Source organism: Vibrio hippocampi, assembly GCF_921292975.1.
GTDB lineage: Bacteria > Pseudomonadota > Gammaproteobacteria > Enterobacterales > Vibrionaceae > Vibrio > Vibrio hippocampi.
Genome location: NZ_CAKLCM010000002.1, coordinates 1787817 through 1903159, shown reverse-complemented (window position 1 = coordinate 1903159; position 115343 = coordinate 1787817). Strand labels below are relative to the sequence as shown.

Genomic DNA, 115343 nt, shown 5'->3' with positions numbered 1-115343 from the left:
CACTGCGCGCTCATGGAGCCAATGTCATTGTGGTGCCCGCTGCGTTTACTGCAATGACGGGAAAAGCGCACTGGGAAGTCTTGCTGCGTGCCAGAGCCATTGAGAACCAATGTTGGATAGTAGCGGCAAACCAAACAGGGACTCATCCCTGCGGCAGAGAAACATGGGGGCACTCTATGATTATTTCTCCATGGGGAGAAGTGCATGCGAGTTTAGATACCAAGCCAGGGCATCTCGCTGCCCAACTGAATTTTAATGTGGTTGATGAACTTAGGCACAACATGCCAGTCGCCAAGCATATCCGATTTGAACAGAATTTAAGATAATATAAGAGCAACCATATATGGAACGCATAGAAGACGCACTGTTGGGACCGACAGGATTATCAGAAAACGATATTGAAGCTACGTTGGCCAGTATTGCCACTCGTCAAATTGACTATGCAGATATCTATTTCCAATCTAGCTGGCATGAGTCGCTCGTGCTGGAAGATAGCATCATCAAAGATGGCTCGTTTAATATTGACCGAGGTGTTGGTGTTCGCGCCATTACAGGTGAAAAAACCGGTTTTGCCTACTCTGATGAGATCTCACTTGATGGTCTAAAACGCAGCGCTCACGCCGCCCGCGGTATTGCTCAACAGGGTCAAAATATTCAAGTTAAGGCGCTGAGCCGTCAAGATAACCAAGTCTATTATTCGGCACTTAACCCGTTAGAAAGCTGGGAAAAACAACAAAAAACGGAATTGCTGAAACAGCTTGATGCCTATATCCGCACCAAAGAGCCTCTAGTCAAAGAAGTGTCGATTAGCTTAAGCGGCGTGTATGAGCAGATGTTGGTCGCCGCCTCTGACGGCACCTTTGCTGGCGATGTCCGTCCTTTGGTACGACTGTCAATCAGTGTTCTTGCACAAAAAGGAGACCGTCGTGAGCGTGGTAGTGCGGGTGGCGGTGGTCGTTATGGCTACGATTTCTTCCTAACCGATGAAGAAGGTCAAAAGGTGGCGTATCACTATGCGGATGAAGCGATTCGTCAAGCGTTAGTCAACCTTGAAGCCATTGATGCTCCTGCGGGTGCAATGCCGGTCGTTTTAGGCTCAGGTTGGCCGGGCGTGCTGCTGCACGAGGCGGTAGGGCATGGTCTTGAGGGCGACTTTAACCGTAAAGAATCTTCCGTGTTCTCTGGCAAGATTGGCGATAAGGTCACTTCTAGCCTTTGTAGCATCGTCGATGATGGCACGTTAAAGGACTTGCGTGGTTCGTTGAATGTGGATGATGAAGGTGTTCATGGTCAATACAATATGCTGATTGAAAACGGTGTATTGAAAGGTTATATGCAGGACAAACTGAACGCTCGCCTGATGGGCGTTAATCCAACTGGTAATGCGCGTCGTGAATCCTATGCTCATCTGCCAATGCCACGAATGACCAATACTTATATGCTGCCGGGAGAACATACGCCGGAAGAGATCATCTCTACCGTTAAGAAAGGGCTTTATGCGCCTAACTTTGGTGGTGGTCAGGTGGATATTACTTCAGGTAAGTTTGTATTCTCTGCCTCAGAAGCGTATTTAATTGAAGATGGTAAGATCACCGCACCAGTGAAAGGGGCCACGTTAATTGGCTCTGGCATTGAAGCGATGCAGCAAATCTCGATGGTAGGTAACGATTTAAGTATCGACCGTGGGGTTGGCGTGTGTGGTAAAGCCGGTCAAAGTGTTCCTGTTGGTGTCGGTCAGCCAAGCCTTAAGTTGGATTCTTTGACGGTGGGCGGTACGGATTAATTTGATCTGGTTGCCACTCGTCAAATGTTGAATAAAGCTCCCATAACTTGGGAGCTTTATGTTTTTATGGGGTGAGTCTCGTTTTATTCAGGGTTACAAATTCTCTTCCGCAAACTCAGCCAAGCGACTGCGTACCACACCGTTGAGGTGAATGTTGGCGCTGCCTCCAAAGTTCTTGAAACGTTCCACCATATAAGTCAGTCCAGAGGTCACCGGTGTTAGGTACGGTGAATCAATCTGCGCCAAGTTTCCGGAGCAGACGATTTTAGTCCCCTCACCGCAGCGGGTGATAATGGTTTTTATCTGGGATGCGGTCAGGTTCTGACATTCATCCAACAGCACAAACGCATTTTGAATTGAACGACCACGCATAAAGTTGATGGATTTAAATTGAATATTGGCTTTATCGCAGATGTATTTCATCGATCCTTCCGTGCAGTGATCGTTTTTATGTAACGCTTCTAAGGTATCGGTGACCGCTGCGAGCCAAGGCATCATTTTCTCTTCCTCGGTGCCGGGCAAAAAGCCGATGGATTCACCAATATCTGGGGTATTTCGAGTCACGATAATCTTATCGAACATACCACGCTCAATGGTCATCTCAAGCGCTGCCGCCATCGCAAGCAGCGTTTTACCGCTACCCGCGGCTCCGGTAAGAATCACCAAGTCAATATCCGGATCGAGGAGCGCATCCATCGCCATTCCTTGATAGATATTTTTAGGACGAATATCCCAAGCTTGACGACACAGCAAGCGCTCTTGGCTGAGATCCCGGATTGTGACCACCTCTTCATCAATATCCGCGACACGACCGGCAAAGTCGCTCTCTTCATCAATGACGTATTGATTCACAAACGTCGGGTCTAACGCCTCTTTGCTAAAGGTGTGATAGGTTTTATTGGCGAGGGTTTTACTTTCTACCTCGGCGATGTTTTCCCAAAATGTCCCCGGTTGTACTTGGAAGCCTTTAGTGAGGTATTGCACATCATCAATCAGTTGGTCGGTGCGATAGTCTTCGACAAAACGAACGCCCGCCCCTTTTGCTCGTAATCGCATGTTGATGTCTTTGGTGACGAGGACGACTTCTCTTGGTGCGCGTTTGTTTTGTAAGTACAGCACAGCATTGAGAATACGGTTGTCCCCCTCTTTATCCATAAAGGCTTTCGAGGTGTCTTGGATGGCGTATTCGGCGAAAATAGAAATCGAGCCGGTGGCTTCATGATGATTCGCTAATGGAATACCGTCGGAAATTTCATCGGGTGTTGTGTCTTTGAAAATAGATTCGAGGGCGCGTATTGCCACTCTGGCATCACGTGCGACATCGCGTTTGCTGTCTTTAATGCGGTCCAGTTCTTCCAGTACCGTCATAGGAATGACAATGTCGTGTTCTTTGAAAGAATATATCGCGAGAGGTTCGTGGAGGAGAATGTTTGTGTCGAGAACAAAAATTTTGCGGTCGGTATCGCCCATAGAGTCTCCTTGCCGAAATCGGCGTTTGTCCTTGTCACTGATAAGGAACCGGAGTCAGACTCGGTAATCAAGGCTGGCTCTGAGTGGTAATCCTTATGAGTCAACTTTGTTTGTTCAACCTTAGACCGTATTAATACCGTCTAGGACTGAAGCGAGTACCCTTGTATACGTTAGCAAACCACTGAAGGAGCAATAGACTATCTAGGCTATCAAGGTGAATTTTGCTTCGGTCTACAGTTTGAGTATAAATGAATCTGGTTGCTTGCGTGAGCTCGCTTCATTTTTCGATACTCAAATCACAAGTTCACACCAACAGGTTGCGTCAACTTGTGTGGGTAATATCACTTTAGCCATGCAAATTTTTCACTTTTATGTCAACCGATATAATTTAAAAAAATCACCGTAATTACGGGTAATTGGCGTGACCTATATCACGCCTTGCAGTAAGATTACCGACCTTTCAACTGGCAGTTAAGGTTGAGCAAAAATTGCTCATTGACCTACTATAATTTGGGTATCATCAAGATTTATCATTAGCGATAAATAGTACGCCTGAATACATCAAAGATATCGAAACGAGTGAGGTAGTCTTTCTATGACATTTGCTTTAGGGCAGCGTTGGATAAGCGACACGGAAAGTGATTTAGGATTAGGTACAGTCGTCGCATTGGACGCGAGAACAGTATCATTAATGTTTGCAGCCTCAGAAGAGAATCGAGTCTACGCCCGAAGCGATGCTCCGGTTACGCGAGTTACTTTCAATGTCGGTGATGTCATAGATAGCCAAGAAGGTTGGTCTTTGCTCGTTGAAGAAGTGATCGAAGATCAGGGCTTGCATAGCTATCAAGGTATTCGTCAAGACACTCAAGAATCTGTGGTGCTGCGAGAGATATTTCTTAGCAACCAGATCCGCTTTAATAAGCCTCAAGACAAGTTGTTCGCCGGTCAAATTGATCGTATGGATAACTTCGTATTGCGTTATCGCGCCATCAGCAACCAGTATGAGCAGCACAAGAGTCCAATGCGTGGACTTTGTGGCATGCGTGCCGGTCTTATTCCTCATCAGCTGTTTATTGCCCATGAAGTCGGTCGCCGTTACGCGCCTCGCGTTCTTCTAGCCGATGAAGTCGGTTTAGGTAAGACCATTGAAGCAGGGATGATTATTCATCAACAGGTACTGTCTGGGCGAGCTCAACGTATTTTGATTGTCGTCCCAGAGACACTTCAGCATCAGTGGCTGGTGGAAATGATGCGTCGTTTCAACCTGCATTTTTCTATCTTTGATGAAGAGCGATGCATTGAAGCCTTCGCTGAAGCAGACAATCCTTTTGATACCCAGCAGTTTGTACTTTGTTCTTTGGATTTCTTGCGTAAGAGTCGCAAGCGCTTTGAACAGGCATTGGACGCGGATTGGGATTTGTTGGTGGTTGATGAAGCTCACCACCTTGAGTGGAGCCAAGAAGCCCCAAGTCGTGCTTATCAAGTGGTCGAAGCGCTCGCAGAGCAGACGCCCGGCGTACTGTTGCTCACTGCAACCCCTGAGCAATTGGGGCGTGAGAGCCATTTTGCCCGTTTACGACTCTTGGATTCTGACCGTTTCTTTGATTATCAAGCCTTTGTTAATGAAGAAGATCAGTACGCTCCAGTGGCGGATGCGGTGACCGAGTTACTATCGGGGCACGCATTGACCAATGACGCTAAAAACCAGATCACTGAATTGTTGTCGGAGCAAGACGTCGAGCCGCTGTTCAAGGTGCTAGAAAGCCAAGCGGATGAGCAAGAAAAGGCGACAGCGCGTACTGAACTTATTGACAATCTGATGGATCGTCACGGCACAGGTCGAGTGTTGTTCAGAAACACTCGTGCGGCAATTAAGGGCTTTCCAAAGCGTAATGTTCACTTATTGCCAATGCCGATTCCATCGCAATACACCACTTCGATGCGAGTGTCGGGCATGATCGGTGGCAAGATGGCACCAGAAGCGCGCGCAATGAAGATGCTCTACCCAGAAGAAATCTTCCAAGAGTTTGAAGGGGAAGAGTCCAGCTGGTGGCAGTTTGATTCACGAGTGAACTGGCTGATTGAAAAGATTATAGCCAAACGCAGCGATAAACTGTTAGTGATCGCATCCCGTTCTAGTACGGCGTTGCAACTTGAGCAAGCCTTGCGTGAGCGTGAGGGTATTAGAGCGACGGTATTCCATGAAGGCATGTCTATCCTAGAGCGCGATAAAGCGGCGGCTTACTTTGCTCAAGAAGAGGGTGGGGCGCAGGTGCTTATCTGTAGCGAAATTGGCTCCGAGGGGCGCAACTTCCAGTTTGCTAATCAATTAGTCATGTTCGATCTGCCGTTTAACCCAGATTTGCTTGAGCAACGTATCGGTCGCTTGGACCGTATTGGTCAGTTGCGTGATATTGATATTCATGTCCCTTACCTTGAGGGGACGTCTCAAGCCATTCTCGCTCGCTGGTTTGATGAGGGATTAAATGCTTTTGCAGAGACTTGCCCAACGGGACGTACCGTGTATGACCGCTATTCAGACTCGATTATCGAGATGTTAGCTTCTGGTGACACAAGCGAACTTGAAGAGGTGATTGAAGGCTCGAGACATCTCAACCAAGAACTGAAACTTGAGCTTGAAAAAGGTCGTGACCGTTTATTAGAGATGCACTCAAATGGTGGCGAAGCGGCGCAAGAGATCGTAGAAAAAATTGCCGCAACGGATGGGGATACTAACCTCGTTACTTTCGCTTTGAGTTTGTTTGACACTATCGGTCTTAATCAAGATGACAAGGGCGAAAATGCGTTGGTGGTGACACCATCTGAACACATGATGGTGCCAAGCTATCCGGGGCTGCCTTATGAAGGCGCGACCATTACCTTTGATCGTGAAACCGCCTTGTCTCGTGAAGATATGAACTTTATCAGCTGGGAACACCCAATGATTCAAGGTGGTATCGATCTGATCATGAGTGAAGGTGTTGGTACTTGTGCGGTGTCGTTATTGAAGAACAAAGCCTTGCCAGTGGGGACAATCTTGCTGGAGTTAGTGTATGTGGTTGATGCACAAGCGCCAAAACAAAGTGGCATTAGCCGTTTCTTACCAGCAACGCCAATTCGCTTAATGATGGACGCAAGAGGCAATGACCTTTCAGCGCAAGTTGAGTTTGAAAGCTTCAACCGACAGCTAAGCCCAGTGAATCGCCATCTAGGCAGCAAACTGGTGACCTCAGTACAGGGCGATATTCACAAGCTGATTGACGCCGGTAATCAGGTGGTTGAGCCTAAGTTGGATGAGGTGAAACAGCAGGCTCACAAAGTGATGTATGCCAGTTTGAATGGTGAACTGGAACGCTTGCAAGCACTGAAATCAGTCAATCCTAATATTCGTGATGAAGAGATTGAGGCATTAGAGCAGCAGATCCAAGCGCTTGATGGCTATATCAATCACGCCCAAGTACAATTGGATTCATTGCGACTTATCGTGGTCAGCCACAACTAAACATCACCATAAGGTGCGTTACTCTACGGCGCACCTTAACTCAACTATAAGCGGTACGACTTTCATGGCAATGCTCAGCTATACGCCACCGACATCTCCTTGGATTGAAACCCAATTTGAAGACCAAGACATTATTGTCGTGAATAAACCTTCTGGACTGTTGTCCGTGCCCGGACGTGCACCGGAACACTACGACAGCATGTGGGGTCGTTTGGTGGAACGGTACCCTGAAATACAGGTGGTGCATCGTCTGGATATGTCGACCTCAGGTTTGATGTTGTTGGCGAAAAACAAACAAGCTGAGCGGAGTCTAAAAAAACAGTTTCAGTATCGATTAACCCACAAAGTCTATTATGCACGAGTGTGGGGAACGCCGAGTGAAGCACAAGGCTTGATCGATCTGCCGTTGATCTGTGATTGGCCAAACAGACCAAGGCAAATGGTTTGTTATGAACATGGTAAGCCATCTCAAACGTATTATGAGGTGGTTAAGTCTGAGCAACAAACCAGTATTGTACGACTGTTTCCGATTACCGGACGCTCGCATCAGTTGCGAGTGCATTTGATGGCATTGGGACATCCTATCGTTGGCGATGAGTTTTACGCAACGCCAGAAGCGCTCGCATACAGTGAGCGTCTTGAGTTGCATGCTGCAGAATTGACCTTTTATCATCCGAGCAATAATCAGCTCACAGCGATGTTTGTTGATTGTGACTTCTACCCGCAAGCGACTTGCGTGGCGGTGGACCACTTCCAACCGCCGCTGGCGTTACCGGATTATAGAACGTTACCCAAACAGTAGTGGCAGGTTACTTGTTTGCGAGGACATGCTAAATTCAAGTGATTGAAATTCGCTAGGAAGCTGTATGTCTCTCGTTGACCCTCAAACCGCTAAAATTGTATTTTTGGATCGTGATACCATTCCTCCTCATATCACCATCCCTTCTCTTTCTTGTCCTCATCAATGGATAGACTATCCAGAGACGTCGCCACAACAACTGGTTGAGCGTATTAAAGACGCGGATATTGTGGTCACCAACAAAGTGATTCTCGATGCAAGCGCGTTAACTCACGCCAAAAGATTAAAACATATCGCCGTCGCGGCAACCGGCGTGAATAACGTCGATTTAGACTATTGCGCCTCGAAGGGTATCCAAGTGTCGAACATACAAGGCTATGCGACCCAGTCAGTTCCGGAACATGTGATTGCCCTGCTTTTTGCGCTGTTTCGTCGTATTCCTGGCTACCATAAGGATATTCAAACGGGAGAGTGGCAGAGGCAGAACAAATTCTGTTTCTTTACTCACCCTATCAAAGATGTCGCAGGTTCAACCTTGGGCATTATCGGGTCGGGGAGTTTAGGACGCGCCACCGCGACGCTGGCACAGGCAATCGGTGTCAAGGTGTTATTCGCTGAGCGACAACGGGCGGAGCAGTGCCGAGAAGGCTATACCCCTTTTGAGCAAGTGTTGGCAAACAGCGATGCCGTGTCGCTTTTATGCCCATTGACCGATGACACTCGAAATCTGATTGGTCGTGATGAACTGCAACAGATGAAATCCTCCGCAGTTTTGATCAATACCGGACGTGGCGGTTTGGTGGATGAACAGGCTCTAGTTGAAGCACTACAGAGCGGAGAAATTAGTGGTGCTGGCGTCGATGTGTTTACCGAAGAACCTGCCGACGACAGCAACCCATTACTGGCAAACAGCACCTTGCCGAATCTAATTCTAACCCCCCATGTCGCTTGGGGCAGTGATTCATCCATTACCCGATTATGTGAAATTTTAGTCGCCAATATCGAAGCCAGCCTACAGCAACACCCCATAAAAAACCGAGTCGTCTAGACAAGCAACCCAGATAAAAACAGATAAAAAAACTCCCCAAGCCCAGCTTGAGGAGTTAATCTGATCTACCTAGCACCTAGCACCTAGCACCTAGCACCTAGCACCTAGCACCTAGCACCTAGCACCTAGCACCTAGCACCTAGCACCTAATATCCTAACTACTCTGCGGCTTAACGACGAGTACATTAATCGGCGAATTCTGCACAACCTTACTCGCCACCGAGCCAAGAACAACCTTGTCAATTTTTGAACGCTTATGACTTGGCATCACGATCAGATCCGCGCCTAGACGCTCGGCGTTATCTAAAATCGTTGCCCATGGTTTACCTTCAGCAACATGCACTTTATAGATTACATCGTCATCAATGTGTTGATCGGCAAACGCTTTAAGTTGTGCTTTGACATCCTGTTTCATTTTAGCTGCGGCGTCTTTTGGAAAATAGGTCGCGACCATAGACATGTGAATACCAGGAAGTACGTTGAGCAGGTGGATCTCTGCGTTAGAGTGTTTCGCGTGCCAAACAGCAATCTCTACCGCTTTGTCAGAAAAACCTTTGTCATTTAGATCGACAGGAACAAGGATTTGCTTGTACATATGTTCTCTCTTCTATGGTGATATTGAGCATAAATTAGAACGCTGGAGCTGATCCTTTTATCCAAATCGTTAGCAGCAAGAGCGGGTATAAATATCAACCCAAGTAACAGAGTAGCAATTGACGCTATAAAATAATTGAAACTTTCGTTACTTGGGCTTCGAGCTCTAACTTTACTTTTATACTATGCGCTTAAATTTTCCCTACGGGCGCGACGCTTCTGGTTGACTGCCATGAGTAGCACGATTAACAGCGCAGGCAAGAACACCCACTCTTTCATCGGTCTATCAGCATCTTGGATAACCGACTTGATTTCCCAATCAAAGTCGACCCCAGACGCTTCAGCTGGACTGCCAAATTCCACCATATCAACAATCATCTTATCGTCGGCTTCAATGAGCATAAGTCCCGTCGAGCTGATGCGGTCTTCGGCAGTTTTGGCTTGATCGTCAAAAGGTAAATTTACGGTTTTTTCAACGTAATTACCTTCCAGCGTTTCGCCAGCAACCCTCAGCTGAATAGATTGTCCAACATTTAGCTTTTCAATAACTTGAGCTATCTCAACACCCGGTGTGACAGTTTTGGCTGGGTACAACATATCCCACCAATATCCCGGTCTGAAGAACGAGAAAGTCAGTACCAATAGTAAGATGGTTTCCCACCATTTGTTCTTGGTAAACCACCAACCTTGAGTCGCCGCGGAGAACAATAACATCGCCGTAATGGCAGACAGAACCGTTAGCATTAAGTGCCACCAACTTTCGACACCCATCATCAATAACTGAGTATTGAAGATAAACATAAATGGTAGGATGGCGGTACGAATATCGTAGGTAAAGCCTTGAATACCAGTACGTATCGGATCCGATTTTGCAATCGCGGCGGCCGCAAAGGCGGCGAGACCCACCGGCGGTGTGTCGTCAGCGAGTATGCCAAAATAGAACACGAATAAGTGCACCGCAATCAGTGGAATGATTAAGCCGTGAGCCGCGCCAAGCGTTACAATCACCGGAGCCATCAGCGTTGAAACTACGATGTAGTTTGCCGTTGTTGGCAGACCCATACCAAGCACTAGACTGATCACCGCAGTAAATAGCAGCATGAGAATAACGTTACCGCCGGAGATAAACTCAACGAATTCCGTCATCACCAGTCCGATCCCCGTCAGCGTTACCACGCCCACGACTGTGCCTGCTGCCGCTGTTGCCACACCGATACCGATCATGTTTCGAGCACCGTTGACTAAACTTTCAGCAAGGTCGACAAAGCCAGCTTTAAGTTGCTCGGTTATATCGTTCGACTTGTTCATCATCGCCATCAATGGGCGCTGTGTGATTAGGATAAAAATCATAAACACCGTTGCCCAGAATGCAGACAAACCCGGCGAGAAGCGTTCCACAGTTAAACACCAAACTAACACCACGATAGGGAGTAGGAAGTGTAATCCGGACTTAATCGTCGGACCGGGATCTGGAACTTCAGTTAACTCAGCGTCGATCTCTGGACTACCCGAAGAGTACGCCGAAGAGATCTTCAGTAGACCTAAATAGGTCAGCAGAAGCGCTACCGCAACGATTGGGGTTGCAGCATCACCAAATACACCTTTAGTCCAGCCGATACCGTAGTACACCACCGCGCTAATTACACATAGACCTAAAATGGTGCCAGTGAATGACAGTAGGCTTTGTACCAGCGTTGGTGTGTGACGTCGTGGTAAACCGGTCATCCCCGCTTTACAGGCTTCAAGGTGAACAATATAGATAAGAGCAATATATGAAATCAGAGCCGGTAACAGAGCCGCCTTGATAACTTCAACATAAGAAATACCGACATACTCAACCATCAGGAAGGCAGCGGCACCCATAATAGGAGGTGTTAGCTGACCATTGGTTGAGGCCGCCACTTCGACCGCACCGGCTTTGGTTCCAGGGAAGCCAACTCGCTTCATTAAAGGAATGGTGAATGTGCCCGTTGTTACCACGTTGGCAATAGAAGAGCCTGATACCAACCCTGATAGACCAGATGCAACAACGGCCGCCTTTGCCGGACCGCCACGCATATGACCAAGCAGCGAGAAAGCGACTTTAATAAAGTACGCACCCGCACCCGCTCGTTCTAGCATGGCACCGAAGAGTACAAACAAGAAAACAAACGAAGTCGATACGCCAAGCGCAACACCAAATACCCCTTCAGTCGTTAACCAAAGGTGAGACATCGCTTTATTTAGGCTTGCGCCTTTGTGCGCAATGACATCTGGCATATAAGGACCGCCAAATGTATATAACAGGAATACAGCAGCGACCACCATGAGCGGTGGACCTAAAGCGCGTCTTGTCGCTTCTAACAGCAGCACCATACCAGTAACCGCAGCAACGATATCCATCGTTGTCGGTGCGCCAGAACGATCGGCAAGCTGTGAATAGAAAATGTAGATGTACGCCGCTGAAAAGCTCCCTGCTAATGCTAATACCCAATCAATAACAGGGATACGATCTCTGGGTGAGCCTTTTAATGCAGGGTAGGCAGTAAACGCAAGGAATACAGCAAACGTAAGGTGTATAGAACGGGCTTGAGTGTCATTCAATACGGCGAAATCAAAAATAAACGGTAGTGGTGATGCGTACCAAAGTTGGAATAATGACCAGCAAAGAGGGACGAACCAGAGAATTTTACCTGGAATCCCTGCTGGGTTACGTGCCCCAGTATCTGCCTGAGCGACCATTTCTTGCACATCTTGCGACGGTTGCGATGTCTGCGTCATGTACTTTACCTTTTATTATTTATGGTCCAATGCCTTCAATTAACGAACAAAATATACAGGCTGACAATGATGTGCCGCCAACCAATAATAGATTATAGGATGATTTTGCCGTTTTAATTGGGCTCTAAATATCGTGGGCTGTCAAAACTAAGCCCAAAATAACGACATCAGAACTAGTCTGATGTCGTTGTTTTCGAGATGACTCGTATGAAAAGTGGTAGGAGAGTGGCTCCTACCCAGCGAAGCCTTACTTAATAAGACCCACTTCTTTGTAGTACTTAACAGCACCTGGGTGCAGTGGGATAGAGAGACCCGCTTGCACCATATCTTCTTTCTTCAAGTTAGCGAATGCTGGGTGCAGACGCTTGAAGGTGTTGAAGTTCTCGAAAACGGCTTTCGCAACGTTGTAAGCGACTTCGTCAGAAACATCAGAAGTTGTCACCATCGTTGCTGCAACACCGAAGCTGTTCACATCGTTGTCTGTACCGCGGTACATACCCGCTGGAACACTGCTGTATGCATAGTAAGGGTTGTCGGCTACGATTTTGTCGATCTTGTCACCAGTAGCAGAAACCAGTTTTGCATCGCAAGACGTTGTTGCTTCTTTGATTGATCCATTTGGATGACCTACAACGTAAACAAACGCGTCAATCTTGTTGTCACACAGTGCTTGTGAACGCTCTGAACCTTTCAATTCTGAAGCCAGTTTGAAATCGTCATTTGTCCAGCCAAATGCGTCCATAACCACACCCATCGTCGCACGGTCACCCGAGCCTGGGTTACCAATGTTGACTCGTTTGCCTTTTAGATCTGATACGTTTTCGATACCAGCATCAGTACGAGCGATGATGTTGAATGGTTCTGTGTGTAGAGAGAACATAGCGCGAAGCTTTTTGTACGGACCTTGGTCAGCAAACTTGCTGGTACCATTGTAACCGTGATACTGCCAGTCAGACTGTACAATACCAAAATCCAATTCGCCTGCGCGGATGGTATTCACGTTGTAGATAGAACCGCCAGTAGACTCTACTGAACAGCGGATGTTGTGATCCTTGCGACCTTTATTCACAAGCTTACAAATTGCACCACCAGTTGGGTAGTAAACACCCGTTACTGAACCTGTACCAATTGTAATGAACTCTTGAGCGTTAACAGCGCCTGCGCCCATAACTGCAGCAGCAATTGCACCGACTTTAACAAGTTTCTTAAGTGCCATGAATTTTCCTTCCTTATCCATTATTAGCTCTGAATAACTATAGCTTTGAATAACTAGTAAGCTTTGAATAACTATAGTTCTATTCAGAAGTTTCCCTTGCGGAAACCGAGCCATTTTCAATCCTTCTGTTGAAAATGCGCGGTCATGATAGCAAAAAAATCGGCAGAAAATGATTCTAATAGCGTGATATATAGTGTATTTATCTGTACGGTAACAATAGGGATAAAGCGATAATGTGGAATGTTTATCTCTAAAAACAATTGGTTACAATAAATGTAAAATAAAAAACGAGAAGTTCCAAGATGTGAGTTAGATCACGGAAATAATCCTTTCCGTGATACTTTATTCTAAGCGTTTAAAAAACAATCGTTTTTTTGTTTAGCCTGCCCATTCAAAGAGGTCGCAAACTGACTGGAAAAGTTGCTCTGTAGTAATGTTAAGAGTCGGCGTAATAAAGATCGTATCGTCACCCGCTACGACGCCCAGTATGCCTTCAGACTTGCCTAAAGAGTCAAGTAGTCGTGCGATCAGTTGTGCCGCTCCTGGACCGGTATGGATAACCACAAGCGCAACGTTGTGGTCAATATCCAGCACTAATTCACGAAGTGAACTTGAAACGGTTGGTACGCCTAACTCGGCTGGTAAGCAGTAGACCATTTCCATTTTTGCGTTGCGAGTTCTCACCGCACCAAACTTGGTTAACATACGTGAGACTTTAGATTGGTTGATATTCTCAAAGCCTTCTAGTTTCAACGCGTCAACGATCTCTCCTTGGGAACCAAAACGCTCCTCTTTAAGTAGAGCTTTAAAGGCTCTGACTAAATTGTCTTGTTTATCATTATTGCGCATAAACGCCTCTTATAATTGTGTTTCGTTTATCTACCCATCAGCGTATGTCAGATTCACTGTAGGGGAGAATCGTTTAGCTAGTAGAGTATGCAGATCTAGATATTGTCTCACATATCAATATTTTTGACCAAATTATCCCACTATTCTGCTAAACATATCACTTTCAAATCGAGATAACGTTCGCCGTAAACCACAAAAAATATGAGGGGAAAGATTAAATTAAATCAAAGTGTTACGTTCTGTATAACGCTAAGGGATGAATGTGATGTATCAGGTCGCAAAACTGATGTTAAATGATTGTAATCGAAAGGTAGATATTATAGGTTTTCTATGATTAAGGAAGAAATACCTCGTCTGTCTCAAGTGGCTACAAGATGTTGGTTTTGCCAGAGCTACTTAAGGATAGGAACAGCGACGATTGAAGACTCAAATTATTAAATACCCGTCGTCAGAATATAAGTAGAATTCATCTCAAGGAGAATCGAAATGAAAGTAGCAGTTCTTGGTGCCGCAGGTGGCATCGGTCAAGCCCTAGCCTTATTGCTTAAAAACCGCCTTCCAGCGGGTTCAGATTTATCTTTATATGATATTGCTCCGGTGACACCAGGGGTTGCAGCGGATCTGAGCCATATCCCAACACCAGTCGCCATTAAAGGTTTTGCTGGTGAAGATCCGACTCCTGCGCTTGAAGGGGCAGATGTCGTTTTAATTTCTGCTGGCGTCGCGCGTAAACCCGGTATGGATCGCTCTGATCTATTTAACGTGAATGCGGGTATTGTTAAATCGCTGACTGAGAAAGTTGCCACCGTTTGTCCAAAAGCCTGTATTGGCATTATTACTAATCCAGTGAATACCACCGTGCCGATCGCTGCGGAAGTACTCAAAAAAGCGGGCGTTTATGACAAGCGTAAGTTGTTTGGTGTGACAACCCTTGATGTGATTCGCTCGGAAACATTTGTTGCCGAACTGAAGCAGAAAGATCCGGGTGAGGTTCGTGTTCCCGTGATTGGTGGACACTCAGGCGTCACTATTCTTCCTTTACTCTCACAGGTTGAGGGTGTTGACTTTACACAAGAAGAAGTGGCGGCTCTAACTAAGCGTATCCAAAATGCGGGCACAGAAGTCGTTGAAGCGAAAGCGGGCGGCGGTTCTGCGACACTTTCAATGGGTCAAGCGGCATGCCGTTTTGGTCTAGCGCTTGTGAAAGGCTTACAAGGTCAAGAAAGTGTGATTGAGTGCGCTTATGTCGAAGGTGCGGGTGAACATGCCCCATTCTTTGCTCAACCAGTTAAGTTAAGCAAAGAGGGTGTCGAAGCGGTGCTGCCATACGGAGCTTTAAGTGATTTTGAAAAAGCGAACCTAGACAGTATGTTGGAAACGCTGAATAAAGATATCGAAATCGGCGTTGAGTTTGCCAAGTAAATTTTAAATTGACTCACGTTGTTAAGCCGACCTTACTTAGGTCGGCTTTTTTGATCTGCCGTCTTTTGTGAACTTTGGTTATTTATTGTCCGACGGTTGTTTATTGATCGATGGCTGTTTATTGATCGATTGTTATTTTGTGAACTATAAACAGAGTGAAAGCGTAGCAATTAGTCTACGAGTTACTCTGGTGAAGGTAGTCACTATGGAAATGAAAGATGTAGAGAAAGGTATGTGGGTCGAATCACAACACGGAGTGGGCAAAGTCTTGGTGATAGATAGCGTGTCTCAGTCGGTATTGGTCGAGCCATTAGGCTCAGATATGCAGTGGGCTTTGTCGGTTGAAGAGGTCGAAGAGGATCTACAACTTCACAATGGCTGTGACCAATACTACTAGTCGAAAATGATAGGAAATTGATGGCGTGTGTCGGACGGTAGAGCGTTCAACACACGTCATTTTGTATTACGCCGAACGCTGAACTGCCATATAAGCTAAAGCAATTAGGGCTTGCTTATATTCGCTTTCAGCAAGGCAATCAAGGCAAGCGACCGCTTTGTCGGCTTCTTGCATCGCTTTTTGTTCGGTATAAGTCAATGAGCCTACGCGTTGCATGGTTTCCATAATGGCGTCCAAGTGCTGTAAACCATCGCCCTTTTCAATCGCTTCTCGGATCATCGCCGTTTCTTGCGCATTGCCATGCTGCATCGCGTGAATAAGAGGTAAGGTGGGCTTGCCTTCCGCCAGGTCATCGCCGACGTTCTTACCCATATCTTCTCCGCTAGAGGTGTAATCCATCACATCATCAATAAGCTGGAAAGCGGTGCCCAAATAGCGTCCGTAATCTTGCAGTGCGGTTTCTATCTCTTGAGGCGCGTCGTTGAGTATCGCGCCGACTTGAGTCGCTGCTTCAAACAGACGTGCGGTTTTTGAGTAGATAACCTGTAGGTAATTTTCTTCGCTGGTATCGGGGTTATTACAGTTCATGAGCTGCTGTACTTCACCCTCTGCGATCACATTTACCGCATCACTCATTAATTCAAGAATGCGCAGTGAGCCTAAGCTTGTCATCATTTGAAATGAACGGGTATAAATATAATCCCCAACCAGTACGCTCGCGGCATTACCAAATGCCGCGTTGGCGGTCGCTTTGCCTCTTCGCATATCCGATTCATCAACCACGTCATCATGCAGCAATGTTGCGGTATGGATAAATTCGATAAACGCCGCGGCCGTTGTATGATCGTTACCTTGATAACCAAGAGCTTTCGACGAAAGGATGGCTAATAGTGGTCGAAGACGTTTACCGCCGCTGCTGACAATATAAAAACCGAGTTGGTTTATCAGGCTAACATCAGAGGTGAGTTGTGCTTGTATTGTTTCGTTCACTTTTGCCATATCGGCAGCAGTGAGTGCTTGGATAGCTTTAAAATCCATTACGTACCCAGTTGAGCTCAGAGCCTATAAGGCTTAGTCATAGAATAATAATCATGAATGATACACTAAAAACCGTTGATTAATACACGGTTAAAGGGCATGATTGGCACACTTTTCATTGGCGATGACTTATTCGCCAAATTTTTTAAAATATAGCTTGTCATAGGTCAGTCATTCACGTAGAATCTGCGCCCTATTGATGATTAGTTTAGCGCACACCCAATTTGTTCATATAACAATCAAAAGGCTGTGCGGAAAAAGCGGAGTAAAATATGTACGCTGTTTTCCAATCTGGTGGTAAACAACACCGTGTAAGCGAAGGTCAAACTCTTCGTTTAGAGAAATTAGACGTTGAAACTGGTGCAACTGTTGAATTTGATAAAGTTCTACTTGTTGCTAACGGTGAAGACATTCAAGTTGGCGCTCCTCTTGTAGAGGGCGGCAAAGTGGTTGCTGAGGTAGTACAGCACGGTCGTGGCGATAAAGTTAAAATCGTTAAGTTCCGTCGTCGTAAGCACTCTCGTAAGCAACAAGGTCACCGTCAGTGGTTCACGGAAGTGAAAATCACTGGCATCAACGCTTAATTCGATTAGGAGAGTTTAACAATGGCACACAAAAAAGCTGGTGGTTCTACTCGTAACGGCCGCGATTCAGAAAGCAAACGCCTAGGTGTTAAGCGCTTCGGTGGTGAGTCTGTTCTTGCAGGTAACATCATCGTGCGTCAACGTGGTACTAAGTTCCACGCTGGTACAAACGTAGGTATCGGTAAAGACCACACTCTATTCGCTCTTACTGAAGGTAAAGTGAAGTTCGAGGTTAAAGGTCCTAAGAACCGTAAGTTTGTAAGCATCGAATCTGAGTAATTTTAAATTATTCAATAGCTTTTAAGCTGAATTCAAAAGCCCTGCCGAATCGGCAGGGTTTTTTATTTATGGGAAGTTCACTTTTAACTCGTTTACTCAGTAGGTTAGGTAGGAAGTGAATGGCAGTCGATAGAGACAATGGCCTAGAGTTTAGGAGAGTCATCCTTACTGGGGAATCGTCTCTGTCATCTGCTAATATGTAGTGATAACTGATTAAGCATGATGTGCGATTGAAAAAGAGCGCATTAGCAAAAGCGAAAAAGTAATCGGAGTAAGTGATGAAGTTCGTTGATGAAGCGGTAGTAAAAGTCCAAGCAGGCGACGGCGGTAGCGGCGTTGTTAGCTTTTGGCGTGAAAAGTTTATAACAAAGGGTGGTCCTGACGGTGGTGACGGCGGCGATGGCGGCGACATTTACATTGAAGCGGACGAAAACCTGAATACTCTGATCGATTATCGTTTCCAACGCTTTTATGAAGCGGAACGTGGTCAAAATGGTCGCGGCGGTAACTGTACCGGTAAGCGTGGTAGTGACAAAGTGCTTAAGGTGCCTGTGGGGACGCGCGCTGTTGACATCCACACTAATGAGATTGTTGCTGAAGTTGCTGAACATGGTAAAAAAGTGATGGTCGCGAAAGGTGGCTGGCACGGTTTAGGTAACACGCGCTTTAAATCTTCGGTTAACCGCGCACCTCGCCAAAAGACCCTCGGAACTAAGGGTGAAATGCGTGAACTTCGCTTAGAACTGTTACTGCTTGCTGATGTGGGTATGCTTGGCTTGCCAAACGCAGGTAAGTCAACCTTCATCCGTTCAGTATCGGCGGCGAAGCCTAAGGTGGCTGACTATCCATTTACTACGCTGATCCCAAGTCTTGGTGTGGTGAGTGTAGTCCCAGAAAAGAGCTTTGTGGTTGCCGATATTCCGGGATTGATTGAGGGTGCCGCTGACGGTGCGGGTTTAGGTATCCGTTTCCTAAAACACTTAGAGCGCTGCCGAGTGTTGTTGCATGTGATTGATATTATGCCTATCGATCAATCCAACCCGATTGAGAATGCATTGACCATTATTGATGAGCTTGAGCAGTACAGTGAAAAACTGGCGAACAAGCCAAGATGGCTTGTTTTCAACAAAGTCGATCTGATGCCAGAAGAAGAAGCTGATGAGATCATTCAAGAGGTCCTTGATGCTCTAGGTTGGGAAGAAGAGTACTTTAAGATTTCTGCTATCAACAAACTAGGCACTAAAGAACTGTGCTACAAGCTTGCTGACTTTATGGAAACACTTCCTCGTGCAGAAGAAGAGGTGAGTGAAGAAGAGAAAGTCGACTTTATGTGGGATGACTACCATAAAGACGCGATGTCTGGCAAAAACGTTATCACTGAAGATGATGATTGGGATGACGACGATTGGGATGATGAAGAAGATGATGGTCACGTTGTTTACGTGCGTGATTAATTATAGTCAGTCGTAACAACTACTATTTAAAGCCCTGAATTCATGAGTAATGAGTTCAGGGCTTTTTCTATGGCTTACCATTCTATCGAGAAGCCGCTTTATCGAGAAGCTATCTTATCGAAAGAGAATCTTATCGAGATAAGTGGATGACATTTATCAGTCACAGGCTTTAAAATAACCACTTATCTTTATAAGGATGAAACTGGGAATGGACTCTAAACAGAGAATGGTTTCTCGCTTGATCGCTCAAGCGGGTCAATTGTTGCTGGCTCATGGTGCGGAAAGCACATTGGTGGGTGATGTATCACGCCGAATCGGTATGGCTGCGAGTATGGACGAGGTGGAGATCTCTCTCACGGCCAACTCGATTGTGGTGACGACACTCTATAAAGAACACTGTATTACGACGGCGAGAAAATGCCCTGATAAAGGGTTGAACATGCGTGCAGTGACACAGGTTCAGCGAATTTGCATCATGATGGAGAAAGGCATTCTCGATTACCGCATGGCGCAAAAAAAGATGGATGCAATCAGTCCTGAGCGATATAACCGCTGGTTGGTTTTGGTGATGATTGGGTTGTCATGTGCCTGTTTTAGTCGATTAGCGGGTGGCGATGCTGGTGTTTTCATGATGACATTTCTTGCATCATCGGCGGGTATGCTGGTTCGCCAAGAGCTAGGTCATCGGCACTTCAATCCCCTGCTAAACTTTGCGGTTACTGCATTCACCACCACTTTGGTTTCTGCTCAAGCGGTCATTTATCAGATTGGCGCTCAGCCACAGCTTGTTATGGCCTCTTCCGTCCTGATGTTGGTACCCGGTTTTCCTCTGATTAACTCCGTTGCGGACATGGTCAAAGGCTATATTCACATGGGCGTTGCTCGTTTTGTTATGGCGAGTTTACTCACACTAGCGACCTGTTTAGGGATTGTCGCTGCGATGAATGTCACTAATGTGTTTGGGTGGATAATATAATGTTACCGATTGGCGTCGATCTTCTCATTGCTTTGATAAATGACATGCTACTGGCCTCTGTACCGGCGATTGGCTTTGCTTTAGTGTTCAATGTACCGCAAAAAGCGCTGATCTATTGTGCGATTGGCGGCGCAATCGGGCATGGTAGTCGCTTTTTGATGATGAACTTTGGGATGCCGATAGAGTGGGCGACCTTTGTTGCTGCAACCTTGGTGAGTATGATCGGTATTCACTGGTCACATCGCTTTTTGGCGCACCCGAAAGTGTACACGGTGGCTGCCCTCATTCCGATGGTTCCGGGCGTTTTTGCGTTTAAGGCGATGATTGCTATGGTTGAGTTAAACCATCTTGGTTACACACCAGAATTATTGGCGACCCTGATCGAAAACTTCCTCAAAGCGATGTTTATTATTGCGGGTCTTGCGATTGGATTAGCGATGCCAGGGCTGTTATTCTACCGCCGCAAGCCCATCGTTTAGTAAAGGAAATAGTTTAATGATTATCAGTATGATAGCCGCCATGGCCGATGATCGCGTTATCGGAAAAGACAACCAAATGCCTTGGCACTTACCCGCTGATTTCGCTTGGTTTAAGCAATGCACTTTGGGGAAACCGGTGGTGATGGGACGTAAGACTTATGAGTCGATTGGTCGTCCATTGCCGGGACGACGTAACATTGTTGTTTCCCGAAACCCAGAATTAACCATTGAGGGTGTTGAAACCTGCACCTCAATTGAGCAAGCGTTGCAGAGGGTTAAAGAGGTGGAAGAAGTGATGATAATCGGTGGAGGGAGCTTTTACGCACACTGTTTACCTCTAGCCAATAAACTTTATCTTACCTTTATTGATGCCGCCGTCGACGGCGATACGCAATTCCCAGCATGGGACGATGAGTGGCAACCCGTTTTTGAGCAAGACTTTACTGCGGATGAAAAGAATGCCTACAACATGCGTTTTGTGGTGTTAGAAAAAAGCTAATCCAATCGAGATGATGCAAGATAGAGCGGCAGGCTGTGATATTCATAGCTCTGCCGTTAATTTTATCTTTAGCTATTTATCTTTATCTTTATCTTTATCTTTATCTTTATCTTTATCTTTATCTTTATCTAAGGCTAGTTTTTGATGGCGGGCTGAGCAAATAGCTTTTTATCTTCCCAACGAATCATAGTCAGTTCACCGCCCCAGACGCAACCCGTGTCTAAGCCGATAAATTCATCACTGACGTAGCCACCTAACGCAGCCCAGTGCCCAAACAGGACGGTTTTACCCAGAGTTTGCCGCTGAGGATGTTTAAACCACGGTATTAGGCTCGTTGGTTCGACTTCTTCTGGAGGAAGTTTGCACGCCATATCCAAATGACCGTCAGTGTGACAAAAGCGCATTCGAGTATAGGCATTAATGGTATAGCGCCATAATTCAATACCGCTGAGTTTAGGGTGCCAATAGTCGGGTTGATTGCTATACATTTGGGTGATCAATTGTTGCCAGTGTTCGCCCTGCAATTGAGTCTGAATTTGATTCGCGAATTCACGCGCTTGATCCAGTGACCATTGTGGGGAGATCCCCGCGTGACAAACCACAAACTCATCATGTTCTAGCAATAGAGGTTGTTGGCGAAGCCAATAAAGCAGCTCTTCACGGTCATCGGCATCAAGTATTGGCTGAGTTTTGTCCTTGGCTTTTGCCTTATGTAGCCCTAAAGAGACGGCGATTAAGTGCAGGTCATGATTACCGAGACAGACTCTAGCTGATAAGCCGAGAGATTTAATAAACCTTAATGTTTCAAGTGACTTGGGACCTCGAGCCACCAGATCCCCAGCAAACCAAAGCGTGTCTTGTTTTGCGTCAAATTGTGCTGTTGAGAGTAATAGTTGTAACTCATCCAAGCAGCCTTGGATATCACCTATAATGTAATTTGCCACTGTAGTCCTTGGATTTAATTGAGAATATTGGGGATAGCGAGACGGAAAGGGGGAATATCAGCGATAAACTCTTCACCTTGAGCGTTGACCATGACGTAATGACCCTGCATAACACCGACCGGTGTTTCTATGGCTGTCCCACTATTGTAAGTGTACTCGTCACATTTCTCTATGATGGGCTGTTCGCCGACCACGCCGTCACCTTCAACACTGATCTGTTTGCCGTTAGCATCGGTAATCAACCAGCGTCGCGATTTGAGTTGCACGGTTTGTTGACTGAGATTCTTAATGGTAATCATGTAGGCAAACACATAGCGTTTGTTGTTTGGATCGGATTGCTCTGCGATATATTTAGTCTGTACCTGACACTTAACACATGGTGGAGGCATAAATATTCTCACTCTTTTATCTAACAGCGAACACCCTTTATAGACAGCCAAACTAATGGGCACTTGGAAATGTTTAGTGGTAATTTGGCATAAAAAAAAGCCCAAAAGCAAGCTTTTGGGCTGGAATCTTATTTATGGTTTGCGTCTAGCCAGTTGGCCATAGCAACAAATTGTTGCAGAGTTAGGTTCTCAGGGCGCATGCCCGGGTTAACGCCTAACGCCTCAAGTTCTTCCGTCGACATCAGCGATTTGTAACAGTTACGAACCGTTTTTCTGCGTTGGTTAAAACCTTCTCGGCAAACTCGCTCTAACCAATTTAGACTCGTTGCTGGGTGAGGTAGGGTTTCATAAGGAACCAGTCTTACTACCGCAGAATCCACTTTTGGTGGCGGCACAAATGCCGTTGGAGGCACTTCAAGTACAGGTACCACTTTGCAATAGTACTGAGCCATAACCGTCAGGCGACCATACGCTTTGCTACCAGGACCCGCAGCCAGTCGATTAACCACCTCTTTTTGCAACATAAAGTGCATGTCTTGAATATCTTTATGGAATTCAAACAGGTGGAACATCAATGGCGTCGAGATGTTATAAGGCAGGTTACCAAAAATACGCAATTTGTTGTTTGGCTTCACCAGTTGGGTGAAGTCAAAGCGCATCGCATCACCTTCATGAATCGTGAGCTTATCCGCTAGATCTGGGTGAGTGCGCAGGCGCTCCGCAAGATCTCTATCGAGTTCAATCACGGTAAATTTGTCGACTTCTTTACCAACAGGTTCAGTGATCGCGCCCAGACCCGGACCGATCTCAACCAGATTTTGCCCCGGTCTTGGGTTAATCGAAGATACGATACCGTCAATGATATAAGGGTCGTTTAGAAAGTTCTGACCAAAACGTTTTCTGGCCTTGTGTCCTAAGTGGACATCATTTCTCATTGTTTACTCTCTACTAAGTCAATGGCATACGCTAATGCTGTCTCAAAACTACCAAAGTCGATGTTGCCGGTTCCAGCAAGGTCGATGGCAGTACCATGGTCGACAGACGTTCTTATAAAGGGTAGTCCAAGAGTGATATTAACTGAACGACCAAAACCTTTATATTTTAGTACCGGTAGTACCTGATCATGGTACATCCCTAGGACTGCATCAGCGTCGCTTAAATACTTTTGATTAAAAATAGTATCGGCGGGAAGAGGGCCGATGAGCTTATACTGTTTTTCTGTACGCAGCTTTTCTAATGTTGGTGTAATGGTATCTATCTCTTCCATTCCAAGCACACCGTCTTCTCCGGCGTGAGGATTGAGACCACAAACATAAATTTTTGGTTGTGGGATCGCAAACTTAGTCACTAGGTCGTGATGCAGTATATCAATAATACTTGAAACGCGATCTTCTGTAATAGCAGAAGGCACCTCTGATAGAGGGAGGTGAGTCGTCACCAGTGCGGTTCGTAAGCCTTCCGTAGCGAGCATCATCACCACAAGCGGCGTGTTTGATACCTCAGCAAAGAACTCAGTATGACCACTAAAGGCAACACCGGCTTTGTTGATTACACCCTTGTGTACAGGGCCGGTGACAATAGCATCAAATTCACCACTCATACAGCCTTTTGCGGCAATTTCTAGGGTATTTAATACATATTGACCATTTTCCGCATTTAATTCACCGGCAACCGCGGGCTGTTTAAGCGGGTGATGCAATACCAGCAGTTGGCCCTTTTGATGAGCTTGCTTAACATCGGGTTGGTAATCGATGAGTTCAACGTCGATATTCAGTTGCTTGGCGCGATCTGCAATCATTTGCTTGTCGGCACAGATGATCACTTGATGTGACCAATCTCTAGTCGAGAGTGCGACGGCGAGATCGGGACCTATGCCAGCAGGTTCACCGGCGGTGACAATAATGCGTTTAATTACTGACATGGTTTACTCGTCATCATTAACCATTTCAACAAAGGCACTGGCTCTTAGCTCTTGTAACCAAGCGCTTGCCTCTTCGTTGAACTTACGATTGAACAATATTCTGTATGCGCGATTCTGCATAGCAGAGCCCGTTTTATCCACATCACGTCGGTCAAGTACCTCAACGATATGCCAGCCATGAACGGTTTTGAAAGGTTGACTGATGACACCAACAGGCAGCGTTTCAACTTGATGCTTAAATTCAGGAACGTACAGCTCAGGGGTCTGATAGCCGAGCTTACCGCCTTGCACTGCCGAGCCCGGATCTTGGCTATATTGTTCTGCCATATCAGCAAAGGTCACTTCACCAGATTGGATTCGTTGAGTTATTTTCGTCAGTTCTCTTTGCACGCCAGTATCACTTAAAATGACGGTTGGTTTGATAAGAATATGGCGAGCGTTCACTTCAGTGACGGAAACTGTTTCTAGACCTTTCACATCCTCAATTTTTAGGATATGAAAACCAATACCACTGCGGAAAGGACCAATGATTTCGCCTTTCGATTGCAGAGCGATTTGATCGGCAAAGATGGTAGGCATCTCTTCTTTACGCATCCAACCCCAATCACCGCCTTCGAGTGCTTTAGGTCCTTTGGAATAGGTAATCGCCATCGTGGCAAAGTCTTCACCTTGCTTTAAGCGCTGAGTAAGTTCATTAGCTTGCTGTTCAATGATGGATTTGTCTTCATCCTCATTGAATCTCAATTGAATGTGGGCAATTTTATAAGTAATGGTTGCGCCACTTTCCTGAGCTAAAATATCCGCTAGGTTATCGACTTCCGCAGGAAGGATATTGATGCGTTGTCTAACGAGCGCGTTACGGACTTCGCTTTGAGCCACTTCGTCGCGAATTTGTTCACGGAAACTCTGCCAAGAGAGACCTTGTGATTCGACATGTTGGCGAAATTGTTCTAGAGACTTCTGATTGTTTTTCGCGATTTCTTGCAGAGTGCTGGCTAAGCGATTGTCATCGATTCGGATACCGACACGTTCCGCTTCTTGTAATTGGATTTTTTCGACAATCAACTTATCTAAGATCTGCTCTTGCAATACGCTAGCACCAGGCAAAGATTGACCACTTTGGCTAGCACTGGCAATGAGAGACTGAGTTTCCATGTCGATCTCACTTTGCAAAATTACCCCGTCGTTGACAATCACTCGGACGCGGTCAAGTTCTTGAGGCGCAGCCATTGCGTGTAGGGTCGTTGCCGACAGAAGAAGGGTTGAAAATAATTTGGTTAAAAATTTCATTGATATTCCTAATGTACACTTCCCAAACTAAGAGTCTGGAAAGTGTATAAAGTTCCGAATGTTACGCGGTCGGATGCTATTAGCTGTTCCGGAGTAAGTTGCTATACCGAAGTAAATAGCGGTTCCGGAGTAAACGAGCGATCAAAAGTCGCTAGTTATTGAGAATAAACGGTCTGCCGTATGACAAAGCATTGCCACTTGGTGGCTCTGGGGCACGCGAGTTACCGCCAAGACCCGTGATACCGAAGTTCAGGCTAACGTTGTCATCGAATTCAGCCGATCCGACACCGACCTCACCCGAAGACCATCCGGTGAGTTCGCGGCTATAGTCTATGCCCACATACCAACAATCCGATTGATACTCAACTTTGGCAAGCCATTCAACTGCTTCACTTTCTGTGGTATCGAAAAAGTACTGAGCCGAGACATTCCAGTTGCGGTTAATACTATAACCACCGAGTAGACCAATTTGGCTAATACCGTCACTGGTTAAGGCGTTAAGCTCGTCGTCGGAGTAGCTCTCAAGCCCTTCAATATAGTCACGAGTAACGTAACGATAGTTGGCTTGAACAAAATTGTCATTGACTCGATATTCAATAGCGCTGTTCGCCACCGATACTTCCGATGAATCAATATCATACTGGATGCCACCATGATAGAAGACTTTGTCATCGTAGTTAAAGTCGGTTTCGATGGCCCATGATGAGTAGTTGGATGTGTCATCTTCAGAGCTTGAATTCGGACTTTGGCTGCTGTTATCTAAGTAGTAAATCTGACCAAAAGAGATCGCTAGACGTTCTTTTTGTCCACCATCATAGAAACGCGAGGTTGCACCGTAGCTGAACTGGTTAGCAGCAGCGATATAATCGACGCCACTGTAACGACGGTTTCTAAACAGTCCGTAATAGTCGGTCTGTAACAAGGTCGTATCGTAAAGATAGATATCATCTTGATCGGTCTCTGGAACATAGAGATACTGAACTTGTGGTTCTAGTGTTTGAGTATAACCCTCAAATATCGTTGTTCCACGTTCCAGCACCATGTTGGCCTTGGTGCTAAATTCAGGCAGCGTTCGAGTCACACTCTCTTCTAGAGAATCAAATGAGCTATCTAGACCATCCAAGTCTTGTTGGTAATAGGTCATTAGGTAACGCGCTTCGGTGGTCCAAGTACCCCAAGTTGTGGTGAGTGGCAGAGTAAAGCCAGGCTCGATATGCACTCGGGTTGCCTCTGGCTTGTCATCATCATCCGTGACAAATCGGGAGACATGACTGACGAGGTCGAAGTTTATTTGCTGATACAGATCAGGGCTGTAATAGTTAAACTCCAACTGCGGCATCAATTGGTAAGGGATGGTATCGTCGACCAATAATTGGAAGTCTTGTACGGTTAACTTAGCATCCCAACTTTTGGTACGATAACTGACCGAGCCTGACTGAGAGAGGTGGCCGTCCGAACGGTCACCAAGATTAGAGTCTAAATCTTGGAAATAATCGTTGTCACTGACTTTGGCGTAGTCAAGGTCGATTAACCAGTGCTCGCCAAATCGGCTCACGTTCTGATATTGATAAGCCCAACGATCGCCGTGCTCTGGGTATTTATCGTCGTTGTATAAATATTCTGCGGATAGTTCCCCGCTGTTGGCTTCAGTGAGGTAACGGAAGTCACCTTTTAACTGTAAACCGCGGTTTTGCATGTAGTGCAGCGTCGATAAGAGATCGTAATTAGGGGCGATATTCCAGTAGTAAGGTAACTCAAACTCAAAACCGTTCTTTGAACCCAGAGATACTGATGGGAACAAGAAACCTGATTTGCGATTTTCTGTGATCGGCATCGTCAGGTAAGGCAGGTAGAAAACAGGTACACTTTGTACTTCTACTCGGCTGCCATAAAGGGTTGCGATTTCTTCATTCTGGTCGATTTCGATATCGTCAGCGATGAAGCGCCATGAATTATCGCCAGCAGGACAGGTGGTAATCGAGCCATCATCAATCTGATACATGGCCTCACCAGTTTTAGAGATAAATACCGCATCGCCGCGACCGCCACCACAAATCATTTCATAAGCAGTGTTTTCTGCCGTGATCTCTTCGGTGTCGAGATTATTGGTGATCTTATCGGAAACCACTCTGAATTGACCATCATCGAGAGTAACGTTACCTTCAGCGATAACAATGTTTTCAGCTTGGTGTAAGGTTACCTGTTCAGCCGTGATGGTTTTGCTGCCCTGAACCACGACTACGTTACCCTTATAAGAGGCGCGATCACCATTGATTGCCTCTAATGAGTCAGCTTCAATCGTGATTGGCTCTTGATTGGTATCAGAAGTTTGGGCAGTATCAACGGAGCATTGCTGTGCTGGAGGCATGGATTGCCCATCACTGTTCGAACTATCTTCGGCGTGGATAAAGGGCGCAAAAAGCGCAGCACCGATAGAGGCCGCTAAATATGTGCGAGAAAAACGTGACATCGAGTTGTACTATCCTGTTTAACTAGATTCATTCAGTTGAATTCGATTGATATAGAATCGAGGTGTCTATCATAAAGGAAATTATCCTTAACAACACTATTAGACTGCTAATCAACGCAAAATTTAAGAGACGGAGAGCGCATAAATCACATGATAGGTAAAATTTTAGGTGTATTTTTTGGAATGTTGTTCGGCGGTCCGTTAGGCGCGCTGTTTGGTCTATTTATTGGACACCAATTTGATAAAGCCAAAAGAATCAATCAGGGTGGCTTCTCTCGAAGAGGATTCGGCGCTGGTGACCAGAATGCACGACAAGAAGAGTTCTTGAATGCGGCATACTCGGTAATGGGGCATGTGGCAAAAGCAAAAGGTCAAGTGACCAGAGAAGAGATTCAACTTGCGACTATCATGATGGATAGAATGAATCTCAATGCTGAGCAAAAACGCTCAGCTCAAGAAGCGTTTCGTGACGGTAAATCGGCAGATTTTCCGTTGGAGAAAGTGCTTAGTCGAGTCAGTGTTTCTTCTAATGGTCGCCATGACCTGCTGCAGTTCTTCTTAGAGCTACAGATTTCCGCTGCATTTGCAGATGGTTCGATTCACCCAGAAGAAAGAGAAGTCTTGCATCGTATTGCTCAAGGACTCGGTTTTTCAGCACAACAACTTGAACAACGTTTGCGTATGCAAGAAGCGGCATTTCGCTTTCAACAGGGCGGATTCTCTGGTGGGCATCAACACGGCGGTGGGCAGCACTCGTCTGGCGGTTGGCAGCAAGCAAACAGCGCTTCTGCATTATCAGCGGCTTATGATGTGCTGGGTGTGTCCGAAGATGCCGATGCAAAAGCCATTAAACGTGCTCACAGAAAACTGATGAATGAGCATCACCCAGATAAACTGATGGCAAAAGGCTTACCACCTGAGATGATGAATGTGGCAAAAGAGAAATCGCAGGAGATCCAAAATGCCTATGATCTTATCAAGAAAGTGAAAGGCTTTAAGTAATCGACGCTCTAAATCATATAGATTCGGGTGCTTAATCAATAATCGTTACTCTTGGTTAAGTGCCCAATCGTAATCATACTCTACCTTGCCATTAAACTGAGCCAGTTCAGGTTTGAATTTGGCGATGTGCGCCATCACTCCACCTTCATTGTCAAAATCGACACTGAACCATTCATAGATCGACGAGAGCTTAGCGGTGTTGCCACTGAGTTCCACACCTTTACTTGACTGAATAAATTGTCTCGCCGCAGTGTTAAGCAGTGCTTCGGTGTTTTCAGCAGTCAACGCTTTCGCTTGCAAATTCGGGCAGCCTAAACTGGCACAATTCACCGCATAGTGTGTTCGAGGATCATTCCAAATCGGTCTGAGAATACGATGTTCAATGTCATTGAGGGTGAGCGCTTTTTGGTTGATCGTGATGACGTCGAGATCCCACGGTCCAAAGCTGAAAAAACCACCTAGCTTGGTAATGGATTTTATCGGATAGTTGTCGAGTATTAGATTGATGGTAATGGCGTTGTACATGTTGACCCAGTAAGCATATTGCTCTTGGCGAGTGAGGGTTCTAGGGTCCATGGACGCGAGATGATTGATATAGCTTTTGAGCGCCGTTTTATCTTGGTCATTGACGGCTTGATAGCGAATCAGGTGATGCTCACCTTGAATGACAAGATATTGGTCAAGGAAGTTTTGCCACTCTTGATGCGAGACGGTTTGGGTACTGTTTTCATTGCTGGCTTGCCAGTAGGACCATAACTCTGATTTTGGCGCTGCAAAAGTGGAGAGACTAGTGAACAGTGTCACTAGCAGAGTAAACCCAATCAAGGCAAGCCTAGCCAAGGTAGATCCAGCCATAATAAAGCGAGACATAAAACGGCTCCTTTGTACGTGTTGATAACAGATAGCAGACAACAGATAAGACCCGGTGTCAGTGGGTTATCTTTCAAGCGACATTCTTTTTCAATAGCATAGAAAAAACCCAGTGATAAACACTGGGTTTGGATTGTTTAGACTGAGGTTGATTATTTCAGAAAACTTGGGATCTTGGCTTCATAAGCCGAGATCTTGTCTTCATGCTGTAAGGTCAAACCAATGTTGTCTAAGCCGTTAAGAAGGCAGTGACGACGGAAGGTGTCAATCTCGAAGCTGTACTCTTTGCCATTCGCCGAGACTTTCATGGCTTCAAGGTCAACGGTGATCTGTGCGCCTTCGTTTGCAGCAACGAATTGGAACAGTTCATCCACTTCCTGTTCTGTTAAACGAACCGGCACCATCTGATTGTTGATTGAGTTGCCGTAGAATATGTCGGCAAAGCTTGGCGCAATCATAACCTTGATGCCGTAATCAGCTAATGCCCAAGGGGCGTGTTCACGAGAAGAACCACAACCAAAGTTTTCACGAGCAAGCAAAATACTCGCGCCTTGATAACGGGCAAAGTTCATCACAAACTCTGGGTTATCTTGCTCGCCGGCATCATCCAAGAAACGCCAGTCATGGAAAAGGTGCTGACCAAAACCCGTGCGGGTGACTTTTTGTAGAAACTGTTTTGGGATAATCGCATCGGTATCGACATTCGCAGCATCAAGAGGAACGACTAATCCAGTATGTTGTTTAAATCCTGACATGTTGTAAATCCTTTTTAGTCCAGTTCTCTGATATCAACAAAGTGACCAGCAATCGCGGCGGCTGCTGCCATTGCTGGGCTAACCAAGTGCGTACGACCGCCGCGACCTTGGCGACCTTCGAAGTTACGGTTACTGGTTGACGCGCAACGCTCTTGAGGCGCAAGGCGGTCGTTGTTCATTGCAAGGCACATAGAACAACCCGGTAAACGCCATTCAAAGCCCGCTTGTTTAAAGATAATGTCTAAACCTTCCGATTCAGCTTGTGCTTTAACTTGCTCTGAGCCGGGAACGATCAGGGCTTGAACATGAGAGGCAACTTGACGACCTTTTGCTACAGCTGCTGCTGCGCGCATATCTTCAATACGAGAGTTAGTACACGACCCAACAAACACCTTGTCGACAGGGTAATCTTTTAAGGATTTACCAGCTTCCAATCCCATGTAAGCCAGCGCTTTTTCCGCAGAGGCTTTCTCTACTGGGTCTGCGAAACTGTCTGGTGCCGGAATCGCTTGATCAACCGCGATAACCTGACCTGGATTCGTGCCCCAAGTGACTTGAGGTTTGATGTCTGCGCCGTTTAAGGTCACAACGGCATCGAACTGCGCGTCTTCATCAGAGTTAAACGTCTTCCAGTATTCAACCGCCGCATCCCAATCGGCACCTTGTGGTGCAAATTTACGGTCTTTAAGATAGGCAAACGTGGTTTCGTCTGGTGCAATAAGCCCCGCTTTTGCGCCAAGCTCGATAGCCATGTTACAAACCGTCATACGACCTTCCATCGAAAGATCCGTGATCGCTTCGCCACAAAACTCAACCACGTAGCCTGTACCGCCTGCGGCGGTGGTTTCACCAATAATAGCCAGCACAATATCTTTTGCGGTCACGCCCGGTGCCACTTTACCTTTGACCTCAATCTTCATGGTCTTAGCACGCGACTGTTTTAGGGTTTGCGTCGCAAGAACGTGCTCAACTTCAGAGGTACCAATACCAAATGCAAGCGAGCCAAATGCGCCATGAGTCGCGGTATGAGAATCGCCACAAACGATGGTCATTGCGGGCAGGGTAATGCCCAACTCAGGACCCATGACGTGCACAATGCCTTGGTATTTGTGGTTGATATCATAAAGCGTGACACCAAACTCTTCGCAGTTCTTCGATAGCGTCTCCATCTGAATACGCGCCATCTCGCCGGAGGCATTGATGTCTTTGGTGGTGGTGGAAACATTGTGGTCCATGGTAGCAAAGGTTTTGCTAACCTGACGGACCTTGCGACCTTTCTCACGCAAACCATCAAATGCTTGCGGTGACGTCACCTCATGTACTAGGTGACGGTCGATGTAAAGAATCGGGTTTTCACCCTCAGCTTCTACCGCGATATGCGCGTCGTAGACTTTTTCATATAGTGTTTTAGACATTGCTCTTTCCTTGCTTCCCCCCACGATATCGTTGTGATTGGGGGCTATGTTCTAATTATGAATTTGAGATGTATGCGGCGATTTTATCACCCATTTCAGACGTACTTAGGGCAGGGTTGTCACCTGCAAGGTCTGCGGTAAGCTCTCCGGCTGCTAACGCTTTGCTGACGGCAGTTTCAATATCCAGAGCCGCCGCTTCTTCACCTAGACTATAACGAAGCATCAATGCTGCCGATAGGATCTGAGCCACAGGGTTTGCGATATTCTTACCGGCAATATCCGGCGCACTGCCACCTGCAGGCTCATAAAGACCAAACTGACTCTCGTTAAGACTTGCTGATGGAAGCATACCCATAGAGCCGGTAATCATAGCGCACTCATCAGAGATGATGTCACCAAAGATATTGGAGCAAAGCATGATGTCAAACTGTGCTGGATTTTTGATTAGCTGCATGGTCGCGTTATCGATATACATGTGGTTTAGCGTCACATCAGGGTAATCTTTTGCTACCTCTTCAACCACTTCACGCCACAGGATAGAGCTTTGCAGTACGTTGGCTTTGTCGATGGAGTAAACGTTTTTATTTCGTAGGCGAGCCGATTCAAAGGCAATTTTTGCAATGCGCTCGATTTCGTAGCGGTGATACACCTCAGTATCAAACGCTTTTTCCGTTGCGCCTTCGCCTTCACGCCCCTTTGGCTGACCAAAATAGATACCACCTGTGAGTTCGCGAACGACCACGATATCAAAACCGTTTTCTGAAATATCAGCACGTAGAGGTGAGAATGCCTCAAGACCTTTGTGGATCTGAGCAGGACGTAGATTACAGAACAACTGGAAGTGCTTACGCAGTGGCAGTAGAGCGCCGCGCTCTGGTTGATCGTTTGGCGGTAAATGCTCCCACTTAGGACCACCCACTGAACCGAATAGAATCGCATCTGACTCTTGGCAACCATTGAGAGTGCTTTCTGGTAGTGGCGAACCGTGGTTGTCGATGGCAATACCACCAACGTCATACTCTTCACGCTCTAGGGTGATGTTATGCTTCTCAGAGATCGCATCCAGCACCTTAATTGCTTGTGCCATTACTTCTGGACCAATGCCGTCACCGGGTAAAACAGCAATCTTATATGTACCTGCCATGGGTCTTAATTCCTTAAATGTTGTATTTGCTAATTTGTTTGAACCGTGTTGTAAAATGAACGATTACACCGTTTCAACTTTTTTCTGTTTAATCTCTTCGATCTGGTCGGCGCGATGAATGCTATTGATCACGTGCAATAGCGCTTCGCCTGAAGCCTCAACGATATCGGTAGAAATCCCCGTACCGTGATACTTGCGACCTTTATAATTGGCGATAATATCCGCTTGTCCTAGACCGTCTTCGCCTTCCCCTTTTGCGGTCAGGTCAAACTTGTCCAAAACAATATCGTAGCCTGTCACACGATAGATACATTGATAAAGCGCATCAACGGGACCATTGCCGACAGCGGCTTCACATTTTTCTTCATCGCCACACTGGATCTTGATACTCGTCGTTGCCATGACACTACCAGATTGCACGCTTAAATAGTTTAACTTGTAGAAGTCGTCTTCTTCACGCAAATTGCTAAAGTGCATCAATGCTTCAAGGTCGTAATCAAACACCTGACCTTTGCGATCGGCAAGCTTCAAGAAGTCTTCATATAGGCGATCTAGGTTGTATTCATTTTCGTTGTAGCCTAGTGAGTCCATATGACTCTTAACCGCAGCACGACCAGAGCGGCTGGTTAGGTTCAACGCCTTATCTTTCAATCCAATCGACTCAGGCGTCATGATTTCATAGGTGTTTTTATTTTTTAACATGCCATCTTGGTGGATACCAGAAGAGTGGCTAAATGCATTGGCACCAACAATCGCTTTGTTGTCTTGAATCGGCATATTACATAGCTGACTGACCAACTTACTGGTGCGGTGGATCTCTTGATGCTGAAGACCAGTATGTACGCCCATCAACTCTTGACGAGTTTTAATGATCATGGCGACTTCTTCTAGCGAGCAGTTACCTGCGCGTTCGCCAATACCATTGATGGTGCCTTCTACCTGACGTGCGCCTGCTTGAACCGCCGCGATAGAGTTTGCCACCGACATACCTAGATCATCGTGACAATGCACAGAAATGATCGCTTTATCAATATTTGGGACGCGGTTGAAAAGCGTTTGGATGATGCCACCGAACTCGTTAGGCACGGTGTAGCCAACCGTATCTGGAATGTTGATGGTACGAGCGCCGGCGTTGATCGCTGCTTCTACCATACGACAAAGGTTATCAATCGGGGTACGACCAGCATCTTCACAAGAAAACTCGACGTCGTCGGTATACTGACGAGCATGCTTAACGGCTCTTATGCCCATCTCAACCACATCATCATAGCTGCGGCGCAGTTTGTCTTGAACGTGTACGGTCGAAGTGGAGATAAAGGTGTGGATTCGGAACGCTTCCGCGACTTTAAGGGCTTCAGCGGCGGCATCGATATCTTTTGGTACAGCGCGAGAAAGTGCGCAAATACGGCTATTTTTGATGTGCTTGGCAATGGTTTGAACTGACTCAAAATCGCCGGGTGATGAGATTGGGAAGCCAGCTTCGATGACATCGACACCCAATCGCTCCAGCGCATAAGCAATCTGTAACTTCTCTTTCACCGTAAGACTTGCTGAAAGTGCTTGTTCGCCGTCACGTAATGTGGTGTCGAATATAATCACTTGATCATTATTCATAGTTGCTTCCTCCAAACCATTTAATCGTTTTCGTTCCGTTCGATTGATATAAAAAAACCCGCTTTAGGAGCGGGTCTTTAGGACTTTTCAGTGTGGTGTTTTTCGTCCACAACCTACCCGCGTGATAAAGTCACGATAAGGAGTAGGTTCAGGAGCAAAGAAAAACGTAAAATCACTGTTATGCAGTCCATAAAAATAAGTTATCAAGATTAGTACCGTACTCAGGCTGAGTCGTCAAGCATTTAGTTTAATTTTTATTTCATGTCGGCATTAGTGTTGGTGCTTTTATCGTACGTTGCTGGTGCACTAATGGTTGTTGTTATCTGAAATTGGGTAAAAACAATTAATCGATTTAGCGATCTGTGATTAATTTCTCTGTAATGACAAATGATTGGGTTAACCTATAATTAATCGCCGATTAATTATTCGCACATAGTGAAGATTTGTCATTGTTTTTGATAAAGGTTTTTCATAAAGATAATCGTTCGTCATAAAAAATGGTTCTTCATAAAAATAGATAACTCGGTATGAGTGCATAACGCAATAGTAGAAGTTGATTAATGGTAGAAGCAGATTAATGGCAGAAGCAAAGAAACGCAGAGTCGGGCGACCTAAACAGCAGACGGATGCAAGAGAGCAACTACTTGCCCGTGCGCGGGAGTTGTTTGTGGTGTTGCCCTATGAAAAGGTATCAACTCGACAAGTCGCTGATAATGCGGGTGTGAATATCGCGATGATTCGTTACTACTTTGGCAATAAAGAGGGGTTATTCGAAACCATGATTCGAGAGACCATCTTGCCCGTGATACAGAAGTTGGAGCAGGTGCTTGCTTCAGATGATCACCATAATTTGTTTGATTTTATGCGCATTTATTATCGAGAAATGATGAAAGTGCCTCAGTTTCCGCGCTTAATATCACAAGTGATGCATATGCCAGCCTCCGTGACGCAAAGGCGTTTGATGGAAAAGGTGTTTACCGATATGGTCAACCCTGGTCACGATGTGATGTATCACAAGCTTAGTGAGCTGGGCTATTTACGGCAGGGTGTGGATCCCACTCTGTGTAAGGTTTCTTTTATTTCTCTAACGGTGTTCCCATTTGTGGCACCGCCAGCCATGTTGCAACTCCATGGTGTGACCCTGACCGATGACTTTTTAGAACAGCTACTCGAGCACAATATTCGCTTGCTCACTCATGGCTTGCTCGTCCCACCTGACAGCGTAAAAGATGAATAATGATGAAATTAACTAATAACAAGTTCCTATTTTTTCCAGCACTCGCTATCGGTATTATCGCGGTGGTTTTGGCGGTAAAGCTACGTCCAGATGCTCCGACCAAACCTGCAGGTGATCGTGCGCGCGTGGTTGATGTTATGGCGCTATCCACTCAGAAAACCGCGCCATTGGTGATGGGCTTTGGGCGTGTCGAGCCTAAAGTGGAGTGGCAGGCGATAGCGGAAGTGACGGGCGCGGTAACGTTTAAGCACCCCGGTCTTGAAAAGGGCTCGGTGGTGGCTGAGGGAGCGGAAATTTTACGCATCGACCCGCTTGATTATCAACTAAAGCTCTCTCAAGCGATTGCGGATCTTAAATCGAGTGAGACGCAACTGACTCGTTTAGATCTGGAAGAAAGTAACTTAAAAGAGACGCTCAAGATTGAAAACAGTCGTTTGGCTTTGGCAGAAAATGAATATCAGCGCCGAGTGAATCTCAACCAGCGAGGTCTTGCGTCGCAATCGGATGTGGATACTCAGCAACAGAATATGTTGTCACAGAAGAAGTTAGTGCAAGAGATAAAGAATCAGCTCTCCTTGTTACCGGATGAAAGGCAAGTTTCCCAAGCTTTGGTTAACGTCAATCAAGCAAAAGTGGAAGAAGCACAACGTTCGCTGCAAAAAACCAAAATCATCATGCCGCAAACCATGCGTGTGGCGACCGTTGATGTTGAGATCAACCAAGTGGTCAACGTTCAACAAAGTATGGTTTCAGCACACAGAACCGATGTGATGGAAGTCGAGGCCCAGTTATCAATTCACGATTTACAGTTGTTGTTTGATAGCCTGACGTTGGATAGCGACGAACTCGACAATCAACTCGATAAACTGCATGCCTCAATCGAACTGAGTAGTGGTAACTTAGTGGCGACTTGGCCAGCCAAAGTCTCGAGAATCAGCGAGACCGTCGACCCGAACCAAGCCACTGCGGGTGTGATCTTAGAAATAGAACAAAATTCCAGTAAGACCATACCGCCACTCGTCAACGGTATGTTTGTTAAAGCCAGCATTGAAGGGCAGGCGAATCCGTCTTGGGTCATTCCAGAGCGAGCGCTTCATGGTGACAAAATCTATATCATGAATGCACAACAACGCTTGGCGATCCGTTCAGTTGAGGTTTTGTTTCGTCGCGATAAGCATGTCGTGATTGCGGGGGAGTTAAATAGCGGTGATAAGGTGGTATTAAACGACCTACTTCCCGCGATTGAAGGAATGTTATTGCGAGAAAAAAGCCAAGAGGTTGAGCAATGATACGTTTTTTCTCTAAGCACCCAACCGCAGCCAACCTATTGATGATCGCTTTGTTGATCTTGGGGGTAAGCTCACTCTCAACCATAAAGCGTGAAACCTTCCCTGAGTTCAGCCCTCCTTATATTATGGCAGCCATCACTTACCCCGGTGCTTCACCGCAAGAGGTGGAAGAGAGTCTATGCGTGCGAATGGAAGATGCCGTCGATGGTCTAGCGAATATTGAAGAAACCAAGTGTGAGGCGATAGAAGGCTCGGCAAGGTTAACGCTGAAACTGAATGAGAAAGCCGATATCGGTCGAATGCTGGTGGATGTTCAGACTCAAATCAATTCCATCAATGATTTTCCTGATGAAATCGAATCCCCCGTGGTTCAAGAGTTGGATTGGAATGAACCTGTGGTGGATATTGCCATTACCGCCAACACCAATTGGCCGGCACTTAAAGCGTATGCAGAGCAACTTAAACGTACCATGAAACTGGACTATGGCGTTTCCTTAGTGGAAGTCAGCGGATTTTCTGATCACCAGTATCGAGTGGAATTAAATACCCAGATCATGCGCCAACTCGGGCTGAGTATTAATGATATCGCGGTGCAGGTAGGCAATCAGAATATCAAACTGCCCAGTGGTAATGTAGAAACAGAAGATAAGAACTTTCTGATTCGCTTTGACGAGCGTCGCATTACCCCAGAGCAACTGGAATCGATTGTGGTGGGTTCCAGCGCCAATGGAGCACTGATTCGCTTAAGAGATATTGCCACCATCACCGACCGTTTTGAGCTTGATGAGCAGAAAGTGCTATTCAATGGCAAGCCATCCGCGGTATTGAAGATCAGCAAAAACAAAGAAGACGATGCGCTGAGAATTAAACAACAGGTTTCCAAGTTTGTTGAAGATCAGCGGCTGATTGCGCCTGATGGTATCACTTTGGAGATGACCAACGATCTCTCGTCGGTATTGTGGGATCGTCTGACCATGATGGTCAAAAATGGTTGGCAGGGCATCTTATTGGTCTTTGCGACGATGTGGCTGTTCTTTAGTTTTCGATATTCGTTCTGGGTTGCCGCTGGTTTGCCCGTCGCGTTTTTAGGCGGTTTGTTTATGATGGCGAATCTCGGCATCTCTATCAATATCATGTCCCTCGTCGGATTGCTGATGGCGATCGGTATTATGATGGACGATGCCATTGTGATTGCCGAGTCGATTCAAGCCCATTTAGATCGAGGACAGGATGTCGATAGCGCGGTGATTAATGGGGTAAAAACCGTATTACCGGGCGTCATCTCTTCTTTTTTGACCACCGTGTGTATCTTCGGCAGCTTGCTGTTTCTTGAAGGGGAAATGGGGGCAGTGTTGAAAGCGGTCCCTCAAGTACTGATTTTAGTGCTCTGCTTGAGTTTGGTTGAAGCGTTTTTGATCTTGCCCAATCACCTTTCTCACTCACTGCATAAGCAGAAGAAGGAAGGGCAACCCGTCAAGTTTAAACAGCAATTGTTGGTGCGCTTTGAACACTTTAGAAACACGACGCTGGTGAATGCTGTCAGTCGTGTTGTCGCCTATCGTTACGCTTTTATGGGCGGTGTCGTTAGCTTGTTGTTGATCTCGGTGAGTCTTATTCTCGGCGGCGTCGTTAAGTTTAACCCTTTCCCTGATTTGGATGGTGATATTGCGGAAGCAAGGGTCATCTTGCCGCCTGGGGCATCGTTGGCGCAAACTGAAAGAGTGGTAGACCATATTGTACAGTCTGCGGAAAAACTCAACCAAGAGTGGAGCCGTGACGTTGAGTTGGGTGAGCCTTTAGTTCTGCAAGTGACCAGTCAGTTTAATGCCAATCAGGATGCCAGTGAGTCAGGTCCCCATCTTGCGACGGTTCGCTTAGATTTACGCAGCGCAGAGGAGCGCTATACGCTCATCGACGAGTTTATTGACGCTTGGCGAGAGGATGTTGGGGAGTTAACCGATCCTATCTCTTTAGTTTTCAAACAACCGACGATGGGACCGGGAGGGCGTGCTCTGGAGATTCGAATTAAACACGATGACTTAGAGCAACTTAAAGCTGCCTCGATTGATATTCAGCAATACCTGAATGAGTTTGATGGCGTTTATGGTGTGCTGGATGACATGCGTCTCGGCAAAGAAGAAATTTTAGTTAAGCTGAGACCGGGTGCGGAGAGTTTTGGGGTCAACGGGCAGCAGATTGCCAGTCAACTTCGAGCCTCGTTCTTTGGTCAAACCGCGGATGAGATTCAGGTTGGCGTAGAGAACATTAAGATCGAAGTGAAATTGGATAGAAGCGATATTGCCGATATCCAGCAGTTATCTAATTTCCCTATTTTTTTAGCCGACGGTTCTCAAGTGCCACTCGCCACGCTTGCCATACTCGACTTTCAAAGAAATTATGTGCGCATACAACGCGTAGATGGTCTGAGAACCGTGAGTGTGTTTGGTGATATTGATACCAGCAAAGCCAATTCTTCAGAAATCATTCGAAAATTTCAGGCGGAAGAAATTCCCGCACTCCAACAAGCTTATCCGGGGTTGAGGTTTGACTTTGAGGGTGAAGCGAAAGATACCGCAAAAACAGGCAGTTCCATGGGCAAAGGTTTCTTACTGGGCTTGTTTGGTGTGTTTGCTATCTTGAGTTATCAATTTAGAAGCTACTTTGAACCATTTGTGGTGATGTTAGCGATACCATTAGCGTTTATTGGCGTGGTATTTGGACACTGGCTGTTAGGTCACTCGCTAAGTATGCCAAGTATTATGGGCTTTATTTCCTTAGCGGGTATTGTGGTTAATGATTCTATCTTGTTGGTGCAATACATCCGTCACCATGTCGATGCGGGAGAGAGCGTTCATGACTCGGTGGTGAAAGCGAGTCGAGAACGATTTAGAGCGGTATTCTTGACTTCCATGACCACGGCTGCTGGTTTGCTGCCGCTGCTGATGGAAACCAGCCTACAGGCTCAGGTTATTCAGCCTCTGGTGATCTCGATTGTGTTTGGGATCTTTGCGTCAACGTTGTTGGTGCTATTTATGATTCCATCTGCGTACGCGATCTTGGCAGATTGGGGGTTGGTACACAAACATGAAGAAATTTAGTCTTTGATGATAAGCGGATAGCGCCTGCACTATTCGTGCAGTGAATTAGTAAAATAAATACGCAAAATATATTCGCAACGTAACAGCGGCGGTAATGGTCTTGATCATTACCGCCGCTGTCGTCTTTATGGGGGAGCCGCATTTTACTGCCCGCCTTTCTGTGCTTTGTTAAAAATGACCATCTGTGTGGGCGGTAACTTGGTTTCGATGCCAGGTTATTGAGTAACCACTTCGCTGCAACTTTCATCATATCTCAAATAAACCGTCACCTCTTTGTCATTCAAACTGGCTATTTTTTGATTATGGATTACTTGCCATAACAAGGAGTAGGTGATGAGAACGATAGCCCCATTAGTGAGATTTGATTTAGCATTTTCATTATTTTGCTTAGGTCACCGATTTAATGCTGAAGTCGCGAGGATAAGTCGTTGGATCTCTAAAACCGGTGATGGTCACCTTTATGTCGTGATTGCGTTATTGGTCTGGATGTTTGATAGCACGTTTGGCGCACTGTTTCTCGCCACAGGGTTGATGGCTTTTGCCATTGAATTACCAATTTATTGGATTGCCAAAAATAGCTTTAAGCGTCGTCGCCCTCAAGAGTTGTCGGACTTGCTACAGGCCTATATCACACCCTCCGATCGTTATAGCTTGCCGTCAGGACATACCGCTGCTGCGTTTGTTATGGCAACGCTTATTGGACATTTTTATCCCGATTTTTATCTGTTTGCCTATATTTGGGCAACGTTAATTGGTGCAGCCCGAATCTTATTAGGGGTGCATTTTCTTACTGATGTTGTTATCGGCGCAGTGCTGGGTTTTTCGGCCGCCCAATTGGCATTAAGTTACCTACCGAGTTTGATGTAAGGGAAGTAAATGAGAATACTGTACGGTGTTCAAGGAACAGGCAATGGACACATCGCGCGCGCGCGCGCAATGTGTCAAGCACTCAAGTCTCATAATGTAGAAGTTGATTATCTTTTTTCCGGTAGAGATAAAGACAAATTTTTTTCCATGGAGCCTTTCGGTGACTATATGACACGCCGAGGTGTGAGCTTTGTGACCCAAAATGGCAAAGTGAACTATATCAAAACAGCGTTGAGTAATAGCTTTACCAGTTTCATCCGAGAGGTAAAGCAACTTGATCTTTCTGGTTATGATTTGGTGATTAATGATTTTGAGCCCGTATCCGCATGGGCAGCGAAAAGACAAAATATTGCTACCGTGAGTATTAGTCACCAGAATGCGTTTTTATTTGATGTGCCACAAAAGGGCTCAAACTGGCTGGATGATACGGTGATTCAACATTTCGCCCCATCTCAATATCAACTGGGCTTACACTGGTATCACTTCGACCAGCCAATATTGCCACCCATTGTTCATACCGTAGGTCATGACGTGACGATGGAAGACTTTGTGTTGGTTTACCTGCCATTTGAAAATACCCAGGCAATCATCGATGTGCTATTGCGCTTCTCAAGCCACAAATTTATCTGTTATCACCCTGATGTGAGCGAATGTCAGCATATTGAGAATATGGTTTTAAAACCATTGAGCCATGAACAGTTTCAAACTGACTTGCATCGCTGTGGTGGTGTGATTGCCAATGGTGGGTTTGAATTACCCTCTGAAGCATTGAGTTTAGGTAAAAAGCTGTTGGTGAAACCATTAGACGGTCAATTTGAACAGTTAAGTAACGCAGCGACATTGGAAAGTTTAGGTTTGGGTCATAGCATGGATTTTCTTGATGCTTCAGCGATTCGAAAGTGGTTAGATGAAAATCAGGCCGAGCGCGTATTTTATCCCGATGTGGCCGGCGAAATTGCCAGTTGGTTGCTGCAAGGCAATTGGGTATGCAGTAAAGATCTGCAGCGACGTCTGTGGGAAAAGGTAGATTTTCCAAGTTATGCAGCCATTTAGAAATAGAGGCTGATGATAAGGTGATAAATAGCTGGTCTGAGCTGTGCTATTTACTACCATTTGGTTACTATTTTTATTGATAACTTTGATGTCAGTCTGTTGCCTTTTTTAGATTCAGATGTACACTTGTGCGCTGAAAAAGCTTACATGTGTAAGCTAAAAAGGCATAGATAGAAAATGGCTAATTTAGATTTCCATATCGTAACAAAGATTCGTGAGCGTATTGCCCAAGGCGGCGATCGCATTGCTTTAAAACACAAAGTTAACCAAGTTTGGCAAGGGATCAGCTGGACAGAGTTTGGAAAAAGTATCGATTCACTTTCCCTCGCTCTATTGAAAAATGGAATTCAAATACAAGACAAAATCGGCATCATTGCTAACAATATGCCGAAGTGGACCATCACTGACTTGGGCGCGCTGCAAGTTCGCGCCGTCACTGTGCCTATTTATCCAACCAATACTGCGGCGCAAACCCGTTATATTGTACAGAATGCGGATGTAAAGATCTTGTTCGTTGGCGAGCAAGATCAGCTTGATGTGGCGATTTCAATTTTTGATGATTGCCCTCAATTAGACTGGATTGTGGTTTTGAGCGACGAGCAAGCGTTACCGGACCTACCTTATGTAGTTTCATGGTCGAAATTTATTGAGCAAGCAGACAGTCAATTCCAGACAGAATTAGATGATCGTATCAGCCAAGCGAATGAAGACGATCTATTGACACTGATTTATACCTCAGGCACCACAGGGCAGCCAAAGGGTGTGATGTTGGATTATGCGAATTTCGCCGCTCAACTGAAAGGGCATGATTTAAGACTGAGCTTGTCCGAAAGCGATGTATCGCTCTGCTTCTTGCCGTTGTCGCACGTTTTTGAGCGAGCATGGACTTATTATGTTCTCTATAAAGGTGGCACCAACTGTTATCTGCAAGACACGATGCAGGTGCGTGATGCATTAGGCGAAATTCGTCCGACCGTCATGAGCGCAGTCCCTCGCTTCTACGAGAAGATTTTTAGTGCTATCCACGAGCGTGTTTCAAAAGCCCCAATTCACAAGAAAATCTTATTCACTTGGGCAGTGAACATGGGCGCTAAAATGGCGCAATGTCGCCAGGACGATGTGAAGCCCTCTTGGCTGTTGCAAAAAAGCCATGCGATGGGCGACAAGATTGTGCTTAAAAAACTGCGTGAACTGCTAGGTGGTCGTATCAACTTTATGCCGTGCGGTGGTGCAAAGTTGGATGAAACGATTGGTCGCTTTTTTCAAGCGATCGGTATTAACGTCAAACTTGGCTATGGTATGACGGAAACCACGGCAACGGTATCTTGTTGGGATGACACTTGCTACAACCCAAGTTCAATTGGTATGCCGATGCCGGGGGCTGAGGTTAAAATTGGTGAAAACAGTGAGATCTTAGTGCGTGGTCCTATGGTGATGCGCGGCTACTACAAACTACCAGAAGAAACCAAGAAAACCTTTGATAGCGAAGGCTTCCTCAAAACGGGTGACGCGGGTGAGTTTGATGAGCAGGGGAACCTGTTTATTACCGACCGTATTAAAGAGTTGATGAAGACTTCGAATGGTAAGTATATTGCGCCTCAGGCGATTGAGGGTGCGATTGGTAAAGATCATTACATTGAACAAATCGCGGTCATTGCTGACACCAGAAAGTTTGTATCAGCGCTGATTGTACCGTGCTTCGATACTCTAGAAGAGTATGCAAAAGAGTTGAACATTGCTTATCAAGATCGATTGGAGCTGATTAAACATCACCAAATCGTCGAAATGTTTGAGAAGCGTATTTCAGGTCTACAAACCGAATTAGCAAAGTTTGAGCAGGTGAAAAAGTTTAAGTTGCTTCCCAAAGGTTTCTCTATGGATCAAGGAGAGTTAACACCAACGCAAAAACTGCGTCGTAAGGTGATTAATGATCGCTATCAAGATGAAATCGAAGAGATGTATACCGATAACCCAAAAGCTAAGCAAGAGAACAAAAAGCAAGAGAACAAAAAGCAAGAAAGTAAGCAGCACGAAAGCAAAAGCAAGCAGCCAGAAAACAAATCGCAAGACTAGTGGCTACTTATAGTTACTCCGACATGAGTCACTAAGAACTGAGCCACAAAGAAAAAACGCTTTCCCATCGGGAAAGCGTTTTTTTTATTGAGAACAAGATACAAGTTATTAGTGATTAGCAAATAACAACTGGCTGTATCTCTGCATAGTCTCAAGCCTATTCTCGGCATTGGCTAAGAAAGTTTGCTTCGCTTTGCCTGTCAGTGATTTAGATTGAGGTAGCTTGACCGTGCGAGCGTTTTTGTGCACCCCATTAACCAAAAATTCATAGTGCAGATGCGGTCCTGTAACTCGACCAGTACCACCAAGGGTTCCGATGGTTTGTCCTTGCTTGACTCTTTGACCGGTTTTTACGCTACGCTTCTGAAGGTGCAAGTACTTGGTAATATAGGTATTACTGTGCTTAATAAAGATATAGTTGCCGTTGAATTGGTTGTAGCTAGACTTCTGTACAATACCATCACCCGCTGCCCAAATAGGTGTGCCAACGGGCGCGGCATAATCGGTACCGCGGTGGGCGCGGACTTTTCCTGTCACCGGGTGGCGTCGATTTGGATTAAAGTTAGAGGTGACGCGACGAAAATCGAGTGGTGAGCGCAAAAAGGCTTTTTTCATTGCTCGACCGTTTTCATCGAAGTAGTTGCCAGTCTTATCGTCTAAAATAGCCTTGAAAGTATCGCCTTGGTTGGTGAACTCCGCTGCGATAATTTTTCCGCGCCCGACCACTTCGCCTTCTACAACTTTTTCTTGATAAAGCAATTTGAATTTGTCGCCCGAACGAATATCTAAAGCAAAGTCGATATCCCAACCAAACAAACCTGCCAACTCCATAATTTGGTTAGCAGTCAGTCCTGAGCTGATACCGGCATTCCAGAAGTTAGATGAGATGTTTGCTTGCGCATAGTTGTATTGGAAGTAGACCTCTTTTTCGTCTAGCGAAGAAGTAAAGCCGTCATCGGTGCGAGTAATATTAAAGGTTTGGTATTCGCTGATTTTTCGTTTCAGTTTGACAAATTGCTTGTTTTCATCAAAGCCAAATATCAGTTTGTCGCCGGGTCTGAGCTTGGTCAGTTGTTGCTTGATCTCTTTATTGGTATTGAGAAGGTCATGGAGCAGTCTTGGAGTAAGACCAAGTCTTTGGAATAGAACGGCGGCACTTTCGCCTGAACGCACGGTATGTTCTTCCCAGTTTAAAATCACTGACGGTAAAATCTCGTCGCCAATTTGTAAGCCATCAAAGTTAATTTCAACGGGATAGTGTTGACCGACAACAAGCTTGTCGGGATCGACCTTTTGTAATTCGGAAGCGTCCGGAAGCATTAACGCTACCGCGATCAGAGCCGAAAAAAAGCAAATGAGCGCACGGTGAAGCCAAGGTAGGCGCTGGAAAATAGAGACCATGTGAATTAATTCAATTTATTTTAAAGATTTCCTAAGGCAATTAGTCTAACTGGTTTCAAAAAACATCGCTATTCAAGTAATATGTCAAATTAAACTATTTTTGCCAAATCTGTGGGAGTGAACAAGAATGGCGAACCTTGAAGCAGCATTAGCTGAAATCAAACGCGGTGTGGATGAGTTAATCCCAGAAGAAGAACTGATTGAAAAGCTCAAAGAGGGGCGTCCTCTTCGTATCAAATTAGGTGCCGATCCAACAGCACCAGATATCCACCTGGGCCATACAGTTATTCTAAACAAACTGCGTGCTTTCCAAGATCTTGGCCACCACGTAACATTTTTAATTGGTGATTTCACCGGTATGGTAGGCGACCCTTCGGGTAAGAACATTACTCGCCCACCACTGACTCGTGAAGATGTCCTTCGCAATGCCGAAACATATAAAGAGCAAGTATTCAAAATCTTAGATCCTGCTAAGACAAAGATTGCGTTTAACTCTGAATGGTTATCTGACCTAGGCGCTGAAGGTATGATTCGTCTAGCGGCAAACCAGACCGTTGCTCGTATGCTTGAGCGTGATGATTTTAAAAAGCGTTATAGCAATGGTCAGCCAATTGCTATCCATGAATTTATGTATCCACTGCTACAGGGTTATGACTCAGTTGCGATGGAAACCGATGTGGAACTGGGTGGTACGGACCAAAAGTTCAACTTGCTAATGGGTCGTGAGCTACAAAAAGCCCATGGTCAAAAACCGCAAGTGGTTCTTACTATGCCACTTTTAGTTGGCTTAGATGGTGAGAAGAAGATGTCTAAGTCTGCTCACAACTACATCGGTGTTAGTGAAGCCCCATCAGAGATGTTTGGTAAAATCATGTCTATTTCTGATGAGTTGATGTGGAGCTATTACGAGCTGCTATCATTCCGTCCTCTGAGCGAGATCGCTCAATTTAAAGCGGATGTAGAAGCTGGCAACAAGAACCCGCGCGACATCAAGATTCTATTGGCGAAAGAAATCATCGCTCGTTTCCATTCAGAAGCGGATGCTGATGCAGCAGAGCAAGAATTCATCAACCGTTTCCAGAAAGGTGCAATGCCAGACGAAATGCCTGAGTTTGAACTTGAAGCGGGGATGCCAATTGGTAATCTGCTAAAAGAAGCAGGTCTTGTGAACTCGACATCGGATGCGATGCGAATGATCCGTCAGGGCGCGGTGAAAATTGATGGCGAGAAAGTCGAAGATACAAAGTTGGTGCCAGCAGAAGGACAAGCGGTGTATCAAGTGGGTAAACGCAAGTTTGCTCGCGTGACGTTGAAGTAATTTTCTTCGTTGCAGTGACAAAAAACCTCCTTTAGGAGGTTTTTTTATAAAAAAAACAGGCGCTAAAAGCGCCCGTCTTATAAATATGATTTACTGGAATTATAGAGATTCAGTAAAAGTACGTGCGATTACGTCACGTTGTTGCTCTGGAGTTAGAGAGTTAAAACGCACAGCGTAACCAGAAACACGGATAGTAAGCTGTGGGTAGTTCTCAGGGTTAGCAACCGCGTCTTCAAGCGTTTCACGCTTAAGAACGTTAACGTTTAGGTGTTGACCACCTTCAACCTTAGGAGCCGCTTCAATAGCCACTTCGCGGCTTTCGTATTCACCAAGATCGCTAACTGCAATCACTTGGTCAGCTTCAAAACCAGAGTTTGCTGCCACACAACGAGCTTCATCTTTATCGCTATCGATTAGCCAGATTGAATTTAGTAGATCGTCGTTCGCTGCTTTAGTAATTTGGATACCTTGAATCATCACTATCTCCTAGTCCACATTAGAGTGGTATTTTATGGTGTTAATTTTCAAAATGTTGTTGAGCTGGTCTATGTATAACTCTTGTGGCGAATTATAGTATTGATGTAGATCAAATTACAACAAAAAACATTAAATTCATTGAGGTTATTTTTTTGATTAATGTCAACTAAACCTGTGATAATCTGCATTTCAACTTTGAATTTAAGTATTAAAAAATAGTTGAACACTAAAAATGTTGTAATAAAACTACATTTGTAACTTTGGTTTCGCTCTGAATTCGAAAGATCAAGGGCTTCCAAAGGTGTTTGTGAAAGTCGAAGATCACAAAATAACAGTTTCCAAAATGTGAAGTAGGTCGGTTTGAAAAAATGAAAAAATTTATTGGTGCCCATGTTTCAGCTGCTGGTGGTGTAGACCTTGTGCCACAGAGAGCCCATGAGATTGGAGCGAATGCATTTGCTCTATTTACTAAGAATCAACGACAGTGGGTCGCGAAACCATTGGCTCAGGAGACAATAGAGCGGTTTAAATCAGAATGTGAAAAATATAATTATCGTCCTGAGCAAATCTTACCTCACGATTCTTACCTGATTAACCTAGGTGCCCCAGAAGCAGAGAAGCTAGAAAAATCGCGTAATGCCTTTATTGATGAAATGGAACGATGTCACCAACTGGGACTCACGTTATTGAATTTCCACCCTGGGAGTCATCTAAAAAAGATCTCTGAAGATGAATGTCTAGCATTGATCTCAGAGTCGATAAATATTGCCCATCAGCGAGTGCCGGATGTGATTGCCGTAATTGAGAACACCGCGGGGCAGGGGAGCAATCTTGGTTGGAAGTTCGAACACCTTGCTCAAATCATTGAAGGCGTTGAGGATAAAAGTCGTGTCGGCGTCTGTATTGATACCTGCCATACTTTTGCGGCGGGTTACGATTTGTCCACACAGGCTGCCTGTGCTCAGACATTTAGTGAGTTCGATCGTATTGTCGGCATGCACTATTTACGTGCAATGCATTTGAATGATTCAAAAATTGAATTAGGTGGACGTGTAGATAGACATCATTCACTGGGTCAAGGGCATATAGGTTGGGAATGTTTTCAATATATTATGACCCACAGTGAGTTTGATTCTATCCCCTTGATATTAGAGACAATTGAACCATCAATATGGTCGGATGAAATCCAACAATTGAGACGTTTTGCATTAATTGATTAGAAATTTTCTACTGGAACTGGAATATTGGCATCTTTCTTTCATAATCATTTACATGCACGTTGCATAAAACTGTGATTTAGAGAGGTGTCATTATGTCCAGAACCGCAACCCCAAGAGTCGCGCCTACCCGTTCAGCTCGCCTTCCCGCACCTAACAGACATATTCACTGTCAAGGTCACTATCGAACGCCACAGTTAAAAAATAGCCATAATCATTAAGCGTCATCATCACGAAGTATTTTGCGTCTCGCTCGATATTGCCAATACTTGCAACTGACTACTGGTTTGTTTGCAACGCGATATGATGACTATTGACGGCTTTTCTTAAGCTAATTAGCGATTTATATCTGTACAGTGTTATCATTTCTGCTCGTTAAATCAGTGTTAGCAGGAGCAAACAATGGACACACTTACATGGCATGATGTTATTGGTGCAGAGAAACAACAGTCATACTTTAAAGACACTTTAGCCTTTGTTCAGCGTCAGCGAGAACAAGGACTTGTTGTCTACCCTCCTGAGACTGACGTGTTTAACGCCTTTCGCTTTACTGAATTTCACGATGTGAATGTCGTTATTCTTGGGCAAGATCCTTATCATGGACCTAATCAAGCTCATGGTCTCTGCTTCTCGGTAAAACCTGGGGTAAAAACGCCGCCATCACTGGTCAACATGTATAAAGAACTTAATCAGGATATTGAAGGTTTTCAAATCCCAGATCACGGCTATTTAGAGAGTTGGGCAAGGCAAGGGGTGTTGTTGTTGAACACGGTTCTAACGGTTGAACAAGGTAAGGCTCACTCTCATGCAAAATGTGGTTGGGAGACTTTTACTGATCGAGTCATCGAAGCACTCAATTTACACGGCAACAATATTGTCTTTTTGCTTTGGGGCGCACACGCTCAGAAAAAAGGCGCAGCGATTGATGGCAGCAAGCATCATATCTTGACCGCGCCTCATCCATCACCTTTGTCAGCACATCGAGGTTTCTTTGGTTGCCGACACTTTTCTCAAACCAATCAATTGCTAAATCAAATGGGTAAGCCTGTGATTGATTGGCAGCCTAGATTGACGGAATAATATTTATTAAATTAGTTGCCCATTGGGTGCTTAAATTTCGAGCAGCGTCATAACCATTCTCGGAGTCATGCTATACACTTATTAAACGTATGGACTTATGGAGAGAGGACTATGATGTTAGAAAGGATTAGGCGTGAACACGGATATATGGTTCGTTTGCTAGCAATATTGAATCGAAAGCTGCAGCGTTTAGAGCAAGAAGAGACCATTAACTATGGCTTGGTCAAAGAGATCGTCGATTATCTAGCGAATCATTCCGATAAGGTTCACCACCCGAAAGAAGACATTCTTTATCACTACTATATTCAGCACTATGGTTCGCGTCAGGAGATCGCCAACCTAGAGTTCGAGCATGAGCAACTGTCTGAAAAAAGCCATGACTTTTTAAATGTAGTTGAAATGATTTTACATGATGCTGTTGTGCCGAAAGAGTTGTTCGCGGATCAGTTAGCAGAGTTTATTCGAGATCAGAAACGACATCTTGATAATGAGGAACAGCAGGTATTGCCGCTGATAGAGCAGACATTTACCACTAGGGATTGGCAGCAGGTAGGAGCGCAATGGAGTGAAAGCGCGAGCGATCCTGTGTTTGGTGAAACTATTGCTGATCGTTATCGCCAACTGGCTGAACGAGTCAGGCAAAATGACTTGGAATCTGTCTAGTGCCGTAAAAAATAATCCCCATCGATGTGATGGGGATTATTTGTTTAAAGCTTGATGTCATCTAGAGAGAAATCAAGACCTATGTCCATGTCGTTGAGTTCTTTACGTAGTCTTTGTTTGTCTTTTATCTCTTCTATTTCGCGCCAGCGACGCTTAGAAGGTTTGGAGCGCGAAGCGCGTGTACGCGTCGTTTCAAAGTCCATCATAGTGTTTAGTTCAAAGCCGTCCATAAGCAACCTCTCTATTGTTGTTTCCCCTCACGGAGTCCCTTAAGTAACATATTACTAGCGAGATTAACCTTGATATATTTCTCAAATGTTTCGCTAAAATGAAGCTTTTATGCCATTTTCAACACCATCTCACACTTTTTTAAAGTACTTTTGTTTGAAAAATAACCACTTAAATCACATTTAAATAAAGAAATTCTTAAGTAGGTTTGTTAACAAGGTGTGCAAAGGCTTATGAAGGGCAGTGTCTATGTGCTACGAGAGGTATTCTTGATAAATGAGAATCAATAAAAAGTACTTCATTCTCTAAAATATTGTCTAAGCTTTGCTATATCAAGGTTTAAGGTCGCTTGGTGATAACGCCACAGGTCTAACAGTTGCAGCTTTTAAACGTTAATTTGTTGAGGTTGTTTTGTTTTTGTTTTGTGGGTGTTTTGTTTTTTGCTCTGTTAATGGTTAGTAGTTTTAAGGTAAAAAATAACAAAACATTGCCATTAAGTGCATATTGATTTTTGATTCTCTTGGGGTCAGAATCCGCTCCGTCAAAATGTACGCCGATTTGTGTTGTGTTCTCAACGCATAAGAATAACAAGCTAAGTTGTGCTGAAAAGAAACAAAATTAGCCGTATACATGGACTGTAGACAAACACAACTTAGGAAGCACTTGGACGTGCAACTCGGTGCTCTAATTTTAAGAGAGGTTTAAAGTGACAGGCATTATCGATTTAATGAACGATCTTCTGTGGGGATCGATTCTGGTTTATTTGTTGGTGGGTGTGGGTATCTATTTCACAGTTCGCCTTGGATTTATTCAATTCCGTCATTTCGGTCACATGTTCAGTGTGTTGAAAAACAGCCGAAAGTCTGACAGTTCTGGTATCTCCTCTTTCCAAGCTCTTTGTACCAGTCTAGCAGCACGCGTAGGTACCGGTAATATGGCAGGTGTAGCCGTTGCACTTACCATGGGCGGTCCGGGCGCGATTTTCTGGATGTGGTTAATCGCTATGTTAGGTATGGCAACCTCGTTTGCTGAAAGTACCCTAGCGCAACTGTATAAAACTCGTGATGACGACGGTAACTACCGCGGTGGTCCAGCATACTATATGGAGAAAGGTCTCGGTATGCGCTGGATGGGCGTCCTGTTCTCAGTATTCTTAATCATTGCTTTCGGTTTAGTATTTAACGCAGTACAGGCTAACTCGATTGCCAATGCAATGAATACGGCTTTTGGTGTTGAGCCACTCTTTGTGGGTATCGCGATTGTGCTTGTTTCTGCTTTTGTTATCTTCGGTGGTATCCGTAAGATCGCTCGTACTGCAGAATTGATTGTTCCTGTGATGGCTGTCGCTTATTTGGTTCTTGCTTTTGCTGTGATGTTGATGAACATCGAGAAAGTGCCAGAAGTGCTCGCTTATATCTTTAAGAGCGCTTTCGGTCTGCAAGAAGCAGCAGCAGGTGGTGTCGGCTATGCGATTGCACAGGCTATGATCCAAGGTATTAAACGTGGTCTATTCTCGAATGAAGCGGGTATGGGTTCTGCGCCAAACGCAGCCGCGTCTGCAACACCTTATCCACCGCACCCAGCGTCACAAGGTTATGTTCAGATGCTTGGTGTGTTTACCGATACGATCGTTATTTGTTCGGCGACGGTTGCGATTATCCTTATGTCAGGTGAGTACGTTCCTCACGGTGAAGTGACGGGTATCGAATTGACTCAGCGTGCACTGAGTGCGCAAGTCGGTGACTGGGGTGGTATCTTTGTTGCGGTCGCCATCTTCTTCTTTGCCTTTACGTCAATTATTGCGAACTACTCGTACGCAGAGACCAACTTGATCTTCTTAGAGCACAACCACAAAGCGGGTCTGAATGTCTTCCGTGTGATTGTTCTTGCAATGGTGATGTTCGGTTCTATGGCAACGCTACCAACGGTTTGGGCTCTGGCAGATGTTTCCATGGGATTAATGGCCATCGTCAACTTGATTGCTATCATTTTGCTATCGGGCATCGTGGTGAAACTGGCGAAAGATTACAACAACCAGTTAAAAGCGGGTAAAGTGCCGACTTTTGATGCGAATGACTACCCAGAGCTGAAGTCTCAGCTTGAACCGGGTATCTGGGATAATACGAAAGAGAACAGCAATAACTAACCATTGCTTTAATCTATCTCAGAAATAGAACAAGCCATGCATGATTTCATTGAAGAAAGTGCATGGCTTTTTTTATACTGGGGTATCAATGAAAAAATAAATAAAGAGTAAAGTTATGCTGATCGTTGTTTCTCCGGCTAAAACACTTGATTATGAATCCGAGTTGGCCACGGACAAGTTCACTCAACCTGAACTGGTTGAACACTCAGCAGAGTTAATCGAAGAGTGTCGAAAGCTGACGCCAAGTGATGTCTCTCAGTTAATGAAAGTGAGTGATAAAATCGCCGGGCTGAATGTGGCTCGATTCCAGCAGTGGAGTGAAAGCTTTACCCAAGAAAACGCCAGACAAGCGATTTTAGCGTTCAAAGGGGATGTCTATACCGGATTGGATGCAGGGAGCATGTCTGAGCAAGATTTCGAGTTTGCACAGCAACATCTCAGAATGCTATCTGGGCTTTACGGTCTGCTTCGACCTCTGGATCTGATGCAACCCTACCGACTAGAGATGGGCACCAAGCTGGCGAATGGTCGTGGTACAAACCTGTATCAGTTCTGGGGTGATGTCATTACTGACAAGCTCAATACGGCACTAGCTGAGCAAGGCGATAATGTTCTGGTGAATCTGGCTTCGAATGAGTACTTTAAATCGGTTAAGCCTAAACAGCTGGATGCACAAGTGATTACGCCGATCTTTAAAGACTGTAAAAACGGTCAATATAAAGTGATCAGTTTCTACGCTAAGAAGGCGCGTGGTTTGATGGCGCGTTATATAATCGACAATCAAATCAGCTCTGTTCAAGCGCTCACTCAATTTGATGTGGCAGGGTATTACTTTGTCGAAGAAGAGTCGACCGCAACAGACTTAGTATTCAAACGCGAAGAACAAGCCTAAGCCTCGATGGCTTTTGCCGTCATGTATCATTAAAAAAACGCCAATCATGAGATTGGCGTTTATTATTAGTAAGTTACTTTTTCTTGGTCGTCTTTTTCTTAACGACTTTTTTCTTATCGTCTTTTTTAACTTTCTTTTTCTTTTTAAACACTGGCTTTTTGTGCGTTGGACGCATGCCGTCGATAAAGCGTTCTTTAATTAGTTCTTTGGTGTAACGAGCGACCCGATCCATCATTGGCTGATCGTGTGCTTCTACGATAGAAATCGCGATACCTTTTTTGCCTGCGCGAGCAGTACGACCAATACGGTGCAGGTAAACGTCAGCACTTCTTGGCATATCATAGTTAATGACGTGAGAAACGTCAGGTAAGTCAATACCACGCGCCGCCACATCCGTAGCCAGTAGAATGTTAACCGAACCCTCTTTAAAACGACTGATCGCGTTGTTGCGGCGATCTTGCGGCATTTCACCTTGAATCCAAGAGCAAGTGATCTGCGCACTATCAAGCTGCTGGCGAAGTTCTGCTAAACGTTCACGTGTTTTTAGGAACACGATGCTGCGTTGAGCTTGTTCAGTGAGGATATGTTTAAGCAGTGCCAATTTATGATCAGCGCTGTCTGCTCTGTGGTACCACTGAGTGATTTTTTTGCGCTCACGTAGTGACGGTTCGGCATCGATTTGAGCTGGGTTCTTAAGAAGATCAGCGGTAAAACCTTCAACACCACGACCTTCAAGCGTCGCTGAGAACAGCAGTGTTTGTTTACGCCAGCGACATTCTGCAGACAGGCGATCAACCGTCGGACCAAAACCCATGTCCAACATGCGATCCGCTTCATCAAGGATCAGCCACTCAATGGCACGACAATCAAATCGTTCTGCCTCAATATACTCCATCAAACGTCCAGGCGTTGCTACAACGATATCCTGTGTTTGAGCCAACGTATCGGCGTGGGTATCGTAAGTCACGCCACCAGTGATGGTCGCGACTTTTAGGTGAGTGTTAGCGGCAAGCTGTTTGGTTTGCTCTGCAACCTGCATGGCGAGTTCTCGCGTTGGCGTGAGAATCAGCACGCGCGCTGGTCCGGCTTTCTTACGAGGGAAGTCCAAAAGATATTGGATTGCCGGGATGGCAAAAGCGGCGGTTTTTCCGGTTCCTGTCGGCGCAGAAGCAAGAATGTCGCGGGCTTCTAGTGCTTGTGGAATCGTTTGAGCCTGGACTTCAGTAGGACGTTCATAGCCCATTGCCTCAATAGCTTCAAGAAGGCTAGGATCTAAATCTAATTCTGCAAATGTTCTGATCACTGCAATGTCTCCACAAGACGAGTGTTGGTCCCCAAAAAAACACGGGGAAAAAGTAGGGCGGCTATTATACCCAAGAAACCTTATTATACTAGGTGGTTGATAATAATTCGGTAGGAAAATGATCGCTGAGCGCTTGATTACATTTTTAGGTAGAAAGCTTGGGTCAGAGCGATAAAGTCATCCGAGTATCCGCCCTTTGAATCATGAATGACTAAAGTGGTTTGTTCTGTTGCTCGTTGTTGCTGATTATGCAGGCTTAATTCGATAAGCAGTCGATGACAACCTTTGCTATCAGTAGTATGAACCTGACACAATCGACTAAGGTGCCAATCATTCTGCTGAGCAAGTTGAATAAATGCCATTCCTTCTGCGGTTGGTAGTACAAAGCTCGCTCTACCCTTATCCGTTAGCAGCTGCTGACAACGTTTTAGCAACGTTGGGTGTGATAGCGTGTCGGTATGTCGGGCAGTGGCTCGCGATGCAGACTGAGCCTGCTGACCAGAATTAAAGTAAGGTGGATTGCAGATGATGGTATCAAACTGGTGTGTGAATGGCATAACCGCAATATCGCCCTGCATAACATTCACGCGTTGAGCCCACGGAGAGTGAGCAACATTGTGACTGGCATCTTGATAGGCATGGTTATCGATATCGACCGCTGTGATCTGCGCTTGATGGTAACGTTGCGCTATCATCAAAGAAAGCAAACCTGTGCCGGATCCGATGTCCAATACGTGTTGCCCAGACACTTGTGTCCAGGCGCCAAGCAATACACCATCGGTGCTGACGGGCATACCAGAATGTCCGTCATGAATCGTAAACTGCTTAAATTGAAAGCCTTTGGTCGGGTTCGATCTCATAGTAATGGTGAACAATCGCGCATTAAAGGGTGTCTTGATATTCTATCAAGATTTGCTCACACCAAGTGGCGATCCGCTCGTCACTCAGGTCATACTGTGAATCTTCATCCAGTGCCAAACCGACGAACTGTTTGTCATCATTGGTGAGTGCTTTTGAGGCTTCAAACTCATAACCTTGATTTTCCCAGTAACCGATGAACTGGACACCGGTGACTTGCAACTCTTGGTGTAGCAGCCCCATCGCATCCAAGAACCATTCGCCGTAGCCTTCTTGATCACCAAGACCAAACAGAGCAACATGTTTTCCAGCTAACTGTAATCCAGAAAGCTCACTCCATACCGCGCCCCAATCTTCTTGCAGTTCACCAAAATCCCAAGTCGAAATACCTAAGATCAGCAGGTCGTAGTCATTCATTAGGGCAACGGGTGTCTCTTTGATATTAAAAATATCGACTAGCTCGGCACCAATAATGTCTCGAATTTTCTCTGCTGCCATTTCGGTATAACAGGTTGAAGATCCGTAAAATAAGCCAATTTTCATCGTGTACTGTCAGTTGAGGTTGGATTAGACAGCGATTTTATACACAACTGAGGAGAAGTTTCAAAGCCAATGCTCGTGTCTATGTGAAATTGTGTCGAAATCATGGGGAGAGTGAAGGTGAACGTAAAGCTATTTTGCTGATGGTTAGACTGTGGTATTGGTATTACCAGCGAGTTTTTATAGCTTTCTGTTATCTTCTCGCATACCCTGTAAACAGTAATAAAAAGAATAATTTCAGAGGCGTAAGTGAATAAAGTCAACACCCAAGATCTTGGCTTAGTTGAGCAATTTCTTGACTCTATGTGGATGGAGAGAGGGTTATCAGAAAACACCCTAGCGTCTTACCGCAATGACTTGATGAAACTTTTAGGTTGGATGAAATCGAACAACTATAAGCTCGATTTTATCAGCTTATCTGGGCTACAGGATTATCAAGCTTTTTTGACCGATCAGGATTATAAACAGTCGAGTAGGGCAAGAATGTTGTCTGCGATTCGTCGCCTGTTTCAATACCTACACCGAGAGAAATTACGCTCAGATGATCCAACGGCGCTGCTGATTAGCCCCAAGCTTCCTAAACGACTCCCCAAGGACTTAACCGAAGAGCAGGTGACAGAACTGCTTGATGCGCCCAATACCGATGACCCGATTGAACTGCGAGACAAAGCCATGCTCGAGTTGCTTTATGCTACCGGATTGCGTGTCACTGAGTTAGTGAGCTTGACGATGGAAAACATCAGTCTTCGTCAAGGTGTGGTGCGAGTGATCGGTAAGGGTAATAAAGAACGCTTGGTACCCATGGGCGAAAATGCCGTCGATTGGGTGACGGAATTCATCAATAAAGGGCGTCCGGAACTGTTAGGAGATAAGCCATCCGATGTGGTATTCCCAAGTCGTAGAGCGAGACAGATGACCCGCCAGACCTTCTGGCATCGTATTAAAATCTACGCCACGGTCGCAGGGATTGATAGTGAGTATCTATCCCCACACGTTTTGCGTCACGCCTTTGCCACGCATTTGCTGAATTATGGCGCTGACCTTAGAGTGGTTCAGATGCTACTAGGACATAGTGACTTATCAACCACACAAATTTATACTCACGTTGCCACTGAGCGACTGAAAAGTATTCATAGCCAGCACCACCCAAGGGCTAGCTAAATTTAACTTAATCGTTATAGAACCAAAAGGTGAAACATCAATGAGCGTATTACGCAAGTTAACTCTTCTTACTCTTCCGCTGTTTGCTGTGGCATGTGGCGCAGAAGAGCCAAGCACGCCAAAGACCACTGAGTCGGCTCAGGTCGAGACGGCGGTTGTTGCTCAAGATGACGCAGCCCTCAAAGCACGTTTTGCTAAAATCGGCATTGATGTGTTAGAAGTGGTGCCGACGGACATCGAAGGATTGCACGAAGTGCGCACCAATAGCGGTGTTCTTTATTCATCGGCGACGGGTGACTATTTTATTGCGGGTACAATGTACTCATTGAATGAAAACGGTCAGTACGTCGATCTGCTCGCGGCTCGCCAAGCGCCGATTAATGCTGAAAAGATCGCTCAATTGCGAGACAGCATGATCGAATATAAAGCAGACAATGAAAAGTATGCCGTGACCGTATTTACCGATATCACTTGTGGCTATTGCGTCAAACTGCACAAAGAAATGAAACAGTACAACGATCTAGGTATCACGGTTCGTTATCTTGCATATCCTAGACAAGGCCCCTCCGGTCCAGTGGCTGAGCAGATGGCAAAAATTTGGTGTTCGACTAACCCGAATGAAGCGATGCATGACGCCAAAGAGAATCGAATCGAAGCAACATTTGATGGCGATCTAACCCAGTGCCGTCACACCATTGCTCAACACTTTGCCCTTGGTCGCGATCTCGGTATTAGCGGCACCCCTGCGATTTTCTTGCCTAACGGTGAACTGGTCAGTGGCTACTTGCCAGCAAAAGATCTACTTTCAAGATTAGAGCAAACCCAATAATAGAATGATGACACAGCTATGATTGAAATTCAGCGCCGTCCTGACGTCGATACCACGATATTGCCAGACACGATTCCAGACATATTGAGACGCTTATATGTGAGCCGTGGCATCACTCATGCTTCTCAGTTGGAAACGGCGGCAAAAGGTTTGCACTCATATCAAAAACTCGCGGGTATTGAACGTGCAGTCGAACTGTTGTTTTCTGCTATCGAGCAGCAGCAGAGAATTATTATTGTGGGTGATTTTGACGCCGACGGTGCGACGAGTTCAGCGCTGTCTGTGTTGGCGCTGCGCATGTTAGGCAGTCGCAACGTGGATTATCTAGTGCCAAACCGTTTTGAAGATGGTTATGGTCTAAGCCCTGAAGTGGTGGACCAAGTGCTAGAGCTTGGCGCTGACATGATCATGACTGTGGACAACGGCGTGTCATCTATCGCGGGTGTGAAGTATGCCAAAGAGAAAGGTTTAACTGTCTTAGTCACCGATCACCACTTACCGGGCTCCGTGCTGCCTGATGTGGACGCGATGGTTAACCCCAACTTAGATGATTGCGGTTTTCCATCTAAGTCACTGGCTGGAGTCGGTGTGGCTTTCTATTTGATGATGGCTTTATGTGTTCACATGAGAAAGTTGGATTGGTTTCAGCAGCAAGGTATGAGCGAGCCAAAGCTGATGGAGCTGATCGATCTTGTGGCGCTTGGAACCGTTGCCGACGTGGTGGCACTGGATGAAAATAACCGCATTCTTGTGCATCAAGGTCTGCAACGTATCAGAGCGGGTAAAGCGAGACCGGGCATTCAAGCCTTAATTGAAATAGCTAAACGAGACGCAAGTAAGTTGGTGGCCGCAGACTTTGGTTTTGCACTCGGACCGAGAATCAATGCGGCTGGACGCTTAGATGATATGTCTTTCGGCGTCGAACTTTTAATGTGTAATAACATTCACGCCGCTCGACGTATGGCGAGTGAACTGGATGGTTTGAACCAAGATCGTAAAAGTATTGAAGAGGGCATGAAACAAGAAGCGATGGCTTTTTGTGAGCGCATTCAGGTGAACGATGAAACGCAACTTCCTTATGGTTTAGCCTTGTTCCAGCGCGACTGGCATCAAGGAGTCATCGGTATTTTAGCCTCACGTATCAAAGATAAATTCCACCGCCCTGTTATTGCCTTTGCTGATGGTGGTGAAGGAACCATTAAAGGCTCATGCCGCTCTATTCAAGGGTTGCATATGAGAGACGTTCTGGATCGTATTGATACCCAAAACCCCGACCTAATTCTGAAGTTCGGTGGTCATGCGATGGCGGCGGGCCTAACCATCAAAGAGCCAGATTTTGAGCGATTTAGCCAGTTGTTCGATCAAGCGGTGCGACAAGAGTTAGGGGACACGGCGCTTAAAGGGATTATCCTTTCTGACGGTGAGCTTAAACCCGAAGAGTTCTCGATGTCGACAGCACAGGTATTGCGCTCCGGTGGACCGTGGGGACAAGCGTTTCCAGAACCGATTTTTGATGGTGAATTTAAGGTATTGCACCAAAAGTTGGTGGGAGAAAAACATCTAAAGTTGATGGTTGAGCCGCTGTTCAAAGGCTTCGCCAGCAATGTGATTCTGGATGCGATTGCTTTCAATGTCGATTTACGGCGCTGGCCCGATGCGTCGGTGAAAACGGTAACCTTGGCATACAAGCTGGATATCAATGAGTTTAGAGGCAATCAGTCACTGCAATTAATGGTTGATCATATCGAGCCAAGATAGCGGACGAAAACGTACAGTATTAAATTGAATAAAATGCCACAGCGAATCTGTGGCATTTTTACCTTTGCCTAAATGATCGTGATATCGCTGCCAATAACCTGCAACGGGGTTAATGGGTTGCGCTTTGCTAATAACCACATATTTTTCTGTATCTTCATCACAAATTTAAGTAGAATTTCTCGGCTAAATTCTACTCATATATGCTGAGCAACTATGTTTGAAATTAATCCTATCAAAAACCGTCTGCAGGATGTGTCTGAGCGCACAAACATCCTGAGGGGGTACCTTTGACTACGACGCCAAAAAAGAGCGTTTAGAAGAAGTCAACGCCGAACTTGAACAACCCGATGTTTGGAATGAACCAGAGCGAGCGCAAGCCCTTGGCAAAGAGCGTTCATCGTTAGAAGCTGTGGTTGAGACTATCGACCTCCTAGACCAAGGGGTAGAGGATGTAGATGGTTTACTGGAACTGGCAGTTGAAGAGCAAGATCAAGAAACCTTCGACGAAGTTGAGCCAGAACTGGTCGAGCTAGAAGCAAAACTTGAGAAACTTGAGTTTCGCCGTATGTTCTCTGGTGACCATGATTCATCAGATTGCTATATTGACCTTCAATCCGGTTCTGGTGGTACAGAAGCGCAAGATTGGACTTCAATGCTGCTGCGTATGTACCTTCGTTGGGCAGAAGCCAAAGGCTTTAAGACGGAAGTGATTGAGGTTTCTGAAGGCGAAGTTGCCGGTCTTAAGGGCGCAACGGTACGCATCAGTGGCGAATACGCTTATGGCTGGCTGCGCACTGAAACCGGTGTTCACCGACTTGTGCGTAAGTCTCCGTTTGACTCAAGTGGTCGCCGACATACCTCATTTGCTTCGGCGTTTGTGTATCCTGAGATTGATGACAACATTCAGATTGATATTAATCCGGCGGATCTACGCATCGACGTCTACCGAGCTTCGGGTGCGGGTGGTCAGCACGTAAACACCACAGAATCAGCGGTGCGTATTACTCACGTTCCAACCAATACAGTGGTTCAGTGTCAAAACGACCGTTCTCAGCATAAGAACAAAGATCAAGCGATGAAGCAGTTGCGAGCAAAACTGTTTGAGCTAGAGCTTCACAAGCAAAACGCTGAAAAACAAGCGAATGAGGATGCCAAATCAGATATTGGTTGGGGCAGCCAAATCCGCTCGTATGTACTAGATGACTCTCGTATCAAAGATTTACGCACCGGTGTTGAAAATCGTAACACCCAAGCCGTACTTGATGGCGACTTAGACAAATTTATTGAAGCTAGCCTAAAATCAGGCTTGTAAGCTTTTCACCAATTTAAACGGGATAGATCGAAAATGACTGATGCTGTTCAGAACGACAACCAACAAGAAGAAAACAAGCTGATTGCAGAACGCCGCGCTAAGCTGGATGCAATCCGTACCAGCTGTAAAGCGAACGGGCATCCTAACGATTTTCGTCGTGATGCACTCGCGGGTGACCTACAAAAAGAATTTGGTGAAAAGACGAAAGAAGAGCTTGAAGAACTGAACCATGTTGTTGCGATTGCAGGTCGTATCATGGCAAAACGTGGTCCTTTCTTGGTGATTCAAGAAACGTCAGGTCGTATACAAGCTTATGCAGCTAAAGATGTACAGAAACAGTTGAAAGACAAATATCAAGGTCTTGATATTGGTGACATCGTTGGTGTTAAAGGTGCCTTGCATAAATCGGGTAAAGGCGACCTTTATGTCAACATGGAGCAGTACGAGTTGCTAACTAAAGCACTTCGTCCTCTACCAGAGAAGTTCCACGGTCTGACTGACCAAGAGATGCGTTACCGTCAGCGTTATGTCGACTTGATCGTTAACGAAGACTCGCGTCACGCCTTTATCGTGCGTTCTAAGTTGGTTTCTTCGATTCGTAACTTTATGAGCTCTAAGGGTTACTTAGAAGTGGAAACACCAATGATGCATGTGATCCCTGGCGGCGCGACAGCTCGTCCGTTTATCACTCATCACAACGCGTTGGACATTGATATGTATCTGCGTGTTGCGCCTGAGCTATACCTGAAGCGCTTGGTTGTCGGTGGTTTTGATCGCGTATTCGAGATCAACCGTAACTTCCGTAACGAAGGTCTATCACCTCGCCACAATCCAGAATTTACGATGATGGAATTCTATCAAGCCTACTCTGATTATAAAGATCTGATGGATCTGACTGAAGAGATGCTAAGCACGGTTGCGATGGACGTTCTCGGTGCTACTTCGATGCCTTACGGTGACGAAACCGTAGAGTTCGGTGGTACTTATACTCGCATGAGCATGTTTGAAGCGATTAAGCATTACAACCCTGAACATGCAGAAATCCAAGCACTCACAGAGCAAGACCTGCAAGACCGTGACAAGATGGTGGCGATTGCGAAATCTGTCCACGTTCAAGTCGAGTCATTCTGGACATGTGGTCAACTGTTGGAAGAAATCTTTGGTGAAACTGCTGAGCCGCAACTTATTCAGCCGACTTTCATCACGGGTTATCCTGCGGACATTTCTCCACTGGCACGTCGTAGCGACGATAACCCTTTCTTCACTGACCGTTTTGAATTCTTTATCGGTGGTCGTGAAGTGGCAAATGGTTTCTCTGAGCTTAATGATGCGGAAGACCAAGATGCACGCTTTAAAGCTCAAGTTGACGCGAAAGATGCGGGTGATGATGAGGCGATGTACTACGATGCAGACTATATTACTGCACTAGAACACGGTCTGCCGCCAACAGCGGGTCAAGGTATTGGTATTGATCGCTTAGCGATGCTATTTACCAATACGCATACTATTCGTGATGTTATCCTGTTCCCAGCTATGCGCCCACAGCAGTAAGATAACACTCTGATATTAAAAGCCTCTCCAGTTGGAGAGGCTTTTTTTTTAACTAAAGTTCAGCATCTTGTTCGCGAAGTTCTAATACTTGCACTAGTCTTAAATATGAGACAAAACGGTAAACTAAAATTGTTATCATATTTAGGTTTCTATGGATAGAAATAGAACAATCAAGAGAATAAGGAAGATTTAATGGGTGTTGATTTTCGTATGGATTCTATTCCAGGTTCATTGGTTGTCGTCGGGGGCACTTATGAGCCCTGGTTGTCGGTACTGGAGCAGGGGGGGTGGCGTTGTAGCCAATGTTCAGACTTGAGAAAAGCAGACGCGTTTTTTTCTGATATAGGTCCGTGTATTGGTGTCGTTGATTTAACAAGAGATGACTTCAGCCTCAATGGCATAGCTAAATTAGTGAGTTCTCACAAGCAGGTGCGTTGGATTGCTTTTATCCGTGAGTCGCAGCTAAGTTCCGATACTATATGCCAATTTATTGTTAACTTTTGTATCGACTTTTTCACAACTCCCGTACCTGATGCACGTTTAGTCAGTACGATTGGTCATCAGTTAGGTATGCTGAAGTTGGAGCAGCGTGTATGGCCAAACAGCCATAATGAGAGTGAACTTGGCATTGTGGGTCACTCGTTGCCGATTAGAAGACTGCGTGACCAGATTAAGCGTATCGGGCCAACAGACGTCAGTATCATGATTCATGGTGAAGTCGGTGCTGGAAAAGAGAGTGTCGCTAAAGCGGTACATAAGAGTTCTTCCCGGGCTCAAAAACCCTTTATTGCTATTAACTGCCGTGCCTTTTCCAATGCTCGATTTGAGAATGAATTTTTTGGAATGCATGATCCGGATAAGGTCTCACTGTTAGAGCAAGCTTCCGGTGGCACCATTCTACTGAATGATATTTTTACCCTGCCGATGCCGCAGCAATTGAATCTGTTGAAGTTTTATCAAGATGGTCAAATTGAAACTGCAAAAGGGATTCGCGAGTTTGATGTTAGGCTTTTAGCCGCTGATTCCTCTGACATTGAAAAAGCGCTAGGTGATGGCAAATTTAACGATGAGCTTTTCCATTGCATTAACGTGCTACGAATCAATGTCCCGAGTCTAAGAGAAAGAGCTACTGATATTGCGCCATTAGTGAATTACTATATTGGACAGTTCGCGAAAGAATTTAACTCACCGGTAAAAACCGTTGATGAAGAGGCGATTAAGGCGTTGAGCTATTACCACTGGCCGGGCAACGTTAAGGAATTGATTAACCAGATCAAACGCGCGGTGTTAATGTCAGAAAGTGAAGAACTCTCAAGTTCCCATTTTGAGTTACCGGGAACCTTCTCGAGCAAACGTAGTTTGAAGAGTATTCGAGAGCGCTCAGAACGTGATGCGCTGATTTTGGTGCTAGATAGCTACAATGGTCAGGTGACTCAAGCTGCGAAGGAGTTAGGAATTTCTAGAGCCACCATGTATCGTCTTCTCAATAAACACAGTTTGATTGCGGAAGAGACGTTTTAAATCAACGCGACTATACACAAGTTACTTCTGAACTCTGCATCTTGAGGTAACTTGGGTATATACCCAAGAAGAGCAGCGCATGCAAATGAGCTGCTTTTTTATTATATTAAACTGGTAACTTCCATAGTTCGGACATATTTATGGACGAATATCTTGTTTTTATATTATATATAACTCAAGTGTTGAAATTATAACCACAACGTATAAAAATACGCCTGAGTTTAAAAAATAAACTCATCTTTCCAAGGATTATTAAGCGAATAGGAGGCACAGTACCATGAAAAATATTATCTGTTTTGATACTGACGCCGTAGTAGTTATGTACATGCATGCTACACCTATGAGTTTGCTAAAAACTGTATGTGATCGATTAACCGTGACGTGGGATTCATTGTCACCGGCGTTCATGCAGGATTTTGCCAACAAACACGCATAATATATCCGTAACCATTGGGGCTGCGGAAATAGCAGTCTTAATGAGTCTTCTCTAATTTTGCACGCTATTTCTCTCCTCAAAATACTTATTATTTAGGAGAAAACCTATGCGAACTTCAATCTACTTAACGCTAGCAACATGCTTAATTAAAGCCGATATTCATACACAAGAACGTGAGTGGAAACGCCGTGTACGACGTAATCGTTACTACTTGCCTCTGCACAGTGAACATCTGATGAAAGATATTGGCTTTGATAAAACAGGTAGACCTCTGGGTGACTCAAAGGCTCCAGATATTATCGCCGAGCGTAAAGTTCGTCTTCTTCGTCGGGTTCTCTATGCGAGATTGACGACGTAACTCATAGCGGAAGGAGGCTTGCCTCCTTCCGCATTCCTCTAAAGGATAGAATCGTGGTTACATTCATTTAAATTTTGTCAACATTGGCTAAACTTGTCTATGAACATTGCTCTATACCCAAATTAGCTCTGAATTCTGCTTCTTTGAATTCTGCATCTTAAGGTAACTTGGGTATAAACATTAGTATTGTTCATAATAATAATGAGGGGGTGGTAAATGCAAAAACATCAGCTCGATCAGTGGTTAAGAGGGGAGTATAAAGACTCACAGCAACCACCTAAGGTATTTGTGATTGGTTGTGCTGATATTTCACATTATTTATTGGCAGTGGAATATAAACATAAACTTGAACCCATTTTAGACAACGAACACGCTTTAGAATTTGATTCGATTGATTCAGTGAAAGAAACACTCTATACCATGGGGCTACAGAAAGCCTATTTACGGCTTCACCGTGGAGATAGGACCGATACGAGTAAAAGCTTATCCGACTATTATGATATAGAGCTCAGTTTGTATTGAAGCGTCTCTTTGAGTTACCCGAGTAAGGTTGTTTTTAATTAAATAAAATAGGTTTGTAGAATATACGACGTAAATGCGGCACGTAAGTAAAAGCCTCTTGGTAGCGTTTTTATTGGTTGTCCAGTTACGCCATAAGCTTCTGTTTTAACTCGACTATTAGCAGCTTTAGGGCGGATCTGCAAGATCTCTCCTGTATGGGCTGTGATTTGGTTGACCTTGCCTAAAGCAATGAGATCCATTAATTCTTCCCAATCATTTTTGAGTTGCAACTCTTCTTGTTTTGATGGGCTCCAAATTAAAGGTGAGCCGACTAAACGGTCAGTCACAGGAATGTCTCTTTCTCCCTCGACAGGTAACCATAATACTCGTGATAGCTTATTTCTAATGTGGCTCTTTTCCCAGGTTAAGCCATGAACGCCGGTAAGTGGTGCGACACAAACAAAGGTCGACTCTAAGGGTTTACCGTTATAGCCAATAGGAATACTTTTTAGCTCTATACCGAGTTCGGGAAAGTCTTGAATTGGTTTGCTGCCAGCGGTGGCGCCAAGATGCCACTCAAGTAGTTGTCCTACCCATCCTTTATCATACTTTAAGCTTTCGGGCACTTTCATCTGTGCGACTTGTGCCAGTTCACCAAATGATAAGCCAGCAATATCACGAGCTCGTTGGATGAGTTCTTTTTCTGAACTTGGAGGGGTTTTCATACCGTAATTAAGAAAATAGGATGCGATGAGCGAGATATTAACACGAATAGTTAAAACGGCTTGTACAAAAAAAGATCAATTTTGGTAAAAGATCGATCGCCACCAAACTTATCCACAGCGTTTATTTCTATTTAGTATGACTTTTCGAGTTCTGTATAAAAAAACAGGGGTTTTGAGTGATATTTTGCTTGACTATAGGCGAGTTTATTAAAAGTACGCCATTCTAATGTGGATAAAAAGCATCCTGGTTGATCTTTGACCGATCTAAGTGTGGTCGTTTTTTTATTAAATAGTACCGAGTGGTTTTGTTTGTTGATTGAATGTAACTTGTTGTTTTTAAATAATTTTAAATTAAACCTCTCGATTGTAGGCTTGTGTTGTTCTTTTTGTTAATACCAATATTGTTGAAAGATCAGTGATTTTTCACATAGTTATTCACAGAAAAGGTGAATAAATGAGGGCTAGCTCTCATTTGTGTGTTGATAACTACCGGTATGTAGAAAACTTATCCCAAGTGGTGCGAATTAATAGGATTTGTTCAAATTTACGTGTTACTTAGTTTGCTCAACTAGGGGATATGTGGAAAAATCACTGTTAATGAAAATTTAATTGAGGTTGGCCAGTGATAGATGGCGATGGTTACCGACTTAATGTTGGTATTGTAATCTGTAACAACCATGGTCAGGTCTTCTGGGCTAAACGATACGGACAACACTCATGGCAGTTTCCACAAGGTGGAATCGATGAAGGCGAAACGCCTGAGCAAGCCATGTACCGAGAATTATACGAAGAAGTTGGATTGACAAAAAACGATGTAAAAATCGTTGCTGTTAGTCGCCACTGGTTGAGGTATAAACTTCCTAAACGTTTGGTACGTTGGGACTCGAAACCCGTTTGTATTGGGCAAAAACAGAAATGGTTTTTATTGCGCTTGGATTGCGAGGAATCGAGAATCAATATGCAGCGTGCTAAAACCCCTGAGTTTGATGGTTGGCGCTGGGTGAGTTATTGGTATCCAGTGAGACAAGTCGTTTCTTTCAAGAGAGATGTATATCGTCGAGCGATGAAAGAGTTTGCATCGTTGGCGATGCCTTTTAAAGAGCGTAAATTTAAAGGTAAGCGTAAACACCAAAGAGGGTAAAAATGCTATCGCAACTGCGGGATATAGTTGAGCATGTTTCTAAGGCAGAGGAAGTTCATAGCGCCCTCGAAATCTTGGTAAAACAGACGTGTGCAGCCATGAATACAGAGTGCTGCACCATCTATCTTGCGGATGAAAAAAAACAGCGTTTGGAACTGATGGCCACGCAAGGCTTGAGGTTTACCGGTCATACTATCCACATTGGCTTTGATGAGGGTTTGGTGGGACTGGTAAAACGCACAGCAGAGCCTATCAACTTAGCCGAAGCGGCTAAGCATCCTTCTTTTAAGTTCTTCCCTCAACTTGGGGAAGACATATATCACTCATTCCTTGGAACGCCCATAATCCATCGTAAGCAAGTATTGGGCGTTCTCGTGATCCAGCAAAAATCTTCTCGTCAATTTGATGAAATGGAAGAATCATTCTTGGTCACGCTCGCGGCTCAGGTCGCGGTCATCATTGCTCATGCGACCGCGCAAGGGCAAAGCTTTTTTGATGGTGATAGAGTCTCGGTGATCAAAGGTATCCCAGCGTCTTCTGGCGTGGCAATTGGCCCTTTGTGGTGGGACAATACCCAACCGGACTTAAGTCAGGTATTTCCAGCATCAACACTCGATATCCTCCGAGAACAAGAGCTACTTTCGCTGGCGATAGAGAATGCGCTCGCAGACTTTAAGCGTATGCGTAAGAAGTTGGATCTTGAGTTGAACAAAGACGCACTGGCGATCTTTGATCTCTTTACTCACTTGCTCAACGATCCCATGCTGCGCAAAGACTTAAAAGCTCAAATTGCCAAAGGTGATCGTGCGGATTGGGCATTGCGACAAGTGGTAGAAAGCTACGCCAATCGCTTTGCCAAGATGTCGGATATTTACTTACGGGAACGTGCTCAAGATATTAAAGAGCTGGGGCAACGTTTACTGTTCTTCTTGCAAAATACCGAACAGCCTGTTCACAACTTTGAACAGCCGGTTATTCTTGTGGTGCAGGAACTGACCGCTTCTATTTTAGCTTCAATTCCTAAAGAACAATTGCTAGCGGTTGTCTCTTTGGATGGCGCTGCTAATAGCCATGCGGCGATTCTATCGCGAGCGATGGGCATCCCCGCGATTATGGGCGTCAACATTAATCCTGAGCTGATTAGTGGCAAAGTGGGCATTGTTGATGGTTATAGTGGTGAGATTTACCCAGATCCTAGCCAAGATTTGTTATCTGAATACAGTGAGTTGGTTTCCGAAGAGTCAGAGTTGTCTGCGATGGTGGACAAGACGGTTTCTGAAGAGGCTTGTACTTTAGATGGACACCGTATTCAGGTCATGCTCAACGCGGGGTTAAGTGCTGATACCAGTATCTCTGTGAATCAGTATGTGGATGGTGTTGGATTGTACCGTACGGAAATTGCTTTCTTAACTCAGCAAAAGTTTCCTTCCGAAGAGGAGCAACTGCACCAATACACCTCAGTACTCAATGCCTACCCGGATAAGAAAGTGGTCATGCGTACCCTTGATATTGGTGGCGATAAGGCGTTGCCATATCTACCGATTGACGAAGATAATCCATTTTTGGGATGGCGTGGTATTCGCTTTACGCTCGATCATCCTGATATTTTCTTGATTCAGTTGCGTTCGATGTTGAAAGCCAGTTTAGGCTTAGACAACTTGAGTATTTTGTTGCCGATGGTTTCCTCTGTCCAGGAACTTGATGGCGCAATGGAATTGATTGAGCAAGCCTTGGCTGAAGTGCAGCAACTGCATCCTGATATTAAACGACCCGCCCTCGGTGTGATGATAGAAGTGCCTTCCATGCTCTATCTGATCCCATTTATTGCCGATAAGGTCGATTTTGTGTCTGTAGGTACCAACGATTTGACTCAGTATCTATTAGCGGTTGATCGCAACAACGCGCAGGTTGCCGATATCTATGAAACGCTTCATCCCTCTGTTCTGGCGGCAATGAAACATATTTTTGCAACTTGCCAAACCTATAATCTTCCGGTGTGTATTTGTGGTGAGTTGGCTGGAGATCCTATTGGCGCCTTGCTTTTGGTAGGGTTAGGGTACGATATGTTGAGTATGAACACCTCTAACGTTGCGAAGGTGAAGTACATTTTACGTCAAACGTCTTATCAAGAATTGCAAGATCTTGCTCATCGCGCGTTGTCTAAGCCTTACGGAAGCGATATTTACAGTCAAATGCAGCAATTTTTTGAGTTAAAGGGACTGGCTGGCTTTATTCGAGCTGGTAAACGTTAGATGTGATTTGATTGGATCTTATGTGAACTACGAACTGTTAATTTTACTCCTATTCTTGGGGAGTTTTGTTGGTCTGTTATCCGGTCTACTTGGTATTGGTGGTGGCTTAGTCGTTGTCCCTTCATTGGTGTTTCTACTCCCATATTTTGATGTTCCTCCAGAGCAAGTGATGCATGTCGCTTTGGCAACCTCTCTATCCACTATTATCGTCACTTCTGGAGCATCAAGCCTCAATCACCTCAAGCTCGGTAACATCGACTTCTTCGCGATAAAGTGGTTAATACCGGGAGTGATCTTAGGCGGGGTTGCAGGGTCTTATGTTGCTGAGTTCATACCTCATCAGTACTTACCTAGGGTGTTTGCGGTGATCGTGTTGGCTATGGCGATACAAATGCTCACGTCAATCAAGGTCAGCAAAGCTCGTAGTATGCCTTCACCTATTATTACCAGTGTTAACGGTCTAATTATTGGGGTGGTTTCAAGTCTGGCTGGGATTGGTGGCGGATCAATGTCGGTACCATTTTTAAATCGTCATGGCGTGGAGATGCGAAAAGCGGTAGGCTGTTCATCGTTTTGTGGTTGCTTGCTGGCAGTCGCAGGTATGCTAGGCTTTGTTTTTCATGGTTTTCAGCTGCAAAATTTACCCGCTTACAGCGTCGGCTATGTTTACTTACCTGCCTTGTTAGCGATTGTTGCAACTTCGGTTTTTACCACACGATTTGGCGCAAAATTAGCCACTCGGTTGGCTACATCGAAATTAAAAAAGATTTTCGCGGTCTTTTTATTATTCGTGTCATTCTCAATGATGCTGTAATTCAAACATCAATAAAAAAGTGAGCGTATTATGTCTCAGGGATATATAGAATTTCCCAATATCGATCCAGTTCTGTTCGAAATCGGTCCAGTTTCGATTCGTTGGTACGGTTTAATGTACTTGGTTGGTTTTATATTCGCTATGTGGTTAGCCAACCGTCGTGCCGATAAAGCAAATTCAGGGTGGACTCGAGAGCAGGTTTCCGATCTTCTTTTCGCCGGTTTTCTAGGTGTGATCATTGGTGGCCGAGTTGGCTATGTCTTTTTCTACGGTTTCGAAGAACTGATGGCGGACCCTCTGTATCTATTTAAGGTATGGACAGGGGGCATGTCGTTTCATGGTGGCTTGCTGGGTGTTATCACTGCCATGTTCTGGTATGCCAAAAAGAACAATCGCACTTTTTTCAACGTAGCGGATTTTATTGCGCCATTAGTTCCTTTTGGTCTCGGTATGGGGCGCATTGGCAACTTTATGAATAGCGAACTGTGGGGTCGAGTCACCGACCTTCCCTGGGGTGTGATTTTCCCTAATGGCGGTCCATTCCCTCGTCACCCATCGCAACTTTATGAATTTGCGCTTGAAGGTGTGGTGCTGTTCTTTATTCTTAACTGGTTTATCAAAAAGCCGCGTCCAGCTGGCTCAGTATCGGGTTTATTCCTGCTAGGCTATGGTAGTTTCCGCTTCTTAGTGGAATATGTTCGAGAGCCAGATGCGCATCTTGGTTTGTTTGGTGACTTTATTTCCATGGGACAAATACTGTCACTTCCTATGGTCATTATTGGCGCGTTAATGATGGTTTGGGCTTACAAGGTCAATGCGAGCTCAACACAAAAAGTTTCTAAGTAGTAGGTAATTGTCGTGAAACAGTATTTAGATTTATGTCAGCGTATCGTTGACCAAGGTGAATGGATTGCAAACGAGCGCACAGGGAAACGCTGTCTAACGGTCATCAATGCCGATCTGACCTACGACGTTGCCAATAATGTTTTTCCATTGGTAACGACCAGAAAGAGCTTTTGGAAAGCAGCAGTCGCAGAACTGCTGGGTTATATCCGAGGTTATGACAATGCGGAAGATTTCCGTAAATTAGGTACCAAGACTTGGGATGCCAATGCGAATTTGAATCAAGCGTGGCTCAATAATCCTTACCGTAAAGGTGAAGATGACATGGGGCGTGTGTACGGTGTACAAGGTCGCTCTTGGGCCAAGCCGGATGGCGGTCATATTGATCAGTTAAGGAAAATTGTTGATGACCTGACTCAAGGTATCGACGACCGAGGAGAAATCCTTAACTTCTACAACCCGGGTGAGTTTCATCAAGGTTGTTTGCGTCCATGTATGTACAGCCACCACTTTTCGCTACTTGGTGACACTTTATATCTAAACAGCACCCAGCGTTCTTGTGATGTCCCGCTTGGGCTGAACTTCAATATGGTTCAGGTTTATGTCTTTTTGGCGATTATGGCTCAAATTACCGGTAATAAACCGGGTCAGGCATACCATAAGATCGTTAACGCTCATATTTATGAAGACCAACTTGAGCTAATGCGTGATGTGCAGTTGAAACGTGAACCATTAGCAGCGCCAACATTCCATATTAATCCTGAGATTAAGTCGCTTGAAGATTTAGAAACTTGGGTAACACTGGATGATTTTACTGTGGAAGGTTATGAATGCCATGAAGCGATAAAGTATCCCTTCTCGGTATAACGACAGACAACATAGCCAGTGATAACGACGACAAAGGCCAAGCTTTCAAGCTTGGCCTTTGTTTTATCGGCAATTTATCGCGATAGGATGATTAAGCGGTTAGGAATAGAATCGTTCCGGGTAGCACCACAAAAACGCTAGCTAAGTACCCGCCAACAACAGCTTTGTTTTTAATCGCCATGTCCGAAATATAGTCTGCACCTTTAACCGGTAGCTCTCTTAAGAAAGGAATACCAAAGATAAACAGAGTGGCAAGGATATTAAATACCAAGTGAACCAATGCAATCTGCAATGCAAATGCGGCGTTAGCGCCAGTTACAGCGGTAGCGGCAAGGAGACCGGTAATACAGGTACCAATATTTGCACCTAGCGTGAATGGATAAACATCACGAACCTTCAGCGTACCAGAACCCACAAGTGGAACCATAAGGCTGGTAGTGGTTGAAGATGATTGAACCAGTACGGTTACGATAGAGCCAGACACAATACCGTGAATTGGACCACGACCAATCGCGTTCTGTAGCATCTCTTTGGCACGACCGACCATTAGGCTTTTCATCAGCTTACCCATTGCGGTAATCGCGACGAAAATGGTTGCGATACCCAAGACAATAAGTAGAACACCACCGGTTGTAGAACCAAACTGGCTCAACGGCTCTTGAATCGCACTGACAACAGGCTTGGTGAGTGGCTTGATAAAGTTCAGACCTTTCATGCTCATGTCGCCGCTAGCAAGCATCGGTGAAACAAGCCAGTGTGAGATCTTGTCAAGAATGCCAAACATCATTTCCAATGGCAGGAAGATGATCACCGCAAGAAGATTAAAGAAATCGTGAATGGTCGCACTTGCGAATGCACGTTTAAATTCTGTGTTACAGCGAACATGACCAAGGCTTACCAATGTATTGGTCACCGTAGTACCAATATTGGCACCCATGATCATCGGAATTGCGGTTTCAACAGGAAGACCGCCGGCCACTAGGCCAACAATAATAGAGGTGACGGTGCTTGAAGACTGAATTAGCGCGGTTGCGACTAGACCAATCATAAGACCAGCAACAGGGTGTGACGCGAATTCGAATAGCGTTTTAGCTTGTTCGCCCGCTGCCATTTTAAACCCGCTACCTACCATTGATACTGAAACCAGCAGTAGATAGAGCATGAATGCCAAGTTAGCCCAGCGTAGTGAGCGTGTCGTTGCCGACATTGGTGACGCTGCAGTTGCTTGGTTCATCATAGTTTTCTCCATAGGACCATTGAGTTGTTAGTTGGTCGGTTGTTGAATCTGAGGCGATAGTAGAGATGTAACATGACAGAAATATTACACTTATATTTCTATGTCAGAATAGTGTGAACTCGTCGGATTTGCGTAAACGTTTGCTTTATATTTTGATATTTAAGATGTTGTTTTTAAATAATTTATTTGCTTATGAAAAAAAGAGATTGAAGCAGGTTAAGCGATGATAAAAATCGATTTATTTCACTTTTAAATTATTTTTATGACAATAATGTTTCCTTTATTTCATAATTAATTCGGTATTAACTGTAAATAGCCTAATTATATTCGGAAATTACGAATCTTGTTGCTAGGGTGAGATTTTGTTATAACTACAACACTTCATCATAAGGCTCAAAAGCATGTCTCACCTAAATTACAATCACCTTTACTATTTTTGGATGGTCTGCAAGCAGGGATCGGTCACCAAAGCGGCGGATGCGCTTTTTTTGACACCACAAACGGTGACAGGGCAGATAAAGGCGCTGGAAGAGCGTATGGATGGCAAACTAACCAAGCGTAATGGTCGTAGTGTTGAGCCGACAGAGCTGGGACAACTCGTCTACAAATACGCGGATCGTATGTTTGGGTTGAGCTACGAGATGCTGGATATTGTTAACTACAGCCAGCGTTCTAATCTGTTGTTTGATGTTGGTGTTGCTGATGCACTATCTAAACGACTGGTCAGTAAGATATTGATGACGACGATTCCGGATGACAACAGTATTCACTTGCGCTGCTTTGAGTCTACCCATGAAATGTTGTTAGAGCAGCTTTCACAGCATAAGCTCGATATGATCCTATCAGACTGCCCGGTGGATTCGAGTCAGAGCCCAGGCTTATTTAGTAAAAAGCTTGGCGAAAGTAATATGAGCTTTTTTAGTTCGGGAAACGTCGACATTAGGCATTTTCCGGAAGTGCTAGAACAATATAAATTGTTGATTCCCGGTAGCCGAACGGCGATGGGACGAAAAATTCTGCAATGGTTTGACCAACAAGGGATACAGCCAAATATTCTTGGTGAATTTGATGATGTGGCTTTAATGAAGGCTTTTTCTACCTATAAAGATGATGTGATCTTTTTGGCTCCCAGTATCTATATGTCAGAAATCAAGGATAAGCGTCCATTGCAGTTAGTGGGCAATATTGAAGGATTGAAAGAGGAATATTACGTTATTTTTGCTGAGCGTATGATTCAGCATCCCGCGGTAAAAAGTGTCTGTGAAGCGGATTTTTCTAATTTACTCGCTGGGTAAGGTAGGTGCTGAGCAGCGGAATGAGTCTAACCGCAAATTTGAGATATAAAAAAACCGGCATAAGCCGGTTTTTTTAATACAAGCAAAGTCTGAATTATAGAGCTTTGATTGCAGCAGAGAAGCGAGCCTTGTGACGAGCTGCTTTATTCTTATGAATAAGGCCTTTAGTCGCCATACGGTCAAGGATCGGCGTAACTTCTGCAAATGCTGAAGTTGCTGCTTCTTTATCGCCAGCTTCGATAGCTGCGATTGTTTTCTTCATGTAAGTGCGCATCATAGAGCGACGGCTAGCGTTATGCTGACGACGTTTCTCAGCTTGGATAGCGCGCTTCTTAGCAGATTTACTGTTTGCCAAGGGTCTAACTCCCAAAAACTTAGTTCGGTGACAATTTAAGGGCGAGGAATATCCCCTATTTGCGCTTAATTGTCAAATGATTTGTGCAAAAACCCGACGACACAAAACAAGTTTTGGTATCTAAGGGCTATCGCGGTTAAGATGGCGGGGATTCTAACAGTATTTTTCAACCAATGCTAATACTAATCCCTTCTTCGAAGCTAAAGCTTTTCGTTAATGATTAATATAGAGGGGAAGCGGGTTGTATTTCGTCCATATTTTATTTTAGGGGTTCCGGTGAGTAAACGGCTACTTAAGTCAGGGATGGTTGTCAGTGCCATGACCTTTATCTCTCGTGTATTGGGTTTGGTGCGTGATGTTGTCGTGGCTAATTTGATGGGAGCAGGCGCCAGTGCCGATGTCTTCTTCTTTGCCAATAAGATCCCTAACTTCCTGCGTCGTCTATTTGCAGAGGGCGCATTCTCTCAGGCTTTTGTTCCGGTATTGACGGAGTATCATGCCTCCGGTGACAAGAATAAAACGCGAGAGTTGATTGCTCACGCGTCGGGCACGCTGGGTATTATTATCACGCTGGTCACCTTGCTTGGCGTGATAGGCTCGGGCGTCGTGACTGCACTATTTGGTTTTGGTTGGTTTTTGGATTGGCTTAACGACGAACCCTCAGCGGGTAAATATGAGCTTGCCTCTCTAATGCTGAAGATAACCTTTCCCTACCTCTGGTTTATCACCTTTGTGGCTTTGTCGGGCGCTATCCTCAATACCTTGGGTAAGTTTGCGGTCTCCTCTTTTACCCCAGTGTTCTTAAACGTCATGATCATCGCCTGTGCGAGCTTTTTGGCTCCTCAGTTACAACAGCCAGAAATTGGCTTGGCTATTGGTGTGTTTTTAGGCGGTTTTGTTCAATTTGCTTTCCAAATCCCTTTTTTAGTCAAAGAAGGCATGCTAGTGAAACCCAAATGGGGCTGGCATCATCCAGGGGTTATCAAGATACGCACCTTGATGATACCGGCGCTGTTCGGCGTATCTGTTAGCCAGATTAATCTATTGTTTGATACCTTTATCGCCAGTTTCCTAGCGACCGGTTCAATCAGTTGGTTGTATTACTCTGACCGATTATTAGAGTTTCCTCTTGGTCTGTTTGGTATTGCCATTGCGACCGTCATTTTGCCTACCTTGTCTCGTAAGCATGTCGACGCACAAAGCCAAGGTTTTGCTCAGACGATGGATTGGGGGGTAAAAATGGTGATTCTGTTGGGTTTACCCGCGATGGCAGGATTGATGGTGTTAGCTAAGCCTATGCTGATGGTGCTGTTTATGCGTGGAGAGTTTGTTGCACAAGATGTGGTGCAAGCCTCTTATTCACTGTTTGCCTATGCATCCGGCCTACTGAACTTTATGTTGATAAAGGTGTTGGCTCCGGGTTATTACTCACGACAAGACACTAAGACCCCAGTGAAATACGGCATTGTCGCGATGGTATCTAACATGATCTTTAACGCGATATTCGCTTACTTTTATGGTTATGTGGGCTTGGCAATGGCCACCGCACTCTCTGCTTTAATCAATATGGCGCTACTCTATAGAGGGCTGCATCTTCAAGGCGTCTATCGTGTTAGCAAGCAGACCTTCGTTTTTGTTTTACGCCTGATGATTGCGGTCGCCGTTATGATTACCGTATTACTGCTTTTGCTTGATGATATGTCGATGTGGCTAACTTGGAGCCTGAGTCAGCGAGTGATGACGCTAACGGGATTGATCATTGCGGGTGGGGCTAGCTACCTAATAACTCTGTTTGTGGTAGGAATTCGAGCGAAACACTTAAAAGCAGCGACAGAGTGATAATGATTAGTTATAATCCGTCGGTTTCACGCTAGCAATATTGATCAAACAGGTGGTTTGGGTAATTCATGGAACTCATTCGAGGCATTCATAACCTAAGAAGTCAGCATCATGGCTGTGTTCTTACAATCGGAAATTTCGATGGTGTTCACTTAGGTCATCAAACGGTGCTTGAACAGGTAAAAGAGAGAGCCAATCAACTTGGTCTGCCCTCGGTAGTGATGACATTTGAGCCTCAACCCATGGAGCTTTTCACTAAAGATAAAGCCCCAGCACGTCTGACGCGATTGCGTGATAAATTTGAACTGTTGGCGCAGATGCAACTCGATAGATTACTCTGCGTCAATTTCAATCGACACTTCGCTGGCCTCACACCAGAATCTTTTATTCGAGACTTGTTGGTGGGGAAGTTGGGTGTTAAGTTCTTAATTGTCGGTGACGACTTCCGCTTTGGTAAGGGTCGCGTCGGCAATTTTGCTATGCTACAACAGGCTGGTAAAGAGCATGGATTTGAGGTGATAAGCACACAAAGCTTTCGCGTCAATGAAACTCGAGTCAGCAGCACTGAAATCCGCCACGCATTGGCGAATGATGAGCTTGGGCAAGCAAAAGAGATGTTAGGGCGACACTATACGCTCTCTGGAAGAGTGGCTCATGGCAAAAAGTTAGCTCGTGAGTTTGGGTTTCCTACTGCCAATATTTCTTTAAAACGCTATGTTTCACCTGTTAACGGTGTGTATGCCGTTCATGTTTTTGGTTTAGAGTCGCAGCCCTTGCTTGGTGTAGCGAACGTTGGTAAAAAACCAACGGTCAACGGCACGAGAACCGATCTTGAAGTGCATATTTTTGACTACCACCGTAATTTGTATGGTCAACAAATTGAAGTAGCACTACTTCATAAAATACGCAGTGAGATGAAATTTGACTCACTGCAGCTGCTTAAGCAGCAAATTGAATTGGATGCTGAGGTAGCAAGGGTGTGGCTACGTCAGTACAAGGGTTAGCGGAAGATTCCACCGCTAACATAATGTCTAACTTTCGCCCAATATAACGGAATTAAGAATCGATGAGTGAGTATAAAGATACCCTGAACCTACCTGAAACAGGGTTTCCTATGCGCGGCAATCTGGCTAATCGTGAGCCAGAAATGCTTAAGCGTTGGTATAAAGAAGATCTTTACGGTGAGATCCGTAAAGCGAAGAAAGGTAAAAAGTCCTTTGTTCTACACGATGGCCCTCCATACGCCAACGGTGACATTCACATTGGTCACGCTCTAAACAAGATTCTTAAAGACATTATTATTAAATCCAAAACACTTTCTGGTTTTGATGCACCTTATATCCCAGGTTGGGATTGCCACGGTCTACCTATTGAACTCATGGTAGAGAAAAAAGTCGGCAAGCCGGGTCAAAAAGTGACGGCAGCAGAGTTTCGCGAAAAATGTCGCCACTATGCAGCGGGTCAAGTTGAAGGTCAAAAAGAGAGCTTCAAGCGTCTTGGTATCTTGGGTGAGTGGGATAAGCCTTATCGCACAATGGATTTCGCAACCGAAGCGAACATCATTCGTGCTCTAGGTAAGATTGCTGATAACGGTCACCTACTAAAAGGTTTTAAACCGGTTCACTGGTGTACCGATTGTGGCAGTGCGCTAGCGGAAGCGGAAGTAGAATACAAAGATAAAGTTTCGCCATCCATTGATGTCCGTTTCAAAGCGGCTGACGAAGCGGGTCTGGTTGCTAAATTTGCCCTTTCTGAAGGTCATGAAGGTCAAGGCGATATCTCGATTGTTATCTGGACAACAACACCTTGGACACTGCCAGCAAACCGCGCGGTTTGCTTACGCGATGATCTAGAGTACGTATTGATCCAAGTTGAGGGTGACAACCCTGAGCGTATTATCGTCGCTTCTGATTTAGCAAAAGAGGTGATGGATCGTGCTGGTATCGAGCATTTCCATAACCTAGGCTTTGCCAAAGGTGCGGATCTAGAACTTGAGCAGTTCAACCACCCATTTTACGATTTCACGGTGCCTGCGATCCTTGGCGATCACGTCACTACAGAGTCGGGTACCGGTGTGGTTCACACGGCGCCTGGTCACGGTCAAGAAGACTTTGTGGTGGGTCAAAAGTACCAACTAGAAGTGGCTAACCCTGTCGGCTCAAATGGTGTTTACCTGCCAGATACCGAACTATTCGCTGGTCAGCATGTATTTAAAGCGAATGATGCCGTGGTTGAAGTGTTGAAAGAGCGCGGTGCTCTATTGCATCACCACGCATACGAGCATAGCTACCCACACTGCTGGCGTCATAAAACCCCGATTATTTTCCGTGCAACACCGCAATGGTTTGTCTCAATGGACCAAGCTGGCTTGCGTGCGAAAGCACTTGAGTCGATCAAGAGTGTTGAGTGGATGCCTGAGTGGGGTCAAAGCCGTATTGAGGGTATGATTGAAGGTCGCCCAGAGTGGTGTATTTCACGTCAACGTACTTGGGGTGTGCCGATTGCACTGTTTGTTCACAAAGAGACGGCAGAACTACATCCAAATACATTAGCGCTGATTGAAAAAGTGGCGCTATTGGTGGAAGAAAAAGGCATCCAAGCATGGTGGGATGTTGAGCTAGCAGAACTGCTTGGCGAAGACGCAGACAGCTATGAAAAAGTATTGGATACGTTAGACGTTTGGTTTGACTCTGGTGTGACACACTTCTCTGTTGTGGATTCTCGCGAAGAGTACAACGGCAACAGCGCAGATCTCTATCTAGAAGGTTCAGACCAACACCGTGGTTGGTTCCAGTCATCACTTATTTCATCAATTGCGATGAAAGATGAAGCACCCTACAAGCAAGTTTTGACTCACGGTTTCGTGGTTGATGGCCATGGTCGCAAGATGTCTAAGTCTATCGGTAACGTTGTTGCACCTAAAGATGTGACTAACAAGCTTGGTGCTGACATCCTACGTTTGTGGGTAGCGTCAACAGATTATACTGGTGAAGTTGCGGTATCGGATGAGATCCTTAAACGCAGTGCGGATGCTTATCGTCGTATCCGTAACACCGCTCGTTTCTTCTTAGCAAACCTTAACGGCTTCAATCCAGAGACCGATATTGTTCCTGTTGAAGAGATGGTGGCACTGGATCGTTGGGCTGTGGGTCGTGCATTCGCGGCTCAAGAAGAGATCATCAAGGCATACGATGAGTACAACACACATGCTGTGACACAGCGTTTGATGCAGTTCTGCTCAATCGAGATGGGTTCATTCTACCTAGATGTGATCAAAGACCGCCAGTACACCGCTAAGCTTGGTGGACATGCTCAACGCAGCTGCCAAACCGCGCTTTACTACATTGTCGAAGCATTGGTTCGTTGGATGGCACCTATTATGTCATTCACCGCAGACGAGATCTGGAATGAGATGCCGGGCACTCGTGATAAGTTTGTGTTCGCTGGTGAGTGGTTCGATGGTCTATTCGGTCTGGTTGAAGGCGAAGAGCTAAACAACGAATTCTGGGCGGATATCCAATCTGTTAGAGATGCAGTGAACAAGCAGCTTGAAGCAGCACGTACTGCCAAAGTGATTGGTGGTGCATTGCAAGCGAACGTAACGCTTTACGCGGATGACGCACTTGCAGCGACAATCAATAAGCTTGAAGATGAATTGCGCTTTGTTCTATTGACTTCTGCAGCAACGATCAAGCCTATTTCTGACAAGAGCGACACAGCTCAAGCAACGGATCTAGAAGGTCTGTTTGTTGAAGTGGCGGCTGTTGATGGTCAAAAATGTGACCGCTGCTGGCACCACACACCGGACGTAGGTACGATTGAGGGGCACGAAGCGATTTGTGGTCGTTGCGTATCCAACATCGATGGTGAAGGTGAAGTTCGTAAGTTCGCTTAATCAAGCGGTGGAACCTTAAAATAAGTATTTCAACCCCAGTCTTGACTGGGGTTGTTTTTAGATAGGCAAGTTGTTTCTAGGTAGGTAAAGTGATGAGTGACAACGCAATAGCTTTGCGACAATCCGGTGTTCGTTGGTTGTGGCTAGCGCTGATTATTTTCTTAGCGGATATCGGTATCAAGTTTATCGTTATGGAAAATATGGGGTACGGTTGGGCTAATCGCATCGAGATATTGCCTTTTTTTAACCTGCTCTATGTCCATAATTACGGTGCGGCGTTTAGTTTCTTAAGTGATCAAGCCGGTTGGCAGCGCTGGTTATTTACAGGTATTGCCTTTGTAGTGACAGGGATGCTGACTTACTGGATGAGTAAGTTACCTGCGCAAGAAAAGTGGAATAATATCGCTTATGCATTGATTATTGGCGGTGCCGTCGGCAACGTTTTTGACCGCGTAATTCATGGTTATGTGGTTGATTATTTGGACTTCTATGTGGGTAATTACCACTGGCCAGCATTCAACTTGGCCGACGCGGCTATCTGTATTGGTGCAGGTATGATCATTATTGATAGTTTCCGACATCGTGAAGCTAAATCTGAATAAACCAGTGATCTAAGTAAATACCCTTAAGCGCTGTGCGTTGATATGCACGGCGCTTTTTTATATAACTAGCCTGTGACTAATAGAAATTAAAATGACCTGATGACCTTAGAAAAGTGAGTTTGTGATAACTCAGCTTTCTTAAGCCAGTCCAAGGGCAGCGAGCAGCAATAAGGAAGTGCATCCGTGGCAACAGTAAAAAACAATAGTGCAGTAACATTTCATTTTACTATCAAACTCAAAGATGGCTCAGTTGCCGACAGTACCCATGCTGCAGGTAAACCAGCGAAATTAGTAATTGGTGATGGCAGCTTGAGTGACAACTTTGAGCGTTGTCTGTTGGGGCTCTCTATAGGGGATGAAAAATCAATTTTGCTCAATGCCGAAGACGCGTTTGGATTGCCAAATCCAGACAATATTCACTATATGGACCGGGCTAAGTTTGTAGGTGACTCTGAGGTCGAAGTCGGTACAATAATGGCGTTTTCCGGTCCTGATGGCATGGAAATTCCGGGCATTATTACAGAGATTGCCGGTGACTCTGTGACCGTTGATTTCAATCATCCCTTAGCAGGGCAAGATGTCACATTTGAAGTTGAAATATTGGCAGTCGAGTAATCAAACTCAGGTCGACAAAAGAGTAAAAAGATGAAAATTAAATTGGCGAACCCACGCGGCTTTTGTGCTGGTGTTGATCGAGCTATCAGTATTGTTGAGCGTGCTTTAGAATTGTACCAACCCCCGATCTATGTGCGTCATGAAGTGGTGCACAACCGTTTTGTGGTTGAGGGATTGAAGCAAAGAGGTGCGATTTTTGTCGAGGAGCTTTCTGAAGTGCCTGACGACAATATTGTGATTTTCTCCGCTCATGGTGTCTCTCAAGCGGTGCGTCAAGAGGCTAAGCTCAGAGACTTAACGGTTTTTGATGCGACTTGTCCCTTGGTGACGAAAGTCCATATGGAAGTGGCTCGTGCCAGTCGAAAAAATATGGAAGTGGTGCTGATTGGACATGCAGGTCACCCTGAAGTTGAAGGTACCATGGGGCAATATGCCAGTGAAACCGGCGGTATGTATTTGGTCGAGAAACCCAGTGATGTCGATAACTTGGATGTCAAAGATCCGCAACATCTTCACTATGTGAGTCAGACGACGTTATCGGTTGATGAAACCGCCGAGGTGATTGAACGATTGAGACAGGTGTTCCCTGATATTCAAGGACCTCGTAAAGATGATATCTGCTACGCGACCCAGAATCGACAAGACGCAGTAAGAGATTTAGCGATTAAGACCGATGTGGTGATTGTTGTCGGTTCACCTAATTCATCCAATTCTACCCGTCTCAAAGAACTGGCTGAAAAATTGGGGACGAAAGCTTACTTGACGGATTCGCCAGAACAATTGGATCCCGCTTGGTTTGAGCAAGCCAGTCGAGTAGGGGTAACGGCGGGCGCGTCCGCACCGGAAGAACTGGTCAGCCAGATTATCAATCGAGTTCAGCAACTTGGTGGTCTTGAAGTCGAAGAGTTACAGGGACGTGAAGAGAATATGTTCTTTGAGGTTCCTAAAGAACTGCAAGTCAAACAGGTATAACTTTGTTGCCAAGTCGTGCGCTTGTTGGCGGCACGAGTCTTGTTGGTGATAAGAAATTTGTTGGCGAGTGATACACTTGCTTAACGGTCACAAAAGGCGAGGTACGCGATAGCCCTCGCCTTTGTTGTCTCTGACGGACCACATTTACGCTAGCGGACCAAGAATCGTAACCAAGTATGTATAAATTATCGTCATAACTTTACACCACTTTCGAGCATGCTATCCTAGCGCCGCTGCTGACAGAGCAGCAATTTTGGAGACTACTATGAACAATATCGACCATCCTCCTAGTACCAACGGAGAGAAATAACCTTTCGGTATTGTCACGTTCTTTGTGCTTGCCGATCACGGCTGGGCACGACTCTTTTCTGTTTCCCCACTTCTATTTCTCTCCCTTGTTACTCAGCAATCTGGATCACTTTCTGACAAGAGTTGGAGAGCGACGTATTGCATTTCTTGATGGTCGTTACCAAAGCTAATCGGGAGATTCGCCATGACGGTAATGAACAATACTATGCTTGCAACGACAGATTTTTCTATCGAAGAGATCTGTGCAGCAACACAAGCATTTTTAAAATATGATAACCAGCAACAACTCAACCTGCTCACCGTGATGCCGATAGATGAAGCGGTCGGGGTATTACAGCACTGTGCTTTAGGCAAGGTGCAGCATTTGATTGAGCAGTTAGATCAGCTTGGACACGATAAAAGGGCAAGACATTTTGCGCATCAATTAGGTTTGATTCACTCAGAAGCAGAAACCAATGGTGGCTATCTCACTACTGGGGTGCTTGAGCATGTGAAGCAACGTATTGGATGGATTATTATTCTCGCCTTACTCGGTATTGTATCAGGCTTAATCATTGCTCAATACGAAGATACGTTAAGCCAGTTAGTGCTGTTAGCGGTTTATATGCCGGTGATTGCAGCAGCTGGCGGCAATACCGGTACGCAAGCGGCGACGTTAGTGATTCGGGCACTGGCGACAGGAGAGTTGCGTAAGCGTCAGTGGTTGGCGGTGTTATGGAAAGAGAGCCGAGTGGCAGTGTGCTTAGCCTCTGCGGTAGCGCTTGTGATGGTTGGTCGGATCTTAGTTTTTGGTGATGCTGCCAGTACCGGTGGATTTGACCTGCATACGATCGCTCTAGCGATCGCCGTTGCCTTGTTTATTCAGGTTACCTTATCGACAACATTAGGCGGAGTTCTCCCCATTATTGCGCGCGTATTTAAATTAGATCCCGCTGTATTAGTGAGCCCTGTGCTTGCTTCCATCGTCGATATTTCAGGAATGTGGATCTATTTTACCGTCGTCAACTACTTCTTGGGGCTGGCTTAACCCCCCGAGAAACAGTCGCTAGATGGTGACTCGTTGGGGTTATTGGCTTAACTCTACCACTTGTCGATAAAACCCTTCTTCAAAGCGTTGCAATGGAGAAGGTCCAGAGGGGGCTTTATTCGCTTTGGGATGATAGTCAGAGACAAATTGTACAAAGACGCTATTAGGTTTGCCCTGACTATCTAGACCATAACCTGCCATATTATAGCTACCAAACAGAGAGCCACTTTTCGCTCGGATAGATTGGCTGATCGGTGCTTTACGCATACTAGAACGGTATCGCAAAGTCCCATTCACGCCAGAAGTAGGCAAAAGAGCAATCAGGTTTAAATTTTGGTCGTTTTGATAGATATATTTGAGTACCTGAACCAGTTGATCGGCGGTCAGGCGATTATTCCTCGATAAGCCAGAACCATCTTCTAATACCGCTAAACTCAAATCTATATCCGCTTTATCTCGTAAAATTTCTTTGATTGCTTGTGTACCATTGCTAAAGGAACCCGCTTGAGCGAAATAATTCATCCCTAGGGTCTTAGTGAGACTATCGGCATAAAGGTTATTGGATTGCTGCAGCATCACGGTGAGTAGCTCGGGTAACGGCGCGGAGCGATGAACAAGTATGGTTTTTGCGTATTGGCTGTTGTTTGGAACCCCCACTTTCACTTGAGGGACAGACTTAACATTTAACTTTGCTAGTTCATCTTTAATCACAGCTTGGGTGAATAGCTGCGGAGATACCACGGCAAATTTTAATGGTAATGGGGATTGTCGATAACCGACACATCCAGAGAGTTGATAGCGATTATCTTGATAGGTGACAAGATCCAACTGACAAGGCGGTGAGTCTTCATTCGCCGTTTGGGTTACATGAACCGAGGTATTCACGGATATCGGTTGATGCTTGGGAACATTGACTCGAGTTGAGCCATCTTTATTCGTATACAGCGCACCTTGCACACAATTACCGTCCAAAGTAATCGCTGATGTCGGGGCACTGTAACACACGCCAAGAATGTCCCATGGCCAACCGACAGCGTGTTGATAGCCTGTGAACGCGCGGTTGTCTAACCAAATATGGGTGATGTTTCCGTTCGAAGATTTGGCTATCTGAGTTAATAAGCGACGCAAGTCAGCGCGAGAAAAGCTCGGGTCGCCCGAGTATTGGATAATATAATCATTGTTGAGTTTTTTTAGCTCAGTATTAAAGCGAAATTGGTCACCAAGTTGCAATTTAGCCGCCAGTGCGGTGACGACTTTAAGTGTACTCGCGGGAGGAAAAAACTGATCACTGTTGGTGGCAACCACAGGCTTTGCTGGTTCACTCAAAGGCGCTAAATAGAGCGCATGGCGTGAGCCGTAAGGCAGTATCGAGTCTGCTGCGTGAGCTTGAACGCAAAAAGCTTGAACGCACAAAATAAGTAGAGTGAATACTGAGTAGTATCCGTATCTTTGGTGGTATTTCATAAGTTATATTTGTGCATGGAGTTAGGATTATAAAGTTTAGGTTAGCAAGGCATGACAGCAAGAACAATCTTGTTGTTGGGATAGTTAATCATTTCCTTACCTTTCCCTTTATACCCGATACGACGGAGCTTACGTCGACTTAAGCGAATAAGAGTGAAAAAGTTGCTTACAGATTGGCTACCTTAATTGCACCAAATCTCACATGTTTTTCGTTTCGGTGTTGCAGTATTTTGATGAACTGAGCTATATTATCTTATTCCCTGCTAGGGCCTTCGGGCGAGTGGCAGATGCGTCATAGTGATACGCGTTCCGCATACCGTGAATATCAGTGTGAAAATTGCGCATTTTGATTCCACTTGAGCAAATCCAATTAAATTCGAAATGATACTCAGGCTTGCTTGAGTAGGTTTTTTTTGTCCAAAGAGCGCTTTGGAAAAGAGGTTGTTACAAATGGAAAAGGTTCCAATGACTGTACGTGGCGAGAAAAAGCTACGTGATGAATTAGATCGTCTACTAAAACTGCGTCCGCAAATCTCAGAAGCGATCGCTGAAGCTCGTGAGCTTGGTGATTTAAAAGAGAACGCAGAGTACCATGCTGCCCGCGAAGAGCAGGGCATTTGTGAAGCGCAAATTCGTGACATCGAATACAAGCTGTCAGTGGCTCAAGTGATTGATGTGACTAAAATGGATAACACGGGCAAGATCATCTTTGGTTCAACGGTCACGCTTATCGATATTGATACTGACGCAGAACAAACTTACCAGATTGTTGGTGATGATGAAGCGAATATTAAAGCGGGTCGTATTTCAGTTAGCTCTCCAATCGCACGTGGCTTGATTGGTAAGATGGAAGGCGATGAAGTGACCATCACCACACCAGGTGGTCAGAAAGACTTTGAAATCGACAAAGTAGAATACATCTAAGCTGCTTTGAAGGTCGGACAATATAATGACTCTGACCAGAACGAAAAAAGGTCGCTGTGCGACCTTTTTTCTGTTTCAGAGCGGATATTTCTGTGGAATATCGAATCTGTATCGATTATTTACGAGGGAGTTCGATTTTCTTTTGCTCTGACTGGCGGTAAAGTACCAAAGTTTTACCGATAACTTGTACTTTTTCAGCTTCTGTTTCACGCACAATCGCGTCAATGATAAGAAGCTTGGTGTCACGATCTTCTGATGCCACTTTAACTTTGATCAGTTCATGGTGGTCAAGAGCAATTTCGATTTCCGCTAGAACAGCCTCTGTAAGTCCGTTTGCGCCAAGCAGCACAACTGGTTTTAGAGAGTGTGCTAGGCCTTTTAAGTGCTGTTTTTGTTTGGTGCTTAAGTTCATAGCGATACCAAATTAATTTACTTTTAGGGTTGAAAAGTCGTATTTTAACGCCATCTAATCACGAAGACTATACTTAATTCATAGGGTGCCCTCTATGACATTGGATTTTTAATGAGTAAGCAAAAACATTCGGCCAGCTCAGGTCGTTGGTTAAAAGAGCATTTCGATGACAAATACGCCAATGAAGCGAGAAAAAAAGGCTTGAGATCTCGTGCTATCTTTAAAATTGAAGAGATTCATAATAAAGATAAGTTATTGAAACCAGGTATGACTGTGGTCGACTTAGGCGCCGCTCCAGGTGGTTGGTCCCAGTTTGCAGCGAAAGTGGTGGGGGATGAAGGGCAAGTCATTGCTTGTGACTTACTACCTATGGATCCCATCTCGGGCGTGAGTTTTCTTCAAGGAGACTTTCGCGATGAAGCCGTCCTTGATGCTTTACTAGAAAGAATCCAACCGGACATGGTTGACGTAGTAATGTCTGATATGGCTCCAAACATGGCTGGTAACTTATCTGTCGATCAGCCTAGAGCAATGTATCTTGTTGAACTAGCATTAGATATGTGTCGTCAAACACTGGCACCTGGTGGCAGCTTTGTGGTCAAAGTGTTCCAAGGTGAAGGGTTTGATCAATACGTTAAAGAGGTGCGTGAGGTCTTTAAAGCGGTGAAAATTCGCAAACCAGATTCGTCTCGCGCTCGTTCCAGAGAAGTTTTTGTAGTCGCAACTGGCTACAAAGGGTGAACATTAGTTTACAAAGACAAATGTAACAATGTGGCTACAGTTCGAAAACTGTAGTAATCTACTTTTAATTACAATTAGTTATTAATGAGGCTGACACCTTGAGTGACATGGCAAAAAATTTAATTTTGTGGTTGGTCATCGCCGTTGTGTTGATGTCTGTGTTCCAAAGCTTTGGACCTGGCGACAGCAATGGTAGAGCGGTGGACTACACTACGTTCGTACAGGAAGTTGGCAATGGCCAGATTCAAGAAGCGCAATTCAAAGACAGCGAGATAACTTTCACGCGTCGTGGTGGCGGTAGTCGTTTTGTGACTTACATGCCAGTTTACGATCAGAAACTGCTCGATGACCTCATTAATCAGAATGTCAAAGTGTCTGGTACTCCACCAGAAGAGCAGAGTCTGCTTGGCACTATTTTCATCTCTTGGTTCCCAATGATTCTGCTGATTGGTGTATGGATTTTCTTCATGCGTCAGATGCAAGGTGGCGGCGGCAAAGGCGCAATGTCATTTGGTAAGAGTAAAGCTCGAATGATGAGCGAAGAGCAGATAAAAACCACCTTTGCTGATGTTGCCGGTTGTGATGAAGCAAAAGAAGATGTCAAAGAGCTAGTCGATTACCTACGTGACCCGAGCCGCTTCCAGAAATTGGGTGGTAAAATCCCAACAGGTGTTCTGATGGTCGGTCCTCCGGGTACCGGTAAAACCTTGCTCGCTAAAGCGATTGCTGGTGAAGCGAAAGTTCCTTTCTTCACTATCTCTGGTTCTGACTTCGTAGAGATGTTTGTCGGTGTGGGTGCATCGCGTGTTCGTGATATGTTCGAACAAGCGAAGAAAGCCGCGCCATGTATCATCTTTATCGATGAGATCGATGCAGTCGGTCGTCAGCGTGGCGCTGGTGTCGGTGGTGGTCATGATGAACGTGAGCAAACCCTTAACCAAATGCTGGTTGAGATGGATGGCTTCGAAGGTAACGAAGGTATTATTGTTATCGCGGCAACTAACCGTCCAGACGTACTTGACCCTGCGTTACTTCGTCCTGGTCGTTTCGACCGTCAGGTCGTGGTAGGTCTACCGGATGTTCGTGGTCGTGAGCAGATCCTTAAAGTACACATGCGTAAGGTGCCACTCGCATCAGACGTAGAGCCGTCTTTGATTGCTCGTGGTACGCCAGGTTTCTCGGGTGCGGATCTTGCCAACCTTGTTAACGAAGCGGCACTATTTGCTGCACGTGGCAACAAGCGTAATGTTTCGATGGTTGAGTTTGAACTGGCTAAAGACAAAATCATGATGGGTGCTGAGCGCCGCTCAATGGTGATGTCGGAAGAGACAAAAGAGTCAACGGCCTACCACGAAGCGGGTCACGCCATTGTTGGTCGTCTTGTTCCTGAACATGATCCTGTGTACAAGGTGTCGATTATTCCACGTGGTCGTGCTTTGGGTGTGACGATGTACCTTCCTGAGCAAGATCGTGTGAGCATGTCTCGCCAGCACCTAGAATCTATGATTTCTAGCTTGTACGGTGGTCGTCTTGCTGAAGAACTGATCTACGGCAAAGATAAAGTCTCAACTGGCGCTTCAAACGATATCGAACGTGCTACTGACATTGCGCGTAAGATGGTGACTCAATGGGGTTTCTCTGAGAAGCTAGGTCCACTGCTTTATGCAGAAGACGAAGGTGAGGTTTTCCTTGGTCGTAGCGTGACCCAGACGAAACATGTCTCTGGTGAAACCGCCAAGCTTATTGATGAAGAAGTTCGCCTTCTTATTGATCGCAACTATGACCGTGCTAAGCAGATCCTAAAAGACAACATGGATATCATGCACACGATGAAAGATGCGTTGATGAAGTATGAGACGATTGATGCGGGTCAGATTGATGACTTAATGGAACGCAAGGCAGACATCCGTGAACCCGCCGGTTGGGGTGATCAGCAACGTTCACAGTCATCCGATGATGACAAACCTTCATCGGATGCGCCAGTTAAGGAAGCTGCGGAAGAATCAGCAGAACCTCAGGCTAGCGCGCAAGACTCAGAGCCGAAAGCAGAAAAAGTAAGCTCAGAAGAAATTAACAAGAAAGATTCTGAATAATCTGTCACTTTAAAGCCCCGAGCCTTGTCTCGGGGCTTTTGTCGTTATATTTAGTATGAAATTATCAGTCAATAATAAAACCCTCTCCCTGCAACAACCAGTTGTGATGGGGATACTTAATGCAACCCCTGACTCCTTTTCCGATGGTGGGCGATTCAACACGCTAGATGCCGCCGTCAAGCAAGCACAAGCGATGATCGAAGCCGGTGTTTCCATTATTGATATTGGTGGAGAGTCGACTCGTCCCGGTGCGCCCGATGTTTCGCTGCAAGAAGAGTTGCAACGGGTCATTCCTGTTATCAGCGCCATTCGAGCTCGTTCTGACGTTTGGATCTCTATCGATACCAGTAAAGCAGAAGTGATGAAGCAAGCTATTGCCGCAGGCGTTGATATCGTTAACGATGTTAGAGCATTACAAGAGCCAGGCGCTTTAGAAGTTGTCGCCGATAGTGATGTTCCCGTGTGCATTATGCATATGCAAGGGCAGCCTCGCACTATGCAGTTTGAACCTCACTATAACGATGTACTGTCGGATGTCGCTGACTTTTTAGAGCAAAGAGTCACCGAGTGCGAGCAAGCCGGTATTACCAAGCAGCGTCTGATTCTTGATCCAGGGTTTGGTTTTGGCAAAACTATGGCGCACAATTATCATCTATTAGCGCATCTTGAAAAATTTCATTGCTTTGGCTTGCCGCTGTTAGTGGGAATGTCGCGCAAATCTATGATATTCAAGAATTTGAATCGTCAACCTGTGGAATGTGTCGCGGGCAGCGTTGCCAGTGCCACTCTGGCTGCTCAGAAAGGGGCACAAATAATACGAGTGCATGATGTCGAACAAACGGTCGATGCACTAAAAATTGTACAAATGATGCAAGATAATAAATAGGAAACACTATGTCACAACGTCGCTATTTTGGTACTGATGGGGTTCGCGGAAAAGTAGGGCAATACCCAATCACGCCAGATTTTGTATTAAAACTTGGTTGGGCTGCTGGTCGTGTATTAGCCAAACAAGGCACACAAAAGGTCATTATCGGTAAGGACACGCGTATCTCCGGCTACATGCTAGAGTCGGCATTAGAAGCCGGCCTCTCTGCCGCTGGACTTAAAGCCATTTTTACTGGTCCTCTGCCAACGCCAGCGGTCGCGTACTTAACGCAAACCTTTCGTGCTGAAGCGGGCATCGTGATTTCAGCTTCCCATAACCCTTACTATGATAACGGTATCAAGTTCTTTTCTTCAGAAGGAACTAAATTACCGGATGCAATCGAATTGGCTATTGAGGCGGAGCTAGACAAAGACATTGAATGCGTTGATTCAGCCAGCCTAGGTAAAGCGAGTCGTCTAACTGATGCGGCGGGTCGCTATATTGAATTCTGCAAAAGCACTTTTCCACACCATTTAAGCCTTGATGGTCTTAGAATTGTTGTCGATTGTGCTCATGGTGCCACTTACAAAATCGCACCTGCGGTATTTAGTGAACTGGGTGCCGAAGTGATCACTATGGGAGCAGAACCAAACGGAACCAACATCAATGACAAAGTTGGTGCGACTGATGTTGCCGCAATTCAAGCAAGAGTCGTTGAGGAAAAGGCTGATCTTGGTTTAGCTTTCGATGGTGACGGTGACCGTATTATGATGGTTGATCATCTCGGTAACAAGATTGATGGTGACCAGATCGCTTATATTATTGCTCGTGATGCGTTGCGACGTGGTGAGCTTAAAGGCGGTGTCGTTGGTACCTTGATGACTAACCTTGGCATGGAAAACGGTCTTAAAAAATTAGGTATTCCATTTGCAAGAGCAGCGGTGGGTGATCGCTACGTGATGGAGTTGCTGAAACAAAATGATTGGCGCATTGGCGCAGAAAACTCAGGTCACGTTATTTTATTGGATAAGGTGACCACAGGTGATGCGATTGTTGCAGCACTGCAAGTGTTGGTTTCTGTAATTGATGCAAAGATGTCGCTAAATGAACTTGCCAGCGGTATGACGCTTTACCCTCAAGTGCTGATCAATGTGCGTTTTAGCGGTGATGCTAACCCATTAGAGGCAGAAACCGTGAAGCAAGCCGTGCAGTCGGTAGAAGAGCAATTGGGCGACAGTGGTCGTGTGCTACTAAGAAAATCCGGCACTGAACCTTTATTGCGCGTTATGGTGGAAGGAGAAAACCAAGAACAGGTTCAGTCTTGTGCGCAATATATCGCGGATATTGTCACAGCAAACTGTTAGCCACCTTCGATAGTAAATTCATGGCAATAAACCCCTTTTGGTTATTGCCGTTTTTCTATATGATGACCGTCATTCTTACTGGTTAATTGTTATTTGACCTTTTTTTGAGCGTTCGATAGCTCAGTTAAGGGTTTTTAGTATATTTAGCTTGTCAGTCAGTAAAGCTTTCGTTAGTATGGCTCCGCCTTGAATTAGGCGATAATGGCCAGCTTATCTTTGAGTTAACCCTTAGGGCAAAAGAAAGCGGCGCTGGCTCAACAATATGGAACATAGGTGGATACATGATTCAAGTTCTACTTGTGATTTATCTCGTTGCAGCGCTTGGTGTTATTGGCCTGGTGTTGATTCAACAAGGTAAAGGCGCAGATATGGGAGCCTCATTCGGTGCTGGCGCGTCAAACACAGTGTTTGGTGCTAGCGGCTCAGGTAACTTCCTAACTCGAATGACTGCATTTTTTGCAATTGCATTTTTCGCAATCAGCCTTATTTTGGGTAACATGTATACCCAAAAAGGTGAATCTCAATGGGTTGACCCTTCTCTAGGTCAAACAGTTGAGCAAGTGCAAGATGCTGCGAGCGGAATTCCAGCTGAAAAAGCAGACGAAATCCCTCAATAAGAGATTTTTTGTTGCCGAGATGGTGAAATTGGTAGACACGCTAGCATGAGGTGCTAGTGCCTTTGGTGTGAGGGTTCGAGTCCCTCTCTCGGCACCATTATTTATAAACTTGTAATACAGATTGCAGTGCGTATAATGCACAGCAAGTCGGACGCGGGGTGGAGCAGTTTGGTAGCTCGTCGGGCTCATAACCCGAAGGTCGTCGGTTCAAATCCGGCCCCCGCAACCAATACTTTCCGAGTATTGATGGATTGCAAGTTTAGCAGTGTGAAAAAATCACTGCACACTAGATGAACTGATTCTATAGTTTAGAGGGGTTTGTCAGTGTATCAGGGTCCAGCAATAAAAAACCCCGACTTTCGGGGTTTTTTATTATCTATACTTTTAAGTTAGATTTTGAGTGTAGATACAAATGCTTGGGATTTAAATTGGGCTATATGCCCTTTTTTTGTTTCTGGAGTGGTTAAATGACTGGTTTAGAAAGACAACTAACAGAATTACTCGAAGCGCCTGTAGAGGCATCTGGCTACGAGCTTGTAGGGTTAGAGTTTATCCGTGCTGGAGAGCACTCAACACTACGAATCTTCATCGATCATGAAAATGGTATTACTGTTGACGACTGCGCAGAAGTGAGCCGTCAAGTCAGTGCCGTGATGGATGTTGAAGACCCAATTACCGTGGCTTATAACCTAGAGGTGTCTTCACCAGGATTAGAAAGACCACTTTTCAAGTCTGCACATTACGAACAGTTTATTGGTCACGAGGTCAGTATCGTTCTGAAAATGGCAGTGGGTAACCGTCGTAAATGGAAAGGCACTATCCAATCTGTTGATGGCGAAACCGTTACCATCCTTGCCGACGGCAACGAAGAAGAAATGGTGTTAAGCAACATTTCTAAAGCTAACCTTATCCCTAAATTTTAGGTCCCTAATAATAAAAGCTTAGAGGCTAGATAAATGAGTAAAGAAATTTTAGCGGTAGTAGAGGCGGTTTCAAACGAGAAAGCCGTACCTCGTGAGCGAATTTTTGAAGCGCTAGAGACTGCACTTGCAACCTCGACTAAGAAAAAACGCGAAATCGAAATCGACGTTCGTGTTGCTATCGACCGCAAAACCGGTGAATTTGATACTTTCCGTCGTTGGATGGCTGTCGAAGAAGTTGAATTTCCAACCAAAGAAATCTCAATTGAAGCAGCGCAATATGACGATGAAACCATTCAAATTGGCGACTTTGTAGAAGAGCAGATTGAATCAGTAAAATTCGACCGCATTACGACTCAAACCGCTAAGCAAGTAATTGTTCAGAAAGTTCGCGAAGCAGAGCGTGCGCAAATCGTTGAACAATTTATCGACAATGAAGGCGACCTAGTAACGGGTGTGGTTAAGAAAGTTAACCGTGAAACCATTATTCTCGATCTTGGTAACAACGCTGAAGCGGTAATCCTACGTGATGACCAACTTCCTCGTGAAAACTTCCGCCCAGGTGACCGTGTCCGTGGTCTATTGTATGCAGTACGCCCTGAAGCGCGTGGTTTCCAGCTGTTCATTACTCGTTCTAAACCAGAAATGCTGGCTGAGCTATTCCGTGTAGAAGTGCCAGAAATCGCTGAAGAGCTTATCGAGCTTAAAGCGGCAGCTCGCGATCCAGGTTCTCGTGCAAAAATTGCCGTGAAGACCAACGACAAACGTATCGACCCAGTCGGTGCTTGTGTGGGTATGCGTGGTGCACGTGTACAAGCCGTGTCAGGTGAACTAGGCGGTGAGCGTATTGATATCGTTCTTTGGGACGATAACCCAGCACAATTTGTAATCAACGCGATGGCACCCGCTGATGTGGCTTCTATCATCGTTGATGAAGATGCGCACGCAATGGATATCGCGGTTGAAGCAGATAACCTTGCACAAGCCATCGGTCGTAGCGGTCAAAACGTTCGTCTTGCTTCTCAGCTAACAGGCTGGGAACTGAACGTAATGACAGTGGCAGACCTAGAGAAGAAACACCAAGAAGAAGCCGTCGCTTCGATTGAAAACTTCATGAAGTATCTTGATATCGAACAAGACTTCGCGGAGCTATTAGTAGAAGAAGGTTTCTCAACGCTTGAAGAAGTCGCATACGTTCCCGTTGCTGAACTTCTAGAAGTTGATGGTCTAAACGAAGAACTCGTAGAAGAACTCCGTACCCGTGCTAAAGATGCACTGACTACCCTTGCTCTAGCGCAAGAAGAATCTTTCGACGGCGTTGAGCCAGCTGAAGATCTACTTGCACTTGAAGGTTTAGAACGCGAAATGGCGTTTAAACTGGCAGCAAAAGGTGTAGCGACTCTGGAAGACCTTGCTGACCAAGGTGTTGACGAACTAGAGGGCATCGAGGGACTAACAGAAGAGCGCGCAGGTGAGCTGATCATGGCTGCACGTAACATCTGTTGGTTCGGCGACGAAGAATAATAATCAGCAAGGAGGTAGTTGCATGACAGAACTTACAGTTAAAGCACTTAGCGAAGAGATTGGTACGCCAGTCGAACGCCTAGTAGAACAACTTGCTGATGCTGGTTTTAAAAAATCAGCAAGCGATCAAGTGAACGATGAAGAGAAGCAAGCGCTTCTAGCTCACTTGAAAAAAGAACATGGTGACACATCTGGTGATTCAGAGCCTACACGTCTAACGCTTCAGCGTAAGACTCGTAGCACACTGTCAGTTTCTGCTGGCGGTGGTAAGAGCAAAGATGTGCAAGTAGAAGTACGCAAGAAACGTACTTATGTAAAGCGCAGTGCAATCGACGAGCAAGCGAAACGTGAAGCTGAGGAAGCAGCGACGCGTGAGGCAGAAGAACGTGCAAAACGTGAAGCCGAAGAGCAAGCTAAACATGATGCTGCAGAAGAAGCAAAGCGCCAAGCTGAAGAACAAGCAAAGCGAGAAGCTGAAGAAAAGCGTTTAGCTGAGGAAGCAGCAAAACGCGAAGCTGATGAAAAACGTAATGTTCAACCGACAGCAGAAAAGCGCGACGAAGCAGAAAAGGCTAAGAAACAAATGAATGCAAAGAATGCTGAAGCGAAGAAAGAAGCAGATGAGCTGAAACGCCGTCAGGAAGAAGAAGCGCAACGCAAGGCAGAAGCTGAAGCTGCACGCCTTGCTGAAGAAGCGCGTAAACTGGCGGAAGAAAACGCCGCTCGCTGGTCGGAACAAGAAAAGAAATCGCAAGACGGCGATAAAGGTGACTACCATACAACGACCTCGACCTACGCTCGTGAAGCAGAAGATGCTCAAGATCGTAGCGAAGAGAAGAAACCACGTCGTCGTAAGAAGAAGTCTGCACAAGATAAAGACGATTCTCGCCCGAACAGCAATCGTGGCGCTCGCAACCAACGTGGTAAGCGAGGCAAACTTGCTAAACCAACATCAATGCAGCACGGCTTCGATAAGACGGCGACTGTTGCTAAGCAAGATATTGTTATCGGTGAAACGATCGTTTTATCTGAGCTAGCTCAGAAGATGACGGTTAAAGCAACCGAGGTTATCAAGGTGATGATGAAGATGGGCGCGATGGCGACTATCAACCAAGTTATCGACCAGGAAACTGCACAACTTGTTGCTGAAGAAATGGGTTATAAGGTTGTTCTTCGTAAAGAGAATGAACTGGAAGAAGCGGTACTGTCTGACCGTGATAGCACAGCTGAAGCAGTGCCACGTGCACCTGTTGTGACTATCATGGGTCACGTTGACCACGGTAAGACATCGACGCTTGACTATATTCGTCGTACACACGTTGCATCTGGCGAAGCGGGTGGTATTACCCAACATATTGGTGCTTACCACGTAGAAACTGACAACGGTATGATTACCTTCCTTGATACTCCTGGACACGCAGCCTTTACGGCAATGCGTGCTCGTGGTGCTCAAGCGACGGATATCGTTGTTCTTGTTGTTGCTGCAGACGATGGCGTGATGCCGCAAACAATCGAAGCAATCCAGCACGCGAAAGCTGCCGGCGTGCCTCTGATTATTGCTGTGAACAAGATCGATAAAGAAGACGCGAATCCAGATAACGTTAAGAATGAGCTTGCTCAATATGACGTTATTCCTGAAGAGTGGGGCGGTGAGAACATGTTTGTTCACATCTCTGCAAAACAGGGTACTAACATCGAAGGTCTGTTAGAAGCTATCCTTCTTCAATCTGAAGTTCTAGAGCTTACCGCAGTCGCTGAAGGCATGGCTTCTGGTGTTGTTGTTGAATCTCGCCTAGATAAAGGTCGTGGTCCAGTAGCAACGGTACTTGTTCAATCAGGTACGCTAAACAAAGGCGATATCGTTCTTTGTGGTCAGGAATATGGTCGTGTTCGTGCGATGCGTGACGAGCTAGGTAAAGAGATCACTCAAGCTGGTCCATCTATTCCTGTGGAAATCCTAGGTCTTTCAGGCGTGCCATCTTCAGGTGATGAAGCGACAGTTGTACGTGATGAGCGTAAAGCGCGTGAAGTTGCTAACTACCGTGCTGGTAAGTTCCGTGATGTGAAACTTGCTCGTCAGCAGAAATCTAAACTAGAAAACATGTTCTCGAACATGACGGCTGGTGAAGTGGCTGAGCTAAACGTAGTACTGAAAGCGGACGTACAAGGTTCTGTAGAAGCGATTGCTGACTCTCTACTGAAACTGTCTACTGACGAAGTTAAAGTAAATATCGTTGGTTCTGGTGTTGGTGGTATTACTGAAACTGATGCTGTACTGGCTGAAGCTTCAAATGCAATCATCCTTGGCTTTAACGTACGTGCGGATGCGTCTGCTCGTCGTGCTATCGAGTCTGCAAGTGTTGACCTACGTTACTACTCAATTATTTATCAATTGATTGACGAAGTTAAACAAGCAATGGGCGGTATGCTTGCTCCAGAATTCAAGCAAGAGATCATTGGTCTTGCTGAAGTTCGTGACGTATTTAAGTCACCGAAACTGGGCGCAATCGCTGGTTGTATGGTTACTGAAGGTCTGATTAAGCGTAACAACCCAATCCGCGTTCTACGTGAAAACGTTGTTATCTACGAAGGTGAACTAGAGTCACTACGTCGCTTTAAAGATGACGTTCAAGAAGTTAAGAACGGCTACGAATGTGGTATCGGCGTTAAGAACTACAACGATGTGCGCGTTGGCGACCAAATCGAAGTATTCGAGATCGTTGAAATCAAACGTACTCTAGACTAATTGACAAAATCACTACTCAGAATTTTAATTGAGTAGTGATGGTTGTTTAATACACCATGGGGGGCGCAAGCCCCCCATTTTTCCTATAGAGAGAAAAGAAATGTCAAAAGAATTTAGCCGCACGCAACGTGTTGCGCAGCAATTACAAAAAGAATTGGCGCTGATCCTTCAGCGCGAAGTTCGTGATTCTCGCCTGGGTATGGTGACTATCTCCGATGTTGAGGTATCTCGTGACCTAGCTTATGCAAAAGTATTTGTGACTTTCCTGTGTGTGGGTGAGCAAACGCCAGAATCGAGCATTGCTGCTTTACGTGAACATGAAACACATATTCGTATGATGTTAGGCAAGCGTATTCGCCTGCGTCTGACGCCAGAAGTTCGTTTCCAGTATGACAACACTCTGGTAGAAGGGATGCGTATGTCGAACCTAGTGAGCGAAGTGCTGAGCGAAGATAAACGTAAACAGCAAGAATCTGGTCGCGAGGATGAACTGGATCAGGGAGAGGATAAGTAATGGCTCGTCGTCGTAAAGGTCGTCCAGTACATGGAGTGGTTCTGTTAGATAAGCCAACAGGCATTTCATCGAACGACGCACTGCAAAAAGTAAAGCGTATCTACTTTGCTGACAAAGCAGGCCATACAGGCGCACTCGACCCTTTAGCGACGGGCATGTTACCGATCTGCCTTGGTGAAGCCACCAAATTTTCTCAGTTTCTGCTCGACTCCGATAAGCGCTATCGCGTGATTGCTAAACTGGGCGAGCGCACCAATACCTCCGACTCAGATGGTGAAGTGGTAGAAACGCGAGAGATTAATGTTGATCAAGCGCTGCTTGAAAGCTGCATTGATAAATTCCGTGGTGAAACCGATCAAGTGCCATCCATGTTCTCCGCGCTTAAGTATCAGGGCAAGCCTCTGTATGAATATGCGCGACAAGGTATTGAAGTACCGCGTGAGTCGCGCAAGATCAACGTGTACGAAATCATCCTCCATCGTTTTGAAGGGGATGAGGTCGAGATGGAAGTCCACTGTTCCAAAGGGACTTACATTCGAACTATCGTGGATGACTTAGGAGAGATGCTAGGTTGTGGCGCCCACGTGACGATGCTTCGTCGCACAGAGGTGGCTAACTACCCCTACGACAAGATGGTGACACTTGAGCAACTTAATGAGTTGTTAGAGCAAGCTCATCGAGAAGAGCGCAGTCCAAGTGAACTGCTGGACTCTCTGCTATTGCCGGTGGATACCGCGGTAGAAGATTTACCAGAGGTTAACTTGATTGCCGATCTTGCCGATATGGTTCAACACGGTCAGCCGGTGCAAGTGTTCGGTGTAGAAGCGGATGGTCCTCTTCGTTTGACCATGGGTGATGAACGAGTATTTATCGGCGTTGGTGAGATTAATGACGACGGTAAAATCGCGCCGAAACGCTTGGTGGTTTTCCGCTAATATTGGTTGGCATCTACATGCCTATACCCGTTTGCGAAAAGCCGTGTGAAACGGCTTGCGAATGTTGGGATTATTCCCTATAATCCCGCTTCCTCGTGCTGGCTGAATCAGAGATTGGCAGCACAGTGTTTAACTTAACTCTTTAGGAGAGAATTATGTCTCTGAATGCAGAAACTAAAGCAGCAATCGTTGCAGAATACGCTCAAGGTGAAGGCGATACCGGTTCACCAGAAGTTCAAGTAGCTCTACTTACCGCTTCTATCAACCACCTACAAGGTCACTTTAAAGCGCACAAAGGCGATCACCACAGCCGTCGTGGTCTACTACGTATGGTTTCTCGCCGTCGTAAGCTTCTTGACTACCTGAAAGGCAAAAACCTTTCTCGTTACCAAGATCTAATCAAGCGTCTAGGCCTACGTCGCTAATCAGCGGCTGCATAGAACAGTTTGTCAAAAAAGGGGCTTAAAGCCCCTTTTTTGTTGCCCGTTACTTATTTTAATTGCTATAGCTTAGCCAAATCCTTTTTATACCGTTATACTACGCACGGTAAAATTCCTCTCTTGGAATTTGTTCAACAGTAACTCATAGCATTACAGTCAACCACGTCGACCAACAGGTCGCGACTATTCAAAATGAATTCGCTTTGCTGAAGTTCATTTTCACTAGTCGCGATTTGTGATGCCTGAGTTCCAATTAATCTGAAGCTAATGGTCATCAACACAGATAGCCTATAGCGACAAAAGGAATAACAATGTTCGAAAAACCAGTTGTTAAAACGTTCCAGTACGGTAACCACACAGTTACTCTAGAGACTGGCGTTATTGCACGTCAAGCTACTGCTGCCGTTATGGTAACAATGGACGATACGTCAGTATTCGTTTCTGTAGTAGGTAAAAAAGAAGCAGTAGAAGGTCAAGACTTCTTCCCGCTAACGGTAAACTACCAAGAGCGTACTTACGCTGCAGGTAAAATCCCTGGTGGTTTCTTCAAGCGTGAAGGTCGTCCTTCTGAAGGTGAAACACTAACGGCTCGTCTAATCGACCGTCCAATCCGTCCTCTTTTCCCTGACTCGTTCAAAAACGAAGTTCAAGTTATCGCTACAGTAATGTCTGTAAACCCAGACGTTCAACCTGACATGGTAACAATGATCGGTACTTCTGCAGCGCTTGCTATCTCGGGTATCCCGTTCAACGGTCCTATCGGTGCAGCACGTGTTGGTCACATCGACGGTCAACTAGTACTTAACCCAAGCAACACTGAGCTAGAAACGTCTAAGCTTGACCTTGTTGTTTCAGGTACTGAAGGCGCTGTTCTTATGGTTGAGTCTGAAGCAGACAACCTAACAGAAGAAGAGATGCTATCAGCAGTAGTATTTGGTCACGATCAACAGCAAGTTGTTATTAACGCGATCAACGAATTCGCAGCTGAAGTTGCAACTCCAGCATGGGATTGGGTTGCTCCAGCAGAGAACACTGCGCTTAACACTCGTATCGCTGAACTAGCAGAAGCTAAGCTGGTTGAAGCTTACCAAATTACTGAGAAAATGACTCGTTACGATCGCATCCATGCAATCGCAGCTGAAGTTAACGCAGTACTAGTGTCTGAAAACGAAGAAGTGAACCTAAAAGAAGTTCACTCTATCTTCCACGATCTAGAGAAAACAGTAGTACGCCGCAGCATCATTGCTGGTAATCCACGTATCGACGGTCGTGAAAAAGACATGGTTCGTGCGCTAGACGTACGTACTGGTGTTCTTCCACGTACTCACGGTTCATCTCTATTCACTCGTGGTGAAACTCAAGCTATCGTTACTGCTACTCTTGGCACGCAGCGTGACGCACAAATCATCGATGAGCTAACGGGTGAGCGTAAAGATCACTTCCTACTACACTACAACTTCCCTCCATACTGTGTTGGCGAAACGGGTTTCGTAGGTTCTCCTAAGCGTCGTGAAATCGGTCACGGTAAACTAGCTAAGCGTGGTATTGCTGCGGTAATGCCATCTGTAGATGAGTTCCCATACACTGTACGTGTTGTATCAGAAATCACAGAATCTAACGGTTCTTCTTCAATGGCTTCTGTATGTGGTACTTCTCTTGCGCTTATGGACGCTGGTGTTCCAATCAAGTCTTCTGTTGCGGGTATCGCAATGGGTCTTGTTAAAGAAGGCGACGATTTCGTTGTTCTTTCTGACATCCTTGGTGACGAAGACCACCTAGGTGACATGGACTTTAAAGTAGCAGGTACTAACACGGGTATCACTGCACTTCAAATGGACATCAAGATCGAAGGTATCACTAAAGAGATCATGCAAATTGCTCTTAACCAAGCGCAAGGTGCACGTAAGCACATCCTGTCTGTAATGGATGAAGCGATTTCTGGTGCTCGTGAAGATATTTCTCAATTCGCGCCTCGTATCCATACGATGAAGATCAGCTCTGAGAAGATCAAAGACGTTATCGGTAAAGGTGGTGCGGTTATCCGTCAGCTAACTGAAGAAACCGGTACGACTATCGAAATCGAAGATGACGGTACGATTAAGATTGCTGCTACTGACAACGATCAAGCGCAAGACGCAATCAAGCGTATTGAAGCAATCACTGCAGAAGTTGAAGTTGGTAAGATCTACACAGGTAAAGTCGCACGACTAGCGGACTTCGGTGCGTTTGTAACTGTTCTTCCTGGTAAAGATGGTCTGGTACACATTTCTCAAATCGCTCAAGAGCGTGTAGAGAAAGTCAGTGACTACCTGAAAGAAGGTCAAGAAGTACAAGTTAAAGTACTTGAGATCGACCGTCAGGGCCGTGTACGTCTAAGTATGAAAGAAGCGGTTGAGCAACCCGCTGCTGAAGAAAAAGCGTCTGACGCAGAATAATTAGTTTTTCTAGACTATTGTTCTTAAAAGCGTGATATAAAAGAGGGCTGCGGCCCTCTTTTTTTATGTGCAAGGATTGTATCTCGAGTTCACCGCTTGGATTTAGGCTCAGTGATGCGAGATGTAAGGAGATACCAATAGTGAAGTTGTTTCAAATAGCCAGTTTATGTTGTTCGTTGTTATTGCTGGGAGGGTGTGTTTCAAATCAAACCTCTTCTAATGAACAATGGCTAAACCCTCCGATGGCAAAGCCAGAGAGAGCTAATGTTCAATACGAGATTCAAATAGCGCGCCTATCGCAATTATTATCGCGCAGTGATCTTGATGATGATCTAAGAGCCAAAATGTATTTCGAGAGAGGGAGTTATTATGATTACCTTGGATTGAGAAACCTTGCCCAATTAGACTTCAACTATTCGTTGCAATTGAATCCCGCACAACCAGCGGTGTTTAATTCTCTAGGGTTGTTTTATACCCAGATTGGTGATTTTGACTCTGCCTATGAAGCCTTTGAATCAACACTAGAGCTTGACCCTAAAGTAACAGCCGCGATACGAAATCGTGCGATAGCCCTTTATTACGGCAACCGTATTCCTCTTGCGCTCGAAGGTATGCAGACCTTTTACCAACAAGATCCCAGTGATCCTTACCGGGTGCTGTGGCTATACATCATTGAACAGCAGCAATCACCAGAAAAAGCGTTTAATAATCTACAACTACGCTATCAAGCCCGTAATGTTAACAATGACGATTGGGCTTGGGTATTAGTTGCACTGATGCTTAACGATATCCCTGAGGAACACGCTTTCCAGTATGCGATCAATACCATTCCTGATAGCTCCAATACGGTATTGGCAGAGCGATTGACCGAGATCTATTTCTATCTGGCAAAGCGTCAGCAAATAGCTGGAGACTATATTGGTGCATTTTCACTCTATAAACTCTCTCTCGCTCAAGGTGTTTATGATTTCATTGAAAATAGATACGCTCATATCGAGACCAACAGAATCATTAACGCAGTACAAGCGATGAATGAGTCACAAGTAGAGCAGTAAACACAACCAACGAGATTGTTCCTTCATAGAAAGCACCATGTTTAACAAACGGGTGCTTTTTTTGTTGTCGTTGCCTTGTCTACAAACCAAGCAAATCTCACTCAACCTCGCATCTTGAGGTGACTTGGATATACCATTGAGACAATAAATTCTATTGAAACTACACACTGATATTGGTAAATTAGTTAACCTTACTAACTAAATGAGAAAGTCATGTCGATAGAAGCAAACCTAGAGAAGTTAGAGCGGTTAGCCTCAAAAATATGGCGAACCCATGCCAAAGAAGATCCCTTGGCTCATTTGAATTTCAATGAATATGATTACTTGAAAGCGGTTCAATCGTGGGGAGAGCCAATAAGGTTGACGGATCTTGCTGCACAGCTCAATGTTTCCAAGCCCTCAGCCACGACAATGGTGCAGCGTCTGGAAAGAAAAGGTTTAGTTGCCCGTATTCCTTGCGTAGAGGATGCACGATCTAAGCGCGTGATATTAACCGATAAGGCATTGACGTCACTGAGCAGTGAGACTGAAATTTATGGCTTGCTGGCAAAGCGCCTGAGTCATTCGCTTGATAGTGATGAATATGCACAACTGCAGCAGTTACTCGAAAAAGCATTAGGCTAATCAATTTGACCATTTAGTTAGCTTTGTTAACTAAATGGTGCGTTGTGGTAAATTTAAGATGGTGTTATGAACAATCTATCAATTCAAAAACAGTTTTGGCGCTATGCCATACCGACGGTTGCCGCGATGCTGGTCAATGGCTTATACCAAGTCGTCGATGGCATTTTTATTGGTCAGTTTATGGGGGCGAGCGGGCTAGCGGGTATTAATGTGGCTTGGCCGGTGATTGGTTCTATTCTTGGCTTAGGTATGATGATCGGTGTCGGTACTGGTGCGCTTGCCTCGATTCGTCTTGGTGAAGAAGATCGTGATGCCGCCAAGCAAATCTTGGCGACAGGTATGATGACATTGGCGCTTTGTGCGCCGATAGTGGCGATACTTCTATGGCAGTTTTCTCACCAGTTCCTTGCTTGGCAAGGGGTGGACGGTGAGATCTATGCAATGGGTATGCAGTACTTAGACGTTTTGATTTTTGGTGCGGTTTTTACCCTCGGATCCATTGCGACGCCTTTTCTAATTCGCAACGACGATAGCCCCAATATTGCTACTGCATTAATGGTATTGGGGGCGGTGGTCAATATTGTTTTGGATTACCTGTTTATTGCCGTGTTTGATTGGCAATTAGCCGGAGCTGCGTTAGCGACCCTGATTGCACAGGGCGTGGTGACGGTGTTGGGCATTGGCTACTTCTTCTCAAGATACGCGAAGATGCGCCTATCAGTGAGTGATTTTCGTTTTCGATTGACTGTGTTACCTAGGATCATGGCGATTGGTTTAGCCAGTTTCTTTATGTACGCCTATGGTTCGATTATGGTGGCTGTTCATAACGCTCTGTTCGCGACTTATGGAGATATGGTGCTGATAGGTTCCTATGCCATTTTAGGTTATATCGTCGCTTTCTACTATTTGATAGCGGAAGGGTTAGCCAACGCGATGCAGCCGCTTGTCAGTTTTAACTATGGGGCGAGAAAACAGCAAAATATCAAGCATTTGTTTAATATTACCATCGTCAGCGCCGTGGGTATTGGTGTGTTATTTTTGGTGTTACTTAACCTCTTTCCTTACCATACGGTGTCTATTTTTAATTCGACAGATACGTCGCTTATCGACAATACCGTGCTAGGTATTCGATTACATCTATTCGCGCTATTTTTGGATGGGATGATCGTTGTCATCGCGGCTTACTATCAAGCGATAGGTTACACTAAGAAAGCGCTGTTTGTGACGGTAGGCAATATTGCCATTCAACTGCCATTTCTTTATGTATTACCGAAATTGTGGGGAGTCACCGGAGTGTGGATTGCGTATCCAATCTCTAATATTGTTCTCGGGGTTGTGGTGGCAATGATGATAATTCGTGATTTAAAACGCTTATTACCGAGTCACCCAAAGCCAGCGATGTAAAAAATGGGTCTTAACTGACCCATTTTTATTACTGCCATTCATTCTTAGACTTGCTTGACCTCTAAACCTGCGATTTGATGCCAATAGCCGTTGCATTGATGAGGTAAGGCTTGTTCGGGTTTAGAGCCATCTTCGTTGGCTCTAAAGCGATCCACTTGAGTGAAGGTTTCTAAACCCAGCGGGCTAAGGCGAACAACATCGACGAGCCCTTGCATGGATTTTAGATCATTGACTAAGTTGTATTGATAGCCGGATTGAGTCTGAATGCCGTTGAGATTAAACACCGACTGACCCTCTTGGCTTTCGACCTGCAACCCGGTTGGGTAGCGAATACAGCAGGTTTCGCAGTCATCTTTGGCTTTATTTTCGGCACGAGCAGTAAAGCAGCGGGCGGAATAAGCAAGAGGAAGATAACCGTGACTAAAGACCTCGACTTCAAACTTATCGCGAATACCAAGAGACTCTGCTTGAGATAACGCATCAACCAACCATTCTCGTGACAGTTCAACTGGCATGCACCAGCGAATCATCCCTTGTTGAGTGAAAAGTTTAAGCGTATGGGCGTTATAAGCGTTTACCGCAGGACCAACAATGAAAGGCACTTTCTTTTCATGCGCTAACTGAATAGCGGATACGTCATTGGCTTCAATCGAAAAATCACCGTTATCAATGTACTTTTTCATGACATTGACCTCGCTGGGTGCTTCGAGCAGGGCCATGGTTGAAATAACCACTTCCTTGCCTGCGGCACTGAGTTCTTTGGCTATCTCTAACCAATGACCTGCTTTCATTTCACGACGTTTGGAGCAAACCGTCTCACCTAGATAGATAATATCAGCGGAGCTAGATTTGGCTTGCTGATAAAAATCTTCCACATTCTGTTTTGGCCAAAAATAGAGGATTGGGCCTAATGCATACTTCATAACTGGACTCTCTATTGCCATTTTCTGTGATAAGCGCCAAGGGTGGTCTGTGTCCCTTCTGAGACATTCGCTAACGCTTGATCCCAGTGAGCTTTCACCTGATATTGTTGCGGGTCACGTTGGTAACTGTCGATGGCTTCACGCCATGTACGCGTGACTTGCTCAACGTAAGCTGGGCTGCGTTGTCGACCTTCAATTTTGACCGAAGCAACGTTAGCGGCAAATAACTCAGGAAGCATAGAAAGGGTATTTAAGCTGGTGGGCTCTTCAAGCGCATGGTAGCGTTTACGACTGCCATCAATTTCTGCTTCAAAGCGACCCTTACATAGCGTGGGATAACCCGCATTCTCCCCTGTGGAATAACGATCAATAAGAATATCGTTGAGGCGTGATTCCAATCCTTGTTCGGTTTCCTGCCAGCGTACATATTTAGCCGGTGAACAGGCACCGACAGTATTTGGCGACTCACCCGTCAGGTAAGAAGATAGATAGCATCGTCCTTCGGACATGATGCATAAGCTACCGAAAGCGAACACCTCTAACTCGACGTTCGACGTCATGTTACGTGAGAGCTGCTTGACCTGATGAATGGATAAAACCCTTGGCAATACCACGCGTTTGACATTGAAGTTTTGCTGATAAAAGTCGATAGCCGAAACATTGGTTGCGGAAGCTTGTACTGAAAGGTGCAGCTCTAAATGTGGGTATTTACGCGCAGCATAATCAAGGATAGCGACATCGGCAACAATCAGTGCATCGACGCCCAAGGACGCCGCTTGGTCAACCGCATTGGTCCAACGTTCAAAGCCATTGGGATGAGCAAAGGTATTTAATGCAATGTGGATTTTTTTGTTGCGATCGTGCACGTACTGCACCGCTTTATCTAACTTTTTTCCTGTAAAGTTAAGACCAGCAAAGTGGCGAGCGTTAGTGTCGTCTTTAAAGCCGATGTAGACTGCATCTGCTCCGCAGTCTATGGCAGTCTTTAATGCAGGTAAGTTGCCTGCTGGGCACAAGAGTTCCATATTCTTAATACAATGATATTTTTAGTAGCAGGCATTTTAAAAAGAAACGTTAAGCGCCTATTTGATGTGGGGCATATTTAGGGGAATAAGTGAAGATTAATACCCAAGTATTCACTTGGGTATTTGGGGCTAATTTCGATGGCGACGACTTTGAGCGAATAAAGCCTCAACTTCATGCCTAGGCTGTGGGCGATGGAAATGAAACCCTTGAATTGAGTTACAGTTTAAATTCGACAGTAACGTCGCTTGATGGCGAGTCTCTACCCCTTCGGCTACCACGGTTAAGTTGAGTGATTTACCAAGATTAATGATGTTCTCTATCACCGTTAACTGTTTGGGCAGAGTGTCGATGTCCATAATAAAGGCACGGTCAATCTTGAGCTCATCGATAGGGAAGTGCGCAAGATAGGACAAGGAAGAGTAGCCAGTACCAAAGTCATCGATTGACAGGGCGAACCCCAGTTTTTTGATCGCATCCAGCATTTGCAAAGTGTGCTCACTGTTACTCATTACTGCACTTTCAGTCAGCTCGAAGGTAATACAACTCGGATCCAGCCCAGTACTCTTTAGCAGCTTCTCCATGTAATCGATGAGCTTAGGGTTACCAAATTGTTCTGGTGATAGGTTAATGGCAACCCGTCCAGGTAATATGCCTTGTAATTTCCAACGCTTAACGGTATTGAAAACTTCACGCATGACTACACGACCTAAGGTTTCAATTAAGCCCGCTTGCTCAGCTACCGGGATAAAAGAGCCCGGACTGATATAGCCTTCAACAGGATGTTTCCAGCGAACCAGTGCCTCTGCACCATTAATGCTAAAGTCACGAGCATTCACTTTTGGTTGATACCAAACCTCAAGACCGTTCTGCTGTAACGCTTTTTGTAATTCAATTTCCATCCAAAGCCTCATACGGGCTTCTTTATTCATCTGGTCATTAAACTTAATCAGTCGGTTGCGACCGCGTGCTTTTGCCTCATACATAGCGGTATCGGCATTTTGCAGTAAGATTCGTGGATCATTACCATCTTGCGGGTAGTTAACACTACCGATAGAGCAGGCAAGTCGTTTGCTAAAGTGGTGCAGGTCAAACGGTTGGTTAATCAAGCTGATGATTTTATCAGCCAGCGTTTCTGCGGCACTGGCCGTCTCTGGTTCAGGAAGGATAATACCGAATTCGTCTCCTCCTAAATGAGCCAATACAGCCTCTTGAGGAAGATGACGCTTTAATCTTGAAGAGACTTCTTGAATCACGCGGTCACCAATATGGTGTCCCAGTGAGTCATTGATGTTTTTAAAGTTATCGATGTCAAGATAGAGCATAACCAGCGGCACTTTTTTCTGGATAAAGCCATCGAGACAACGGGTAAAGCCCAAACGGTTATAGAGTTTGGTCAATGTGTCGATATTGATGTCTTCATTGCCGCTCTGCGAAACTGGCTTAGGCTTATCATCCAGATCTTGAATTAAGATAAGATACGCACTTTGACCAAGCATGTTCGCGTGGTCGATATGCAGAGACAAACGACGGTTTGCGCCACAGTAATCGCTGGTATTAAAGTACAAAGGTTGTTGAGATTGCCCATCGTCGAAGGATAGTTTTGCGCTGCGATTGGTTTTAGGATCAACTAACAGTTGGCTTAAGGGCTCACCGAGTAAACTGGTGTAATCGGCATAGCCAAACAGACGAGCAGCGGCAGGGTTTGCAGACAAGATGCAATCATCTTCGACCACAACAAAGCCATCAGGAATTAATTTAGAGAGTTTGATGAACTTGCTTTCTGTTTCCTCTAGAGAGCGAGTTAAGATCTGTTTTTCTGAGCTGTCGATGGCATGGAAAACAATAAATTCAATCACACCATTGAATTCAATCGGCGAAACGCTGAAATGAAGGCTGGATTCAACGTCCGCTTCATCGAGCGCGATTTCGGCTTCAATGGATTCACCGGTAAAGGCTCGATCGTAGTAGGACTTAAGCTGGGTATAAAAACGTTCCCCCAAAACTTGCATGTCATTCATGCCCACGAGATCGTTGTGGGTCAAGCCGGCAACATCGCAGTAGCGATCGTTGACCATATGATACTGATGCTTGTCATCCAGAATAGCGAAGAAGAAAGGGCTATTGGATGTTAATTTAGCAAAGTATTCCTTTAACAGTGTGGATGACATCAATGTACTACCGGTTCTCTGGAGTGCTTATATTACAGAACCCCTCCACTATAACCGTGATCAGCTTTAGAAGAAAGGGGCGGGATATTAAGCTAAAAATTTTTGACGCATAACAGGATTTTTTTCAGACGAATACCGTATTATGGTCTGAACAATCTACAAATTAACGGAAAAACCGCGTGTTAGACAAGATTAGAAGTCAACTAGTTAATAATGCAGCCCAAATTTTGCGATCTCCAGTCCACTTTTTGCCAAATAAATTGCAGAACATGATTCTATTAGAGGGAATGAAAGCGGTTTTTAAAGAAGCACTAGAAGACGGTGACTTTGAATTTTTGCAGGAAAAGTGGTTAAAAATTCATATTCGTGATCTGAACTTGAGCTGGTTTATCTCTTATGACGATGAACAACTTATTGTCGCCGATACACCAAAACAACAAGATGTTAGCTTTAGTGGCGACCTTAATGATTTAGTGTTGATCGCGGGTCGAAAAGAAGACCCTGATACTCTGTTTTTCCAAAGAAGGTTAAGTATTGAGGGCGATACAGAGCTGGGTCTTGAGGTGAAAAACTTAATGGATAGTGTAGACTTGGACGCGCTACCCAAGCCAATGTTTAACGCGTTAATGCGTCTGGCTGAATTTGTTCATCAAGGTTTACAACCCTCTCCGAACCTAAGCAAAGGAACCTCAAATGCTTATTAGAACTGAAGCGCCCGCTGACATTTTAGTCATCGACCAACTTTTGAAATCGGTGTTTGATACCGATGCAGAAGCGAATTTGGTCAAATCATTAAGAGAAAACAGTCAGTTGACGTTGTCGCTTGTGGCTTGTAGTGATGAAGGTGAGGTGCTAGGACATGTGCTGTTTTCACCAGTCACGTTGAATGGTCAAGATATGTTATGGCAAGGTTTAGCCCCTCTTGCTGTAGCAAAAGCGCACCAAGGTAAGGGCATCGCTAAAGCGTTAGTGAAAGAAGCCTTTGAGATTTTACCCGAGCTTGGCTACCCAGCCTGTGTTGTGCTTGGCGATCCGAGCTACTATCAAAAATTTCAATTTGAATCAGCCAGTGACTACGATTTGACCTGTCAATGGGAAGGGGAAGTACCACAAGGGGCATTTCAGGTGCGTTCTTTAGTGGAAGCGCCATTACAAGTGTTGCTAGAACAGCAGTCTGGTTTGATCGAGTACAGTGCTGAGTTTAATCAGCTATAATTTGTTGTTGGTGGGTGAGCGTAGCGAGTTGCTCCTCAAACTTGGTTATTCAAGCCCGCTTTGCTACACTCCGCCTCGATAACTTTCTGCCTCGATAACCTTCCGCCCGAAAAGACCTTATGGAACTTGATAATACAAAACTGCAATTAATGGGGATACAAGGCTGGGAAGTCTCTCATCCTGAACGCATTCGCTGTCAACATCAGCCAAAAATTACCATACCCGATGATTGCCAGTTGCTGTTTGTTTCTTCTTCGTGCCCGACAGGTGAACTAGCAGAGTTTTATCAGAAAATCCTTAAAGCGATGAAGCTGACATTGGCAGACACACGACATATCCTTCCGGAGCACCTTCAATTTGTGCAAGCGAGTGAGAATTTAGTTTGGTTGTGGTTTGCTGGTGATAGCCATGCAGATTCTCATCTTACCGAGTTTCAGGAACGACTTGCTATTCAAGGTAAACCTAGCATGCAAGGTTTACCCAGCACTCAAGGTAAACTGCAAACTTTAACCTCACCTCTATTATCATCAGTACAGCAGTCTGATGGTGAAAAGCGTCAACTTTGGAATCAAATTCGCGCCTATGGATAACCTCGTTTTTCTGCCTCTAAATACAGAACACCTTGAATCAGTTTGGGCTATCGAACAGCACGCTCATTCACACCCTTGGAACGTCTCAATGATCAATGAACTTGAGGGGCGTGGCGCATTTAACTGTGCCATGTTGCTGGGTGATGAGGTGGTCGGCTACTTCTATGCGCAGGATATTGTTGGTGAAGTTTCACTCCTTAATATTGCCATCCATCCTCAACACCAAGGCAAAGGCTTGGGGCGTCAATTAGTCGGCTACTTTATTGCTGAATGTGAGAAGCGTGGCACCGAGAGTGCTTGGCTAGAAGTGCGGGAAAGTAACTCCGCTGCGGTGATGCTTTATTTGAGTGAAGGGTTTAATGAGGTCGATCGACGACGTGATTATTACCCCAGCGAACAGGGTAGAGAAGACGCCATTATTATGAGCTACTACTTTCTGTTTGCTTAACCTCGCTACTTTCAATCCCTATCCATCATTTCATGGCGAACAAAGAAGTCATTGAGAAACTGCGCTAGATCGGTGAAAATAGCGCCCATTATTTTTTCGACGCCTTTGAGCAGCAAGTGGTTGTGAAACCATCGACTTGCGACTCAGCAAACCAAGAAGATCGAGATTCATGTCAAATCCTCAATTTCAGCAACAAGTTTCTAAACGTAGAACTTTTGCCATCATCTCGCACCCGGATGCGGGTAAGACCACCATCACTGAAAAAGTACTGTTATTCGGACGCGCAATACAATCTGCCGGTACAGTAAAAGGTCGCGGTAGCGCTCAGCACGCTAAGTCGGACTGGATGGAGATGGAAAAAGAGCGTGGTATCTCGGTGACAACCTCCGTGATGCAATTCCCGTTCAATGAATGTCTTGTTAACTTACTTGATACTCCGGGACACGAGGATTTCTCTGAAGATACTTACCGTACTCTAACAGCGGTTGACTCTTGTTTGATGGTGATCGATGCCGCGAAAGGTGTTGAAGACCGTACACGTAAATTAATGGAAGTGACCCGCCTGCGTGATACGCCAATTGTCACTTTCATGAACAAACTAGACCGTGACATTCGTGATCCAATGGAGTTGCTTGATGAGGTAGAAAGCGAGCTTAATATCGCTTGCGCACCAGTATCTTGGCCGATTGGTTGTGGTAAAGAGTTTAAGGGTGTTTACCATATTCACCGTGATGAAACGATCCTTTATTCAACTGGTCAAGGTCATACTATCCAAGACGAAGTGATCATCAAAGGCTTGGATAACCCAGAACTCGATCAAGCGATCGGTGACGATCTAGCTGAGCAATTACGTGAAGAGCTAGAGCTTGTATTGGGTGCCTCTCACGAATTTGATCGCGAGCTTTTCCTCAAGGGTGAATTAACACCGGTATTCTTTGGTACCGCACTGGGTAACTTTGGTGTTGACCATATGCTGACGGGATTAACGGATTGGGCTCCAGCACCGATGCCGCGTCAAGCAAACGAGCGGCAAGTTGACGCAGAGGAAGAGAAGTTCTCTGGGTTTGTGTTTAAGATCCAAGCAAACATGGATCCAAAGCACCGTGACCGTATTGCCTTTATGCGTATTGTGTCTGGTACATACAATCAAGGCATGAAGATGAATCATGTGCGTATCGGCAAGCAAATTAACGTATCCGATGCCGTCACCTTTATGGCGGGTGACCGTTCACGCGCAGAGAATGCGTATGCGGGTGACATCATTGGTCTGCATAACCACGGAACAATCCAGATTGGTGACACCTTCACTCAAGGTGAAGCGTTGAAGTTTTCGGGGATTCCTAACTTCGCACCTGAATTATTCCGCCGTATTCGTCTAAGAGATCCACTGAAACAGAAGCAGTTGCTTAAGGGCTTAGTCCAGCTTTCAGAAGAGGGTGCCGTACAGGTTTTCCGTCCACTACAAAATAACGACCTAATCGTTGGTGCGGTCGGTGTGCTTCAGTTTGATGTGGTCGTGGCACGTCTTAAGTCTGAGTACAACGTTGAAGCTATCTATGAAAGCATTAACGTTGCCACAGCGCGTTGGGTTGAGTGCGAAGATGAGAAGATACTGGAAGAATTCAAGCGCAAGAATCAGCAAAACCTAGCGCTTGATGGTGGTGATAACCTCAGTTATGTTGCCCCAACGATGGTTAATCTAAACCTAGCGAAAGAACGTTTCCCAGAAGTGGCGTTCCGCGCAACTCGCGAACACTAATCCGCTATCTCCCTATTAGTAGGAGATATGGTAGATAGTAGGAGATATGGTAGAAAATAGGTAATTTCAATCCGTCACCTACTTTGATCCGCATTGTGCTTCGATGGTCGTAAAAATGGCTTGAAAAATAGCGATTTTTTTAAAGCTGAATAGTCATAGAAACGCGATAACGATAAAAAATAGCGATAAAAAAGGAAGCCAATATGGCTTCCTTAATAGTATCTAAATTTTGTTTTATGAACTCAGTCTGTCGTTAGCCCATGCCTAGTTAGAAAACAGTACTGACGAGCCTTGGTTCAAGCTGGTCAACAATAGCGTTTTCTCATCGACCACATCAACGCGTCGGCTTTGTTGCGCTTCTAAGCGTAAAAACTGTTTGATCAAAGTCAACTGGCTTGGTGTAAATTCATTGGATTGAGCTGAAGCGGCATCTTGAAATTCTCTAGGAGAAAGCAGTAGATAGTTATCGCTCATTTGCCACTCCCCTTTTTCCGATACCTTGTAAACGGTCTGCTTGTCAGCCTCTTGACCGAATAGTCGAAGCGTTGATTCACGAATGTAATCGCCATTAGGAAGATAGCGCACGTTTGAGAATAGCTCTAAACGACTGAGTGGACCGATATTGCTATCACTATGTTCATTTTCAGCGACAACGCCCACCAAGTTAGATTGCCACTCTTTTGAAGTCAGAACCTGTTCCAACTCACTGGTACTATTCCAATACAACCAGCCACTCATGAATGCAGAAAAGGTCAGTAAAGCTAATGCGTGTTTCATTTTCATAGTCATTCCCCTTATTCGCACTTAATGGCTAAATCTTGCTGAGCACCGAAAATACGGATGGTGCTGTTTTCGCTTGAATGTGCAATGTTGTGGATGAAGTTAATAGAAATTTGCCCGGTACTTTCACCCGTGACAATCGCTTTTACTGGTTTTGCTTCGCTCTGATGAGCATCAATATAGTTCGTTACGCACTGGTCAACTTTCGATAACCAAGGGGTAATGTCGGTATGATTAGCTGGCGTTAAAATTTCGACATTATCTAGGGTGCTGATGTGCTTGAATGCTTCTTCTTTGGGAGTAGAGAAGTAGGCGAAGAGAGGTAAAATGATCGCGACAGCAACAATCAACCAAGTATTGGATGAGGTTTTAGGTTTCTTTATCTCATCATTCGAAGTTGAGGGTTGAATGACTTCCGATACGGGTTCTTCAACGA

The 115343-nt window shown here is 45.2% G+C and carries 100 protein-coding genes, 2 tRNA genes and 1 pseudogene (2 of these 103 cut by a window edge); 70 read left to right on the top strand and 33 right to left on the bottom strand.

Going from position 1 to position 115343, the window contains the following annotated elements; translation table 11 throughout:
• Together L9Q39_RS10935 and tldD are read left to right on the top strand one after the other, a co-directional pair.
• A protein-coding gene (locus L9Q39_RS10935) for a carbon-nitrogen hydrolase family protein (protein ID WP_237485092.1) crosses the window boundary here: on the top strand, window positions 1-326 show its end. It extends 499 nt beyond the left edge of the window; only the last 326 of its 825 coding nucleotides appear in the window; its start codon lies beyond the left edge, outside the window; its stop codon occupies window positions 324-326.
• Between the two features lie 17 nt (window positions 327-343).
• A complete protein-coding gene (gene tldD / locus L9Q39_RS10930; RefSeq protein ID WP_237485091.1) occupies window positions 344-1783 on the top strand; it encodes a metalloprotease TldD in 1440 nt (479 codons plus the stop codon).
• Between the two features lie 93 nt (window positions 1784-1876).
• On the opposite strand, the gene L9Q39_RS10925 is transcribed toward tldD, so the two are convergent.
• Window positions 1877-3253 carry a PhoH family protein gene (locus tag L9Q39_RS10925; protein WP_237485090.1) on the bottom strand — a complete coding sequence of 459 codons (1377 nt, stop codon included), beginning with the start codon at window positions 3251-3253 and terminating at the stop codon, window positions 1877-1879.
• Between the two features lie 595 nt (window positions 3254-3848).
• Here L9Q39_RS10925 and rapA point away from each other — a divergent pair.
• The 3 genes from rapA (at window position 3849) to L9Q39_RS10910 (ending at window position 8602) form a co-directional block, all read left to right on the top strand.
• Window positions 3849-6755, top strand: a complete 2907-nt coding sequence (gene rapA / locus L9Q39_RS10920) for an RNA polymerase-associated protein RapA (protein ID WP_237485089.1) — start codon at window positions 3849-3851, stop codon at window positions 6753-6755.
• Window positions 6756-6819: 64 nt separating this feature from the next.
• Window positions 6820-7557: a bifunctional tRNA pseudouridine(32) synthase/23S rRNA pseudouridine(746) synthase RluA gene (gene rluA / locus L9Q39_RS10915; RefSeq protein ID WP_237485088.1), complete on the top strand. Its 738-nt coding sequence runs from the start codon at window positions 6820-6822 to the stop codon at window positions 7555-7557.
• Window positions 7558-7621: 64 nt separating this feature from the next.
• On the top strand, window positions 7622-8602 hold the full coding sequence (locus L9Q39_RS10910; protein ID WP_237485087.1) for a D-2-hydroxyacid dehydrogenase: 981 nt from the start codon (window positions 7622-7624) through the stop codon (window positions 8600-8602).
• Between the two features lie 154 nt (window positions 8603-8756).
• On the opposite strand, the gene L9Q39_RS10905 is transcribed toward L9Q39_RS10910, so the two are convergent.
• The 4 genes from L9Q39_RS10905 to argR form a co-directional block, all read right to left on the bottom strand.
• Window positions 8757-9197 (bottom strand): universal stress protein, encoded by a 441-nt coding sequence (locus L9Q39_RS10905; RefSeq protein WP_237485086.1) that lies wholly within the window; start codon window positions 9195-9197, stop codon window positions 8757-8759.
• Window positions 9198-9379: 182 nt separating this feature from the next.
• Window positions 9380-11956 carry a TRAP transporter permease gene (locus L9Q39_RS10900; protein WP_237485085.1) on the bottom strand — a complete coding sequence of 859 codons (2577 nt, stop codon included), beginning with the start codon at window positions 11954-11956 and terminating at the stop codon, window positions 9380-9382.
• Window positions 11957-12203: 247 nt separating this feature from the next.
• A complete protein-coding gene (locus L9Q39_RS10895; protein WP_237485084.1) occupies window positions 12204-13172 on the bottom strand; it encodes a TAXI family TRAP transporter solute-binding subunit in 969 nt (322 codons plus the stop codon).
• A gap of 378 nt (window positions 13173-13550) precedes the next feature.
• On the bottom strand, window positions 13551-14021 hold the full coding sequence (gene argR, locus L9Q39_RS10890) for a transcriptional regulator ArgR (RefSeq protein ID WP_237485083.1): 471 nt from the start codon (window positions 14019-14021) through the stop codon (window positions 13551-13553).
• Between the two features lie 486 nt (window positions 14022-14507).
• Between argR and mdh the strand changes: the two genes are divergently transcribed.
• Window positions 14508-15443 carry a malate dehydrogenase gene (gene mdh / locus L9Q39_RS10885; protein ID WP_237485082.1) on the top strand — a complete coding sequence of 312 codons (936 nt, stop codon included), beginning with the start codon at window positions 14508-14510 and terminating at the stop codon, window positions 15441-15443.
• A gap of 205 nt (window positions 15444-15648) precedes the next feature.
• Window positions 15649-15840: a hypothetical protein gene (locus L9Q39_RS10880; protein WP_237485081.1), complete on the top strand. Its 192-nt coding sequence runs from the start codon at window positions 15649-15651 to the stop codon at window positions 15838-15840.
• Window positions 15841-15906: 66 nt separating this feature from the next.
• Here the strand turns inward: L9Q39_RS10880 and ispB are convergent, their stop codons facing one another.
• Entirely contained in the window at window positions 15907-16878 is a 972-nt protein-coding gene (gene ispB, locus L9Q39_RS10875) for an octaprenyl diphosphate synthase (protein ID WP_237485080.1), read from the bottom strand.
• Between the two features lie 272 nt (window positions 16879-17150).
• Between ispB and rplU the strand changes: the two genes are divergently transcribed.
• From rplU to folA, 6 genes are all read left to right on the top strand, one after another.
• Window positions 17151-17462: a 50S ribosomal protein L21 gene (gene rplU / locus L9Q39_RS10870; protein ID WP_006074830.1), complete on the top strand. Its 312-nt coding sequence runs from the start codon at window positions 17151-17153 to the stop codon at window positions 17460-17462.
• Window positions 17463-17483: 21 nt separating this feature from the next.
• On the top strand, window positions 17484-17741 hold the full coding sequence (rpmA, locus tag L9Q39_RS10865; RefSeq protein WP_101113344.1) for a 50S ribosomal protein L27: 258 nt from the start codon (window positions 17484-17486) through the stop codon (window positions 17739-17741).
• 278 nt (window positions 17742-18019) lie between these two features.
• On the top strand, window positions 18020-19195 hold the full coding sequence (gene cgtA / locus L9Q39_RS10860) for an Obg family GTPase CgtA (protein WP_237485079.1): 1176 nt from the start codon (window positions 18020-18022) through the stop codon (window positions 19193-19195).
• A gap of 208 nt (window positions 19196-19403) precedes the next feature.
• Entirely contained in the window at window positions 19404-20171 is a 768-nt protein-coding gene (locus tag L9Q39_RS10855; RefSeq protein ID WP_237485078.1) for a threonine/serine exporter family protein, read from the top strand.
• On the top strand, window positions 20171-20650 hold the full coding sequence (locus L9Q39_RS10850; RefSeq protein WP_237485560.1) for a threonine/serine exporter family protein: 480 nt from the start codon (window positions 20171-20173) through the stop codon (window positions 20648-20650). The genes L9Q39_RS10855 and L9Q39_RS10850 overlap by 1 nt, the downstream gene beginning before the upstream one ends.
• Window positions 20651-20666: 16 nt before the next feature.
• Complete coding sequence (gene folA, locus L9Q39_RS10845; RefSeq protein ID WP_237485077.1) at window positions 20667-21149, top strand: type 3 dihydrofolate reductase; 483 nt, start codon at window positions 20667-20669, stop codon at window positions 21147-21149.
• A 134-nt stretch (window positions 21150-21283) separates the two neighbouring features.
• Here folA and L9Q39_RS10840 read toward each other — a convergent pair whose 3' ends face one another.
• The 6 genes from L9Q39_RS10840 to lptD form a co-directional block, all read right to left on the bottom strand.
• On the bottom strand, window positions 21284-22093 hold the full coding sequence (locus tag L9Q39_RS10840) for a symmetrical bis(5'-nucleosyl)-tetraphosphatase (protein ID WP_237485076.1): 810 nt from the start codon (window positions 22091-22093) through the stop codon (window positions 21284-21286).
• 14 nt (window positions 22094-22107) lie between these two features.
• Window positions 22108-22482, bottom strand: a complete 375-nt coding sequence (apaG, locus tag L9Q39_RS10835; protein WP_435532817.1) for a Co2+/Mg2+ efflux facilitator ApaG/CorD — start codon at window positions 22480-22482, stop codon at window positions 22108-22110.
• Between the two features lie 128 nt (window positions 22483-22610).
• A complete protein-coding gene (rsmA, locus tag L9Q39_RS10830) occupies window positions 22611-23417 on the bottom strand; it encodes a 16S rRNA (adenine(1518)-N(6)/adenine(1519)-N(6))-dimethyltransferase RsmA (RefSeq protein WP_237485075.1) in 807 nt (268 codons plus the stop codon).
• Window positions 23414-24403, bottom strand: coding sequence for a 4-hydroxythreonine-4-phosphate dehydrogenase PdxA (gene pdxA / locus L9Q39_RS10825; protein ID WP_237485074.1), 990 nt, complete (start codon window positions 24401-24403; stop codon window positions 23414-23416). Before pdxA ends, rsmA begins: the two co-directional genes overlap by 4 nt.
• 3 nt (window positions 24404-24406) lie before the next feature.
• Entirely contained in the window at window positions 24407-25693 is a 1287-nt protein-coding gene (surA, locus tag L9Q39_RS10820; RefSeq protein ID WP_290369144.1) for a peptidylprolyl isomerase SurA, read from the bottom strand.
• 151 nt (window positions 25694-25844) lie between these two features.
• Window positions 25845-28163 (bottom strand): LPS assembly protein LptD, encoded by a 2319-nt coding sequence (lptD, locus tag L9Q39_RS10815; protein ID WP_237485073.1) that lies wholly within the window; start codon window positions 28161-28163, stop codon window positions 25845-25847.
• Between the two features lie 150 nt (window positions 28164-28313).
• Here lptD and djlA point away from each other — a divergent pair, with 150 nt between their 5' ends.
• Complete coding sequence (gene djlA, locus L9Q39_RS10810) at window positions 28314-29165, top strand: co-chaperone DjlA (RefSeq protein ID WP_237485072.1); 852 nt, start codon at window positions 28314-28316, stop codon at window positions 29163-29165.
• 45 nt (window positions 29166-29210) lie between these two features.
• Here djlA and L9Q39_RS10805 read toward each other — a convergent pair whose 3' ends face one another.
• The 5 genes from L9Q39_RS10805 to leuA form a co-directional block, all read right to left on the bottom strand.
• A complete protein-coding gene (locus L9Q39_RS10805) occupies window positions 29211-29990 on the bottom strand; it encodes a DUF547 domain-containing protein (RefSeq protein WP_435532836.1) in 780 nt (259 codons plus the stop codon).
• A 197-nt stretch (window positions 29991-30187) separates the two neighbouring features.
• Entirely contained in the window at window positions 30188-30790 is a 603-nt protein-coding gene (gene leuD, locus L9Q39_RS10800; protein ID WP_237485070.1) for a 3-isopropylmalate dehydratase small subunit, read from the bottom strand.
• A gap of 14 nt (window positions 30791-30804) precedes the next feature.
• A complete protein-coding gene (gene leuC, locus L9Q39_RS10795; protein WP_237485069.1) occupies window positions 30805-32205 on the bottom strand; it encodes a 3-isopropylmalate dehydratase large subunit in 1401 nt (466 codons plus the stop codon).
• Window positions 32206-32260: 55 nt separating this feature from the next.
• Complete coding sequence (gene leuB, locus L9Q39_RS10790) at window positions 32261-33349, bottom strand: 3-isopropylmalate dehydrogenase (protein ID WP_237485068.1); 1089 nt, start codon at window positions 33347-33349, stop codon at window positions 32261-32263.
• 63 nt (window positions 33350-33412) lie between these two features.
• Window positions 33413-34963 (bottom strand): 2-isopropylmalate synthase, encoded by a 1551-nt coding sequence (leuA, locus tag L9Q39_RS10785; RefSeq protein ID WP_237485067.1) that lies wholly within the window; start codon window positions 34961-34963, stop codon window positions 33413-33415.
• Between the two features lie 577 nt (window positions 34964-35540).
• Between leuA and L9Q39_RS10780 the strand changes: the two genes are divergently transcribed.
• From L9Q39_RS10780 to L9Q39_RS10755, 6 genes and pseudogenes are all read left to right on the top strand, one after another.
• The gene (locus L9Q39_RS10780) at window positions 35541-36200 is read left to right on the top strand and encodes a TetR/AcrR family transcriptional regulator (RefSeq protein WP_237485066.1); all 660 of its coding nucleotides are present in this window, start codon (window positions 35541-35543) and stop codon (window positions 36198-36200) included.
• Window positions 36201-36202: 2 nt separating this feature from the next.
• The gene (locus L9Q39_RS10775) at window positions 36203-37489 is read left to right on the top strand and encodes an efflux RND transporter periplasmic adaptor subunit (protein ID WP_237485557.1); all 1287 of its coding nucleotides are present in this window, start codon (window positions 36203-36205) and stop codon (window positions 37487-37489) included.
• Complete coding sequence (locus L9Q39_RS10770) at window positions 37486-40587, top strand: efflux RND transporter permease subunit (RefSeq protein WP_237485065.1); 3102 nt, start codon at window positions 37486-37488, stop codon at window positions 40585-40587. The genes L9Q39_RS10775 and L9Q39_RS10770 overlap by 4 nt, the downstream gene beginning before the upstream one ends.
• Before the next feature lie 333 nt (window positions 40588-40920).
• Complete coding sequence (locus L9Q39_RS10765; protein ID WP_237485064.1) at window positions 40921-41454, top strand: phosphatase PAP2 family protein; 534 nt, start codon at window positions 40921-40923, stop codon at window positions 41452-41454.
• Window positions 41455-41463: 9 nt separating this feature from the next.
• A complete protein-coding gene (locus tag L9Q39_RS10760) occupies window positions 41464-42507 on the top strand; it encodes an MJ1255/VC2487 family glycosyltransferase (RefSeq protein ID WP_237485063.1) in 1044 nt (347 codons plus the stop codon).
• A gap of 177 nt (window positions 42508-42684) precedes the next feature.
• Window positions 42685-44490: pseudogene (locus L9Q39_RS10755) on the top strand (AMP-dependent synthetase/ligase); the annotation flags it as partial.
• A gap of 198 nt (window positions 44491-44688) precedes the next feature.
• On the opposite strand, the gene shyC reads toward L9Q39_RS10755, so the two are convergent.
• Complete coding sequence (shyC, locus tag L9Q39_RS10750; RefSeq protein ID WP_237485062.1) at window positions 44689-45981, bottom strand: peptidoglycan DD-endopeptidase ShyC; 1293 nt, start codon at window positions 45979-45981, stop codon at window positions 44689-44691.
• Window positions 45982-46108: 127 nt separating this feature from the next.
• On the opposite strand from shyC, the gene tyrS reads away from it, so the two are divergent.
• A complete protein-coding gene (gene tyrS, locus L9Q39_RS10745; RefSeq protein ID WP_237485061.1) occupies window positions 46109-47299 on the top strand; it encodes a tyrosine--tRNA ligase in 1191 nt (396 codons plus the stop codon).
• A gap of 99 nt (window positions 47300-47398) precedes the next feature.
• Here the strand turns inward: tyrS and grcA are convergent, their stop codons facing one another.
• Window positions 47399-47776, bottom strand: coding sequence for an autonomous glycyl radical cofactor GrcA (grcA, locus tag L9Q39_RS10740; protein WP_237485060.1), 378 nt, complete (start codon window positions 47774-47776; stop codon window positions 47399-47401).
• 368 nt (window positions 47777-48144) lie between these two features.
• Between grcA and nfo the strand changes: the two genes are divergently transcribed.
• The 3 genes from nfo (at window position 48145) to L9Q39_RS10725 (ending at window position 50736) form a co-directional block, all read left to right on the top strand.
• On the top strand, window positions 48145-48996 hold the full coding sequence (gene nfo, locus L9Q39_RS10735) for a deoxyribonuclease IV (protein WP_237485059.1): 852 nt from the start codon (window positions 48145-48147) through the stop codon (window positions 48994-48996).
• A gap of 399 nt (window positions 48997-49395) precedes the next feature.
• The gene (ung, locus tag L9Q39_RS10730; protein WP_237485058.1) at window positions 49396-50073 is read left to right on the top strand and encodes a uracil-DNA glycosylase; all 678 of its coding nucleotides are present in this window, start codon (window positions 49396-49398) and stop codon (window positions 50071-50073) included.
• A 111-nt stretch (window positions 50074-50184) separates the two neighbouring features.
• Window positions 50185-50736, top strand: coding sequence for a hemerythrin domain-containing protein (locus L9Q39_RS10725; protein ID WP_237485057.1), 552 nt, complete (start codon window positions 50185-50187; stop codon window positions 50734-50736).
• Window positions 50737-50780: 44 nt separating this feature from the next.
• Here the strand turns inward: L9Q39_RS10725 and L9Q39_RS10720 are convergent, their stop codons facing one another.
• Entirely contained in the window at window positions 50781-50966 is a 186-nt protein-coding gene (locus L9Q39_RS10720) for a DUF3545 family protein (RefSeq protein WP_237485056.1), read from the bottom strand.
• A 704-nt stretch (window positions 50967-51670) separates the two neighbouring features.
• Between L9Q39_RS10720 and L9Q39_RS10715 the strand changes: the two genes are divergently transcribed.
• On the top strand, window positions 51671-53110 hold the full coding sequence (locus L9Q39_RS10715; protein ID WP_237485055.1) for an alanine/glycine:cation symporter family protein: 1440 nt from the start codon (window positions 51671-51673) through the stop codon (window positions 53108-53110).
• A 115-nt stretch (window positions 53111-53225) separates the two neighbouring features.
• A complete protein-coding gene (yaaA, locus tag L9Q39_RS10710) occupies window positions 53226-54002 on the top strand; it encodes a peroxide stress protein YaaA (RefSeq protein WP_237485054.1) in 777 nt (258 codons plus the stop codon).
• A gap of 73 nt (window positions 54003-54075) precedes the next feature.
• On the opposite strand, the gene srmB is transcribed toward yaaA, so the two are convergent.
• The 3 genes from srmB to fldB form a co-directional block, all read right to left on the bottom strand.
• Window positions 54076-55305, bottom strand: a complete 1230-nt coding sequence (gene srmB / locus L9Q39_RS10705) for an ATP-dependent RNA helicase SrmB (protein ID WP_237485053.1) — start codon at window positions 55303-55305, stop codon at window positions 54076-54078.
• Window positions 55306-55442: 137 nt separating this feature from the next.
• A complete protein-coding gene (locus L9Q39_RS10700) occupies window positions 55443-56165 on the bottom strand; it encodes a tRNA1(Val) (adenine(37)-N6)-methyltransferase (protein ID WP_237485052.1) in 723 nt (240 codons plus the stop codon).
• A 22-nt stretch (window positions 56166-56187) separates the two neighbouring features.
• Entirely contained in the window at window positions 56188-56706 is a 519-nt protein-coding gene (gene fldB / locus L9Q39_RS10695) for a flavodoxin FldB (RefSeq protein ID WP_237485051.1), read from the bottom strand.
• Between the two features lie 246 nt (window positions 56707-56952).
• On the opposite strand from fldB, the gene xerD reads away from it, so the two are divergent.
• The 8 genes from xerD (at window position 56953) to L9Q39_RS10655 (ending at window position 66151) form a co-directional block, all read left to right on the top strand.
• Window positions 56953-57864, top strand: coding sequence for a site-specific tyrosine recombinase XerD (xerD, locus tag L9Q39_RS10690; protein ID WP_290369143.1), 912 nt, complete (start codon window positions 56953-56955; stop codon window positions 57862-57864).
• Between the two features lie 40 nt (window positions 57865-57904).
• On the top strand, window positions 57905-58693 hold the full coding sequence (gene dsbC, locus L9Q39_RS10685; protein ID WP_237485050.1) for a bifunctional protein-disulfide isomerase/oxidoreductase DsbC: 789 nt from the start codon (window positions 57905-57907) through the stop codon (window positions 58691-58693).
• Between the two features lie 18 nt (window positions 58694-58711).
• Window positions 58712-60451, top strand: coding sequence for a single-stranded-DNA-specific exonuclease RecJ (gene recJ, locus L9Q39_RS10680; RefSeq protein ID WP_237485049.1), 1740 nt, complete (start codon window positions 58712-58714; stop codon window positions 60449-60451).
• Between the two features lie 213 nt (window positions 60452-60664).
• Window positions 60665-61763, top strand: a protein-coding gene (prfB, locus tag L9Q39_RS10675) for a peptide chain release factor 2 (protein WP_237485048.1) whose coding sequence is annotated in 2 segments (ribosomal slippage) — window positions 60665-60739 and window positions 60741-61763 — 1098 coding nt in all. Because the reading frame shifts where the segments join, the coding sequence is not laid out codon by codon here.
• Between the two features lie 33 nt (window positions 61764-61796).
• Window positions 61797-63314, top strand: coding sequence for a lysine--tRNA ligase (gene lysS, locus L9Q39_RS10670; protein WP_237485047.1), 1518 nt, complete (start codon window positions 61797-61799; stop codon window positions 63312-63314).
• A gap of 192 nt (window positions 63315-63506) precedes the next feature.
• Window positions 63507-64835, top strand: coding sequence for a sigma-54-dependent transcriptional regulator (locus tag L9Q39_RS10665; RefSeq protein WP_237485046.1), 1329 nt, complete (start codon window positions 63507-63509; stop codon window positions 64833-64835).
• A gap of 542 nt (window positions 64836-65377) precedes the next feature.
• A complete protein-coding gene (locus L9Q39_RS10660; protein ID WP_237485045.1) occupies window positions 65378-65629 on the top strand; it encodes a DUF1127 domain-containing protein in 252 nt (83 codons plus the stop codon).
• A 216-nt stretch (window positions 65630-65845) separates the two neighbouring features.
• The gene (locus L9Q39_RS10655; protein WP_237485044.1) at window positions 65846-66151 is read left to right on the top strand and encodes a hypothetical protein; all 306 of its coding nucleotides are present in this window, start codon (window positions 65846-65848) and stop codon (window positions 66149-66151) included.
• 38 nt (window positions 66152-66189) lie between these two features.
• Here L9Q39_RS10655 and mutH read toward each other — a convergent pair whose 3' ends face one another.
• Entirely contained in the window at window positions 66190-66855 is a 666-nt protein-coding gene (mutH, locus tag L9Q39_RS10650; RefSeq protein WP_237485043.1) for a DNA mismatch repair endonuclease MutH, read from the bottom strand.
• A 622-nt stretch (window positions 66856-67477) separates the two neighbouring features.
• Here mutH and rppH point away from each other — a divergent pair.
• From rppH to L9Q39_RS10625, 5 genes are read left to right on the top strand one after another with little or no spacing between them, the layout of a single operon-like run.
• Window positions 67478-67996: an RNA pyrophosphohydrolase gene (gene rppH, locus L9Q39_RS10645; RefSeq protein WP_237485042.1), complete on the top strand. Its 519-nt coding sequence runs from the start codon at window positions 67478-67480 to the stop codon at window positions 67994-67996.
• A 2-nt stretch (window positions 67997-67998) separates the two neighbouring features.
• A complete protein-coding gene (gene ptsP, locus L9Q39_RS10640) occupies window positions 67999-70248 on the top strand; it encodes a phosphoenolpyruvate--protein phosphotransferase (RefSeq protein ID WP_237485041.1) in 2250 nt (749 codons plus the stop codon).
• 22 nt (window positions 70249-70270) lie between these two features.
• A complete protein-coding gene (locus tag L9Q39_RS10635) occupies window positions 70271-71062 on the top strand; it encodes a sulfite exporter TauE/SafE family protein (protein ID WP_237485040.1) in 792 nt (263 codons plus the stop codon).
• A 30-nt stretch (window positions 71063-71092) separates the two neighbouring features.
• Window positions 71093-71908, top strand: a complete 816-nt coding sequence (lgt, locus tag L9Q39_RS10630; protein ID WP_237485039.1) for a prolipoprotein diacylglyceryl transferase — start codon at window positions 71093-71095, stop codon at window positions 71906-71908.
• 12 nt (window positions 71909-71920) lie between these two features.
• Complete coding sequence (locus L9Q39_RS10625) at window positions 71921-72772, top strand: thymidylate synthase (RefSeq protein ID WP_237485038.1); 852 nt, start codon at window positions 71921-71923, stop codon at window positions 72770-72772.
• Window positions 72773-72863: 91 nt separating this feature from the next.
• Here the strand turns inward: L9Q39_RS10625 and L9Q39_RS10620 are convergent, their stop codons facing one another.
• Complete coding sequence (locus L9Q39_RS10620) at window positions 72864-74006, bottom strand: Na/Pi symporter (protein ID WP_237485555.1); 1143 nt, start codon at window positions 74004-74006, stop codon at window positions 72864-72866.
• Between the two features lie 404 nt (window positions 74007-74410).
• On the opposite strand from L9Q39_RS10620, the gene nhaR reads away from it, so the two are divergent.
• Window positions 74411-75304, top strand: coding sequence for a transcriptional activator NhaR (gene nhaR / locus L9Q39_RS10615; RefSeq protein ID WP_237485037.1), 894 nt, complete (start codon window positions 74411-74413; stop codon window positions 75302-75304).
• 94 nt (window positions 75305-75398) lie between these two features.
• Here nhaR and rpsT read toward each other — a convergent pair whose 3' ends face one another.
• Complete coding sequence (gene rpsT, locus L9Q39_RS10610; protein ID WP_042473565.1) at window positions 75399-75659, bottom strand: 30S ribosomal protein S20; 261 nt, start codon at window positions 75657-75659, stop codon at window positions 75399-75401.
• Window positions 75660-75935: 276 nt separating this feature from the next.
• Here rpsT and murJ point away from each other — a divergent pair, with 276 nt between their 5' ends.
• From murJ to L9Q39_RS10575, 7 genes are all read left to right on the top strand, one after another.
• Entirely contained in the window at window positions 75936-77498 is a 1563-nt protein-coding gene (gene murJ / locus L9Q39_RS10605) for a murein biosynthesis integral membrane protein MurJ (protein ID WP_354004649.1), read from the top strand.
• Between the two features lie 68 nt (window positions 77499-77566).
• Window positions 77567-78502, top strand: a complete 936-nt coding sequence (ribF, locus tag L9Q39_RS10600; protein WP_237485036.1) for a bifunctional riboflavin kinase/FAD synthetase — start codon at window positions 77567-77569, stop codon at window positions 78500-78502.
• Window positions 78503-78564: 62 nt separating this feature from the next.
• Window positions 78565-81393 carry an isoleucine--tRNA ligase gene (gene ileS, locus L9Q39_RS10595; RefSeq protein ID WP_237485035.1) on the top strand — a complete coding sequence of 943 codons (2829 nt, stop codon included), beginning with the start codon at window positions 78565-78567 and terminating at the stop codon, window positions 81391-81393.
• A gap of 92 nt (window positions 81394-81485) precedes the next feature.
• The gene (lspA, locus tag L9Q39_RS10590) at window positions 81486-81995 is read left to right on the top strand and encodes a signal peptidase II (RefSeq protein WP_237485034.1); all 510 of its coding nucleotides are present in this window, start codon (window positions 81486-81488) and stop codon (window positions 81993-81995) included.
• A 183-nt stretch (window positions 81996-82178) separates the two neighbouring features.
• Complete coding sequence (gene fkpB / locus L9Q39_RS10585; protein WP_237485033.1) at window positions 82179-82610, top strand: FKBP-type peptidyl-prolyl cis-trans isomerase; 432 nt, start codon at window positions 82179-82181, stop codon at window positions 82608-82610.
• Window positions 82611-82640: 30 nt separating this feature from the next.
• Window positions 82641-83582, top strand: a complete 942-nt coding sequence (gene ispH / locus L9Q39_RS10580) for a 4-hydroxy-3-methylbut-2-enyl diphosphate reductase (RefSeq protein WP_237485032.1) — start codon at window positions 82641-82643, stop codon at window positions 83580-83582.
• Between the two features lie 493 nt (window positions 83583-84075).
• The gene (locus L9Q39_RS10575; RefSeq protein ID WP_237485031.1) at window positions 84076-84918 is read left to right on the top strand and encodes a magnesium transporter; all 843 of its coding nucleotides are present in this window, start codon (window positions 84076-84078) and stop codon (window positions 84916-84918) included.
• A 39-nt stretch (window positions 84919-84957) separates the two neighbouring features.
• Here the strand turns inward: L9Q39_RS10575 and dacB are convergent, their stop codons facing one another.
• Window positions 84958-86382: a serine-type D-Ala-D-Ala carboxypeptidase gene (dacB, locus tag L9Q39_RS10570; protein ID WP_237485030.1), complete on the bottom strand. Its 1425-nt coding sequence runs from the start codon at window positions 86380-86382 to the stop codon at window positions 84958-84960.
• 450 nt (window positions 86383-86832) lie between these two features.
• Here dacB and greA point away from each other — a divergent pair, with 450 nt between their 5' ends.
• Window positions 86833-87306 (top strand): transcription elongation factor GreA, encoded by a 474-nt coding sequence (greA, locus tag L9Q39_RS10565; protein WP_237485029.1) that lies wholly within the window; start codon window positions 86833-86835, stop codon window positions 87304-87306.
• A 115-nt stretch (window positions 87307-87421) separates the two neighbouring features.
• On the opposite strand, the gene yhbY is transcribed toward greA, so the two are convergent.
• Window positions 87422-87718 (bottom strand): ribosome assembly RNA-binding protein YhbY, encoded by a 297-nt coding sequence (gene yhbY / locus L9Q39_RS10560; protein WP_237485028.1) that lies wholly within the window; start codon window positions 87716-87718, stop codon window positions 87422-87424.
• A gap of 111 nt (window positions 87719-87829) precedes the next feature.
• On the opposite strand from yhbY, the gene rlmE reads away from it, so the two are divergent.
• The 17 genes from rlmE (at window position 87830) to L9Q39_RS10475 (ending at window position 105998) form a co-directional block, all read left to right on the top strand.
• The gene (rlmE, locus tag L9Q39_RS10555) at window positions 87830-88459 is read left to right on the top strand and encodes a 23S rRNA (uridine(2552)-2'-O)-methyltransferase RlmE (RefSeq protein ID WP_237485027.1); all 630 of its coding nucleotides are present in this window, start codon (window positions 87830-87832) and stop codon (window positions 88457-88459) included.
• Window positions 88460-88566: 107 nt separating this feature from the next.
• On the top strand, window positions 88567-90552 hold the full coding sequence (ftsH, locus tag L9Q39_RS10550; protein WP_237485026.1) for an ATP-dependent zinc metalloprotease FtsH: 1986 nt from the start codon (window positions 88567-88569) through the stop codon (window positions 90550-90552).
• Between the two features lie 55 nt (window positions 90553-90607).
• Window positions 90608-91438: a dihydropteroate synthase gene (gene folP / locus L9Q39_RS10545; protein ID WP_237485025.1), complete on the top strand. Its 831-nt coding sequence runs from the start codon at window positions 90608-90610 to the stop codon at window positions 91436-91438.
• An 8-nt stretch (window positions 91439-91446) separates the two neighbouring features.
• Window positions 91447-92784: a phosphoglucosamine mutase gene (gene glmM / locus L9Q39_RS10540; RefSeq protein WP_237485024.1), complete on the top strand. Its 1338-nt coding sequence runs from the start codon at window positions 91447-91449 to the stop codon at window positions 92782-92784.
• A gap of 281 nt (window positions 92785-93065) precedes the next feature.
• Window positions 93066-93401: a preprotein translocase subunit SecG gene (gene secG / locus L9Q39_RS10535; RefSeq protein WP_237485023.1), complete on the top strand. Its 336-nt coding sequence runs from the start codon at window positions 93066-93068 to the stop codon at window positions 93399-93401.
• A gap of 13 nt (window positions 93402-93414) precedes the next feature.
• Window positions 93415-93498 (top strand) — tRNA-Leu (locus L9Q39_RS10530).
• Between the two features lie 55 nt (window positions 93499-93553).
• A tRNA-Met gene (locus L9Q39_RS10525) sits at window positions 93554-93630 on the top strand.
• A gap of 238 nt (window positions 93631-93868) precedes the next feature.
• Window positions 93869-94324: a ribosome maturation factor RimP gene (gene rimP, locus L9Q39_RS10520; RefSeq protein ID WP_237485022.1), complete on the top strand. Its 456-nt coding sequence runs from the start codon at window positions 93869-93871 to the stop codon at window positions 94322-94324.
• A gap of 33 nt (window positions 94325-94357) precedes the next feature.
• Window positions 94358-95845, top strand: coding sequence for a transcription termination factor NusA (gene nusA, locus L9Q39_RS10515; protein WP_237485021.1), 1488 nt, complete (start codon window positions 94358-94360; stop codon window positions 95843-95845).
• A gap of 22 nt (window positions 95846-95867) precedes the next feature.
• The gene (gene infB / locus L9Q39_RS10510) at window positions 95868-98591 is read left to right on the top strand and encodes a translation initiation factor IF-2 (protein ID WP_237485020.1); all 2724 of its coding nucleotides are present in this window, start codon (window positions 95868-95870) and stop codon (window positions 98589-98591) included.
• 100 nt (window positions 98592-98691) lie between these two features.
• A complete protein-coding gene (gene rbfA / locus L9Q39_RS10505; RefSeq protein WP_237485019.1) occupies window positions 98692-99105 on the top strand; it encodes a 30S ribosome-binding factor RbfA in 414 nt (137 codons plus the stop codon).
• Window positions 99105-100040 carry a tRNA pseudouridine(55) synthase TruB gene (gene truB / locus L9Q39_RS10500; protein WP_237485018.1) on the top strand — a complete coding sequence of 312 codons (936 nt, stop codon included), beginning with the start codon at window positions 99105-99107 and terminating at the stop codon, window positions 100038-100040. Before rbfA ends, truB begins: the two co-directional genes overlap by 1 nt.
• A 155-nt stretch (window positions 100041-100195) precedes the next feature.
• On the top strand, window positions 100196-100465 hold the full coding sequence (rpsO, locus tag L9Q39_RS10495) for a 30S ribosomal protein S15 (RefSeq protein ID WP_010450057.1): 270 nt from the start codon (window positions 100196-100198) through the stop codon (window positions 100463-100465).
• A 326-nt stretch (window positions 100466-100791) separates the two neighbouring features.
• Window positions 100792-102915, top strand: a complete 2124-nt coding sequence (pnp, locus tag L9Q39_RS10490) for a polyribonucleotide nucleotidyltransferase (RefSeq protein ID WP_237485017.1) — start codon at window positions 100792-100794, stop codon at window positions 102913-102915.
• Between the two features lie 140 nt (window positions 102916-103055).
• Window positions 103056-103970 (top strand): lipoprotein NlpI, encoded by a 915-nt coding sequence (gene nlpI, locus L9Q39_RS10485; protein WP_237485016.1) that lies wholly within the window; start codon window positions 103056-103058, stop codon window positions 103968-103970.
• A 213-nt stretch (window positions 103971-104183) separates the two neighbouring features.
• The gene (locus L9Q39_RS10480; protein WP_237485015.1) at window positions 104184-104594 is read left to right on the top strand and encodes a MarR family winged helix-turn-helix transcriptional regulator; all 411 of its coding nucleotides are present in this window, start codon (window positions 104184-104186) and stop codon (window positions 104592-104594) included.
• A 66-nt stretch (window positions 104595-104660) separates the two neighbouring features.
• Complete coding sequence (locus L9Q39_RS10475; protein WP_237485014.1) at window positions 104661-105998, top strand: MATE family efflux transporter; 1338 nt, start codon at window positions 104661-104663, stop codon at window positions 105996-105998.
• A gap of 44 nt (window positions 105999-106042) precedes the next feature.
• On the opposite strand, the gene L9Q39_RS10470 is transcribed toward L9Q39_RS10475, so the two are convergent.
• From L9Q39_RS10470 to L9Q39_RS10460, 3 genes are all read right to left on the bottom strand, one after another.
• A complete protein-coding gene (locus L9Q39_RS10470; RefSeq protein ID WP_237485013.1) occupies window positions 106043-106921 on the bottom strand; it encodes a U32 family peptidase in 879 nt (292 codons plus the stop codon).
• 11 nt (window positions 106922-106932) lie between these two features.
• A complete protein-coding gene (gene ubiU, locus L9Q39_RS10465; protein ID WP_237485012.1) occupies window positions 106933-107946 on the bottom strand; it encodes a ubiquinone anaerobic biosynthesis protein UbiU in 1014 nt (337 codons plus the stop codon).
• Window positions 107947-108075: 129 nt separating this feature from the next.
• Complete coding sequence (locus L9Q39_RS10460; RefSeq protein WP_237485011.1) at window positions 108076-110115, bottom strand: bifunctional diguanylate cyclase/phosphodiesterase; 2040 nt, start codon at window positions 110113-110115, stop codon at window positions 108076-108078.
• Between the two features lie 179 nt (window positions 110116-110294).
• On the opposite strand from L9Q39_RS10460, the gene ubiT reads away from it, so the two are divergent.
• The 5 genes from ubiT (at window position 110295) to prfC (ending at window position 114127) form a co-directional block, all read left to right on the top strand.
• A complete protein-coding gene (ubiT, locus tag L9Q39_RS10455; protein WP_237485010.1) occupies window positions 110295-110819 on the top strand; it encodes a ubiquinone anaerobic biosynthesis accessory factor UbiT in 525 nt (174 codons plus the stop codon).
• On the top strand, window positions 110809-111330 hold the full coding sequence (locus tag L9Q39_RS10450; RefSeq protein ID WP_237485009.1) for a GNAT family N-acetyltransferase: 522 nt from the start codon (window positions 110809-110811) through the stop codon (window positions 111328-111330). The genes ubiT and L9Q39_RS10450 overlap by 11 nt, the downstream gene beginning before the upstream one ends.
• A 119-nt stretch (window positions 111331-111449) precedes the next feature.
• Entirely contained in the window at window positions 111450-111920 is a 471-nt protein-coding gene (locus L9Q39_RS10445) for a DNA polymerase III subunit psi (RefSeq protein ID WP_237485008.1), read from the top strand.
• Complete coding sequence (gene rimI, locus L9Q39_RS10440) at window positions 111913-112368, top strand: ribosomal protein S18-alanine N-acetyltransferase (protein ID WP_237485007.1); 456 nt, start codon at window positions 111913-111915, stop codon at window positions 112366-112368. The genes L9Q39_RS10445 and rimI overlap by 8 nt, the downstream gene beginning before the upstream one ends.
• A 169-nt stretch (window positions 112369-112537) precedes the next feature.
• Window positions 112538-114127 carry a peptide chain release factor 3 gene (prfC, locus tag L9Q39_RS10435; protein WP_237485006.1) on the top strand — a complete coding sequence of 530 codons (1590 nt, stop codon included), beginning with the start codon at window positions 112538-112540 and terminating at the stop codon, window positions 114125-114127.
• Between the two features lie 264 nt (window positions 114128-114391).
• On the opposite strand, the gene L9Q39_RS10430 is transcribed toward prfC, so the two are convergent.
• A complete protein-coding gene (locus L9Q39_RS10430) occupies window positions 114392-114910 on the bottom strand; it encodes a regulatory protein ToxS (RefSeq protein WP_237485005.1) in 519 nt (172 codons plus the stop codon).
• 11 nt (window positions 114911-114921) lie between these two features.
• On the bottom strand, window positions 114922-115343 hold the end of the coding sequence (locus tag L9Q39_RS10425; protein WP_237485004.1) for a winged helix-turn-helix domain-containing protein. 430 nt of this gene lie beyond the right edge of the window; 422 of the gene's 852 nt are visible here — the last part of the coding sequence; the start codon falls outside the window, past its right edge; the stop codon is at window positions 114922-114924.

Coding starts and splice junctions, on each gene's coding strand:
- argR (WP_237485083.1), bottom strand. CDS start 14,021: ATGCGCAATAATGATAAACAAGACAATTTAGTCAGAGCCTTTAAAGCT.
- L9Q39_RS10445 (WP_237485008.1), top strand. CDS start 111,450: ATGGAACTTGATAATACAAAACTGCAATTAATGGGGATACAAGGCTGG.
- L9Q39_RS10430 (WP_237485005.1), bottom strand. CDS start 114,910: ATGAAAATGAAACACGCATTAGCTTTACTGACCTTTTCTGCATTCATG.
- truB (WP_237485018.1), top strand. CDS start 99,105: ATGGCTCGTCGTCGTAAAGGTCGTCCAGTACATGGAGTGGTTCTGTTA.
- tldD (WP_237485091.1), top strand. CDS start 344: ATGGAACGCATAGAAGACGCACTGTTGGGACCGACAGGATTATCAGAA.
- L9Q39_RS10905 (WP_237485086.1), bottom strand. CDS start 9,197: ATGTACAAGCAAATCCTTGTTCCTGTCGATCTAAATGACAAAGGTTTT.
- ileS (WP_237485035.1), top strand. CDS start 78,565: ATGAGTGAGTATAAAGATACCCTGAACCTACCTGAAACAGGGTTTCCT.
- lspA (WP_237485034.1), top strand. CDS start 81,486: ATGAGTGACAACGCAATAGCTTTGCGACAATCCGGTGTTCGTTGGTTG.
- recJ (WP_237485049.1), top strand. CDS start 58,712: ATGATTGAAATTCAGCGCCGTCCTGACGTCGATACCACGATATTGCCA.
- L9Q39_RS10450 (WP_237485009.1), top strand. CDS start 110,809: ATGCTTATTAGAACTGAAGCGCCCGCTGACATTTTAGTCATCGACCAA.
- L9Q39_RS10720 (WP_237485056.1), bottom strand. CDS start 50,966: ATGGACGGCTTTGAACTAAACACTATGATGGACTTTGAAACGACGCGT.
- ung (WP_237485058.1), top strand. CDS start 49,396: ATGGACACACTTACATGGCATGATGTTATTGGTGCAGAGAAACAACAG.
- rapA (WP_237485089.1), top strand. CDS start 3,849: ATGACATTTGCTTTAGGGCAGCGTTGGATAAGCGACACGGAAAGTGAT.
- rimI (WP_237485007.1), top strand. CDS start 111,913: ATGGATAACCTCGTTTTTCTGCCTCTAAATACAGAACACCTTGAATCA.
- cgtA (WP_237485079.1), top strand. CDS start 18,020: ATGAAGTTCGTTGATGAAGCGGTAGTAAAAGTCCAAGCAGGCGACGGC.
- ispH (WP_237485032.1), top strand. CDS start 82,641: ATGAAAATTAAATTGGCGAACCCACGCGGCTTTTGTGCTGGTGTTGAT.
- rimP (WP_237485022.1), top strand. CDS start 93,869: ATGACTGGTTTAGAAAGACAACTAACAGAATTACTCGAAGCGCCTGTA.
- infB (WP_237485020.1), top strand. CDS start 95,868: ATGACAGAACTTACAGTTAAAGCACTTAGCGAAGAGATTGGTACGCCA.
- rlmE (WP_237485027.1), top strand. CDS start 87,830: ATGAGTAAGCAAAAACATTCGGCCAGCTCAGGTCGTTGGTTAAAAGAG.
- L9Q39_RS10660 (WP_237485045.1), top strand. CDS start 65,378: ATGCGAACTTCAATCTACTTAACGCTAGCAACATGCTTAATTAAAGCC.
- mdh (WP_237485082.1), top strand. CDS start 14,508: ATGAAAGTAGCAGTTCTTGGTGCCGCAGGTGGCATCGGTCAAGCCCTA.
- dsbC (WP_237485050.1), top strand. CDS start 57,905: ATGAGCGTATTACGCAAGTTAACTCTTCTTACTCTTCCGCTGTTTGCT.
- L9Q39_RS10910 (WP_237485087.1), top strand. CDS start 7,622: ATGTCTCTCGTTGACCCTCAAACCGCTAAAATTGTATTTTTGGATCGT.
- ptsP (WP_237485041.1), top strand. CDS start 67,999: ATGCTATCGCAACTGCGGGATATAGTTGAGCATGTTTCTAAGGCAGAG.
- L9Q39_RS10850 (WP_237485560.1), top strand. CDS start 20,171: ATGTTACCGATTGGCGTCGATCTTCTCATTGCTTTGATAAATGACATG.
- L9Q39_RS10655 (WP_237485044.1), top strand. CDS start 65,846: ATGCAAAAACATCAGCTCGATCAGTGGTTAAGAGGGGAGTATAAAGAC.
- pdxA (WP_237485074.1), bottom strand. CDS start 24,403: ATGTCAGTAATTAAACGCATTATTGTCACCGCCGGTGAACCTGCTGGC.
- rplU (WP_006074830.1), top strand. CDS start 17,151: ATGTACGCTGTTTTCCAATCTGGTGGTAAACAACACCGTGTAAGCGAA.
- leuC (WP_237485069.1), bottom strand. CDS start 32,205: ATGTCTAAAACACTATATGAAAAAGTCTACGACGCGCATATCGCGGTA.
- leuA (WP_237485067.1), bottom strand. CDS start 34,963: ATGAATAATGATCAAGTGATTATATTCGACACCACATTACGTGACGGC.
- lptD (WP_237485073.1), bottom strand. CDS start 28,163: ATGTCACGTTTTTCTCGCACATATTTAGCGGCCTCTATCGGTGCTGCG.
- yaaA (WP_237485054.1), top strand. CDS start 53,226: ATGCTGATCGTTGTTTCTCCGGCTAAAACACTTGATTATGAATCCGAG.
- L9Q39_RS10780 (WP_237485066.1), top strand. CDS start 35,541: ATGGCAGAAGCAAAGAAACGCAGAGTCGGGCGACCTAAACAGCAGACG.
- L9Q39_RS10700 (WP_237485052.1), bottom strand. CDS start 56,165: ATGAGATCGAACCCGACCAAAGGCTTTCAATTTAAGCAGTTTACGATT.
- L9Q39_RS10760 (WP_237485063.1), top strand. CDS start 41,464: ATGAGAATACTGTACGGTGTTCAAGGAACAGGCAATGGACACATCGCG.
- mutH (WP_237485043.1), bottom strand. CDS start 66,855: ATGAAAACCCCTCCAAGTTCAGAAAAAGAACTCATCCAACGAGCTCGT.
- dacB (WP_237485030.1), bottom strand. CDS start 86,382: ATGAAATACCACCAAAGATACGGATACTACTCAGTATTCACTCTACTT.
- glmM (WP_237485024.1), top strand. CDS start 91,447: ATGTCACAACGTCGCTATTTTGGTACTGATGGGGTTCGCGGAAAAGTA.
- L9Q39_RS10475 (WP_237485014.1), top strand. CDS start 104,661: ATGAACAATCTATCAATTCAAAAACAGTTTTGGCGCTATGCCATACCG.
- rsmA (WP_237485075.1), bottom strand. CDS start 23,417: ATGAGAAATGATGTCCACTTAGGACACAAGGCCAGAAAACGTTTTGGT.
- fldB (WP_237485051.1), bottom strand. CDS start 56,706: ATGAAAATTGGCTTATTTTACGGATCTTCAACCTGTTATACCGAAATG.
- pnp (WP_237485017.1), top strand. CDS start 100,792: ATGTTCGAAAAACCAGTTGTTAAAACGTTCCAGTACGGTAACCACACA.
- greA (WP_237485029.1), top strand. CDS start 86,833: ATGGAAAAGGTTCCAATGACTGTACGTGGCGAGAAAAAGCTACGTGAT.
- leuD (WP_237485070.1), bottom strand. CDS start 30,790: ATGTCAGGATTTAAACAACATACTGGATTAGTCGTTCCTCTTGATGCT.
- ubiU (WP_237485012.1), bottom strand. CDS start 107,946: ATGGAACTCTTGTGCCCAGCAGGCAACTTACCTGCATTAAAGACTGCC.
- yhbY (WP_237485028.1), bottom strand. CDS start 87,718: ATGAACTTAAGCACCAAACAAAAACAGCACTTAAAAGGCCTAGCACAC.
- lysS (WP_237485047.1), top strand. CDS start 61,797: ATGACTGATGCTGTTCAGAACGACAACCAACAAGAAGAAAACAAGCTG.
- surA (WP_290369144.1), bottom strand. CDS start 25,693: ATGAAATTTTTAACCAAATTATTTTCAACCCTTCTTCTGTCGGCAACG.
- rbfA (WP_237485019.1), top strand. CDS start 98,692: ATGTCAAAAGAATTTAGCCGCACGCAACGTGTTGCGCAGCAATTACAA.
- L9Q39_RS10925 (WP_237485090.1), bottom strand. CDS start 3,253: ATGGGCGATACCGACCGCAAAATTTTTGTTCTCGACACAAACATTCTC.
- grcA (WP_237485060.1), bottom strand. CDS start 47,776: ATGATTCAAGGTATCCAAATTACTAAAGCAGCGAACGACGATCTACTA.
- tyrS (WP_237485061.1), top strand. CDS start 46,109: ATGGCGAACCTTGAAGCAGCATTAGCTGAAATCAAACGCGGTGTGGAT.
- ribF (WP_237485036.1), top strand. CDS start 77,567: ATGGAACTCATTCGAGGCATTCATAACCTAAGAAGTCAGCATCATGGC.
- L9Q39_RS10575 (WP_237485031.1), top strand. CDS start 84,076: ATGACGGTAATGAACAATACTATGCTTGCAACGACAGATTTTTCTATC.
- apaG (WP_435532817.1), bottom strand. CDS start 22,482: ATGCCTCCACCATGTGTTAAGTGTCAGGTACAGACTAAATATATCGCA.
- L9Q39_RS10770 (WP_237485065.1), top strand. CDS start 37,486: ATGATACGTTTTTTCTCTAAGCACCCAACCGCAGCCAACCTATTGATG.
- L9Q39_RS10880 (WP_237485081.1), top strand. CDS start 15,649: ATGGAAATGAAAGATGTAGAGAAAGGTATGTGGGTCGAATCACAACAC.
- L9Q39_RS10900 (WP_237485085.1), bottom strand. CDS start 11,956: ATGACGCAGACATCGCAACCGTCGCAAGATGTGCAAGAAATGGTCGCT.
- nhaR (WP_237485037.1), top strand. CDS start 74,411: ATGTCTCACCTAAATTACAATCACCTTTACTATTTTTGGATGGTCTGC.
- lgt (WP_237485039.1), top strand. CDS start 71,093: ATGTCTCAGGGATATATAGAATTTCCCAATATCGATCCAGTTCTGTTC.
- ispB (WP_237485080.1), bottom strand. CDS start 16,878: ATGGATTTTAAAGCTATCCAAGCACTCACTGCTGCCGATATGGCAAAA.
- L9Q39_RS10895 (WP_237485084.1), bottom strand. CDS start 13,172: ATGGCACTTAAGAAACTTGTTAAAGTCGGTGCAATTGCTGCTGCAGTT.
- djlA (WP_237485072.1), top strand. CDS start 28,314: ATGATAGGTAAAATTTTAGGTGTATTTTTTGGAATGTTGTTCGGCGGT.
- leuB (WP_237485068.1), bottom strand. CDS start 33,349: ATGGCAGGTACATATAAGATTGCTGTTTTACCCGGTGACGGCATTGGT.
- folA (WP_237485077.1), top strand. CDS start 20,667: ATGATTATCAGTATGATAGCCGCCATGGCCGATGATCGCGTTATCGGA.
- prfC (WP_237485006.1), top strand. CDS start 112,538: ATGTCAAATCCTCAATTTCAGCAACAAGTTTCTAAACGTAGAACTTTT.
- rluA (WP_237485088.1), top strand. CDS start 6,820: ATGGCAATGCTCAGCTATACGCCACCGACATCTCCTTGGATTGAAACC.
- L9Q39_RS10620 (WP_237485555.1), bottom strand. CDS start 74,006: ATGAACCAAGCAACTGCAGCGTCACCAATGTCGGCAACGACACGCTCA.
- L9Q39_RS10460 (WP_237485011.1), bottom strand. CDS start 110,115: ATGTCATCCACACTGTTAAAGGAATACTTTGCTAAATTAACATCCAAT.
- L9Q39_RS10665 (WP_237485046.1), top strand. CDS start 63,507: ATGGGTGTTGATTTTCGTATGGATTCTATTCCAGGTTCATTGGTTGTC.
- L9Q39_RS10480 (WP_237485015.1), top strand. CDS start 104,184: ATGTCGATAGAAGCAAACCTAGAGAAGTTAGAGCGGTTAGCCTCAAAA.
- L9Q39_RS10725 (WP_237485057.1), top strand. CDS start 50,185: ATGATGTTAGAAAGGATTAGGCGTGAACACGGATATATGGTTCGTTTG.
- L9Q39_RS10765 (WP_237485064.1), top strand. CDS start 40,921: ATGAGAACGATAGCCCCATTAGTGAGATTTGATTTAGCATTTTCATTA.
- rpsO (WP_010450057.1), top strand. CDS start 100,196: ATGTCTCTGAATGCAGAAACTAAAGCAGCAATCGTTGCAGAATACGCT.
- shyC (WP_237485062.1), bottom strand. CDS start 45,981: ATGGTCTCTATTTTCCAGCGCCTACCTTGGCTTCACCGTGCGCTCATT.
- L9Q39_RS10855 (WP_237485078.1), top strand. CDS start 19,404: ATGGACTCTAAACAGAGAATGGTTTCTCGCTTGATCGCTCAAGCGGGT.
- ftsH (WP_237485026.1), top strand. CDS start 88,567: ATGGCAAAAAATTTAATTTTGTGGTTGGTCATCGCCGTTGTGTTGATG.
- L9Q39_RS10470 (WP_237485013.1), bottom strand. CDS start 106,921: ATGAAGTATGCATTAGGCCCAATCCTCTATTTTTGGCCAAAACAGAAT.
- rpmA (WP_101113344.1), top strand. CDS start 17,484: ATGGCACACAAAAAAGCTGGTGGTTCTACTCGTAACGGCCGCGATTCA.
- nfo (WP_237485059.1), top strand. CDS start 48,145: ATGAAAAAATTTATTGGTGCCCATGTTTCAGCTGCTGGTGGTGTAGAC.
- secG (WP_237485023.1), top strand. CDS start 93,066: ATGATTCAAGTTCTACTTGTGATTTATCTCGTTGCAGCGCTTGGTGTT.
- folP (WP_237485025.1), top strand. CDS start 90,608: ATGAAATTATCAGTCAATAATAAAACCCTCTCCCTGCAACAACCAGTT.
- nusA (WP_237485021.1), top strand. CDS start 94,358: ATGAGTAAAGAAATTTTAGCGGTAGTAGAGGCGGTTTCAAACGAGAAA.
- L9Q39_RS10775 (WP_237485557.1), top strand. CDS start 36,203: ATGAAATTAACTAATAACAAGTTCCTATTTTTTCCAGCACTCGCTATC.